Origin of the sequence: Burkholderia sp. Bp8963 (assembly GCF_003854275.1) — a bacterium.
Lineage (GTDB): Bacteria > Pseudomonadota > Gammaproteobacteria > Burkholderiales > Burkholderiaceae > Burkholderia.
Map to the genome: position 1 here is coordinate 1 of NZ_QTQP01000006.1, position 115,343 is coordinate 115,343.

The following is a 115,343-nucleotide window of genomic DNA, read 5'->3' on the forward strand; positions in this document are numbered from 1 at the left end:
GCGATCGCAGTTCCTGTCGTTCTTTATTCGCCAGCTTCACTGGCGTTGCATGTCGGCCTCGGCTCATCCAGACATGATAACCGAGGCAGTTATTTATTCAATCTATTTACGGGATGTTGTACTAGTATGCTCGGCGTCACGCATCGCGCGTCCAGAGGAAATCCGGTTGAAACTCCCGTACGAATGGCAGGTCGGCCTGCGCTATACGCGTGCCGGCAAACGCACGACCGGCAACGGCTTCATTTCGTTCATCGCCGCCGTGTCGATGGCGGGCATTGCGCTCGGGGTGGCCGCGCTGATCATCGTGCTGTCCGTGATGAACGGGTTCAGGAGCGAAGTGCGCGACCGCATGCTGTCAGTGCTCGCGCACGTCGAGATCTTCGCGCCAACCGGAACCATGCCGGACTGGATGCGAACCGCAGACGAATCGCTGCGCAACCCGTCGGTCAAGGCTGCGGCGCCCTACGTCGAGGCCCAGGCGCTGCTCACGCACGCCGGCAAGGTAACGGGGGTCGCATTGCGCGGCATCGATCCGCGGCTCGAGCCCCGCGTGTCGGATATCGCGAAAGACATGAAGAGCGGCCGCCTCGACGCGCTCGTTCCGGGCGAACTCGGGATCGTGCTCGGGTCCGCGCTCGCCGCCAACCTGCAGGTCCAGGTCGGCGACCGGCTGACGTTCTTCGCGCCGGGTGGCTCGTCGCCGATGCGCGAGCTGCTGCCGCAATTCAAGCAATTCACGGTGGTCGGCACGTTCGAATCCGGGCACTACCAGTACGACAGCGCGCTCGCCTTCATCCACATCGGCGATGCGCAGACGCTGTTCCATTTCGCTACGCCGACCGGCGTGCGGCTGCGCGTCGACGACATGGAGCGCGCGCCGGAGATCGCGCTGCAGTTGTCGCGATCACTGTCCGGCGACCTCTATATCCGCGACTGGACGCGGCAAAACAGGACATGGTTCGTCGCCGAGCAGTTGCAGAAGCGCATGCTGTTCGTGATCCTGCTGCTGATCATCGCCGTGGCTGCATTCAATCTCGTTTCGTCGCTCGTGATGACGGTCACGCAAAAGCAGGCGGACATCGCGATCCTGCGCACGCTCGGCGCTCAGCCTGGCTCGATCACGAAGATCTTCATGATCCAGGGCATGACGATCGGCCTCGTCGGCACGATCGCGGGCGTCGCACTCGGCTGCGCGATTTCGGCGAGCATTCCATGGCTGCTGCCCGCGATCGAGCACACGTTAGGCATCCAGTTCCTGACGCCGTCGGTCTATTTCCTCAGCGAGCTGCCGTCGAAGCTCGTTGCGAGCGACGTGATCGAAGTCGGTGTGGTTGCATTCCTGATGTCGTCGCTCGCGACACTGTATCCGAGCTGGCGCAGCGCGCGGGTTCGCCCTGCGGAGGCGCTGCGGTACGAGTGAGTGCGCGTCGACAAATTCTGCATGCGCGGTTCACGCGGTTCGCGTTGCAATCCGCTCCAGAGTTTGTTCAAGCTGCTGGCGATCAGCCTCGCGCTTGGCCGCGGTCCGCTGGGCCAGGTTATGCAACTTGCGCCGCACACCCGGTAGCTCACTCGCATGTGCAAGCCCGATAAGGCCGAAGTCCGGCTTCTCGTCCTCCACTGATCGAAGAAACGCCCGCGAAGGTTCGTCCAACCAACCCGCCACTCGTGCCAGCAAACGCTCGCGGCTTTCCAGCAACGTTTCGGCGCTGACCGGCTCGGCCGTCATTCCCCTGAAGTGCGCATCGAACGTTGCCGAGAAATCCGCTGGTACTCGAGGCGCCAGCATTTCCCAGGCAGGCTTGGGGCTGCAGGTCAGATACACGAGAAAAGTCCGCCACAGCACATCGTTCGCCCGCTCATCCTCCAACAGCAGGCCGACATCGAACAGGTCGCGCGGATGCTGCCGCGACAACGCGGCGGCGAGCTTGCCGGCATAGAGATCGGCGAAATCCAGCACTTGGGCAGAGGCAAAGCCGAAAGCCTCCTCCACCTTCGGCCTGACCACCATGGTGCGCACCGGATGCACAGTGCCGCGCATGACCGGCGTCGTCTCGATCTGCACGCGCGCTCGGCCGCGACTGGCCACCAACCGCGTTGCCGATCCGGTGCCCTCTCCCGCCGACGATTGCACTTGAAGTTGCAGCGGCCGGACGCGTAGCGCATTGGCCAATTGCTCCAGCGCCGCCGCGATCAACGCGGCATCTTCGGCGAAGTCGTGCACCGGCAGCCACGCCAGATCAATGTCTACCGACAGTCGTGGAAGATCGTGCTCGAACAGGTTGATCGCCGTCCCGCCTTTAAGCGCGAAGCGCGGCTCCTGCGCCAGCACTGACAGGATCTCGACCAGCAGTTGCACCCGGTCGGTGTAGCGCTTATCCCAGGTGCTCATCCAGGTCTCCAGGCAATGTGATCTGATAGGTCGGATGCAAGCGCCCGCCAGGGACCAGCGCACGCTTGCCCCGGCCCAGATCAACACCATCAAGGGGTACGTGCGGCAGCCACGCATGCCGATGGCGTTCGGACAGTGCCAGGAACAGCCGCTTTGCCTTGATGCTGCGGCAATGGCGCATCAGCATACCGACCCGCTGCGGTCGCAGCATGGTCATGGCCTGCATCAAGGCATCCGCCTCGTAAACCAAGGCTGCATCCGATATGTCGTCGCACAACTCCAGCATGGCCCGCTCGGGCGTCGAACAAGCCAGGGCGCCCGTGCTCGGACTGGCCTCGTGCCATGTCAACCCCCGGTCGAGCAGTACCTTCTCGGACATGTCGTGCGTGAACTGCAGCACGGGCCAATCGAATGGCCCCTTGCCATGAAACTCGAAGCACTCCTCCAACGGCAGTTTGCCCACCCATCCCGGCAGCCGGTTCGGCCCATAGAGCGTGATCGTACCGGCTTCGCCGAGGCGCAGGTAATGCTCGTGGCCTTGCATGGCCAGCGCAAAGCGCCCGCCGACATGCAGCGACAAACCCTCGTCGAATTGAAGGCTACGGACCACACCGTCCCATTGCAGGCGCCCGCCCTTCCTCATGTAGACGCCGCGCGCCGGCGAGACCAGCCAGCCGCTGGCCACGTAGCGTGCGACGAGGCTACTGGCGTAGCCATGTGCTCGCAGCCAGCGACTGGAAATCAGGGTGGCATCGCTGAGTTCTGACAGCAGATGGTTTAGCTTTCGATGATTTTGATCACTCATAGTGCTCAAAATACACCTTTGACAAACTCTAGCCAACTGCTGCTGGTTTAAAAAATTTAGAAATCAGTCACTATAAGTGAGTTCTGAACGGCAACGACGAACCGCGTCCGGGCGACGACAGGCAGGCATCCAGCCCGCGTCAGAACCATAGGACCTCCCGCCCTTACGAAGCCGTGGGTATAGCCGATTTTCTACCGCCAGCACCGCCGACGGTATCAAGCGAGCCTCCACGCATGCTGCCCGCCTATACCGTCAGAAATACCGTCAAATTGCGGCTGTCCGGTGTCGCAGCAGGTCCGGATGCACTTTTAGAATTCTCATATTTCTCAAGGGCTTCCGAACCCGCACCGGCGAATTTTGAATTGGGCATGCGCCATCTGCGACACACCCCAACGCGTTGATTTCAATGGGAATTCACAAACCCCTCACTCCCACTCGATCGTCGCCGGCGGCTTCCCGGAAATGTCGTACACGACCCGGTTGATCCCGCGCACCTCGTTGATGATCCGGTTCGACGCGCGGCCGAGCAGCGCGTACGGCAGATGCGCCCAGTGTGCGGTCATGAAGTCGGTCGTCTGCACCGCGCGCAGCGACGTCACGTAGTCGTACGTGCGGCCGTCGCCCATCACGCCGACCGACTTCACCGGCAGGAACACCGCGAACGCCTGGCTCGTGAGGTCGTACCAGCTCTTGCCGACGTCGGCTTCGCCGCACAGGCCGGCCGCCGCATCCTGCGCGGTCGCGACCGTGTTGCGCAGCTCCTCGATGAAGATCGCGTCCGCGCGGCGCAGCAGGTCCGCGTACTCGCGCTTCACTTCGCCGAGGATCCGCACGCCGAGGCCCGGGCCCGGGAACGGATGGCGGTACACCATTTCCGGCGGCAGGCCGAGCGCGACGCCCAGTTCGCGCACTTCGTCCTTGAACAGGTCGCGCAGCGGCTCGAGCAGCTTCAGGCCGAGCGTTTCAGGCAGCCCGCCGACGTTGTGGTGGCTCTTGATCGTCGTCGCCTTCTTCGTCTTCGTGCCGCCCGATTCGACCACGTCCGGATAGATCGTGCCCTGCGCGAGCCACTTCGCCTTCGACAGCTTCTGCGCCTCGGCCTGGAACACCTCGACGAACTCGCGGCCGATGATCTTGCGCTTCTGCTCCGGATCCGTCACGCCGGCCAGGTGGCCGAGGAACTGCTCCGACGCGTCGACGTGAACGACCTTCGCATGCAGGCGGCCCTCGAACATGTCGAGCACCATCTGGCCTTCGTTCAGGCGCAGCAGGCCGTGGTCGACGAACACGCAGGTGAGCTGGTCGCCGATCGCGCGATGGATCAGCGCGGCCGCGACGCTCGAATCGACGCCGCCCGACAGGCCGAGGATCACTTCCTCGTCGCCCACCTGTTCACGGATGCGCACAACAGCTTCCTCGATGTGGTCGCGCATGACCCAGTCCGGCTTCGCGCCGGCGATCTCGAGCACGAAACGCTCGAGCATCTGGCGGCCCTTCACGGTGTGCGTGACTTCCGGGTGGAACTGCACCGCGTAGTAGCCGCGCGCCTCGTCGGCCATGCCGGCGATCGGGCAGCTCGGGGTCGACGCCATCAGCTTGAAGCCCGGCGGCAGCTCGGCGACCTTGTCGCCGTGGCTCATCCAGACCTTCAGCATCCCGTGGCCTTCGGCCGTCGTGAAATCATCGATGCCGTTCAGGAGTCGCGTGTGGCCTTGCGCACGCACTTCCGCGTAGCCGAACTCGCGATGATCGCTCCACTCGACCTTGCCGCCGAGCTGCACGGCCATCGTCTGCATGCCATAGCAGATGCCGAGCACCGGCACGCCGAGATCCCACACCGCCTGCGGCGCGCGCAGCTGATGGTCTTCGTACGTGCTCGCGTGGCTGCCCGACAGGATCACCGCCTTCGGCGCGAACTCGCGCACGAATTCGTCGGACACATCGTTCGGGTGGATCTCGCAGTAGACGTGCGCTTCGCGGACGCGCCGCGCGATCAGTTGGGTGACTTGCGAACCGAAGTCGAGAATCAGGATTTTGTCGTGCATGGCTGCGGACGGGATGAAGAACAAACGAATAAGAAAAGCAGCGCATCATTTGCATCATGCGCTGCGTCAATAGCATGGACGGCGGCGTCGGGCGGCGATGACGCGCGACGCACGGCCGGTCAATCCTGCATCGGCGGACGCTCGTCGAGCGCGACAGCGTCCGACGGTTTGCCGCCTGCGGCAGACGGGCCGGCCGGCGTGGACGGTGCCGCACCAGGCGTTGTCGCGGGCGTCACGGGTGCTGCGCCGCGGCCGACGACCGGCTCGATCCGCCGCGACGGACCCGCTGCCGGCTCGGCCGGCCGCTTCGCCGCGCCCGTATCGGGCGCCTGCGCCGCCTGCACCGCCTGTACCTTCGCGCGCTGCCGCACGGCCGCGGCCAGACGCACGCCGCCGAGGCCGAGCACGACCAGCACCACGCCGGCCACCCCCGACAGCAGTTGGCCGGCTGCCGCGAGCGCCGGACCGCGCGAGCCGATCGCCCAGACGATCGTCAGCGCGCCGATCAGCCAGTTCACATGGCCGACCACGCGGGCGACCGGGGCCGTCATTTCACCGTTGACCGCTGCGTGCAGCGCGAGCCACCCGAGGCCGAGCAGCGCGACGCCGAACGCCTGGCCAAGCATCGCCGGCTCGACGTTCGCAAGCTGCAACGCGTTGAACAGCGCGTGCCACGGCGTCAGTACGAACAGCACGCCGAACGCCAGCAGCAGCACGGCATCGACAACCAGCACGGCTCGCAGCAGCGGTTTCATCGGCGATCAGTCCACGTGGTAGTTCGGCGCTTCCTTCGTGATCTGCACGTCGTGCACGTGCGACTCGCGCATGCCTGCCGCGGTGATCTGGACGAACTCGGCCTTGTCGTGCAGCTCGGCGATCGTCTTGCAGCCGCAGTAGCCCATGCTCGCGCGCACGCCGCCGATCAGCTGGAAGATGATCGCGTTGACCGAACCCTTGTATGCGACGCGGCCCTCGATGCCTTCCGGCACGAGCTTGTCGATGTTCGCGGAGTTGTCCTGGAAGTAGCGGTCCGCCGCGCCGTCCTTCATCGCGCCGACGGAGCCCATGCCACGGTACGACTTGTATTGGCGGCCCTGGTACAGGAACACGTCGCCCGGCGCCTCTTCGGTGCCCGCGAACATGCTGCCCATCATCACCGCGTTCGCGCCGGCGGCGAGCGCCTTCGACACGTCGCCCGAGAAGCGGATGCCGCCGTCGGCGATGCACGGCACGCCCGTGCCGCGCAGCGCGTCGGACACGTTCGCGATCGCGCTGATCTGCGGCACGCCGACGCCCGCGACGATCCGCGTCGTGCAGATCGAGCCGGGGCCGATGCCGACCTTCACCGCGTCCGCGCCGTACTCGACGAGCGCCTTCGCAGCCGCGGCCGTCGCGATGTTGCCGCCGATCACCTCGACGTGCGGGAACTTCTGCTTGACCCAGCGCACACGCTCCAGCACGCCCTTGCTGTGGCCGTGCGCGGTATCGACGACGATCACGTCGACGCCCGCCTGCACGAGCAGCTCGACGCGCTCTTCGTTGTCCGGACCAACGCCGACCGCCGCGCCTGCGCGCAGCTTGCCGTGCTCGTCCTTGCACGCGTCCGGGTGCTCGGTCTGCTTCGTGATGTCCTTGACCGTCATCAGGCCGCGCAGCTCGAACGCGTCGTTGACGACCAGCACGCGCTCGAGGCGGTGGCTGTGCATCAGCGCCTTCGCTTCGGCGAGCGGCGTGCCTTCCTTGACCGTCACGAGGCGCTCGCGCGGCGTCATGATCGACTTGACCGGCTCGTCGAGGCGCGATTCGAAACGCAGGTCGCGGTTCGTGACGATGCCGACGAGCTGCGGGCCCTCGACAACCGGGAAGCCCGAAATGCCATGCTGGCGCGACAGCGCGATCACGTCGCGCACCTTCATCTGCGGCGGCACCGTGATCGGGTCGCGGACGACACCGGACTCGAAGCGCTTGACCTTCGCAACTTCGCGAGCCTGTTCGGCAGGCGTGAGATTCTTGTGGATGATGCCGACGCCACCTTGCTGCGCCATCGCGATCGCGAGTCGGCCTTCGGTGACCGTGTCCATGGCAGCGGACACGAGCGGCATGTTCAGGGAGATGTTGCGGGTCAGCTGGGTTTTGAGGCTGGTGTCGCGCGGCAGAACGTCGGAGAAGGCCGGGACGAGGAGCACGTCATCGAAAGTGAGTGCTTTTTGGATCAGACGCATGGCAAATCCTATGGGCGCAAAATCGAATTATACGCGAAGTGCCGTTGAATTTCACAACACGAACAAAGGCTTAGCCGTTTCCGGGTGGCCGAAGCCCCGAATCGTTCGGATCGCCTTTCGGGTCGTTTTCGATCCGGTTTCGTTTTGGTCTGCCGCATGTCCGTTCGCACTGGTCGGCACCGCTCGGCCCGGCTCGGTTCCACACGTGCGGCCGCCGGCGCGCCCCCCCGGAGCCGCACGCGCACCCCGAAACGGGCGCTCGCCGCATGGGCTGGCATGGACACGCGCGGTCACGCGAGCCCGGCCGCGCGCGCAATCAGCCACAAGCCCGCGACGACAGCGACGCGCCCGACGATGCGTGCCGCGCGCGCGCCGTCTGGCGCGATGCGTTCGGCGGCGATCGCAACCGCCACCACGGCCATCACGCGCAGATCCATGACGCCGGTCGCGAACGCGATCGCCATCAGATTCGCGCAGCACGCGCCGCAATGGAGGCCGACGCGCAGACCGTGCCGCCATGCGGTGCCGGTGCAAGCTCGCAGCGACGCGGCGTGCGTCGCCTCACCGCGGCAGCAGGCCAGCCGACGCGCCTTCCATTCGGTGAACTGGAGCGCGCCAGCAAGCAGCACCACGGCCCCGGCCAGCACGGGAAAGGTTCGCGCCAGGCCGGGCAGGCGCACCGCAAGGCCGGCCAGCAACGCACCGGCCGGAAAGACGGCCAGGCCGAATGCGCCCCACACCGAAAAATACCCGGCACCCACGAGCGCGGTCAGTCGCCCGCGGCGTGCGGCACCGGTCACGCTCGCCACGCCGACCGCCTCCCGGTAACGCCACAGCGTCGGCGCGAGCGACGGCAGCATCATCGCCACCGTCATCGCGCCCCACATGCCGAGAAACGCCGCAGCGGCGCCGGGCCACGTTTGCCCGCATAGCCGACCCCATGCAGTCGACAGCATCCAGCCGCCCGCCATCGGCACGCCGCCCATCGACGCCATCGACGCGCTCTGCACGATCGTCCCCGCCACGCCGGCAGCGAACAGCACGGCCAGCACGCCGGCGAACGCATGCCGGGAAGCACGACCGTCCGCGCTGCGTGGCGGCCCGCCCGCCGCCTCCCGCGGCACGCACGCGTCGCCCCCGAAGTCGCCCCCGAAGTCAGCCCCGAAGTCGCCCCCGATTCGCGGCTCAACGCCGGTCGTATTCGTCATGACGGCGCCACCAGACGCCCTGCTCGTTGCGCCCCTTCGGCGCGCGATCGAGCCACTGGTACATGCCCCACAGGCCGTCCAGCCCGCGCGCATAGGTCGAATAGGTGTGATAGACCACGCCATTCTCGAGCACGAACGTGCTCATCCCGGGCCGATCGCGTGAAAACGTGGCCGCGTCGGTGCCACAGGTGGCCGCGAACCGGGCAACGGGGTCCGGCGGCGGCGTCAGGTCCATCGCATGACCGGCGCGCTGGTAGTTGTATTCGACGTCGCCGGCGCGCTGCTGGGCCTCGGTGAACGACACGTTGAAGTCGAAGTTGAAATCGCTGTCGACCGAGGATGCCCACGGGAACGTCCAGCCCATCCGCTGCTTGTACGCCTGCAGTTTCGCGAGCGGCGCCCGCGACACGGCCATCAGCGTGACGTCGTGGTTCGCCAGATGGACGGCGAAGCCGTTGAAGCCGTCCGCGATCGACGAGCACGACGGGCAGCCGGCCTTGTAGTCGGGCCCGAACATGAAATGGTAGACGATCAGTTGCGAACGGCCGCCGAACAGGTCCGCGAGCGTCGCCGCCCCGGCGTCGGTGTCGAACCGGTATGTCTTGTCGATTCGCACCCACGGCAGCGCCTGACGCTGCCGCGCAAGCGCGTCGCTCTGATGGGTCAGCGCCTTCTCCGCGTCGAGCAGCGCGAGGCGCGCCGCCAGCCATTCCTCGCGAGTGCCGGTGAGATGTGTCGTCATCGCTCGTTCCTCCTTTCGGTATCCTGCGTTGCACGTTCCGGCACCGGCACGACGTGCCGGGCGGGAGTCGTGGTGCTAGATTAGTGCCGGGCGCCGAACGGGGGGAGTGACAAGTGTGTCGGGATTCGGATGGATTCGCTGATCACGGCTGCGGCGCGCGCGCTCGCCGCGGGTGACCCGCTCGGCGCGCTGAACCGGGTCGCGCTGCGCGACGATGCGCCCGCGCTCGCGCTGCGCGGCATCGCGATGGCGCAACTCGGCGACTTCGAGCGGGCGAAGACACTCGTGCGCAGCGCGGCGCGCGCATTCGGCCCTCGCGAAGTCGTGGCCCGGGCGCGCTGCGTGGTCGCCGAAGCCGAGATCGCGCTCGCGTCGCGCGATCTCAACTGGCCGACGAAGGCACTCGAGATGGCGCGCGCCGCGCTGGAAGCGCACGGCGACCACGCAAACGCCGCGCACGCGCGCTATCTGCAGGTGCGCCGCCTGTTGCTGATCGGCCGCATCGACGACGCCGAGCGCACGCTCGCCGGGCTCGATCCGGCGCCCCTCCCCGCGGCGTCGCGCGCCGCGCACGCACTCGTCACGGCCGGGATCGCGATGCGACGCATCCGGACGCAAGCCGCCCGCGACGCGCTGGCCCGCGCGACACGGGCCGCGCAGGATGCGGGCATCGCCGCGTTGACCGCCGAGATCGACAGCGCACGGCGCCTCCTCGACGCGCCGGCCGCGCGCGTGATCGCCCGCGGCGACGCGCGGCCCCTGCTGCTAGAAGAGGTCGAGACGCTGCTCGCGTCGAACACGCTCGTCGTGGACGCGTGCCGCCACGCGGTGCGCGACACGCGCACGACGGTCCCGCTCGCGCGGCGGCCCGTGCTGTTCGCACTGGCGCGCGCGCTCGCCGAAGCGTGGCCTGCGGACCTGCCGAGGGATGCGCTGATCGCGCACGCGTTCCGCACGAAACACGCGGACGACACGCATCGCGCGCGGCTGCGCGTCGAGATCGGCCGCTTGCGCGCGATGCTGCGGCCGCTCGCGGACGTGACCGCAACCAAGCGCGGCTTCGCGCTGTCGCCGCTCGGTGCGCGCGAGGTCGCCGTGCTCGCCCGGCCCGTCGACGACCGGCATGCAGTCGTGCTCGCGCTGCTCGCCGACGGCGAGGCGTGGTCGAGTTCCGCGCTGGCGCTGGCGCTCGGCGCAAGCCAGCGCACCGTACAGCGCGCGCTCGACGCGCTCGCGGCCGCCGGCAAGGTGCAGACATTCGGCCGCGGCCGCGCGCGCCGCTGGATGACGCCGCCGATGCCCGGATTCGCGACGACCTTGTTACTCCCCGTGCCACTGCCCGGTGACTAGGATGTCGTTACACAACGACGAGGAAACCGACATGAAACGCTCCGCAGCAGAAATCATCCGTGAATACGGCCCCTTTCCGGGCGTCGAAGGCGTGCACGGGGTCACGTTCGACGGACAGAACGTCTGGTTCGCGTCTGGCGACCGGCTCAATGCGCTCGACCCCGCCAGCGGCGCAATGCTCCGCTCGCTCGACGTCGCCGCAGATGCGGGCACCGCGTTCGACGGCCGCCACCTGTTCCAGATCGTCGAGAACCGGATCGAGAAGCTCGATCCGCAGACAGGCCGCGTCCTCGCGACGATTCCCGCGCCGGGCAACGGCGGCGACTCGGGGCTCGCGTGGGCCGAAGGCACGCTCTGGGTCGGCGAGTACCGGGCGCGCAAGATTCATCAGGTCGATCCGCAAACGGGCGCGGTGCTGCGCACGATCGAATCCAATCGCTTCGTCACTGGCGTGACGTGGGTCGACGGCGAGCTGTGGCACGGCACGTGGGAAAGCGACCAGAGCGAGCTGAGGCGGCTCGATCCGCGCTCGGGCGACGTGCTCGAAAGGCTCGAGATGCCACCGGGCGTCGGCGTGTCGGGGCTCGAATCCGACGGCGGAGACCGGTTCTTCTGCGGCGGCGGCAACAGCGGCAAGCTTCGGGCCGTGCGGCGTCCCGCGCGCGCCGCGCAGACGGGCAGCGATGCCGCAGGATCGGCCGATTCGCCGGATCGGTAAGCGCTGCATCCACCCGAACCAGGACCCGGAACCCGCACCGCGCCCCACCGCGCCCCACCGCACGCCGAAGCGATCCGAGTGCAGGAATGAACAAGACGCGCCCCCGCCGACGTCGCTAAGATGCGCGCTCGTCAGTGATTCAGTCGGAGAAGTCGATGCAGCGCGGTGTGGTGTATGGGGTGTTGGCGGGGGCCCTGTGGGGCATGGTGTTCCTGGTTCCGCGGCTCCTGACGGATTTTTCGCCGCTGCTGCTGAGCGTCGGCCGCTACGCGATGTATGGTCTCGTGTCGGTCGCGGCCGCGCTGCCGGCCGCCCGATCGCTGCTCACGCGCGTCACCCGCGCCGATCTCGTCGCACTCGTGAAGCTTGCGCTCGTCGGCAACGTCGCCTACTACATGCTGCTGTCCGGCGCGGTGCACCTGATCGGCATCGCGCCAAGCTCGCTGATCGTCGGCGTGCTGCCCGTGACCGTCACGCTCGCGGGCCTCGGCGACCACGGCGCGGTGCCGCTCAAGCGCCTCGCGGGCCCGCTCGCGCTCGTCGTCGCCGGGATCGCCTGCATCAACGTCGACCTGTTCACGTCCGAGGCCGCGCACGCGACGACGCTCGGCCAGAAGCTCGCCGGCATTGCGTGCGCGACCGGCGCGCTCGCGAGCTGGACCTGGTACGCGGTGGCAAACGCACGCTACCTGCAGCGCCACCATCATTTCGACGGCAACGAATGGTCGGTGCTCTGGGGTGTCGTGACGGGGCTGATCGGCGGGCTCTGCTGGATCGCGATCCTCGCGCTGCCCGCCGGCACGGTGCAGCAGGCGCTGCCCGCGTCGCGCTGGCAGTTGTTCTGGCTGCTGAACCTCGGCCTCGCGATCGGCGCGTCATGGCTCGGCAACGGGCTGTGGAACGCCGCGTCGAAGCGCCTGCCGCTCACGCTGTCGGGCCAGCTGATCGTGTTCGAAACCGTGTTCGCGCTGCTGTACGCGTTCGTCTACGACCACCGGCTGCCGCGCGTGCTCGAGATCGCGGCGCTCGCGCTGCTGCTGGCGGGTGTCTACGGGTCCGTGCGCCGGCACAGCGACGCGCACGCGAAGGACGATCCGCTGAATGCGAACCTCACCGCGCATTGAGCGCGGCGTGGTTCATCGGACGAATCGGACGAATCGAAAGAATCGCGAACGGATTGCAGGCGCCGGGGCGATCGCCGGCCGCGGACCGCGCGTCAGCGCGAGTCCTTGTGCTGCCACTTGCGTCCCTCGACGGAGCCCTCGCGGCGGGATTTCTCGACGCGGCGCTGGCGCGCGACTTTCGGGTCGACGGTCAGCGGCCGGTAGATCTCGACGCGGTCGTGGTCGGCGAGCACGGCGTCGAGCGGCGCGAGCTTGCCGAATACGCCGGTCTTCGCCTGCGCGAGATCGATTTCCGGATGCAGCGCGAGCACGCCGCTCGCGTCGATCGCCTGGCGGACGGTCGCACCATCCGCCAGCGTGACCGGAATCAGCGTCTGGCGATCGGGCAGCGCGTAACAGACTTCGATCGACAGCATCGCGTCACCCCTTGCCATAGCGCTGATCCGCCCGCTTGACGAACGAATCGACGAACGTGTTCGCGATGTGGCTGAACACGGGCCCGATGATCTTCTCGAGGATGATGTTCGAGAACTCGTAATGCAGCGCGAACTCGATCTTGCACGCGTCGGCGCGCAGCGGCGTGAAGCGCCACGAGCCGGTGAACTTCTTGAACGGGCCGTCCGCGAACTGCATGTCGATCCGCGTCGGGCGCTGCTGCGAGTTGCGCGTCGCGAAGTGCTGCTTGATGCCCTTGAAATTGATGTCGATGCGCGCCTCCATCCCGTTCTCGTCCTGGCGCCGGATCTCGACGCCGCCGCACCACGGCAGGAAGTTGGGGTAGTCGGCCACGTCGGTGACGAGGTCGAACATCTGTTCCGCCGAATGACGGATCAATACAGTTTTCTGGACATCTGCCATAAATCGCGCGGCATCGCAAAGGTGAGAACGCAAGCCGGGCGATTCCCGCCCCGCTTTGCTAAAATCGTGATTTTAAACGAGTTGGCCCGATCCTTTCATGAGCATCATCGACAACAGGAAAGCGCACTTCGATTATCACATCGAGGAACGCTACGAGGCGGGGCTCGTGCTCGAGGGCTGGGAAGTCAAGGCGCTCCGCGCCGGGCGCGGCCAGATCAAGGAAGGCTATGTGGTCGTGAAGAACGCCGAGATCTTCCTGATCGGCACCCATATCAGCCCGCTGCCCGAGGCCTCGACGCACATCAAGCCCGATCCGGTACGCACGCGCAAGCTGCTGCTGCACGCCGAGGAGATCAAGAAACTGATCGGCAAGGTCGAGCAGCGCGGCTACACGCTCGTGCCGCTGAACTTCCATTACAAGGGCGGCCGCGTGAAATGCGACATCGGCCTCGCGAAAGGCAAGAAGCTGCACGACAAGCGTGAGACCGAGAAGAAGCGCGACTGGGAACGCGAGAAGGCGCGCATCATGCGTGCCGGCACCTGACGCCCGACGCGTGCCACACGGCAATTCGGGTGGCAATTCGCCGCACGCCAAACCTGCAGCCCGGCGCCAGCGTCACGCCCGGACGTGCGATCAGGCCTTGCCGGCCGGCGCGCCGGCTCCCGCCGGCCCCGCGTGCTTGACGATCGACAGCGCCGATGCGATCGCGGTGCCGAGATCCGACAGGTTCGACGGCACGATCAGCGTGTTGCCCTGCTTCGCGAGATTCGAGAACGCGCCGACGTACTGCTCGGCGACCTTCAGGTTCACGGCATCCATCCCGCCCTGCGACTGGATCGCGTTCGCGATCTTCTGGATCGCCTGCGCGTTCGCCTCGGCCACCGCGAGAATCGCCGCGGCCTCGCCCTGCGCCTGGTTGATCGCGGCCTGCCGCTCGCCCTCCGACTTCTGGATCGCGGCTTCGCGCGCACCCGACGCGAGGTTGATCTGCTCCTGCTTGCGCCCTTCGGACGCCGCGATCAGCGCGCGCTTTTCCCGCTCGGCGGTGATCTGCGCCTGCATCGCGTGCAGGATTTCCTTCGGCGGCGTGAGGTCCTTGATCTCGTAGCGCAGCACCTTCACGCCCCAGTTCGACGCAGCCTGGTCGAGCGCCGACACGATATTGTGGTTGATGAAGTCGCGCTCCTCGAAGGTCTTGTCGAGCTCGAGCTTGCCGACCACCGAACGCAGCGTCGTCTGCGCGAGCTGCGTGATCGCGAGCACGAAGTTGCTCGACCCGTACGACGCCTTCATCGGATCGGTCACCTGGAAGTACAGCACGCCGTCGACCTGCAATTGCGTGTTGTCGCGCGTGATGCAGACCTGGCTCGGCACGTCGAGCGGAATTTCCTTCAGCACGTGCCGGTATGCGATGCGGTCGACGAACGGCAGCACGATGTTGAGACCGGGCGACAGCGTCGCGTGATAGCGCCCGAAGCGTTCGAGTACCCACGCATGCTGCTGCGGCACGATCTTCACCGTGTTCGACACGATCACGATTGCGATGACGAGCAGGACGACCCAGATGATCAGCGAGTCCATGAAGCGTTCCCTCCTTGTTGTCAGCGGACGATCAGCCCGCGGGTTTCGCCACGACCACGAGACAGCTGCCGCGCACGGCACTCACCTGATAGACGCGCGCATCGTCGCGCTCGCCGTCGGCCAGTTCGACATCCCAATCGGCGCCGCGGTACTGGACGCGCGCGCGGCGATCACGCCACGCGTCGACCGTAACGGTCTCGCCGATATCGAGATTGACGTCGGGATTGGTCGACGTGTCGCGCTTCTGCTTGCGCCCGAGCCCCGAACGGCGCAGCGCGACCATCGCGACGATCGCGACCACGGCAGCCGCGCCGATCTGCACGTGCGGCGTGAAGCCGGCCAGCAGCAGCAGCCCGCCCGCGAGGAAGCCGAGCGCGATCATCAGCAGGTAGAACGTCCCTGTCAGCAGTTCGGCAACGACCAGCACGCCGACCCCGATCCACCAGAACAGATGCGCTGACATCATGTGGTCCCCCTCGAGCAGAATGCGGTCCCCTACAAGCAAAAACACCCCGGTGCGTACCGGGGTGTTTATAGCATGAACCTTGCGGTCTGCCTTCGACGAAATCGCGGCGCCGCCGCGGCCCCGTCGAAGGACCGTTACCGACCGTTACTTGCGGGTGGCGAGCGCCTGCCACGTATCGATGATCGTGTCCGGGTTCAGCGAGATCGACACGATGCCTTCGTCGGTCAGCCACTGCGCGAAGTCCGGGTGATCGGACGGGCCCTGGCCGCAGATGCCGACGTACTTGCCCATCTTGCGGCAGGTGTCGATCGCACGCTTCAGCAGGAACTTGACCGCCGGATCGCGCTCGTCGAAATCGACGGCGAGCAGTTCCATGCCCGAATCGCGGTCGAGGCCGAGCGTGAGCTGCGTCAGGTCGTTCGAACCGATCGAGAAGCCGTCGAAGTGCTGCAGGAACTCTTCGGCGAGGATCGCGTTGGTCGGCACTTCGCACATCATGATCAGGCGCAGGTCGTTCTCGCCGCGCTTCAGGCCGAACTTCGCGAGCAGGTTGACGACACGCTCCGCCTGCTTCACGGTGCGCACGAACGGCACCATGATCTCGACGTTGGACAGGCCCATCTCGTCACGCACGCGCTTGAGCGCGATGCACTCCATCTCGAACGCCTGCGCGAAGTCGTCGGCGATGTAGCGCGATGCGCCGCGGAAACCCAGCATCGGGTTTTCCTCGTCCGGCTCGTAGCGCGAACCGCCGATCAGCTTCTTGTACTCGTTCGACTTGAAGTCGGACATCCGCACGATCACGGGCTTCGGATAGAACGCCGCGGCGATCGTCGCGATGCCTTCCGTCAGCTTGTCGACGTAGAACGCACGCGGCGACGCATGGCCGCGCGCAACGCTCTCGACCGCCTTCTTCAGATCCTGGTCGATGTTCGGGTACTCGAGGATCGCCTTCGGGTGCACACCGATGTTGTTGTTGATGATGAACTCGAGACGCGCGAGGCCGACACCGGCGTTCGGCAGCTGCGAGAAGTCGAACGCGAGCTGCGGGTTGCCGACGTTCATCATGATCTTCACCGGGATTTCCGGCAGTTCGCCGCGCTGCACTTCGGTGACTTCCGTCTCGAGCAGCCCGTCGTAGATCTTGCCTTCGTCGCCTTCCGCACACGACACCGTGACGAGCGCGCCGTCCTTCAGCACGTCGGTCGCGTCGCCGCAGCCGACGACTGCCGGCACGCCGAGCTCACGCGCGATGATCGCCGCGTGGCAGGTACGGCCGCCGCGGTTCGTGACGATCGCTGCCGCCCGCTTCATCACCGGCTCCCAGTTCGGGTCGGTCATGTCGGCCACCAGCACGTCGCCCGGCTGCACGCGTTCCATTTCCGACGGATCCTGGATCACGCGCACGGGGCCCGCACCGATCTTCTGGCCGATCGCGCGGCCCGTCGCCAGCACCTGCGACTGGCCCTTCAGCTTGAAGCGCTGCTCGGCCTTGCCGCTTGCCTGGCTCTTCACCGTTTCCGGACGCGCCTGCAGGATGAAGATCTTGCCGTCGCGGCCGTCCTTGCCCCACTCGATGTCCATCGGACGCTGGTAGTGCTTCTCGATGATCACCGCGTACTTCGCGAGTTCGATCACGTCCTCGTCGGTGATCGAGTAGCGGTTGCGCTGCTCGTGCGGCACGTCGACCGTCTTCACGCGGCCCGGCTCGCCCGGCTGCGTGAACTCCATCTTGATCAGCTTCGAGCCGATCGAGCGGCGGATGATCGGGTACTTGTCCTGCGCGAGCGTGGTCTTGAACACATAGAACTCGTCCGGGTTCACCGCGCCCTGCACGACGGTTTCGCCCAGGCCGTAGCTCGACGTGATGAACACGGCGTCCTTGAAGCCCGATTCGGTGTCGATCGTGAACATCACGCCGGCCGCGCCGACGTCCGAACGGACCATGCGCTGCACGCCGGCCGACAGCGCGACTTCCGCGTGCGTGAAGCCCTTGTGCACGCGGTACGAGATCGCGCGGTCGTTGTACAGCGACGCGAACACGTGCTTCATGCGGTCGAGCACGTCTTCGATGCCGACGACGTTCAGGTACGACTCCTGCTGACCCGCGAACGATGCGTCCGGCAGGTCTTCAGCGGTCGCGGACGAGCGCACGGCAAACGACAGCTCGCCCGGCGAGCCGTTCTTCAGGACTTCGAACTGCGCGCGGATTTCCTGCTCGAGACGCGGCTGCATCGGCGCGTCGACGATCCACTTGCGGATCTCGGCACCGGCTTCGGCGAGCGCCTTCACGTCGTCGATGTCGAGCGACTCGAGACGCTTCGCGATGCGGTCGGTGAGGTCGTTGTGCGTGAGGAAATCGCGGAACGCGAGCGCGGTCGTGGCAAAACCGGTGGGAACGCGCACGCCTGCCGACGCAAGCTGGCTGATCATCTCGCCGAGCGACGCATTCTTGCCGCCAACGATCTCCACATCGGTCATCCGCAACTGCTCGAACGGAATTACATACGCCTGGTCCTTTGCGACGTTTGCTGCGTTAGTCATACAAGCCCCTAAGTGTGAAAAAAATGCTCGATCGCGCAAGTGGGCTCGAACGCGGGCGCTTGCAAAAAAGCGCGGCGCGTCTTGCGCAACCTGTTAGATAAACAATCGCGGCTTCGGAAATTCTTCCGACCCGATTTGCAAAAATCCCGGCAGAAAGGCGAGGTTTGCAGCCACATCGCCGAACTTGCCGGGAATTTTCGATTGCTTGCGACCGGGATCCGGCGCGATTCGCGCACTGTCCCCGCAATTGCTTATCCAACAGGTTGCCGCTATTCTACCGTGCCGGCTGCCGGATGTGGCGCGACCTTGCCGTTGCATCTGCATTGCATCTGCATTGCGTCTGGAATGCGACCTCCAGCCGCCCGCGCAACCGCCCTTCACGTTCGACGTCCAGATTCATGCTGCCTACCGTTTTCATCGTCTCCGACGGCACCGGGATCACTGCCGAAACCTTCGCGCATTCGATCCTCTCCCAGTTCGACCAGAAATTCCGCCTCGTGCGCGTGCCGTTCGTCGATTCGCTCGACAAGGCGTATTCGACCGTCGAGAAGATCAACGAGGCCGCCGTGCACGACGGCCGCCGCTCGATCGTGTTCACGACGCTCGTCGACAGCGAGTCGAACGAGATCGTCAAGCGCTCGAACGCGCTCGTGCTCGACATGTTCCAGCGCTTCGTCGAGCCGCTCGAGCAGGAACTGCAGCTGAAGTCGAGCCACGCGATGGGCCGCGGCCACCAGAATGCGGATACCGAGGAGTACAAGACGCGAATCGAGGCAATCAACTTCTCGCTCGCGCACGACGACGGCCAGTCGAACCGCAACCTGTCGGAGGCCGATGTGATCCTGGTCGGCGTGTCGCGCAGCGGCAAGACGCCGACGAGCCTGTATCTCGCGATGCAGTACGGCGTGAAGGCCGCGAACTATCCGCTGATTCCGGAGGATTTCGAGCGCAGCAAGCTGCCGTCGGCGCTCTCCCCGCACCGCGACAAGCTGTTCGGGCTGTCGATCGACCCGCAGCGCCTGTCGGAGATCCGCAACGAACGCCGGCCCGGCAGCAAGTACGCGGCGCCCGAGAACTGCCGCTACGAGATCAACGAGGCCGAGGCGATGATGCGCCGCGAAGGGATCAAGTGGCTGTCGTCGACGCACAAGTCGATCGAGGAGATCGCGACGACGATCCTGCAGGAAATCCGCCTCGACCGTCAGTCGTACTGACGCGGCGCAACCGTCCGCGCCGGACGGTCCGCCCGGATAAACAAAAGGCCGCGTTCGATACGCGGCCTTTTTTGATGGGTCTCGATCGGTCCGGCAAAGCGGTGCGACGTAACCGCCCCGCCGCCCCGCACGTCAGGTACGGCGCTGCTGCCGCACCTGCTCGAACAGGCAGACGGCCGCCGCGGCCGCGACGTTCAGCGACTCCATCCCGCCCGGCTGAGGAATCGTCACGCGATGCGTCGCGGCGTCGCGCCAGAATGCCGACACGCCGGCGCCCTCGTTGCCGAACACCCAGACGACCGGCCCGGCCAGGTCGCAATCGTAGATTGCCTGCGCGCCATGCGAATCCGTCAGCGCGACCGGCACGCCGATCCGCTCGGCAAGCGCGTCCGCTTCGACGTCCTCATGGATCGTCAGCAGGAAATGCGCGCCCATGCCCGAGCGCAGCACCTTCGACGACCACGCGTACGCAGTGCCCGGTGCGCAGAATACGTGCTTCACGCCGGCCGCCGCCGCACTGCGCAGGATCGAGCCGACGTTGCCGGCGTCCTGCACGCCGTCGAGCACGATCGACGTATCGGTCACGCGTGCGGGCAGCGGTTCGGACGGCCGGTCGACGAGCAGCAGGAAGCCGACCCCGTTGACGACGTTCGACAGCTGTCCGAACAGCGCATCGGGCAACGTGACGAGCCGGTGCGCGTCGATGCGCGCGACGATTGCCTGCGCCTCGTCGTGGCGCAGCGCGCCTTCGGTCGCGATGCACAGCTCGGGGATCGCGCCGGTGTCGACGCAGGTGTCAAGATACGCGCTTGCGAGGTGGAATCCCTCGAGCAGCGCCTGGCCGCTGCGGCGCTGATGGGGCGTCGAACCCGCGAGCGCCTTCAGGCGCTTGTACAGCGGGTTGTCGCGGGAAGTAATGGTTTTCATCGAATCAGTTCGAGCGCCGCGCGAACGGGCGCGAACGTGCGCCGATGCGCGTCGCATGGCCCGTGCTCGCGCAGCGCGGCAAGGTGTTTCGCGGTGCCGTAGCCCGCATGCACGTTGAATCCGTAGACCGGGAAGCGCTCGTGCAGGTCGACCAGCATGCGGTCGCGCGTGACCTTCGCGAGAATCGACGCCGCCGAGATGCTCGGCACCAGCGCGTCGCCGCTGACGATCGCCTCGGCGCGCACCGACAGCGTCGGGCAGCGGTTGCCGTCGATCTGCGCAAGCGTCGGCACGACCGCGAGCCCTTCGACGGCCCGCTTCATCGCGAGCATCGTCGCGTGCAGGATGTTCAGCGTGTCGATTTCCTCGACGCTCGCCGACGCGATGCAGTACGCGCTCGAACGCGCGACGATCAGCTCGTACAGCGCGTCGCGCTTTTTCGCGGAGAGCGCCTTCGAATCATCGAGCCCGTCGATCGGCTGCGCGGGATCGAGGATCACCGCGGCGGCCACCACCGGGCCCGCGAGCGGTCCGCGGCCGGCCTCGTCGACGCCGCAGACGATCTCGTCGGGCCGGCTGAAGTCGAAGCCGCCCTGCGCGTCGGCCGGCGCACGGCGACGCGATGCACGTGCAGCCGTCATGCGCGGCGCCCCTTGCGCTGTTCGATTACGCGAACGACCGCTTCGGCGGCTTTCGCGGCCGTGTTCTGCCGCAGCGAATGATGCATTTCGGTAAAAATTTCAGTGAGTGTGCGGCGGTTCGCGTCGTCGCGCAGCTGCGTGAGCGTCGCGTCGGCGAGCGCCTCGGGCGTCGCGAAATGCTGCAGCAGCTCCGGCACGACGAAGCGCCCTGCGAGGATGTTCGGCAAGCCGACATACGGCAGGTAGCCCTGCCGGCGCATGATCTGTCCGGTCAGCCAGGGCACCTTGTACGAGATCACCATCGGCTTCTTCAGCAGCGCGGCCTCGAGCGTCACGGTGCCGCTCTTGACGAGAATCGCGTCCGCCGCGGTCATCGCGACCTGCGCACTGCCATCGGTGATCGTCAGCGCGAGTTGCGGGTGTGCTTCGACCAATGGCTTCAGCAACTCCCGCAGCGCCGGCGTCGCCGCCGGCATCACGAAGCGCACGCCCGGCTCGCGCTGCTGCATCAGCGCCATCGCCGCGAAGAACGTCGGGCCGATCAGCGAGATTTCGGAGCGTCGACTGCCGGGCAGCACGGCAATCACCGGGCCGTCTGCGGGCAAGCCGAGCGCAATCCGCGCGCCATGCATGTCGGGCTCGAGCGGAATCTCGTCGGCGAGCGGATGGCCGACGTAGGTCGACGCGACGCCCGCCTTGTCGAGAATCGCCGGCTCGAACGGGAACAGGCACAGCATGTGATCGACCGACTTCGCGATCTTCTTGATCCGCCCGCCCCGCCAAATCCAGATCGACGGGCACACGAAGTGGACCACCGGAATGCCCGCGTCGCGCACCGTCTGCTCGACGTTGAAGTTGAAGTCCGGTGCGTCGACGCCGATGTACGCGTCCGGCCGCTCGGCGAGCAGCTGGCGCTTCAGCTCGCCGCGAATCCGCAGGATCTCGGGAATCTGCCCCAACGCCTCGACATAGCCGCGCACCGTCAGCTTGTCCATCTGCCAGTGCGAGTCGAAGCCTTGCGCGATCATCCGCTGGCCGCCGATCCCGTAATAGTGGGCCGACGCCGGCAGCCGCTCGCGCAGCCCGCCAAGCAGCGACGCCGCGAGCAGGTCGCCCGACGGCTCGCCTGCCACCATTGCGAGCCGCAACTGGTTGGTCGTGAGCGGCATCGCTTAGCGGATGATGCCGCGCTGGGACGCGTCGATGAACGCGACGAGCGCCTTGACCGGCGCGTCGCCGTCGCCGCCGGCTTCCGCCAGCTCGCGCAGCTGTACCTTCGCTTCCTCGAGCGACAGGCCGTTCTTGTACAGCAGCCGGTACGCGCTGCGCAGCGCCGAGATCGCATCGGCCGAGAAGCCGCGGCGGCGCAGCCCTTCGACGTTGATGCCGTGCGGCTCCGCCTTGTTGCCGGCCGCAATCACGAACGGCGGCACATCCTGCACGAGCGCCGATGCGCCACCCAGCATCGAGTGCGCGCCGATGCGGACGAACTGGTGCACGCCCGACATGCCGCCGACGATCGCATGGTCGCCGATCTCGACGTGGCCCGCCATCTGCGCGTTGCTCGACAGGATCACATTGTTGCCGACACGGCAGTCGTGGCCGATGTGCACGTACGCCATGATCCAGTTGTCGTCGCCGAGCGTCGTGACGCCCGCATCCTGCACGGTGCCCGTGTGGATCGTCGTGAATTCGCGGATCGTGTTGCGGTTGCCGATCACGAGCCGGGTCGGCTCGTCCTTGTACTTCATGTCCTGCGGCCGGCCGCCGACCGACGCGTAATGGCCGATGCGGTTGTCCTCGCCGATCGTCGTGTGGCCTTCGATCACGCTGTGCGAACCGATCGTGGTGCGCGCGCCGATCGTGACGTGCGGGCCGACGATCGCGTACGGGCCAATCTCGACCGATTCGTCGATCTGCGCGCCCGGCTCGACAATCGCCGTGGGATGAATCCTGGTCATGCGCCGTTGCCTCTCAGTGTGATAAGTCGCGTTGCGTTGCGATGCGTGCCGCGCCGCTCAGGGCGCCGCGTCGGCCGTCTTGACCGTGCACATCAGCTCGGCTTCCGCCGCGACCTTGCCGTCCACTTCCGCCACCGCCTTGAACTTCCAGATGCCGCGGATATAGCGCTCGAACGTCACGTTCAGAATCAGTTGATCGCCCGGCTCGACGACCCGCTTGAAGCGCGCACCGTCGATCCCGACGAAGTAGTACAGCGTGTTTTCCGGATCCTTCGGCTGCTCTTCCGAGAAGGTCAGCAGCGCGGCGGCCTGCGCGAGCGCTTCGAGAATCAGTACCCCCGGCATCACCGGCCGCTTCGGGAAATGCCCCTGGAAGAACGGCTCGTTGATCGACACGTTCTTCAGCGCTTTGATGCCCTTGTGCGGCTCGAGTTCGAGCACGCGGTCGACGAGCAGAATCGGGTAGCGATGCGGCAGCAGCGTGAGGATCTTGTGGATGTCGAGATTGATTTTTTCAGTGCTCATGATGGTTCGTCTCACGCAGAGGCTGCGCGGTGGTGAAGCAAATGCTGATGCGGGCCGGCGCCCGGCCCTGTCGATCGAACCGGGCGGTACGCGCTGTTCCTGCCCGGTTCATGATGTCGCATGGTGTTGGTTACGCGTCCGTGCCGCCGCCCTGGGCGGCGAGCGCGGTTTCGAGCGCCTTGATGCGGTCGCGCAGTTTGTCGAGGTTGCGCACGAGCGCGGCGCTCTTGTTCCAGTCGCCGTGCTCGACGGCCGGGAACGCGCTCGTATAGATGCCGGCCTTCGGCAGCGACTTCGACACGCCCGATTTCGCGGTGACGATCACGTAGTCGCCGAGCGTCACGTGGCCGGCGATGCCGACCGCGCCGCCGATCATGCAGTGGCGGCCGATCGTCGTGCTGCCGGCGATGCCCGCACAGCCGGCGATCACCGTATATGCGCCGATCCGGCAGTTGTGGCCGATCTGGACCTGGTTGTCGATCTTCACGCATTCTTCGATGACCGTGTCGGCCATCGCGCCGCGGTCGATCGTCGTGTTCGCGCCGATTTCGACGTCCGGGCCGATCGACACGCCGCCGACCTGCGGAATCTTGACCCAGCTGCCGGTGCGCGCGTCGCCGTCGCCGACGAAATCCGGCGCGAAGCCGAAGCCGTCGGAGCCGATCACCGCGCCCGAGTGGACGATCGCACGCGGGCCGATCCGGCAGCCGTGATAAACCGACACGTTCGGATACAGGTGGGAGCCGGCGCCGATCTTCGTGCCGCGGCCGACGAACACGTTCGCATCGAGCTGCACGCCGTCCTCGATCACCGCGCCCGCCTCGATCGTCACGTGCGGACCGATCACCGCGGTCGCGGCGACCTGCGCGGCCGGATCGATCGTCGCGCTCGGATGCACGCCTGCGGCGCGCGGCGGCGTGGCGAGGTCGATGAACATCTGTGCGACGCGCGCGAAATACGCGTACGGATTCGGCGTCACGATGAAAGTGCGCCCATTTGCGGCCGCGCCCAGCTTTTCCAGATCCTTCGGCGCGATCAGCACCGCGCCTGCCCGGGTCGTCTCGACCTGCGACAGATACTTCGGGTTCGCGAGGAACGCGAGCTGCTGGGGGCCGGCCTGATCGAGCGGCGCAAGGCCGGCGACCTGGCACTGGCGGTCGCCGGCGATCTCGCCGCCGAACCGCTTTACGAGTTCCTCAAGCGTTAATGCCATACGTCGTCTGCTCCGTTCAGTTTACCGAGCCGGACGCGAGCGCCTTGAGCACCTTGTCGGTGATGTCGATGCGCGGGCTGACGTACACGGCTTCCTGCACGATCAGGTCGTAGTTCTGCTGTTCGGCGATCTGCTTGATGACCTTGTTCGCCCGCTCGAGCACCGCCGCGAGCTCTTCATTGCGGCGCTGGTTGAGATCCTCGCGGAACTCGCGCTGCTTGCGCTGGAAATCGGTGTCGAGCTGGGCGAGATCGCGCTGCTTCTGCGCGCGGTCGGCCGGCGACAGCGATGCGCCGTTCTTGTCGAGCGAGTCCGACATCGACTTCAGGCGCGCCGCCATCTCCTGCAGATCCTTGTCGCGCTTCGCGAACTCGGCTTCGAGCTTCGTCTGCGCCGCCTTCGCGGGCACGGACTCGCGCAGGATCCGATCCGAATTGACCGCCGCGATGCGGGCGACGTCCTGAGCGTGCACCGTCGCCGCGCCCAAGGCCAGCGCAACGGTCAGCGCACACATCAATCGTTTCGAAAACTTACCGGTTAGCAAAATTACCCTCTCGTGCTGTTGTCATGAGCGTTCGTCAGAACGCCGTCCCGATCTGGAACTGGAATTTCTGGTACTGGTCGCCTTCGTGCTTCTGCAGCGGGAAGCCGAGGCTCAGCTTGAGCGGGCCGATCGGCGAAATCCACGCGAGACCGACACCGTAGCCGTAACGCAGGCCGTTCGCGCCCGTGCTGGTGCCGCCCGGCGCATTGCCCCAGACGTTACCGCCGTCGAGGAACGTGAACACGCGCAGCGTGCGGTCGTAGCCGGTGCCCGGCAGCGGGAACGTCAGCTCGATGTTGCCGACGAGCATCTTCGAGCCGCCGATCGGGTCGTTCGTCTTCGTGTCGCGCGGGCCCAGCGAGCTCGGCTCGTAGCCACGCACGGAGCCGATACCGCCCGCGTAGTAGTTCTTGAAGATCGGGTACGGGTTGCCGATGCCGTTGCCGTAGCCGCCCTGCAGGTTCATGCCCAGGATGAAGCCGCGCGAGAACGAGTAGTAATACTGCGCCTGCAGGTCCGCCTTGTAGTACTGGATCTTGCCGACCGGCACCCCGTACTCCATGTTCGCCTGCGTGAAGTAGCCACGGCTCGGGATCAGCGCGCTGTCGCGCGCGTCGCGCGACCACGCGACCGTCAGCGGCACCGTGTTCGACACGCGGCCGAACTGGTTCACGTAATCCTGGTAGCTCTGCGGCGTGTTCGAATCGACGTCGAGACGGTTCTGCTCGAAGCCCGCGCCAAAGTAGACGGTGTCGACTTCCGAGAACGGAATGCCGAACTTCAGGTTGCCGCCCGCGCTGACGATCTTGAAGCTCGAGCTCGTCGAATAATAGAGCGGCTGGTACGTGCGGTAGTAGACGTCGGTGATCCGCTTGATGCCGTCGACTGTAAAGTACGGGTCGACCTGCGTGACGGTCAGCGTCCGGTAGCTCTTCGCGGTGTTGACGTTCACCGCGAGGCTCGTGCCCGAGCCGAACACGTTGTCCTGCGACACGCCCGCCGACAGCACGACCTTGTCCGTCGACGAGAAGCCCGCACCCAACGTGATCGCGCCGGTCGGCTTTTCCGCGACCTTGACGTTCACGTCGACCTGGTCGTTCGTGCCTTCGACCGGCACCGTCGTCACGTCGACGTCGGTGAAGTAGCCGAGACGGTTCACGCGGTCCTTCGACAGCGCGAGACGGTTCGAATCGAACCACGAGCTCTCGAGCTGGCGCATTTCGCGGCGCACGACCTCGTCGCGCGTACGCGTGTTACCGACGACGTTGATGCGGCGCACGTATACGCGGCGGCTCGGATCGACGACGAGCGTCAGGTTCACCTTGTGGTTCGCCTGGTCGATGTCCGGCTGCGCGTTGACGGTCGCAAATGCGTAGCCGTATTCGCCGAGCTTGTCGACGATCGCCTTCGTCGTCTGCTGCAGCTTCTCGGCCGAGAAGCGGTCGCCCGGCTTGACCTTGACGAGTCTGGTCAGCTCGGCCTCGCGGTCGAGCAGGTTGCCCGCGAGCTTGATGCCGGACACCGTGTACGGTTCGCCTTCGTGCAGCGTGACCGTCAGGTACATGTCCTTCTTGTCCGGCGAGATCGACACCTGGGTCGACTCGATGTTGAACTCGAGGTAGCCGCGGTTCAGGTAGTACGAGCGCACCGCCTCGAGGTCGCCGGTCAGCTTTTCCTTCGAGTACAGGTCGTTCTTCGTGTACCAGGAGAACCAGTTCGGCGTCGACAGCTGCATCTCGTCGCGCAGCGTGCTCGTCTTGAATGCCTTGTTGCCGATGAAGTTGATCTGGCGGATCTTCGCGCTCGGGCCTTCGGCCACTGCGAACAGGATCGACACGCGGTTCGCGTCGACCGGCGTGACGGTCGTCTTGACCTCGGCCGCGTAGAAGCCGCGCGTCAGGTACTGGCGCTTGAGCTCCTGCTCCGCCTTGTCGACGAGCGCCTTGTCGTAGTAGCGGCCGTCCGCAAGACCGACCGCGCGCAGCGCCTTCGTCAGGTTGTCCTTGTCGAATTCCTTCGTGCCGGTGAAGTCGATCGATGCGATCGCCGGACGCTCCTGCACCTGCACGATCACGACGTTGCCCTGGGTGGCGATGCGCACGTCGTTGAAAAAGCCCGTCGCGTACAGCGCGCGGATTGCTTCGGATGCCTTGTCGTCGGTGAACGTGTCGCCTTGCTTGATCGGCAGGTAGGCAAACACGGAACCGGGTTCGACGCGCTGCAAGCCCTCGATCTTGATGTCTTGCACCACGAACGGTGCCGCTGCGTGCGCCGCGAGGCCGTGCGCAGCGAGCGCCGCCGCTGCGACTGTCTTAGGTACAAAGCGATGAGGTTTGAACAACATGCATCCCCAATATTTAGCTGCATCGAATCAGGCGGCTGCCCTGCGGCCGCCGCCTGACGCTTCAGAAATGGATTAACCGAGCCAGATCGTTGAACAGCGCGATCGCCGACAATGCGACGATGCAGATCAACCCGGCTCTTTGCAGAATCAGCTGCCAGCGCTCCGAAACGGCTTTCCCGGTCGCGGCTTCAACCAGATAATATAACAGATGCCCCCCGTCCAAAACGGGAATCGGCAACAAGTTAAGTACCCCAAGGCTAATGCTGACAAGGGCGAGGAACGACAGGAACGCCGACGGACCGAGCCGTGCGCTCTTGCCTGCGTAGTCGGCAATCGTCACCGGGCCGGACAGGTTCTTCAGCGATGCGTCGCCGGTGATCATCCGCCCGAACATCCGCAGCGAATACACCGAGATGTCCCACGTGCGGCGTGCGCCGAGCTTCAGGCTCTCGAGCGGCCCGTAGCGCACGTCGACGCTCGGGGTGTGCATTGACAGCGCGGCGCCGATGCGGCCGACCTGCTGCCCGGTTTCGTCGTCGCGCTGCACTTGCGGCACGATCGTGACCGTCTGCGTCGCCCCGCCGCGCCCGATCCTGAGCGTGAGCGGCTTGCCCGCATGGTGCTTTACTGCGTCGATGAAGCGCGACGCGCCGCCGATCCGCTCGCCGTCGAGCGCGAGCAGCGTGTCGCCGCCCTTCAGGCCGGCCCGCTCGGCCGCGCTGCCCGGCTGCACCGATGCGACCGACAGCGCACCGCCGCCCGTATCGAAGCCGAGCCGCAGCATGAAATCGTCATCGAGCGCGTTTTCCGGCACACGGCGCAGGTCGACGCGGAAATCGTACGTCGACGCACCGCCATCGCGGGCGCCCAGCACGACTTCCCGATGATCGAATGCGGCGGCGAGGAGCTTCCAGCGCAGGTCCGACCACGAGCGCACCGGTTGGGCGTCGCCGCCCTGCGCGTCGCGGATCGACACGATCGTCTCGCTGCCGTCGAAGCCGGCCCGGGCCGCGACCGTGCCGGCCGCCGGCGGCGCGATGATCGCCGCGGGTTCAGTCACGCCGGTGGCGAAAACAACGGAAAACAGTGCGATTGCGAGCAGGAAGTTGGCAATCGGCCCGGCCACCACGATCGCGATGCGCTTGCCGACCGACTGGCGGTTGAACGCCTGCCCGAGCTCTTCCGGCTTCACGCCGGGGCCTGGATCGCGCTCGTCGAGCATCTTCACGTAGCCGCCGAGCGGCAGCGCGGACAGCGTCCACTCGGTGCCCGTCCTGCGGCTGACCCACCGTGCGACCGGCTGGCCGAAGCCGATCGAGAAGCGGAGCACCTTCACGCCGCACCAGCGCGCGACGCGGTAATGCCCGTACTCATGCACGACGACCAGTACCCCGATCGCCACTGCAAACGCGATCAGTTCAACCAGCACGTTCATGAGCACCTCATTCAGGCAGTGCGCTCCACGCGTGGCGCAGGCGCTTTGGCAATGATCTCGGCGGCGAGGCGGCGTGCCTCGGCATCCGCCGCCAGGACGTCGTCGAGCCCGTTCGGTGCGCGGTTCGGCAGTGCGTTGAGGACTGCGTCGACCGTCGACGCGATCGCCATGAAGCCGATCCGGCGCGTGAGAAACGCTTCGACCGCGATCTCGTTCGCCGCGTTCAACGCGGCGCTCGCGATGCCGCCTTCGGCCAGCGCCTTCAGCGCGAGCGCGAGGCACGGGAAGCGCGCGTAGTCGGGCTTCTCGAACGACAGCTGCGCGATCTGCGCGAGGTCGAGCTGTTCGACGCCCGCGTCGACGCGGTCCGGGTAGGCAAGCGCATGCGCGATCGGCGTGCGCATGTCGGGGTTGCCGAGCTGCGCGAGCACCGAGCCGTCGCGGTACGACACGAGCGAATGGATCACGCTCTGCGGATGGATCAGCACGTCGATCCGGTCGCCCGGCAGCCCGAAGATCCAGTGCGCCTCGATCACCTCGAGGCCCTTGTTCATCATCGTCGCGGAATCGACCGAGATCTTGCGGCCCATCACCCAGTTCGGGTGCTTGCACGCCTCGTCGGGCGTCACGTCGACGAGCGTCGCCGGCTCGCGGGTGCGGAACGGGCCGCCCGACGCGGTCAGGATGATCTTCGCGATCCCGCCGTGCTCGGCCGCGTCGCGCGGCATGCACTGGAAGATCGCGTTGTGTTCGCTGTCGACCGGCAGCAGGATCGCGCCGTGGTCGCGCACCGCGTCCATGAAGATCGCGCCCGACATCACGAGCGATTCCTTGTTCGCGAGCAGGATGCGCTTGCCGGCACGCGCGGCCGCGAGGCTCGGTGCGAGACCGGCCGCACCGACAATCGCCGCGACGACGGTGTCGCACTGGTCGCTCTTCGACACGTCGACGAGCGCCTGCGGCCCGTAGGCTACCTCGGTCTTGCTGCCGGCCGCGCGCAGTTGCGCTTCGACCTGCGCGGCCGTCTCGGCATCGCCGACCACGGCCACTTCGGGCGCGAAGCGCAGGCACTGGGCGACCAGCTTGTCGCCGTTGCGGTGCGCAGTCAGCGCGTAAACCGAAAAGCGCTCCGGATGGCGCGCGACCACGTCGAGCGTGCTGTCTCCGATCGAGCCCGTGGAACCGAGCAATGTCAGGCGTTTTTGCATAACAGAAGTGTAGGTTTTAACCGTGAAACAGCAGCATCGCGAGCGGCAGCACGGGCAGCAGCGCGTCGACACGGTCGAGCACGCCGCCGTGTCCCGGCAGGAGCCCGCTCGAGTCCTTCACGCCGGCCTGGCGCTTCAGCAGCGACTCGAACAGGTCGCCGATCACGCTGTACGCGACGAGCAGCGTCAGTGCCGCCCAGGCGCCCGGCCCGCCGAACTGCGCGGCAAAGGCGGAAAAAAGGGTCGGCTCGAACAGGTGCGCGGCCATCGCGACGCTCGCGACGATCATCACGGCGAGCCAGCCGCCGACGGCCCCTTCCCAGCTCTTCCCGGGGCTGATCGTAACTGCGAGTTTACGCTTGCCGAAGGCCTTGCCCGCGAAATATGCGCCGATGTCGGCCAGCCAGACGACGAGCAGCAGCGACAGAACGAACGGCACGCCCTGCGCACGCGCGGCGACGAGCGCATGCCAGCAGGCCGCGAAGATCACGACGCCGGCCAGCAGCAGGAACGGCTGCCACACGCCGCCGGCGAGCACCGGCTTGCGACTGAGCGTGAACGGGCCGACCAGCAGCCAGAACACGCCGGCTGCCGCAAAGAGCGGACGGGATGTGGCGTCACCGACGCCGAGCCGCGTCGTTGCGAACAGTGCCAGCGCGGCAACGACCGCGTAGACGACCGGGCCGGCGCCGCGCAGCTTCAGCAGGCGCGCCCATTCCCACGCGGCGAACACCAGCACGACGCCGATCAGCGCGCCGAACGCCATCAACGGCGCGAACAGCGTCACCGGCAGCAGCACCGCCAGCAGCACGATCGCCGTGATTACACGGGTTTTCAGCATGAAAGGGAGTCGGCGTTCTGCGACTGCGACTCGACCTGCGCGCTCGTGCGTCCGAAACGGCGCTCGCGCTCGGTGTACGACGCCAGCGCGTCGGCCAGCGCAGCACCGTCGAAATCCGGCCAGTATTTGTCGGTGAAATAGAATTCGGCGTACGCGAGCTGCCACAGCAGGAAGTTGCTGATGCGCTGCTCGCCGCCGGTGCGGATGAAGAGATCGGGTTCCGGCGCGTAGGCCATCGCCAGGTGGGGCGCGAACGATGCCTCGCTGATTTCCACCTCGCGGCCCTCGCGCAATGCCTGCTCGACGAGTTTCTTCGTCGCCTGCAGGATGTCCCACCGGCCGCCGTAGTTCGCGGCGATGGTGAGCGTGAGGCGCGTGTTGCGCGCCGTCTTGGTTTCGGCGCGGCGGATCAGGTCGCGGATGCGCGGCTCGAAACGATCGAGATCGCCAACCACACGCAGGCGGATCCCGTTCGCATGAAGCTTGCCGACCTCGCGCTCGAGCGCGGTGATGAACAGCCGCATCAGGAACGACACTTCGTCGTTCGGCCGCCGCCAGTTTTCCGAGCTGAACGCGAACAGCGTCAGGTATTCGACGCCGGCGCGCGCGCAACCTTCGACGACCGCCCGCACGGCGTCCACGCCGCGCGTGTGCCCCGCGACGCGCGGCAGGCGGCGTTCGGTCGCCCAACGGCCGTTGCCGTCCATGATGATCGCGATGTGACGCGGCACGACGCCGACGTCAGGCACGCGAACGGTAGAGCTGGTATAGGTCATGGCCGTTGAGACTGTAATGCGGAAAGAAGGCGGCACGCGAGGACGGTCGTCAGACCGTCATGATCTCGGCTTCCTTGCTCTGCACGAGCTTGTCGACTTCGGCGACGTGCTTGTCGGTCAGCTTCTGCACGTCGTCGCCGGCACGGCGCTCGTCGTCTTCCGAGATTTCCTTGTCCTTCACGAGCTTCTTGAGCTGCTCGTTCGCGTCGCGGCGCAGGTTGCGGATCGCGACCTTCGCGGTCTCGCCTTCGCTCTTGACGACCTTCGTCAGCTCGCGGCGGCGCTCTTCCGTCAGCGGCGGCATCGGCACGCGGATCAGGTCGCCGGACGTCGCCGGGTTCAGGCCGAGGTCGGCTTCGCGGATCGCCTTCTCGACCTTCGCGACCATGTTCTTTTCCCACGGCTGCACGCCGATCGTGCGCGCGTCGACGAGCGTCAGGTTGGCTACCTGCGAGATCGGCACCATCGAGCCGTAGTAGTCGACCTGCACGTGATCGAGCAGGCCCGTGTGCGCGCGACCCGTGCGGATCTTCGCCAGATCGTTCTTGAACGCTTCGATCGAGCGCTGCATCTTCTGCTCTACGCCCTTCTTGACATCAGCGACACTCATTTCAACCTCCGAACCTTCAAATCTTCAATGAACGCGGGCCAGCGCGCGCCCGACGGCACCGCGCCGGTCACCCGCGCCGGCAGCCCGCATCCGCGGGAGTTTACACGTGGACGAGCGTACCTTCGTCCTCGCCCAGCACGATGCGCTTGAGCGCGCCCGGCTTGTTGATCGAAAACACGCGAATCGGCAGCTTCTGGTCGCGGCAGAGCGCGAACGCGGTCGCGTCCATCACCTGCAGGTTACGGCTGATCGCCTCGTCGAAGGTGATCGTCGTATAGCGCGTGGCGGACGGATCCTTCTTCGGATCGGCCGAATAGACACCGTCGACCTTCGTCGCCTTCAGCACGACCTCCGCGCCCACTTCCGAGCCGCGCAGCGCAGCGGCCGTGTCGGTCGTGAAGAACGGGTTGCCGGTACCGGCCGCGAAGATCACCACCCGGCCCTCCTCGAGCTGGCGGATCGCGCGGGGACGGATGTACGGCTCGACGACCTGGTCCATCCGCAGTGCCGACTGCACGCGCGCCTCGATGCCCGCGTGGCGCATCGCGTCCTGCAGCGCCAGCGCGTTCATCATCGTCGCCAGCATCCCCATGTAGTCGGCCGTCGCGCGGTCCATGCCGGCCGCGCCGCCCGCGACGCCGCGGAAAATATTACCGCCCCCGATCACCACCGCGAGCTGCGTGCCGAGACGCACGACTTCGGCGATGTCGGCCACCATCCGTTCGATCGTAGCGCGATTGATGCCAAAGGCATCGTCGCCCATCAGCGCTTCGCCGGAAAGTTTGAGGAGGACGCGTTTATAGGCATTGGGCATAGGGGCTTCCGAGCGACGAGAGGATGACAACCACGAACTGTAGGGGCGAAATACTGATTCGGGCAAGCGCCACCGGCCAGACCGGACCTGCCGGACAGCCGGCGGCGCCGCCGGCCGCGGCGGGACGGACGCCCGCCGCGGGTATTGCTGGATTACGACGGCTTACTGCTGCTTTGCTGCTGCAACTTGCGCGGCCACTTCGGCGGCGAAGTCGTCCTGACGCTTCTCGATGCCTTCGCCGACGACGAACAGCGCGAACTTCTGCACTGCAGCATTGGCTGCCTTCAGCATCTGCTCGATCGTCTGCTTGTCATTCTTCACGAACGTCTGGTTCAGCAGCGACACTTCCTTCAGGTACTTCTGGACGCTGCCGTCGACCATCTTCGCGACGATCTCGGCCGGCTTGCCCGATTCCGCAGCCTTCTGCTCGGCCACGCGGCGCTCCGTCTCGATCAGCTCGGCCGGCACGTCAGCCGACGACAGCGCGACCGGCTTCATTGCCGCGATGTGCATCGCGACGTCCTTGCCGACCTGCTCTTCCGCACCCGTGTACTCGACGATCACGCCGATACGCGCGCCGTGCAGGTACGTTGCGATCTTGTTTGCGGTTTCGAAACGGACGAAACGGCGGATCGAGACGTTCTCGCCGATCTTGCCGATCAGTGCCAGGCGCACTGCGTCGACCGTCGAGCCTTCGAGCGGCAGTGCCGACAGCGCTGCCACGTCAGCCGGGTTTTGCGTCGCGACGAGTTCGGCGACGGTCTTCGAGAATGCGAGGAAGTCGTCGTTCTTCGCGACGAAGTCGGTTTCGCAGTTCAGTTCGACGAGCGCGCCGGCATTGCCGCCGACGAACGATGCGACGACGCCTTCGGCCGTCACGCGCGATGCCGCCTTGCTCGCCTTGTTGCCGAGCTTGACGCGCAGCAGCTCTTCAGCCTTGGCCAGATCGCCGTCGGCTTCCGTCAGCGCCTTCTTGCACTCCATCATCGGTGCGTCGGTCTTTGCGCGCAGTTCTGCCACCATGCTTGCGGTAATTGCCGCCATCATTCGCTCCTTGAGTCTGTATTCACAACGCCGCCCGCTTTGACGCGAGCGGCCGGGATTCGTTTCCGGACCCGCGCCAACGCGGCGCGATCAGGTCCGGCGCACAAGCTTAAAAAAAGGGGGCCTGTTGAGAGCCCCCTTTTTGCGCCGGCTCGGGGCCAGTTACGCGTTTTCCTCGACGTACTCGTCGTCGCCGCCGCTGCGCACTGCCTGGACCACTTCGTTGACCGCGTTCGCACGGCCTTCGAGGATCGCGTCGGCCACGCCTTCAGCGTACAGCGCGACGGCCTTGCTCGAGTCGTCGTTACCCGGGATCACGTAATCCACACCTTCCGGCGAGTGGTTCGTATCGACCACGGCGATGACCGGCACGCCCAGCTTGTTCGCTTCGGTAACGGCAATCTTGTGGTAGCCGACGTCGACGACGAAGATTGCGTCCGGAATGCCGCCCATGTCCTTCACGCCGCCGATCGACTTCTGCAGCTTGGCGATTTCGCGTTCGAACAGCAGTGCTTCCTTCTTGCTCATCTTCTCGAGCTCGCCTGCCTCGACTGCCGCTTCCATGTCCTTCAGGCGCTTGATCGATACCTTCAGCGTCTTGAAGTTGGTCATCATGCCGCCGAGCCAGCGTGCGTTGACGAACGGCATGCCTGCGCGCTGCGCTTCCTGGGCGATCGTGTCACGCGATTGACGCTTCGTGCCGACGAACAGGATCGTGCCGCGGTTCGCTGCCAGCTGGCGCACGTACTTCTGTGCGTCCGTGAACATCGGCAGCGTCTTTTCGAGGTTGATGATGTGAATCTTGTTGCGGTGACCGAAAATGAACGGAGCCATCTTCGGGTTCCAGAAGCGGGTCTGGTGACCGAAGTGGACACCTGCTTCCAGCATTTGGCGCATCGTAACTGCCATGTAAATTCTCCACGAGGGTTGGGTCTTAAGCCGGCCGCCGTACCTGCCGCGCGAACGCGCCCCGAAAGGCTTGCCTCCCCGAAGGAGGCCGGATTCAGCGCGGCCGGCACCCTGGTTGCGCCGGCTTGCGATTCGGCACGTGCGGAATGCCCGTGCCGCAAGCCTGCACCGCAAACGCCGCCCCCGAATCGGAACGGATCGGGGCATGACAGGCATTTGAGTGTCGACTTAGCCAAAGAGTATAGCACGCCCATTTGTCGGCTCTCAAGTCGCCCGCCACTTTGCCGCACCGGTCGCCACGCGCACGGCAATCCGCAAAAACCCGCGTCCGCGCAAGCGCCCGGGGGCTGCGACGCACGGCATAAGGTGCGATAATTCGTCAATTCACCGCTTTCCAGGCACACCTCGATGGCTATTACGCTCAAAAACGAACACGATATCGCGCAGATGCGCGTCGCCTGCCGTCTGGCGAGCGAAGTGCTCGATTTCATCACCCCGCACGTCGTCGCGGGCATCACGACGGCCGAGCTCGATCGCCTCTGCCATGAGTACATGGTGAAGGAACAGGGCACGGTTCCCGCACCGCTGAACTACCAGCCGCCCGGCTACCCGCCGTACCCGAAGGCCACCTGCATCTCGGTCAACGACGTGATCTGCCACGGCATCCCGGGCGACAAGACGATCAAGAACGGCGATGCGCTCAACATCGACATCACCGTGATCAAGGACGGTTACTTCGGCGACACGAGCCGGATGTTCATCGTCGGCGAAGGCTCGATCCTCGCGAAGCGCCTCGTGCAGACCACCTACGAATGCATGTGGCTCGGCATCGACCAGGTCAAACCGGGCGCGCATCTCGGCGACATCGGCCACGCAATCCAGAAGCACGCGGAAGCGCAGGGCTACAGCGTCGTGCGCGAATACTGCGGCCACGGGATCGGCACGGTGTTCCACGAGGATCCGCAGGTCGTCCACTACGGCCGTCCGGGCACCGGCGTCGAGCTGAAACCGGGGATGATCTTCACGATCGAGCCGATGATCAACGCCGGCAAGCGCGACATCCGCACGATGCCCGACCAGTGGACGGTCAAGACGCGCGACCGCAGCCTGTCCGCGCAGTGGGAGCACACGGTGCTCGTCACCGAGACCGGGTACGACGTGCTGACGGTGTCCGCCGGCTCGCCGGCCCGCCCCGTGTTCGCCAACTCGGCCGCGGCGGTCTGAGCGCGTCCGCGCCAGCCCGCCCTGCCCGTCACCTGATCCGCCACCGATGAGCGCTCACGCCGCCCCCTCGACCGAAGCGCTGTCGCGGCGCGCCGAACTCAAGGCCGTCAAGACCGACCTGCTTGCGCGCTTTCGCAGCGCAGCGAACGTCGCATCGCTGATGCACGCGCTGTCGAAAGCGACCGACGACGCGCTGAAATGCGTGTGGGACGATTGCGGGCTGCCGGCGACGCTCGCGCTCGTCGCGGTCGGCGGCTACGGGCGCGGCGAGCTCGCGCCCTATTCCGACGTCGACATCCTCGTGCTGCTGCCCGACGGGCGCGACGCCGAGCTCGACGCGCGGATCGAGCGCTTCATCGGCATGGCGTGGGATCTCGGCCTCGAGATCGGCAGCAGCGTGCGCACGGTCGCGCAATGCATCGAGGAGGCGTCGCACGACGTCACGGTGCAGACGTCGCTGCTCGAGGCGCGCCGCATCGTCGGCAGCACCGCGCTGTTCGAGCGTTTCACGGTGCGCTACCACGAGGCGCTCGACGCCCGTGCGTTCTTCACCGCGAAGGTGCTCGAGATGCGCCAGCGTCACGCGAAGTTCCAGGACACGCCGTACAGCCTCGAGCCGAACGTGAAGGAAAGCCCGGGCGGGCTGCGCGACCTGCAGACGATCCTGTGGATCGCGCGCGCGGCCGGCTTCGGCAGCAGCTGGCGCGAACTCGACACGCGCGGCCTCATCACCGACCGCGAGGCACGCGAGCTGCGCCGCAACGAAAGCTTCCTGAAGACGCTGCGCGCGCGGCTGCACGTGATCGCCGGGCGCCGCCAGGACATGCTCGTGTTCGACCTGCAGACCCAGGCGGCCGAAAGCTTCGGCTACAAGCCGACGCCCGCCAAGCGCGCGAGCGAACAGCTGATGCGCCGCTACTACTGGGCCGCGAAGGCCGTCACGCAGCTCGCGACGATCCTGATCCAGAACATCGAGGCCCAGCTGTTCCCGGCGACGAGCGGCATCACGCGCGTGCTGTCGCCCGAGCGCTTCGTCGAGAAGCAGGGGATGCTCGAGATCGCCGCGGACGACGTGTTCGAGCGCCATCCGGACGCGATCCTCGAGGCGTTCCTGCTGTACGAGACGACGCGCGGCGTGAAGGGGCTGTCCGCGCGCACGCTGCGGGCGCTGTACAACTCGCGCGAGATCATGAACAACGCGTGGCGGCGCGATCCGCAGAACCGCCGCACGTTCATGCAGATCCTGCAGCAGCCGGAAGGCATCACGCACGCATTCCGGCTGATGAACCAGACGAGCGTGCTCGGCCGCTACCTGCTGAATTTCCGCCGCATCGTCGGCCAGATGCAGCACGACCTGTATCACGTGTACACGGTCGACCAGCACATTCTGATGGTGCTGCGCAACATCCGCCGCTTCGCGGTCGCCGAGCATGCGCACGAGTATCCGTTCTGCAGCCAGCTGATCGGCAACTTCGAGCGGCCGTGGGTGCTGTACGTCGCGGCGCTGTTCCACGACATCGCGAAGGGCCGCGGCGGCGATCATTCGCAGCTCGGGATGGCCGACGCGCGCCGCTTCTGCCGCGAGCACGGGATTGCCGCCGACGACTCGGCGCTCGTCGTGTGGCTCGTCCAGCATCACCTGACGATGAGCCAGGTCGCGCAAAAGCAGGACACGAGCGATCCGGAAGTGATCAAGCGCTTCGCCGACCTCGTCGGCACCGAGCGCCGGCTGACGGCGCTCTACCTGCTGACCGTCGCCGACATCCGCGGCACGAGCCCGAAGGTCTGGAACGCGTGGAAGGGCAAGCTGCTCGAGGACCTTTACCGCGCGACGCTCGCCGTCCTCGGCGGTGCGCAGCCGGACGCGCACTCCGAGCTGAAGTCCCGCCAGGAGGAAGCGCTCGCGCTGCTGCGCCTCGAAACCGTGCCCACGGACGCGCACCGCGCGCTGTGGGACCAGCTCGACGTCGGCTTCTTCCTGCGCCACGACGCCGCCGACATCGCGTGGCAGACCCGCGTGCTGTACCGGCACGTGAACGCCGAGACGGCGATCGTCCGCGCGCGGCCGTCGCCCGTCGGCGATGCGCTGCAAGTGCTCGTCTACGTGAAGGACCGCGCGGACCTGTTCGCGGGCATCTGCGCGTACTTCGACCGCAACGGGCTGTCGGTGCTCGACGCCCGCGTCAGCACGACGCGGCACGGCTACGCGCTCGACAACTTCATCGTCACGCAGACCGAGCACGACGTGCAGTACCGCGACATCGCGAATCTCGTCGAACAGCAGCTGGCGATGCGCCTCGCCGAGGCCTCGCCGCTGCCGGAACCGTCCAAGGGCCGGCTGTCGCGGCTGTCGCGCACGTTTCCGATCACGCCGCGTGTCGACCTGCGGGCCGACGAGCGCGGCCAGTACTACATCCTGTCCGTGTCCGCCAACGACCGGCCGGGCCTTCTTTATTCGATCGCGCGCGTGCTGGCCGAGCACCGGGTCGGCGTCCATGCGGCGCGGATCAATACGCTCGGCGAACGCGTCGAGGACATCTTCCTGCTCGACGGCGCCGGCCTGTCCGACAACCGTCTGCAGATTCAAGTCGAAACCGAGTTACTGCGCGCGATCGCAGTCTGAAAGCATTCCAGCGTTTATGCGCACCAAATTAACCGTCAAGAATCCGCGGCCGGCGTCGCCGACCCGCGCCCCCGTCCGTTCCGGCAGCCTCGTCGCCCGCAAGCCGGTGCGCGCCGCCGCGCCGGACGCGGCCGCCAAGCCGGCCCGCCCGAAGAAGGCGCTCGCGCCGAAGGAGGCCGGCGAGCGTACGTTCAAGCCGCGCGCCGCCGGTGGTGCGGAACGTCCGGGCGCGGATCGCGCGCCGGCGAAACGCCCGCCGCGTGACGGCGGCGCCGAGCGCAGCTACCGCGGCGGTGATGCGAAGCCCACCGGCCGCACTGAACGTGGCGCCGGCCGCCCCGGCGAAGGCCGTCCTGAAGGCCGCCCATACCGCGGCGCGGAAGGCAAGCCTGCTGCACGTGGCGAGCGCGGTGACACCCGTCCGTTTCGAAACGCAGACGCGAAACCCGGCGGCCGCTTCGAGCGTGGCGAGGGTCGTTCCGAAGGTCGTCCCGAAGGCCGTCCATATCGCAGCGCGGAAGGCAAGCCTACCGCGCGCGGCGAGCGTAGCGACACGCGTCCGTATCGCGGCGCAGACGCGAAACCCGGCGGCCGCTTCGAGCGTGGCGAAGGCCGCCCCGAAGGTCGCCCCGAAGGTCGTCCATATCGCAGCGCGGAAGGCAAACCCGCTGCACGCGGCGAGCGTGGCGAAGGCCGCGCCGGCGAATCCCGTCCGTATCGCGGCGCGAATGCAAGACCCTCGGGCGAACGCCGCAGCGCCGACGGCAAGTTCAGCCGCGGCAAGCCCGACGCACGTCCGGCCCGCCGCGACGACGATGCGCGGCCCCGCCGCGCGAACGCCGGCGCCGAAGGCGGCAAGCGCGCGGCCTATCGCGACGCGACGGGCGGCGAAGGCGCGAAGCGCAGCTTCGGCGACCGCCGCACCTCGTCCGAACGCCCGGCCCGCGCGCCGCGCGACGGCGAACGCTTCACGCGCAGCCCGGACGCTCCCGCCCGGCGCGGCAGTGCCGAACGGCCATCGTCCAGCGCAAGCTTCAAGACCGCGCAACCGGTGAAGCGCCGCGCGGCCGACGCTGATCACGGCGACGAATCGGGCCTGATGCGCCTGTCGAAACGCATGTCCGAGCTCGGCCTCTGCTCGCGCCGCGAAGCCGACGAATGGATCGAGAAAGGCTGGGTGCTGGTCGACGGCGAACGCATCGACACGCTCGGCACCAAGGTGCGGCCCGACCAGCGCATCGAGATCGACGAGCGCGCCAGTGCGGCACAAGCCGCGCAGGTGACGATCCTGCTGCACAAGCCGGTCGGCTATGTGTCGGGCCAGGCGGAAGACGGCTACGAGCCCGCGACCGTGCTGATCACGCGCGAGAACCACTGGAGCGGCGACCGCTCGGCGCTGCGCTTTTCGCCGCAGCATCTGCACTCGCTCGCGCCGGCCGGCCGGCTCGACATCGATTCGACCGGCCTGCTCGTGCTGACGCAGAACGGCCGGATCGCGAAGCAACTGATCGGCGAGCAGTCGGACATCGACAAGGAATACCTCGTGCGCGTGCGCTTCGGCGAACGGCTCCTCGACATCGACCAGCACTTCCCCGCGGAATCGCTCGCGAAGCTGCGCCACGGCCTCGAACTCGACGGCGTTGCGCTGAAGCCCGCGATGGTGAGCTGGCAGAACGGCGAGCAGCTGCGCTTCGTGCTGCGCGAAGGCAAGAAACGCCAGATCCGCCGCATGTGCGAACTGGTCGGCCTCGAGGTGATCGGCCTCAAGCGCGTGCGGATGGGCCGCGTGATGCTCGGCGCGTTGCCGCAGGGGCAATGGCGCTACCTGTCGGCCGACGAGACGTTCTGACGACGCGCGGCCGCGTCGCGCGCCGCTGTCGTGATAAAGCCCGCTTGCGCGGGCTTTTTTTCGTTTCGGCGTCTCGTCCTGACAATGGTCGGCACCGGGCCAGCCGCGCGCCCGTCAGTCGTCCTGCGCGTCGAGCCCCGGAAACAGCACGTCGGTGAACCCGAAGCGCGTGAAGTCGGTGATCCGCATCGGATACAGCTTGCCGATCAGGTGATCGTATTCGTGCTGGACAACCCGCGCATGGAACCCTTCGGCGATGCGGTCGATCTTCGCGCCGTGCTGGTCGAAGCCGCTGTAGCGCACTTTCGCATAGCGGCTGACGACGCCGCGCATGCCCGGCACCGACAGGCAGCCCTCCCAGCCTTCCTCCATGTCCGGCGGCATGTACTCGATCTTCGGGTTGATCAGCACGGTTTCCGGCACGGGCGGCGCTTCCGGATAGCGGTTGTTATTGCCGAAACCGAAGATGATCACCTGCAGGCCGACACCGATCTGCGGCGCCGCGAGCCCCGCGCCGTCCGCGTGGTGCATCGTTTCGAACATGTCCGCGACGAGCGCGTGCAACTCGGGCGTGTCGAATTTCTCGACCGGCCGGGCAATTTCGAGCAGGCGCGGATCGCCCATCTTCAGGATCTCGCGAATCATGGCGCGTGGCCCTCCAGGAGTTGGTGCAAACCGTCTTCGTCCAGCACGGGGATGCCGAGTTCCTCGGCCTTCGCGAGCTTGCTGCCCGCTTCCGCACCCGCGACGACATAATCCGTCTTCTTCGACACGGAACCCGCGACCTTCGCGCCGGCCGCCTCGAGCATTTCCTTCGCTGCTTCGCGCGTGAGCGTCGGCAGCGTGCCCGTCAGCACGACGGTCTTGCCGGCCAGCACGCCCTGCGGCGCCTTCGGCGCGGGCGGCCCTTCGGGCCACGTAACCTTGCCGGGCGCGCGCAGCTGCTCGATCACCGTGCGGTTGTGGTCCTCCGCGAAGAACTGGTGGATCGACTCGGCGACGATCGGCCCGACATCGTTGACTTCGAGCAGTTCCTCGATCGACGCGTCCATGATGGGGTTCAGCGAGCCGAAATGCTTCGCGAGATCCTTCGCGGTCGATTCGCCGACGTGGCGGATGCCGAGCGCGTAGATGAAGCGCGCGAGCGTCGTGTGCTTCGCCTTCTCGAGCGAATCGAGCAGGTTCTGCGCAGATTTCTCCGCAAACCGGTCGAGTTCGGCGAGCGTCGCGAAACCGAGGTTGAACAGGTCGGCCGGCGTGCGCACGAGGTTCAGCTCGACGAGCTGGTCGATGATCTTCTCGCCAAGCCCGTCGATGTCGAGTGCGCGCCGCTGCGCGAAGTGCCAGAGTGCCTGCTTGCGCTGCGCCGGGCAGAACAGGCCGCCCGTGCAGCGAGCGATTGCCTCGTCCGGCAGCCGTTCGATCTTCGAGCCGCACACCGGGCATTCGGTCGGCATCACGAATTCGGCCGCGTGCTCGGGCCGCCGGTCGAGCACCGCGCCGACGACTTCCGGGATCACGTCGCCCGCGCGTCGCACGATCACGGTATCGCCGATCCGGATATCCTTGCGGCGCACCTCGTCCTCGTTGTGCAGCGTCGCGTTGGTCACGGTCGCGCCGCCGACGAACACGGGCTCGAGGCGCGCGACCGGCGTGATCGCACCGGTGCGGCCGACCTGCACGTCGATCGCGACGAGCGTCGTGAGCGCCTCCTGCGCCGGGAACTTGTGCGCGAGCGCGAAGCGCGGCGCGCGCGACACGAAACCAAGCCGCTCCTGCTCGTCGCGCCGGTTCACCTTGTAGACGACGCCGTCGATGTCATACGGCAGCGACTCGCGTTTCTCGCCGATCTTGCGGAAGAATTCGAGGAGCCCGTCCGCGCCGCGCACGACCGCGCGCTCGCGATTCACCGGCAAGCCGAGCGCCTCGTACCAGTCGAGCAGCGCGCTGTGCGTGTCGGGCATCGCCGCGCCTTCAAGCACGCCGATACCGTACGCAAAGAACGACAGCGGGCGCTGCGCGGTGATCTTCGGATCGAGCTGGCGCAGGCTGCCGGCGGCCGCGTTGCGCGGATTCGCGAATTCGCGCTGCTCGGCGGCGCGCTGGCGTTCGTTCAGGCGTGCGAAATCGCGCTTGAACATCAGCACCTCGCCGCGCACGTCGAGCACGGCCGGCAGGTCGGCGCCCTTCAGCTTCAGCGGAATCGAGCGGATCGTGCGGACGTTCTCGGTCACGTCCTCGCCCGTCGTGCCGTCGCCGCGCGTCGATGCCTGCACGAATACCCCGTGCTCGTAGCGCAGCGAGATCGCGAGGCCGTCGAACTTGAGCTCGCACGCGTATCCGACCGGATCGGTCACGGTGCCCGCGAGGTCGGCGGCCTTGTCGAGTGCGTCGGCGACGCGCTTGTCGAACGCGACGATGTCCTCGTCCTCGAAGCCGTTGTTCAGCGACAGCATCGGCATCGCGTGGACGACCGGCGTGAAGCCGCTCGCGACCTCGCCGCCGACGCGCTGCGTCGGCGATTCGGGTGTCACGAGTTCGGGATGGTCTGCCTCGAGCTGCTGCAGTTCGACGAACAGCCGGTCGTACTCGGCGTCGGGCAGTTCCGGCTGGTCGAGCACGTAGTAGGCGTAGTTCGCCCGCTCGAGTTGGTCGCGCAGCCACGCGGCGCGTGCGTCGGGCTGGCTGGCTGGCGGTTCGGCTTGGGTTCGGGCCATGCTGGCGGCAGTGTGTTGCTGAGAAATTCGAATGCCAGATTATCTCAGTTTGGCGCCGCAGCGGGGCACCCGATGCGGCGCCCGAAGCGGCACCCGGCGCAGGGGCCGCCGGCCGGCTCGCCGCTGCGCAGGCGGCAGCTCGCCAGCCACGCCCCGCGCATCGCGTTACTGGCTGAACAGCCGGCGCGTGACCGGCGAGCCGGCCGGAATGCCGGCCTGTTCGAGCTTCGCGTACAGCTTCATCAGTTGCTGCTCGATCGCGAGCAGCGTCGACTCCGGCAGCGGCCGGCGCTGGTCGTCGACGACCCGCGCGCCGATCCGTTCGGACAGCGACTTCGCGTAGTCGCACATCAGCCGGAACGGCAGGATGTCCTCTTCCGCAACCGGCACGTCGAGCACCAGCGTGATCATGTTGCCGCCCTTGTACGTCAGGTCGTCGCGCAGGAAGTTGGTGTCGCCGAACTGCAGCATGAACACCGGGTTCTGCTTCGCGTCGAGCTTGACGAAGCGCGTGCCGTCGCGCGACAGCAGCAGGCCGTCCTGCGATGCGACCGCCTGCACATAGTTGGCCGACCACGGCGCGCCGTCCGACATCACGTTGATCGACAGCTGCGCGTCGCATTGCGCGGCGAAGCCGTCGAGCTCGCGCGCCATCGACACCGTTTCCATCATGTCCGGGAACTCGGGCGCGCCGTCGATCGCGTCGGCGAACTGCTGGACGCCCGTCACGAATTCCGAGAACTCGAGCTCGTTCAGCGGGCCGCCGCGATTCGCGAGCTGCGCGGCCGCGCGCAGCTCCTCGTAGCGCACGCCGTTCTGCAGCAGCTCCCAGTGGCCGCCCTCGGGCTTGCCTTCGATGTGGACCGGCTTGCTGCCTGCGCGACGCAGGCGCTGCGCGACCGGCAGGATCTTGTCGCCGGGCAGCGGCGACGCGAGGCGGATCGGCACGATGCAGTCAATGCGACGGTCGACAACCGTGGGCGGCGCCGATGAAATCGTCGTCGCGGCCGGCAGCACGGGCTCGACCGGCTCATTCGCGGCGGTTTCCCGGGTCGCTTCCGCCGCCTTGGCCGTTTTGGCCGTTTTGGCCACTTCCGCCGCTTCGGGCGATGCAACCGACTCGACGGACTCGTCGGCCGGCAGGTCGACCGACGTCGCCTCGGCCTGCAGGTCGGCCGGCATATCGGCAGGCGCCGCGCCACCCAGGGCGGCCCCACTGAACGTCGGCTCGACGCGTGCGGCTTCCGCCGCCGCGCCCGCTGCGGCCTCGGCGGCCGGCGCCGCCGGTTCACGGCGCGTCGGCTGGCGCACGGGCTCGATGAACGGCAGTTCATCGTCGCGCTCGGGGCGGTTCATCACATCCGCCGTCTCCTGCGGCATCGCACGCGGCATCTTGCGCCGCACCTTCGCGCCCTGCCACGCGTTATAGACCACGACGCCGCCTACCACGACCGCGCCCGCGCCGATCAAACCGAGTGTCAACTCGTCCATGCACGCTCCATCAGCAATTCTTTTTCGTTGGACTCGCGGGCGGGCGTCGATGCGTCGGGCATCGACCTGCCGCGCACCCGCGGGCCAGTGTCGTCAAACGTCAATTCTGCGCAAAACCCGCCGCGGTTTCCATGTCCACCGCGACGATCCGCGATACGCCCTGCTCCTGCATCGTCACGCCGATCAGCTGCTGCGCCATCTCCATCGCGATCTTGTTGTGCGAGATGAAGAGGAACTGCGTCTTGTTCGACATCGCGCGCACGAGGTTCGCGAAACGTTCGGTGTTCGCGTCGTCGAGCGGCGCGTCGACCTCGTCGAGCAGACAGAACGGCGCCGGGTTCAGCTGGAACATCGCGAACACCAGCGCGGTCGCGGTCAGCGCCTTCTCGCCGCCGGACAGCAGGTGGATCGTCGCGTTCTTCTTGCCGGGCGGCTGCGCCATCACCTGCACGCCGGCGTCGAGAATCTCGTCGCCCGTCATGATCAGCTTCGCCTGGCCGCCGCCGAACAGGCGCGGGAACAGGTCGCTGAAGTGACGGTTGACCTCGTCGAAGGTTCCCTGCAGCAGCGTGCGGGTTTCCTGGTCGATCTTGTGGATCGCGTCCTCGAGCGTCGTGATCGCGTCGGTCAGGTCGGCCGACTGCGCGTCGAGGAACACCTTGCGCTCGCTCGCGGCCTTCAGCTCGTCGAGCGCGGCCATGTTCACGGGGCCGAGCGCGTTGATCGCGTTGTTGAGTCGCGTCACTTCGCCCTGCAGGTACGACGGCTTCAGGTCCGGCGTGAGCTTCTCGCGCAGCGCTTCCTCGTCGACTTCCGCCGCCGCGAGTTGCTCGGCGAACTGCTCGACGGACAGGCGCGCGGCCTGCTCCTTCAGCTGCAATTCGGTGATGCGGTCGCGCAGCGGCTGCAGCGAGCGCTCGGCGACGAGACGCTGCTCGTCCGATGCGCGCAGCTTCGCGGTGAGGTCGTCGAGCTCGATGCGCGCGGCCTGCAGCGCCTCTTCCTTCACCGCGCGAATCTCGAGCGCATCCTGCAGCCCGGTGTGCGCGGTCTGCTCGTTGATCGTCTCGAGCTCGGCGCGCGCATCTTCCAGCGACGCGGCCACGCGCTCGCTCTGCTCGTGCGCGACCTGGATGCTGCGCTTCAGCTCGTCGATCCGGGTCACCGCATTGCGGGCCGCGAAGCGCGCGTCGTTCGCTGCGCGCTCGAGATCGCGCGCTTCCTGGCGCGCCTGCGTCAGCGACTCGTCGAGCGACTCGAACGCGAGCTGGTTGTCCTCGAAGCGCGCCTGCAGCTCCGCGAGCTCGCCGTCGAAGCGCTCGAAATTCGCTTCCGACTCCGCGCGCAGCGCACGCTGCTCCTCGATCTGCGCGCCGATTTCCTCGAGTTCCTCGCGAATCTGCGTGCTGCGCTGCGTATAGCGCTCGTGCGCCTGCGCGAGCTTCAGCACGTCCATCTGCAGCGCATGCACGCGCTGCGTCGCGCGTTCGGCCTGCGCGCGGACGTCGCCGAGCGCCTGGGCCGCCTGCGTATGCGCGGCTTCCGCGCGCACCACGGCCGACTTCGCTTCGTCCGCGAGCAGCGCCTGCGCACGCACCTGGCGCGTCAGGTTCTCGATTTCCTGCTGGCGAGCGAGCATCCCCGCCTGCTCCGAATCGGCCGCATACAGCTGCACGCCGACGCGCGTGACGATGTGGCCGGCCTTGACGACGAACGATCCGCCCGCCGGCAGCTGCGAACGCGTCGCGAGCGCCTGCGCGACGTCGTCCGCGACGTACACGTTGCCGAGCCAGTCGTTCAGCACCGCACGGATGCCCGCGTCGTCGATGCGCACGAGCGACAGCACCGCGCGCAGCCCGCTGACCGCCGCGGGCGGCTCGCCGGCCGGCGGCGGTGCGTAGAACGCGAGCTTCGCCGGCGGCGCGTCGGTCGCGAACGCCTTCACCCAGTCGAGATTCGACACTTCGAGCGCGGCGAGCCGCTCGCGCAGCACGGCCTCGAGCGCCGTTTCCCAGCCCGGCTCGACGTGCAGCTTCTTCCACAGGCGCGGCAGCGTGCCGAGCTCGTGCTTGTCGAGCCACGGCTGCACCTTGCCCTCGGTCTGCACGTTCTCCTGCAGTTGCCTCAGCGCGGCGAGACGCGCCTCGAGCTGGTGGATCTGCGCGCTTTCGGCCTGCACGCGCTCATGTGCGGCACGGCGCTCGGCGTCGAGGCGCGGCACCGTCTCCTGCGCGTCCGCGACGCGCGCCTGCGCGTCGGCGAGAATTTCTTCCTGCTCGGCGAGCTGCATGCGCAACTCCTCGAGCTGCGCTTCGTCCGGCACGTCGAGGCCGCCCGCTTCCGCCTTCAGGCGCTCGTGCCGCTGCTGCAGCTGCTGCAGCTGCTGGTCGGCGTTGCGCTGGTGCGCGGCCTCGAGCTTCAGCGACTGCTCGGTCTGCGCGATCCGGCCACGCTCGTCGTTGAGCTGCGCCTGCGCGTCGCGCCAGGTCGCCTCGAGCGCCGGCAGCGCGTCGTGCTTCGCCGCGGCGGCGTCCTCGGCGAGCGCGGCCTTCTCGTCGGCGACCGCACGCGCTTCCTCGGCTTCCTCGAGCTCGTCCTGCGCCTTGTCGGCCTGCGCGCGCCACTGCTCGCGCTGCGCATTCAGCGCGGCAATCTGCGCCTGCACGCGGTTGCGCGATTCGACAATGAACCTGATCTCGGCTTCCAGCCGGCTGACTTCGGCGTTCGCTTCGTAGAGCGCGCCTTGCGCGCCCTGCATCGCGTCGCTCGCCGCGTAGTGCGCAACGCGCAGCGTCTCGAGCTGCGACTCGACTTCGCGCAGCTTCGCGGTCTGCGCTTCGAGGTCGATCTGCGCCTGCTCGATCGCACGCTGCTGCTTCTGCTGCTCGCCGCCGGCCTCGTTCTTGCGCAGCAGCCACAACAGGCGCTGCTTCTCCTCGCCGTCGGCGACGAGTTCCTTGTACCGGGTCGCGACGACTGCCTGCGCCTCGAGCTTCTCGAGGTTCGCGGAAAGCTCGCGGATGATGTCCTCGACACGCGTCAGGTTCTCGCGCGTGTCGTGCAGCCGGTTTTCGGTCTCGCGACGGCGCTCCTTGTACTTCGACACGCCCGCGGCTTCCTCGAGGAACACGCGCAGCTCTTCCGGCTTCGCCTCGATGATCCGCGCGATCATGCCCTGCCCGATGATCGCGTACGCGCGCGGCCCGAGGCCCGTGCCGAGGAAGATGTCCTGGATGTCGCGGCGGCGTGCCGGCAGGTTGTTGATGTAGTAGCTCGACGTGCCGTCGCGCGTCAGCACGCGCTTCACGGCGATCTCGCCGTACTGGCCCCATTGGCCGGCCGCACGGCCGTCGGAGTTGTCGAAGATCAGTTCGACGCTCGCCCGGCTGCCCGGCTTGCGGGCGGTCGAGCCGTTGAAGATCACGTCCTGCATCGACTCACCGCGCAGCTCGGACGCGCGCGACTCGCCGAGCACCCAGCGCACGGCATCGATGATGTTGGACTTGCCGCAACCGTTCGGGCCCACGACGCCGACGAGCTGGCCCGGGACCTGGAAATGCGTGGGATCGACGAAGGATTTGAAGCCAGCGAGTTTGATCGAGCTCAGACGCACGGCGGTATCGGATGTGAAGAATGTGTGAAACGGACGGCGGCACGCCGCGCCGGACCAGCCGGCCCTTGCGCGCGGCGCGCCCCCGAATTCAAAAGCGGGGCCGCGCGCTTAAGCGTTGGGCCCCGCAAACGGCACCAATCATACCATCGCGCGTGCGCGGTCCCGACCGCTGCCCGGTTTGTCCTGCGCCGGACTCGACCGGTGGACCCGGCTCGACAGCAGCGTCGCGAGCACGATGCACGCGCCGCCCGCCCATTCCCGCGAGCTCGGCAATTCGTTCGCGAATACCCAGGCCGACAGCGCGGTGATCACGATCTCGAACAGCATGATGATCGACGCGCGGTTCGCCGGCACGCGGGCGAGCCCGTACTGGACGAGCAGGTTGTTCGACGCCATCGTCACGCCGATCCCGACGATGATCAGCGCCACGACGCCGAGCTGTCCGCTCGCCGGCACGGTCGGCAGCCCCTCGAACAGCGCGGCGATCGCGCCGAACACGGCCGCGCCGCCGAACAGCGTCGCGGTGCGCATCTCGGCACGCATGTCCGGCAGCTCGCGGCTCGCCTTGATCACGAGCACGTTGCTCATCGCGAAGCTCAGCCCGGCCGCGAGCCCTGCCCATTCGGCCGGGTTGGCCGGCAGCGGCACGCCGAGCTTCGGCGACCACAGCATCAGCATCGCACCGCAGATCGACAGCGCGGCGAGCCCCGCGCCCGCCCAGGTGAGCCGTTCGCGCAGCAGGAAGTGCGCGTAGATCGCGGTCCACGCGGGGGTCAGGTAGAACAGCAGCATCACGCGCAACACCTCGCCGTGGATCGTGCCCCACACGAAGCCGAGGTTCGTCACGCCGGCCGTCACCGCGATGCCGGGCAGCACCCAGTGCCAGCGCAGCGTCGCGATCGTGCTGCGCCGCGCGACGATCACGAACAGGAACGCGACGACGCTCGTCAGCGCGCTCGCCGCGGTGCCCGTCACGCCCAGCGACGCAAGGATCCGCAGCGGATACCAGATCAGGCCCCATACCGACGCGCCGACCAGGATCGCCAGCGTCGGCAGGCTGCCGCGTACTGCATTATTCATCTCGTTCGATACCCTCTATTTTTCGTGATCCGGCGGGCATCTGCGCCCGCCGTGCCCGCATTCCGTCACGCTATAATCGTCGGCTGCGACACGCGCCGCGCCGCCGGCGCCGCTTCGCAAGCGCGCGGCGCACGCCGCCCCTTTCGCTCCAACCGGCCGCGATGGCCGCTTCGCCCGTGAATCCACGACTCGACTCGCTCCAGCCCTATCCTTTCGAAAAGCTGCGCGCCCTGTTCAAGGACTTGACCCCCGCCGCCGGCCTGAAACCGATCAGCTTCGGCATCGGCGAGCCCAAGCACCCGACCCCGGCGCTGATCCGCGACGCCGCGGTGGCCGCGCTCGACGGCCTCGCCAGCTATCCGGCCACGGCCGGCTCGGACGCACTGCGCACGTCGATCGCGCGCTGGCTCGAGCGCCGCTACGGGCTGCCGGCGATCGACCCGGCGACCGAGGTGCTGCCCGCATCCGGCTCGCGCGAAGCGCTGTTCGCGCTCGCGCAGACGGTGATCGACCCGAGCCGGACCGAAAGCGGCAAGAAAGCGATCGTACTCTGTCCGAATCCGTTCTATCAAATTTACGAAGGCGCGGCGCTGCTCGCGGGCGCCGAGCCGTACTTCGCGAACAGCGATCCGGCCCGCAACTTCGCATGCGACTACGCGGCCGTGCCGGACGACGTGTGGGCGCGCACCCAGCTGCTGTACGTGTGCTCGCCCGGCAACCCGACAGGCGCGGTGCTCACGCTCGACGACTGGCGCGAGCTGTTCGCGCTGTCGGACCGCCACGGCTTCGTGATCGCGTCCGACGAATGCTATTCGGAGATCTATTTCGACGAGTCCACGCCGCCGCTCGGCGGGCTCGAGGCCGCACACCGCCTCGGCCGCGGCTTCGAGCGGCTCGTGATGCTGTCGAGCCTGTCGAAGCGCTCGAACGTGCCGGGCATGCGCTCGGGGTTCGTCGCGGGCGACCCGGCGCTGCTGAAGAAATTCCTGCTGTACCGCACCTACCACGGCGCCGCGCTGTCGCCCGTCTGGCAGCAGGCGAGCATCGCCGCATGGGGCGACGAGGCGCACGTGCGCGAGAACCGCGCGCTGTACGTGCAGAAGTTCAACACCGTGACGCCGAGGCTCGCGGACGTGATCGACGTGAAACTGCCGGACGCCGCGTTCTACCTGTGGGCCAACGTCGCGCGCACCGGGCTGTCGGACACCGAGTTCGCCCGGCGCCTGTACGCCGACTATAATGTGACGGTTCTGCCCGGCTCGTACCTCGCGCGCGACGCGCACGGCACGAACCCGGGCCGCGATTTCATCCGGATCGCGCTCGTCGCGGGCACCCCCGAATGCGTCGAGGGCGCGCAACGCATCGTCGATTTCTGCCGCGGCCTCGCGCGGTAATCGCGATCCCGATCAATTCCATCCATCTCCTGCGAAACCGAACATGTCGCAACAACTTCAGCAAATCATCGATACCGCCTGGGAAAACCGCGCCGAGCTGTCGCCGAAGGCCGCGCCCGCCGAAGTCCGCGAAGCCGTCGCGCACGCGATCGAGCGGCTCGACAAAGGCGCGCTGCGCGTCGCCGAGAAGATCGACGGCAACTGGACCGTGCACCAGTGGCTGAAGAAGGCCGTGCTGCTGTCGTTCCGCCTGGAAGACAACGTGCCGATGCCGGCCGGCGGCTACTCGCAGTTCTACGACAAGGTGCCGTCGAAGTTCGCGAACTACACCGCCGAAGACTTCGCCGCGGGCGGCTTCCGCGTCGTGCCGCCGGCCATCGCGCGCCGCGGCTCGTTCATCGCGAAGAACGTCGTGCTGATGCCGTCGTACACGAATATCGGCGCGTATGTCGACGAAGGCACGATGGTCGACACCTGGGCGACGGTCGGCTCGTGCGCGCAGATCGGCAAGAACGTGCACCTGTCGGGCGGCGTCGGCATCGGCGGCGTGCTCGAGCCGCTGCAGGCGAACCCCGTCATCATCGAGGACAACTGCTTCATCGGCGCGCGCTCGGAAGTCGTCGAAGGCGTGATCGTCGAGGAGAACTCGGTGATCTCGATGGGCGTGTACCTCGGCCAGAGCACGAAGATCTACGACCGCGAAACCGGCGAAGTCAGCTACGGCCGCATCCCGGCCGGCTCGGTCGTCGTCGCGGGCAACCTGCCGTCCAAGGACGGCTCGCACAGCCTGTACTGCGCGGTGATCGTGAAGAAGGTCGATGCGAAGACCCGCGCGAAGGTCGGCCTGAACGAACTGCTGCGAGGCGACTGATGGCGAAGCCGCGCACCGTGGTCGTGTACGGCATTCCGAACTGCGACACCGTGAAGAAAGCCCGTGTATGGCTCGCCGACCACGGCGTCGAGTTCGAGTTTCACGATTTCAAGAAAGCGGGCGTCAGCGCACCGCTGGTCGAGGACTGGCTGAAGGACGTGTCGCTCGACGCGCTCGTGAACAAGCGCGGCACCACGTGGCGCGGCCTGGACGACGCCATGAAGGCGGCCGCGGATACGCAGGCCGGCGCGGTCGCGCTGATGATCCACAAGCCGTCGGTCATCAAGCGCCCCGTGCTCGTCGTCAACGGCCGCGTGAAATCGCTCGGCTTCGCGGCCGACCAGTACGCGGCGCTGTTCGCTGCATAAGGGCGACCCGCGCAACAGGTGCCGTTTGCATGACGCCTGTTGCACGACGCCCCGAGATTCATCGCTGCCGGCCTGCGCGCCGGCATTTTTTATCGAAAGTGGTCCGAACCATGTCCGCCACCCTAGCCCTTACCGAACAGCTGATCGCCCGCGCGTCCGTCACACCCGACGACCAGCATTGCCAGCAGATCATGACCGAGCGCCTCGGCGCGCTCGGCTTCGACATCGAGACGATCGCGTCGCACGGCGTGACCAACCTGTGGGCCGTCAAGCGCGGCGCCGACGGCCGCGACGGCAAGCTGCTCGCGTTCGCGGGCCACACCGACGTCGTGCCGACCGGCCCGCTCGAGCAGTGGACGTCGCCGCCGTTCGTTCCCGCGCATCGCGACGGCAAGCTGTACGGCCGCGGCGCGGCCGACATGAAGACGTCGCTCGCCGGCTTCGTCGTCGCGGCCGAGGAATTCGTCGCCGCGCACCCGAACCACCGCGGCTCGATCGCCTTCCTGATCACGAGCGACGAGGAAGGCCCCGCAACGGACGGCACCGTGAAGGTCGTCGACCTGCTCGAAGCGCGCGGCGAGCGCCTCGACTACTGCATCGTCGGCGAGCCGACGTCGACCGCCGAGCTCGGCGACGTCGTGAAGAACGGCCGCCGCGGCTCGATGTCCGGCGAGCTGATCGTCAAGGGCGTGCAGGGCCACATCGCGTATCCGCATCTCGCGAAGAACCCGATCCACCTGCTCGCGCCGGCGCTCGCCGAGCTCGCCGCCGAACAATGGGACGAAGGCAACGAGTACTTCCCGCCGACCACCTGGCAGGTGTCGAACCTGCATGCGGGCACCGGCGCGACCAACGTGATCCCGGGCCATATCGACCTGCTGTTCAACTTCCGCTTCTCGACGGCCAGCACCGTCGAAGGCCTGCAGGCGCGCGTACACGCGATTCTCGACAAGCACGGGCTCGACTACGAACTCAACTGGTCGATCAGCGGCCTGCCGTTCCTGACGCCGCGCGGCGAACTGTCGAGCGCGCTCGAGGCGGCGATCCGCGCCGAAACGGGCCTCACGACCGAACTGTCGACGACGGGTGGCACGTCGGACGGCCGCTTCATCGCGCGCATCTGCCCGCAGGTGATCGAGTTCGGCCCGCCGAACGGCAGCATCCACAAGATCGACGAGCACATCGAAGTCCGCTTCATCGATCCGCTGAAGAACGTGTACCGCCGCGTGCTCGAACAACTGATCGCCTGACGGAGCCTCGTATGACGACGACACCTTTTGCAACAGTCCGCGACCTGCTGCGCTACGCCGTGACGCGCTTCTCGAAGGCGAAGCTTGCGTTCGGCCACGGCTCGGACAACGCTTACGACGAAGCAGCCTACCTGGTGCTGCGCACGCTCGACCTGCCGCTCGACACGCTCGAGCCGTTCCTCGACGCACGCCTGCTGCCGGACGAGCTCGACGCCGTGCTCGCCGTGATCGAACGGCGCGCGACCGAGCGCGTGCCGGCCGCCTATCTCACGCATGAAGCGTGGATGCACGGCCACCGCTTCTACGTCGACGAGCGCGTGATCGTGCCCCGCTCGTTCATCGGCGAGCTGCTCGACGACGGGCTGCAGCCGTATGTCGCCGACCCCGAGCAGGTCGGCGCGGTGCTCGAGCTGTGCACGGGCTCCGGCTGCCTTGCGATCCTCGCGGCAAGCGCATTCCCGAACGCGGAGATCGACGCGGTCGACCTGTCCGACAAGGCGCTCGAAGTCGCCGAGATCAACGTGCGCGACTACGGCCTCCAGGACCGCATCGCACTGCATCGCGGCGATCTCTACACGCCGCTGCCCGTGTTCCGCTCGACCGACCCCGGCGCGCGCTACGACGTGATCCTGACGAACCCGCCGTACGTGAATGCGGCGTCGATGGCCGCGCTGCCGCCGGAATACCGTCACGAGCCCGAGATGGCGCTGGCAGGCGGCGACGACGGCATGGACATCGTCCGACGCATCATTGCCGAAGCGCGCAACTGGCTGCACAACGACGGCGTGCTCGTCGTCGAGATCGGCAACGAGCGCGGGAACGTCGAGGCGGCGTTCGGCGGCCTCGAACTGAACTGGCTGTCGACCAGCGCGGGCGAGGACAGCGTGTTCCTGATCCAGGCGTCGGATCTCCCGCAGAAAGCCTGACGGCCGTGGGCCGGCCCCGACCGGCCCCGACCAACCGCGCGGCGCGGCACCCCGCTTCGCCGCGCGGTTCGGTAAGATGCGCGTACGCGGCGCCACGCCGCACGACTTCAGGAGTCCGTCAAGCGCCTATGACCCTCGACTGGCTACACCTTGGCACGCTCCTCCTCGCGATCCATGTGCTCGGCGTGATCGCGGCCTGCCACGCGATCCTGAATACCCGCACATCGCAAGGCGCGATCGCGTGGGCGGTGTCGCTTGCCGCGATGCCCTACCTGACGCTGATCCCGTATCTGTTCCTCGGCCGCAGCAAGTTCTCCGGCTACGTCGACGCGCGGCGTCACGAGGCGGAGGCGCTGCGCACCCGCACCCATCCCGTGCCGTGGCGCGACGGCGGCTCGACCGACGGCCCGCCCGCGGATGCACTCGGCGAGGCCGCGGTGCGCGCGCTCACGCGGCTCGGCGGCATGCCGTTCCTCGCCGGCAACGCGGTGCGCACGCTCGTCAACGGCGAGGCGACGTTCGCGGCGATCCTGTCGGCGATCGACAGCGCGCGCGACTACGTGATCGTCCAGTTCTTCATCATTCGCGACGACGCGCTCGGCCAGATGCTGCGCGACGCGCTGCTCGCACGCGCGGCGGCCGGCGTGCGCTGCTACGTGCTGTATGACAGCATCGGCAGCTTCGACCTGCCGCACGGCTATGTCGACGCGCTGCGGGCGGGCGGCGTCGAAGTCCACCCGTTCGCGACCAAGCGTCAGTTCGTCAACCGCTTCCAGCTCAACTTCCGCAATCACCGCAAGATCGTCGTCGTCGACGGCAATTGCGCGTTCGTCGGCGGGCATAACGTTGGCGTCGAGTATCTTGGCGCGAAACCGCGGCTGTCGCCGTGGCGCGACACGCACATCGAGGTGCGCGGCCCCGCCGTCGCGAGCATCCAGTACGTGTTCGCGGAAGACTGGCACTGGGCGACACAGAGGCTGCCGCCGTTCGCGCCGCCGCCCGCGGCGCTTCCCGACGCCGACATGCATTGCCTCGCGGTGCCGATGGGGCCTGCCGACAAGCAGGAAACCGGCTCGCTGTTCTTCGTCGAGGCGATCAACGCGGCGCGCGAGCGGGCCTGGATCACCACGCCGTATCTCGTCCCGGACGAAGCCGTGATCGCCGCGCTCAAGCTCGCGGTGATGCGCGGCGTCGACGTGCGCATCCTGATTCCCAGCCGGCGCGACCACTACGTCGTGTTCGAGGCGTCGAAGCTCTATGCGCGCGACCTCGCCGATGCGGGCGTCAAGGTGTTCCGCTACCGGCCGGGCTTCCTGCACCAGAAAGTCGTGCTGATCGACGGCCGCGCCGCCGCGGTCGGCAGCGCGAATCTCGACAACCGGTCGTTCCGCCTCAACTTCGAGATCATGGTGCTGACCGTGGACCGGACCTTCGCCGACGAAGTCGAGGCGATGCTCGCGGCCGACTTCGCGCTAGCGTATGAGGTCGATGCAAGCGAATACCGGAACTCGCCGGCGTGGCGGCGGGTCGCGATGCACATCGCGCGGCTGTTCGCGCCGATTCTCTAGGGCCCGCGCCGCCCTGCCCCCGCATCACAGCAGTTTTTCGACGTCGGCGGCGATTTCCTCGGGCTTGGTCGACGGTGCGTAGCGCTTGACGATCCGGCCGTCGCGGTCGACGAGGAACTTCGTGAAGTTCCACTTGATCGCCTTGAGCCCGAGGATGCCCGGCGCCTCGTCGGTCAGGTAGCGATACAGCGGGTGCGCGTGGTCGCCCTTCACGTCGATCTTCGCGAACATCGGGAACGTGACGCCGTAGTTGCGCTCGCAGAACGCGCCGATCTGCGTGGCGTCGCCCGGCTCCTGCTTGCCGAACTGGTTGCACGGGAAACCGAGCACGAAGAAGTCGCGCGCCGCGTACTGGTCGTAGAGCTTCTGCAGCCCCGCGTACTGCGGCGTGAACCCGCATTCGCTCGCGGTATTGACGATCAGCAGCACCTTGCCGCGATACGCGTCGAGCGACACCGGCGCGCCGGCGAGGGTCTCTGCGCTGAAGGAATACAGTGTGGACATCGGGCTCCCCCTTTCGAAATCGGACCGACGTGGAGTCTAGGCGAAATCGCGCCGGCGCGGGATCTCCCGAACGGCCAATGCCCGGTGTGCGGCCCGCAGTCTAGAATAGCGGTTTTGGCCAGCCATTTCCGCCGTGATCCGTTTCAATCAGTTCAGCCTTGCGCGCGGCACCAAGCCGCTTTTCGACGCGGCCTCGTTCGTGCTCAATCCCGGCGAGAAAGCCGGCCTGATCGGCGCGAACGGCGCCGGCAAGTCGACGCTGTTCGCGGTGCTGCGCGGCGAGCTGCACGCTGACGCCGGCGATTTCTCGATGCCGCCGTCGTGGCAGATCGCCCATGTGTCGCAGGAAACGCCCGCCGTCGACCGCACGGCGCTCGACTACACGCTCGACGGCGACGCGGCGCTGCGCGGGATCGAGGCGCGCATCGCGGCCGCGTCCGCCGCGCATGACGGCGCAGCCGAAGCGGAAGCGCATGCGGCGTTCGCCGACGCGGACGGCTACACGGCGCCGGCACGCGCGGAGGCGCTGCTGCTCGGCCTCGGCTTCACGCTCGCGCAGACGCGCGAGCCGGTCGCGAGCTTCTCCGGCGGCTGGCGGATGCGCCTGAACCTCGCGCAGGCGCTGATGTGCCGGTCCGACCTGCTGCTGCTCGACGAACCGACGAACCACCTCGACCTCGATGCGATCGTCTGGCTCGAAGACTGGCTGCACCGCTATCCCGGCACGCTCGTCGTGATCTCGCACGACCGCGAATTCCTCGATTCGATCTGCAACGTGACGCTGCACCTCGAGAACCGGCAGATCAAGCGCTACGGCGGCAACTACTCGCAGTTCGAAGTGCTGCGCGCGCAGCAGCTCGCGCTGCAGCAAAGCGCGTACGAAAAGCAGCAGAAGACGGTCGCCCACCTGCAGAGCTTCATCGACCGCTTCAAGGCCAAGGCCACCAAGGCCCGGCAGGCGCAGAGCCGGATGAAGGCACTCGAGAAGATGGAGCTGATCGCGCCCGCGCACGTCGCGTCGCCGTTCACGTTCGAATTCCGCACGCCCGACGCGGCGCCGAACCCGATGATGGTGATGGAAGACGTCCGCTGCGGCTACCACGGCGACGACGGCGCAGAGATCCCGATCGTCGAGCGCGTATCGCTGTCGATTCAGAACGGCCAGCGCATCGGCCTGCTCGGCGCGAACGGCCAGGGTAAATCGACGCTGATCAAGACGCTGGCCGCGACGCTCGAACCGCTGTCGGGCCACGTGCGCGAAGGCAAGGGGCTGACGATCGGCTATTTTGCGCAGCACCAGCTCGAAACGCTGCGCGAGGACGATTCGCCGCTCGCGCATCTCGGGCGGCTCGCACCCGACACCCGTGAACAGGAGCTGCGCGACTTCCTCGGCGGCTTCAACTTCTCGGGCGACATGGCGACGAGCCCGGTCGGCCCGTTCTCGGGCGGCGAGAAGGCGCGCCTCGCGCTCGCGCTGATCATCTGGCAGAAGCCTAACCTGCTGCTACTCGACGAACCGACCAACCACCTCGACCTCGAGACGCGCCACGCGCTGACGATGGCGCTCGCGCAATTCGACGGCACGCTGATCCTCGTGTCGCACGACCGGCACCTGCTGCGCGCGACGACCGACCAGTTCATGCTGGTTGCGAAGCACCGTCTGCAGCCGTTCGATGGCGACCTCGACGACTATCGCGACTGGCTGCTGCAGCACGCGGCCGAGCAGCGCGCCGCCGCGAAGGCCGACAGCGCGGCAGCGGCCGGCATGGAGCCGACCGTCAACCGCAAGGACCAGAAGCGCCAGGAAGCCGAGGCGCGGCAGCGGCTGTCGCACCTGAAAAGGCCGCTGCAGTCGCGCATCACGAAGCTGGAAAAGGAGATGGACACGCTGCACGCGGAAAAGGCCCGCCTCGACGCTTTCGTTGCCGATCCGGCGAGCTACGAGGCAGCCCGCAAGACGGAACTGACCGACGCGATCCGCAAGCTCGGCGACGTCAACGCGCGGCTCGAAACCGTCGAAGCCGACTGGCTCGCCGCACAGGAAGAACTGGAGCAGATCGGCTGACCGCCGCGTGGCGCGGCGCGCGCCTGCACGGCGGACGCGCCCGGCGCGTCCGGCGCCGATGCGGCCGATGGCGCCGATGCGCCGATGCGACAAGGCCGGGGGCCGGGGCCGGGTATGATGGCCCGGCCTGCCAGTCGTTCTCGGCGTGCAAGCGGGCGGCTCAACGCCGCGGCAGCGTGTCGCGCGGCATCTGCTCGTCGTCGCCCATCAGGTGGCGGCGCCCTTCGGTCGGCCGCTGGATCGCCGCGACGACTTCCGCCTCCGTCACATCCTCCGACACGACCCGGCGCGCGAGGCGCCCTTCCGCGTCGATCCATTCGACGATCCGGCACCCGCCGCCCCATGGCTGGCGGATCGGCTCCGACACACGGCAGCCGCGCAGGTTGTAAGCGCGTCCGCCTGGCGCTTGCCCAGACTGTTTGAACATAGGTCCCTTTCGCATGGCGCGGCATGGCGCGATTCGACAATCTGCCAAGGATAGGGAAATGCGATGTCCGGCGGGTTACATAAGCCTACAATTTCTTTACAGCGAATTACGCGACAGATCGCCGGAGGCCCGGCCCCCGGCGTCGCGTGACAGCGCTCACTCGAGCCCGCGCACCCGGTCGATCGCCTGCTCGATCCGCTCGACCGCCATCACCTCCAGTCCGTCGACCGGCTGCTTCGGCGCGTTCGCCTTCGGAATCAGCGCGGTCGTGAAGCCGAGCTTTGCGGCCTCGCGCAGGCGCTCCTGCCCGCGCGGAGACGGCCGGATCTCGCCGGCCAGCCCCACTTCGCCAAACACGATCAGGCCCTTCGGCAACGGCTTGTTGCGCATCGACGAGTGGATCGCGAGCAGCACCGCGAGATCGGCAGCGGGCTCGGCGATCTTCACGCCGCCCACCGCGTTGAGGAATACATCCTGATCGAAGCACGCGATGCCCGCATGGCGGTGCAGCACCGCGAGCAGCATCGCGAGCCGGTTCTGCTCGAGGCCGACCGCGAGGCGGCGCGGGTTCGGCACGTGCGCGGTATCGACGAGCGCCTGGATCTCGACGAGCAGCGGCCGCGTGCCCTCCTGCGTGACGAGCACGCACGAGCCGGGCACGATCTGCTCGTGTTGCGACAGAAACAGCGCGGACGGATTGGCAACGCCGCGCAGCCCGCGCTCGGTCATCGCGAACACGCCGAGTTCGTTCACCGCGCCGAAGCGGTTCTTGAACGCGCGCACGAGGCGGAACGACGAATGCGTGTCGCCTTCGAAGTACAGCACGGTGTCGACGATGTGCTCGAGCACACGCGGGCCGGCCAGGTTGCCTTCCTTCGTCACGTGTCCGACCATGATGATCGCGGTGCCCGACTGCTTCGCGATACGCGTGAGCTGCGCCGCGCACTCACGCACCTGCGCGACCGAGCCGGGCGCCGACGTGAGCGCTTCCGAATAGACGGTCTGGATCGAGTCGATGACCGCGACGTCCGGCCGCTCCGCGTCGATCGCGGCCTGGATCTTCTCGAGCTGGATCTCCGCGAGCAGCTTCAGCTCGGCCACCGGCACGCCGCCGTCGAGCAGCGCGAGCCGTTGCGCGCGCAACGCGATCTGCGCGGCCGATTCCTCGCCACTGATATAGAGCGTGCGCCGTTCGCTCGCGATGCCCGCGAGCGACTGCAGCAGCAGCGTCGACTTGCCGATGCCCGGATCGCCGCCGATCAGCACCACGCCACCCGCGACGAGCCCGCCGCCGAGCACGCGGTCGAATTCGCCGATCCCGGTCGAGAAGCGCGGCACATCGGCCGCCTCGATGTCGACGAGGCGCTGCACCGGCGCGCGCTTCGCGAGCGACTGGAAGCGGTGTGCGGCCGGCGACTCGGCAACCGATTCGACGAGCGTGTTCCAGGCCTGGCACGACGGGCACTGCCCTTGCCACTTCGGCGTCTGGCCGCCGCACTCGCTACAGACGAAAACCGTTTTCTGCTTGGCCACGCGGTGCGCCCTTATTCCGCGCGCACCGGCACGCGGCCGGCCACCGCGCACATCAACTCATAGCCGATCGTCCCGCAATGCGTTGCGACGTCGTCGATCGGCAGGTCGTCACCCCACAGCTCGACGCGCGCGCCGACGCCCGCCTGCGGACACGGGGTCAGGTCGACCGTGATCATGTCCATCGACACGCGGCCGACGATCCGCGTGCGGATGCCGTCGACGATCACCGGCGTGCCCTCAGGCGCGACGCGCGGATAGCCGTCCGCATAGCCGCACGCGACGACGCCGATGCGCATCTGTGCCTGCGCGGAGTATGTCGAGCCATAGCCGATCGATTGCCCCTTCGCGATCGTCTGCACCGCGATCAGCTCGGACGCGAGCGTCATCGCCGGCTTGAGGCCCGTGTCGGCGAGGTCGGCGGAGCGGCCGGACGGCGACGCGCCGTACAGCATGATCCCCGGGCGCACCCAGTCGAAATGCGTGTGCGGGTGCCAGAGCACCGCTGCCGAGTTCGCGAGGCTGCGCGCGCCGGCAATGTTTTCCGCACCGCGCTCAAATGCAGCCATCTGCTCGGCGACGCCGCGCTCGCTGTCGGCATCCGAAAAATGGGTCATCAACGTGATCTGGCCGATGCCGGGGCATGCACGCGCACGCTCCCACGCCGCGCGGTACTTCTCGGGCGTATAGCCGAGCCGGTTCATCCCGCTGTTCATCTTCAGCTGCACGTTGATGGGCTTCGACAGCCGCGCCGTCTCGAGCATCCGCATCTGCTCGTCGTTGTGGACGGTCGTGGTCAGGCTGTAGCGGTCGACCACGTCGAGGTCGCTCGAGCGGAAGAACCCTTCGAGCAGCAGGATCGGACCGGCCCAGCCGAGTTCGCGCAGCTTGACGGCCTCGTCGAGATCGAGCAGCCCGAAACCGTCGGTGCCGCGCAGGCCGGGAAACGCGCGCGCGAGGCCGTGGCCGTAGGCGTTCGCCTTGACGATCGCCCAGACCTTGGACTGACCGGCATAGCGGCGGACGACGGAGAGATTGTTCGCGAGAGCGGCGGTATGAATGGTGGCGGAGATCGGGCGCGGCATGGGAAATTTACGTAAAGACGCTTGCGAATCATCAGCTTACCGTGCCTTTTGGGCACCGAAGCCGACAACTTGCGGAACGATCGGGGAATCTTGCTAGTCCGAATCGCTGTATTTTCGTGTTATAAAGCCGTGCGCACAACCCATTTCGAACGGAATAAGCCGATCGCCTACCCGGCGGCCTACGCGGCCGGACCGCAGCGACGAAAGCATCGCATCAGATGAAAAAAGGTTTTTACACCATCATGGCCGCGCAGTTTTTCTCGTCGCTGGCCGACAGTGCGCTCCTCATCGCCGCCATTGCCCTGCTGAAAGACCTGAACGCCCCCAACTGGATGACACCGCTGCTGAAGCTGTTCTTCGTGTTGTCCTATGTCGTGCTCGCGGCGTTCGTCGGCGCCTTCGCGGATTCGCGCCCGAAGGGCCACGTGATGTTCATCACCAACTCGATCAAGGTCGCAGGCTGCCTGATCATGCTGTTCGGCGCCCATCCGCTGATCGCCTACGGGATCGTCGGCTTCGGCGCGGCGGCCTACTCGCCCGCCAAGTACGGGATACTCACCGAGCTGCTGCCGGCCGACCGGCTCGTCGCGGCGAACGGCTGGATCGAAGGCACGACCGTCAGCTCGATCATCCTCGGCACCGTGCTCGGCGGCGCGCTGATCAGTCCGCACATCGCATCGCACGTAATCGCGCACACGCCGGCGTGGATCGGCACGCCCGCCGAAGCCGCGATCGCGGTCATCCTCGCGATCTACGTGATCGCCGCGCTGTTCAACCTGCGCATTCCCGATACCGGCGCGCGCTATCCGAAGCAGCAGCACGGGCCGATCAGGCTGATCACCGACTTCGCCGACTGCTTCATGGTGCTCTGGCACGACAAGCTCGGCCAGATCTCGCTCGCCGTCACGACACTGTTCTGGGGCGCGGGCGCGACGCTGCAGTTCATCGTGCTGAAATGGGCCGAGGTGTCGCTCGGCATGTCGCTGTCCGAAGGCGCGCTGCTGCAGGCGGTCGTCGCGTTCGGCGTCGCGGCCGGCGCGATTGCCGCGGCCAACCGGATTCCGCTCAAGAAGTCGCTGAGCGTACTGCCCGTCGGCATCATCATGGGCATCGCGGTGATGCTGATGGCGTTCTACTCGCGCGATCTGATCCCGTCGAACTGGATCATCCATCTCAGCCACATCCGGCTGCCGGTCTACCTGATCATCGCGTACATCTTCCTGATGTGCGTCGGCGCGCTGTCCGGCTACTTTGTCGTGCCGATGAATGCACTGCTGCAGCACCGCGGCCACGTGCTGCTGTCGGCCGGCCACTCGATCGCGGTGCAGAACTTCAACGAGAACCTGTCGGTGCTCGTGATGCTGTGCCTGTACGCGGTGCTCGTGTGGCTCGACGTGCCGGTCGGCGTCGTGATCGTGCTGTTCGGCACCTTTGTCTGCCTGACGATGTGGCTCGTGATGCGCCGCCACCAGGCGAACCAGCGCCAGTTCGATTCGGTCGCGCTGATCGGCGAGGCGAAGCACTGACGCGCCCCTTCCCGTTTCCGCAAGCCCGCGCCGGTTCCCGAACCGGCGCTTTGCCATCATGACGCATCCGATCCCCAACGTCCTGACGATCGCCGGCTCCGATTCGGGCGGCGGCGCAGGCATCCAGGCCGACCTGAAGACCTTCTCCGCGCTCGGCGCGTACGGCGCGAGCGTCATCACCGCGCTGACCGCGCAGAACACGCGCGGCGTGACCGGCGTGCACGCGCCCGATGCCGCGTTCGTGACCGCGCAGCTCGATGCCGTGTTCGGCGACATCCGGATCGACGCGGTGAAGATCGGCATGCTCGCAAACGCTGAGATCGTCCGCGCGGTCGCCCATGCGCTGCGACGCTACGCGCCCCGCTACGTCGTGCTCGACACGGTGATGATGTCGAAAAGCTCGCACGCGCTGCTCGCGCCGGACGCGGTCGACGCGCTGCGCGGCGAGTTGCTGCCGCTTGCCACGGTCGTCACGCCAAACCTGCCCGAGGCCGCCGCACTGCTCGGCGACACGCCGGCCGTCACCGAAGACGACATGGTGCGCCAGGGTCGCGCGCTGCTGCAGACGGGCGCGCACGCCGTGCTGATGAAGGGCGGCCACCTGCCGGACAACCACGCGAGCCCCGACTGGCTCGTCGACGCGACGCACACCGTGCGGCTCGACGGCCCGCGGGTGCCCGTCACCAATACGCACGGCACGGGCTGCACGTTGTCGTCGGCGATCGCCGCGCTGCTGCCGCGGCATCCCGATCTCGAAAGCGCCGTGCGCGAAGCGAAGACCTACCTGACCGGCGCGATCGCCGCAAGCGGCCGCCTCGACGTCGGCCACGGCGTCGGCCCCGTGCATCACTTTCACCGCTGGTGGTAAGCGCCGGCGCGCGTGCCCGTCAGTCGGCCTGCGCCGCGAACGCCTGCGCCCGCTCGGGCCAGTCGTCCGGCACGACGAACCCGCGCGCGGTTTCGTGCCACGCGCCGTCGCCGCCCCGCCCGTAGACACCGATCAGTGCCGGCGCCTCGCGGGCCGTCAGCACCGCCGGCAGCGCCGGCACTGTCGCGAGCGGCTCGGGCGTCACGGCGCCCGCGTCGATGCGCCTCGGCGCGAGCCACGCAAGCCGCGGCAGCACGGCCCACGCGGTATCCGCCGGCTGCGCGGCAGCCCACCCTGCCCACTGCGCGTGCGTCAGCCAGAAGCCGCGCGGATGTTCACGCGCAATCTCGTCTGCGACGTGCGGCAACGGCGCGCCGTGCGGATAGAACAGCCATCCCTTGATGAACATCTGCGCGTCGGCCGGTGCGCCGAATCCGAGCAGCGCGAACGCGTTGCGCCCGCTCAGGCGCAGCTGGTGGCTGATCAGCCGGCCGCGCTTGCGATCGAAGCGGTCGACGAGATTCGGGCCGACGAAATCGGCGAGCGTCGCCGCGCCGCGCACCGGTGCACACAGATAGCACTTCACCGCGAGCTCCCAATGCAGGCGCCGGCCGGCGGGCGTATCGACGAGAAAGTCCACCTCACCGAGCGTCTGGCCGTTGATGCGCAACGCGAGGTTGGCCGCAACGAGTCGCAGCGACGGTCCGTGCGTGAGGAAGTATTCGAGCAGGCATTCGGCGTAGCGGCCGAGCCTGACCGGGCGCAGCCCTTCGAGCGCATGGTGCAGCGGCTCGGGCGCCGCATCGAGCGCGGCCAGCCAGGCTTGTGCGTCGGCCTGCTCCGCGGCGTCGGACCACGGCTGCGCAAGCGGCGCGCCGGGCGCCGCCGTCAGCAGGCCCGGGCTCGACAGCAGCCACGCAAGATCGCGGACCGCGGCGTCGCGCAGCGTTTCGACGAACGATAACGCCGCGCGCGCCGTCATTGCTCGGGCCGCTCGCCAGCCTGACGGACGGCCGCCCCACGGATGGCCGCCCCACGGAACGTGTCGCGCGCGACGCACAGATCGGCCCACGCCTTCGACTTGTCCTGCAGGCTGCGCAGCAGATAGGCCGGGTGATAGGTGACGATCACCGGCACGCCTTCGTACGTGTGCACGCGGCCGCGCAGCGACGCGATGCTCGCGTCCGTCTTCAGCAGCGTCTGCGCGGCGAAGCGGCCGAGCGCGACGATCAGCTTCGGCTTCACGAGCGCGACCTGACGCTGCAGATACGGCTCGCAGCGCGCGACTTCGTCCGGCTCCGGGTTGCGGTTGCCGGGCGGCCGGCACTTGATCACGTTCGCGATGTACACGTTGTCGCCGCGCTTGAGCGACAGCGACTGCAGCATGTTGTCGAGCAGCTTGCCCGCCTGGCCGACGAACGGCTCGCCCTGCTTGTCCTCGTTTTCGCCCGGCGCCTCGCCGATCAGCATCCAGTCGGCCTCGCGATCGCCAACGCCGAACACCGTATTGGTCCGCTTCTCGCAGAGCCGGCAGCGCGTGCAGTCGGCCACCCGCGCGGCGAGCGCATCCCAGTCGAGTTCGGCCACCGGCGTTTCGGCAGCACGCAGGTCGGCGACCGGCACGGGATCGGCCGGCGGCGCGGCATCGAACCATGCGAAATCGTCTTCGTCGAGCGGGGGCGTGTCGTCGGGCGGTGCGAACGCGTCCGCGGGCGCGCCGGGCTGGTTCGCCGCGCGGCCGTCGGCCAGCGGACCCGCTGGCGCGCGCGCTCCGGACACCTGCGACGCGGCTGGCGCTCGCGTGCCGCGCGCTTGCGCCTGTGCTGCGTCGTCCTCGGCAGCCGGGACGCGCGCCGACTGCGGCAATGCGTCGGCCGACTTCACGTCCGGTTCATCCGCGTTCGCCGCCCTCTCCGCCGCCTCCGCCGTGATCGCCCGCGCGTCGACCGGCTGCGCGGCAGTCTGCGCAGCGGGAATCGCGTCGCGCACCACGGCCGTCTTGCCCGCCGTCCGTGCGACACGCGTTTCGGCCTGCGGCTCCGCCGTCTCCGCCACGGGTTCCTGCCCGGCCAGTGCCGGCACGTCGCCCGCGCGCAGCCCGCGCCGCACCCAGCGATGCGCGAGCCCCATTTCCTCGAGTGCAGCGTCAGCCCACGCCATGCGCGCCTCCGTCCTTGTTCAGCGTAAGACGCATCACGATCGCGTCTTCGCGGCTGTGATGCCGCGCCGGATAGTAGTTCTTGCGCCGCCCGATCGTCACGAAGCCAAAGCGCTCGTACAGATGGATCGCACGCGGGTTCGACGGCCGCACCTCGAGCAGCACGCCATCGAGCCGTTCCGCCTGCGTGATGCGCACGGCTTCGCGCAGCAGCGCGAGGCCTGCGCCCGTGCATTGTGCGGCCGGCGCGACGCACAGGTTCAGCAGATGCATCTCGTCGATCACGGGCATCAGCACGCAGTAGCCGACGAGCGTGCCCGTCACGTGGCGCAGGCACACGCCGAAATAGCCGTTGCGCAGCGAATCCTCGAAATTGCCGCGGCTCCACGGGAATTCATATGCGGCGTGCTCGATCGCGACGACCTCGTCGAGATCCGCATCCGTCATCGGCGACAGATACCGGTCGCTCAGCAGCACACCCGTCATTCCTTTGCTCCGCCCGCTTGCGCCGCGCGCGCCGCCATCCGCTCGGCGGTGGTCTGCGCGACCTTGTCGCGCACATACTCGGGCGCAGCCGCTTCGGCCGGCACCGTGCGCCCGGCGCGATACGCACGCAATGCCGCGTGCGCGACCGCCAGCGCATGCGGCATCGCGTCGCCGTCGATCGCCGCCGCATGCGCGACGGCCGGCAGTTGCGCGCCGAACGCAGCGGCCGCGTTGCCCGCGAGCGTGAACGGCGCGTTGGGCACGCCGACCGCGCCCGGCACGTCGAGCGCGGCCGGATGCAGCGTGCGCCAGTCGCCGGCGCCGTCGTCCCACGCAAACTCGGCCCAGTAGACCTCGTCCATCCGCGCGTCGAGCGCGGCCAGCACACGCGCGGTGCCCGGCGCGCGCAGCCGCGCGTGCTCGGCGCACGCGAGCAGCGTGCCGACCGGCACGACCGGCAGCCCGCGCCCGAACGCGAGGCCTTGCGCGATGCCGGTCGCGGTGCGCAGCCCCGTGAACGAGCCGGGGCCCGCGCCGAACGCGATCGCGTCGCAGTCGGCAAGCGTCAGCCCGGATTCGGCGAAGAGTTCCTGGACGGCCGGCAGCACGCGCGTGCTGGACACGGCGCCCGTCAGTTCGTGGCGGACCCAGCTTTGCAGGGAGGAAGCGGCGGATTCGGCCGTGGCCGAGCGCAGCAGCGCGACCGAGCAGTATTCGGTCGACGTATCGATGGCGAGGAGCACTGTTTGCGTCATGGCCGACATTGTAATGCGGCGCCCCGCTCCCACGGGCGATTGCGGCGGATCACACCGCACGTCGGGTGTCCGCGGCGGTTTGGAAGGATCGCTCGACCCCGCGCGCCGGTCCGCTTGTTAAGATCGCCCGACTCGAAACCCTTTCCGGAGACACCCGATGAGCGAAATCACCGCCCGATTCGACCAAGCCCAGATCGACGTCAAGCGACTGACCGAGCGTCCGGGCAACCTGACCCTGCTGCGCCTCTACGCGCTCTTCAAGCAAGCGACCGACGGCGACGCGCATGGTGACAAGCCGGGCTTCACCGATATCGTCGGCAAGTACAAGTACGACGCGTGGGACGCACTGAAGGGCACGTCGCAGGATGCGGCGAAGCAGCAGTACGTCGAGCTCGTCGAATCGCTGAAGAACGGCACCGCGTCCTGATCGCGACACATAGTCAAATCGGCAGTGGCGCAGCGCAGCAAAAATCACTATAATGCCGGCTGCGTCACTTCCGCGCTCGGCCCGTTGGCCGATCCGGCCTGACGTCTCGTAGCGTTAAGCTCCAATCCGGTTTAGAACCTGTCCCCTTCCTGCTTCGGCTCTAGCGGCCGTCAATTATCAGGCTGGCGGCAACGCTGTCATAGCACGCCGCACCCAAAACAGCTTCTAGCCTCATCCGCCTCGTGACTGGCGGATTGCACCCGTTTTCCGATTTGCTCGTTGAATCCGACAACTTGGGTATGCGCGATTGGCGCCGACGTTTCACCCACTGTGTTTCAAGGATTGTTATGACTTCGAGCATTTCCACCAGCCCCCTCAACGCGACCGCCGACAAGGCACTCGGTCTCGACGAAGCCGCGCCGGCCGCAGCCGCGCCGGCCGCCGACGAGCCGAGCTTCGCGTCGCTCGGGCTGTCGCCGGAGATCGTCTCCGCGCTGGAGGCCGCCGGCTACGTGAAGCCGACGCCGGTCCAGCAGCGCGCGATCCCGGCCGGCATCGCCGGCCGCGACCTGCTGGTGTCGAGCCCGACCGGCTCGGGCAAGACCGCCGCATTCATGCTGCCCGCGATCGAGCGTTTCGCGCAGCTTCAGAAGGCGCAGGCGCAGCAGCCGCGCGCTCCGCGCGAGCCGAACGGCGGCGATCGCCGCGGCCGCCGCCCGCAGCCGGTCGCGCGCCCGGGCCTCCTCGTGCTGACCCCGACCCGCGAACTCGCGATGCAGGTGACGACCGCCGCGTCGACCTACGGCAAGCATCTGAAGCGCCTGCGCACCGTCAGCATCCTCGGCGGCGTCGCGTACGGCCAGCAGCTGATGCTGCTCGCGAAGAACCCGGAGATCCTCGTCGCGACCCCCGGCCGCCTGCTCGACCACCTCGAGCGCGGCCGTATCGACCTGTCCGAACTGAAGATGCTTGTGCTCGACGAAGCCGACCGCATGCTCGACATGGGCTTCATCGAGGACATCGAGACGATCGTCGACGCAACGCCCGAGTCGCGCCAGACGATGCTGTTCTCGGCCACGCTCGACGGCAAGATCGGTTCGCTGACGAGCCGCCTGCTGAAGGATCCGGAGCGCATCGAGATCCAGCAGCGCCTCGAGTCGCGCGCGAACATCGCGCAGACCGTGCACTACGTCGACGACCGCGATCACAAGGACCGCCTGCTCGATCACCTGCTGCGCGACGACGCACTCGATCAGGCGATCATCTTCACGGCGACCAAGATCGACGCCGACCAGCTCGCCGGCCGCCTCGCGGACGCGGGCTTCGAGTCGGCCGCGCTGCACGGCGACCTGCCGCAGGGCGCACGCAACCGCACGATCCGTGCGCTGCGCGAGCGCCGCGTGCGCGTGCTCGTCGCGACCGACGTCGCGGCGCGCGGCATCGACATCCCGGGCATCACGCACGTGTTCAACTACGACCTGCCGAAGTTCGCGGAAGACTACGTGCACCGTATCGGCCGTACCGGCCGCGCGGGCCGCTCGGGCATCGCAGTCAGTCTCGTGCATCACGCGGAGCAAGGCGCGCTGAAGCGTATCGAGCGCTTCGTGCGCTCGCCGCTGCCGGTCAACGTGATCGAAGGCTTCGAGCCGCGCAAGGCGCCGCCGCGCAACGATCGCGGCTTCGGCGGCCGCGGCCGTCCGGGCGGCGGTAACGGCGGTCGCCGTTTCGGCGGCAAGCCGGGTGGCGGTAACGGCAACGGCGGCGGCCGCAGCTTTGGCGGCGGCAACGGCGGCAATGGCGGCTGGAGCGGCAAGCCGGGCGGCAGCCGCGACGGTGGCAACCGCCGCGGCGACGGCCAGCGCGGCGGCCCGCGACGCGGCAATTCGGCGTCGTAATGGCGCCCGGGCGGCCTCGCAGGCCGTCCGTCACCCGCCCCGCAACACGCAACCGGCGCACCCGCGCCGGTTTTTTTTCGCCCTCGCCGCCATTTCACGATGCGGAAAATTTTTTTGCGTCGTAAAAAATCATGCTGCGTGGCACAACCCGGTGTGTTGCAGGATGGGAAAATGCATTTCTTATCTCGAAATGAGCAACACAAGCGATTGATTTAAAACAATTAAAAATTTCAAAACTTCCTGAGAAAGCCTCTGTTTCGCGATCTGTGGTTTGCCTAGACTCTTATACAAGACTTCACGAAACGAAACGCGTCACTCCCCCGCTTCGTGAACAGCATCACCACCGTTCGATTCACTCCGATTCAGGCAACACCATTTCGAGGAGCACATCATGTCGCGTCAGCAACAGGCACAGGAACTGCAACAGCAATGGGAAGCCGATCCGCGCTGGAAGGGCATCAAGCGCAGCTACTCGGCTGAGGACGTGGTCCGCCTGCGCGGCTCGATCCAGGTCGAGCACACGCTCGCGAAGCGCGGCGCGGAAAAGCTCTGGACCCTGATCAACAACGAACCGTTCGTCAACGCGCTCGGCGCACTGACCGGCAACCAGGCGATGCAGCAGGTGAAGGCCGGCCTCAAGGCAATCTACCTGTCGGGCTGGCAGGTCGCGGGCGACGCGAACGTCGCGGGCGAAATGTACCCGGACCAGTCGCTGTACCCGGCGAACTCGGTGCCGCAGGTCGTGAAGCGCATCAACAACACGCTGACGCGCGCGGACCAGATCCAGTGGTCGGAAGGCAAGAACCCGGGCGACGAAGGCTACGTCGATTTCTTCGCGCCGATCGTCGCTGACGCGGAAGCCGGCTTCGGCGGCGTGCTGAACGCGTTCGAGCTGATGAAGGCGATGATCGAAGCCGGCGCATCGGGCGTCCACTTCGAAGACCAGCTCGCATCGGTGAAGAAGTGCGGCCACATGGGCGGCAAGGTGCTCGTGCCGACGCGCGAAGCCGTCGCGAAGCTTGCGGCGGCGCGTCTCGCGGCCGACGTGATGGGCACGCCGACCGTGCTGGTCGCGCGCACCGACGCGGAAGCAGCGGATCTGATCACGTCCGACATCGACGACAACGACAAGCCGTTCCTGACGGGCGAGCGCACGGTCGAAGGCTTCTTCCGCACGAAGCCGGGCCTCGAGCAGGCGATCTCGCGCGGCCTCGCGTATGCGCCGTACGCCGACCTGATCTGGTGCGAAACGGGCAAGCCGGATCTCGAGTATGCGAAGAAGTTCGCGGAAGCGATCCACAAGCAGTTCCCGGGCAAGATGCTGTCGTACAACTGCTCGCCGTCGTTCAACTGGAAGAAGAACCTTGACGACGCAACGATCGCGAAGTTCCAGAAGGAACTCGGCGCGATGGGCTACAAGTTCCAGTTCATCACGCTGGCCGGTTTCCATGCGCTGAACTACTCGATGTTCAACCTCGCGCACGGCTATGCCCGCACACAGATGAGCGCGTTCGTCGAACTGCAGCAGGCCGAGTTCGCGGCAGCCGACAAGGGCTTCACCGCAGTCAAGCACCAGCGCGAAGTCGGCACCGGCTACTTCGACGCGGTGACGCAGACGGTCGAGCGCGAAGCGTCGACGACCGCGCTGCACGGCTCGACCGAAGACGAGCAGTTCTTCGACGGCAAGAAGGTCGCTTAAGACGCCTCGCGGCGTCTGCCGATGCCCGCCGGTCATGCGACGGCGCGGCATTGGCACCCGTATCACGAACCAGCATCAGGGAGGAGACGGCAGGCGCGCGGCATCCATCGCGCGACCCGCCGCGCAGCCTGCGGGCTGCAGACGACAACGCGCGCCGGCCCTGCCCGGCGCGCATTCTTTTCGACTTCGGCCAACGGACCGGCTGCCGCACACTGCGAGTTGCGGGCTGGCGCCGGGCCTACCGATAGACGATCACCGGAATTTTCGTATGAGTCAGTACGCGCTGCGTCTCGCTGCCGATCAGCAGGCTGCCGAGCCCGCGGCGCCCGTGCGACGCCATGAAGATCACGTCGCAGCCGCCGCGTTCGGCCGCCTCGATGATGCCGAGGTACGGCGACGGATGCACGCTCGTCCAGGTGTCGCAGTCGACGCCCGCTTGCCGCGCGGCGGACTCCACCTCGTCGAGGTGCGTGCGTGCCTCGCGCTCGCTGCGCGCCCGGAAATCGGCGGGCGGCTCGATGATCACTTCCGAGAACGGCGAGTACGGATACTGCGGCAGGCACGCATAGGCCGTCACGCGCGCGCCGACCGCGCGGGCGAGGTCGATCGCGCCATCGATCGCCTTCTTCGACAGGTCGGAGCCGTCAGTCGGTACGAGGATGTGCTTGAACATCGCGCCCTCCATCGTCAGTCGCACCCGGCACGGCGCGCCGTCGCACGCCACGGCCGTCCCGCGTCCGGGGTGCCTGTCTCGATTGTAGTGTGCGATTCGGCGCGCCCGGCCCAGGCAGCGGGTTCGCCCTCATATCGGAAACACCCGGGCGGCGTCCCCGCGGCGTACCTCCGCACGCCGTCCAGGCCCGCCGCCGCCTTTGCGCACGCGGCATGCAGCGTCGCGTTCGAATCGCGCCTAGCCCCAGTAGCCGGGCCGTTCGTACGTATGCTTCAGGTAGTCGAGGAACAGCCGCACGCGCAGCGGCAAATGCCGGCGCTGCGGAAACACCGCGTGGATGCCGATCGGCGGCGCGGCAAACGCCTCGAGCACGCTGACGAGCCGGCCCGCGGCGATGTCCTCGCCGACTTCCCACCACGAGCGCCACGCGAGGCCGTGCCCGGCCAGGCACCACTCGTGCAGCACCGCGCCGTCCGAGCATTCCATCGTGCCGCTCACGCGGATCGACACGAGCTTGCCGTCCTCCTGGAACGCCCAGCCGCGCTGCTGGTTTGCATTGGCCGCGAGCGCGAGGCAGTTGTGCCGCGCGAGCTCCGCGAGCGTGGCCGGCGTGCCGCGCCGCGCGAGGTAAGCGGGCGACGCGACGCACACGCGGCGGTTCTCGCCGAGCTTCAGCGACACGAGCGACGAATCGGGCAGTTCGCCGAGCCTTACCGCACAGTCGAAGCCCTCGTTGACGAGGTCGACCATCCGGTCGGACAGGTCGAGCGTGACCGACACGTCCGGATGGGCGCAGCTGAACTCGGGCACGAGCGGCGCGACGTGCCGCCGGCCGAAGCCGGCCGGCGCGGAGATGCGCAGGTGTCCGCTCGCCTTCACGCCGCCCGCCGACACGCTCGCCTCCGCGTTCTGCATGTCGTTGATGACGCGCTGGCAGTCCTCGAGGAACGCCGACCCTTCGAACGTCAGCGTGAGCTTGCGCGTCGTGCGCACGAGCAGTTTTACGCCGAGCCGCTCCTCGAGCGCATCGAGGCGGCGGCCGATGATCGCGGGCGCGACGCCTTCCGCATGCGCAGCCGCCGACAGGCTGCCTTTCGCCGCAACCGCGGCGAAGGTTTCGATCTGTTTGAACCGGTCCATGAATCGTCCGGACAGCGGCAGCCGCCGGTCACATTGAATGAAGCAGCGACAGATTAGGTAGATGAAAGTAAAAGATCAAGTGATGTTTAGCGTCTTTTTTAGCACCGACGATCACGAATAGAATCGTTTCCGACCTCTGAAACTGGAGCGCAAGGCTATGTCGGCCACAACGACACTCTCTCCCAATGCCATCCTCTTCGACGCATACGGCACGTTGTTCGACGTGCACGCGGTCATGGCCGCGGCGGAGCAGATGTACCCCGGTCAAGGGGAACGCTTGTCGCAGCTGTGGCGACGCAAGCAGATCGAATACTCGCAGCTGCGCACGCTCGCCGATCCGGCCGGCGCCCGCTACCGCCCGTTCTGGGACGTCACGCTCGACGCGCTGCGGTTCGCCGCGCGCTCGCTCGGCCTCGCGCTCAACAGCGCTGCCGAGAAGCGCCTGATGGACGAATATGCGTGCCTGTCCACCTATCCCGACACGGTGCCCGTGCTGCGCAAGCTGCGCGCGCTCGACCCGCGTCCGCAGCTCGCGATCCTGTCGAACGGCAACCCGCAGATGCTCGACATCGCGGTGAAAAGCGCCGGCATGAACGGCCTGTTCGATCGCGTGCTGTCAGTCGACGCGGTACGCGCGTACAAGCCGTCCCCCGCCGCCTATGCGCTCGGCACCGCCGCGTTCGGGCCGAACCCGCGCGACATCGTATTCGTGTCGTCGAACGGCTGGGACGTAACGGGCGCCGCCTGGTTCGGCTACACGACGTTCTGGCTCAACCGCACGGGTGCCCCGGCCGAGGAGCTCGGCACGCCGCCCGACGGCACCGGCACGGGCATGGCCGACCTGCTCGCTTTCCTCGCCACCCCGGCTCCGTCCGGCAGAAACGCAAGCCGCGCGCGCCCCGGCCCGGGCACGTAACGCACGCGTGGCTGCCGGCCACTTCCCCCTTCACCGAAACCGCAACTGACCGACCAAGGAGATTAGACTCATGACCACCACGCTCACGCTGCCGCAAGGCATGGCGATTACCGGCGAGATCCGTCCGGGCTACGAAGCAATCCTGACGCCCGAAGCGCTCGAACTCGTCGCGGCACTGCACCGCACGTTCGAGCCGCGCCGCCAGACCCTGCTGCAGGCACGTGCCGAGCGCACGGAGCGCCTCGACGCCGGCGAGCGCCCCGATTTCCTGGCTGAAACGAAGGCCATCCGCGAAGGCGACTGGAAGGTCGCGCCGCTGCCCGCCGACCTGCAATGCCGCCGCGTCGAGATTACCGGCCCGGTCGAGCGCAAGATGATCATCAACGCGCTGAACTCGGGCGCCGATTCGTACATGACGGACTTCGAGGATTCGAACGCGCCGAGCTGGACGAACCAGATCGACGGCCAGATCAACCTGAAGGACGCGATTCGCCGCACGATCTCGCTCGAGCAGAACGGCAAGTCGTACAAGCTCAACGACAAGGTCGCGACGCTGATCGTGCGTCCGCGCGGCTGGCACCTCGACGAGAAGCACGTGACGGTCGACGGCCAGCGCGTGTCGGGCGGCATCTTCGACTTCGCGCTGTACCTGTTCCACAACGCGAAGGAACTGATCGCGCGCGGCTCGGGCCCGTACTTCTACCTGCCGAAGATGGAAAGCCATCTCGAGGCGCGCCTGTGGAACGACATCTTCGTCGCAGCGCAGGAACAGGTCGGCATCCCGCGCGGCACGATCCGCGCGACCGTGCTGATCGAGACGATCCTCGCCGCGTTCGAAATGGACGAGATCCTGTACGAACTGCGCGAACACAGCTCGGGCCTGAACGCCGGCCGCTGGGACTACATCTTCTCGGCGATCAAGAAGTTCAAGAGCGACCGCGACTTCTGCCTCGCGGAGCGCTCGAAGATCACGATGACGGTGCCGTTCATGCGCGCGTACGCGCTGCTGCTGCTGAAGACCTGCCACAAGCGCAACGCGCCGGCGATCGGCGGGATGAGCGCGCTGATCCCGATCAAGAACGATCCGGAAGCGAACGACAAGGCGATGGGCGGCGTGCGCTCGGACAAGCAGCGTGACGCGACCGACGGCTACGACGGCGGCTGGGTCGCGCACCCGGGCCTCGTGCCGATCGCGATGGAAGAGTTCGTCAAGGTGCTCGGCGACAAGCCGAACCAGATCGAGAAGCAGCGCGACGACGTGCAGGTCGAAGGCAAGAATCTGCTCGACTTCCAGCCGGAAGCGCCGATCACCGAGGCCGGCCTGCGCAACAACATCAACGTCGGCATTCATTACCTCGGCGCCTGGCTCGCGGGCAATGGCTGCGTGCCGATCCACAACCTGATGGAAGACGCGGCGACGGCCGAAATCTCCCGCTCGCAGGTGTGGCAGTGGATCCGCTCGCCGAAGGGCGTGCTCGACGACGGCCGCAAGGTGACGGCTGAACTCGTGCGCGGCTACGCGAAGACCGAGCTCGAGAACGTGAAGCAGTCGGTCGGCGGCGACACGCATCCGTACGAGCGTGCTGCGGCGATCTTCGAGCAGATGTCGACGTCGGAAGGCTTCACCGAATTCCTGACGCTGCCGCTTTACGAGGAAATCTGATCGAGCGGGTCAGGTGCGGCCGGTCAGGTGCGGCCTGCCGTGTTCGGCCGACCCCGCACGGCGACGCGAAGCGCGGTCGGCTTCGCGTCGCGGCCCGATGCGATGAAAAAAGGCGCGCTGCGAACCGAATCGCAGCGCGCCTTTCGTTTATGTACGGCGATGATCGTTACGCGCACAGGCGTTTGCGCTCCCGCCGATGCTGGACCCAGTCGCCCGACGCGATGCGCAGCTTGTCCGACACAGCGTGCGCCGCGACCGGGTAATACAGGCACGCATACTGCCGGCCGCCGAGTTCGAGCGTCACCGTCTCGGGCTTGAACAGGCTGTCGACGCCCGGATAGACACGCTCGATCTCGTCGAGCACGGGCACGAGCCGCTCGTCGACTTCATACACGTCGCCCCAGACCAGCGTCTTGCCGTCGGCCGCGGCGACCATCCCCGGGTAAGAGCCGAAATCGTACAGTTCGCCCGGCAGCGCAGCGGCGCCGACGAGCGTCGGCGCGGCGATGCCGTGCCGCACTGCCGCGTTGCCGATATCGTTGGCTTCTCCCGCTCTCAACGTGCCATAGACGAATACGTAGCGCATCGTGTTTCTCCTTCTTCGATTCGTGTGTTGCCGTATCAGGTCAACGGCGTCGCGCTGACGAGCACGCCGTCCTCGTCGACGTAGATCCATTCGCCGGGTGCGATACGCGTGCCCAGCACCGTGACGGGAATGTCCCGCTCGCCGGCGCCGCGCTTGTCGCTCTTGCGCGGATGCGTCGCGAGCGCCAGCACGCCGACGTTGCACGCACGCAGTTCCGCCGCGTCGCGCACGCATCCGTAGACCACGATGCCGGCCCAATGGTTCTTCTCGGCCAGCGCGCCAAGGTTGCCGCCGACGAGCGCGCAACGCTGGCTGCCGCCGCCGTCGACGACCAGCACGCGGCCGGCGCCGTCCTGCTCGAGCGTCGCGCGCACGAGCGAGTTGTCCTCGAACAGCTTGAGCGTCGCTGCGGGCCCCGCGAAACGCGCGGCGCCGCCGTACGGGCGCAGCGCCGGCTCGAGCACGCGCAGGGTGCCGGCAGCGAGCTGGTCTTCATGGGCATCGCAGAGATCGGTTGTTGCAAACGTCATGTCATCGGCTCCTGTCGACCGGTCTTGTCGCTTCAGCGCTTAGACCGGTCCCATGCTTCGCGGACGACCAGGGTGTGCGCCATCGCTCGGACTCTGTCCGAAGCTTTGCGGCCCGGTCCCATACAAAATTCATTTGAAGCGTGCATTATCGATCGAAAAAACCGCCGCGTGCGCTCACACGGCCCCTTCTACAATAGCGGCATCGCCGCCGCGCGCCCGAACATCCATGAATTCGTCCGCCCACGCCGACGCATCCTCCCATTACGACGTCATCGACATCCCGCCTGAATTCGCGCCGACGCCCGTCCACCCGATGCGCGTGCGCGCGCGCCAGCTCGCCGCCAGCGTGCGCATACCGCGCCACACGCATGCGTGGGCGCAGCTCGCATATGCATCGCGCGGCGTGCTGCGCGTGGCGACGGCCGGCACGACATGGATGGTGCCGCCGTCGCGCGCGATCTGGGTGCCGCCGCACGTGACGCACGAAGTCGTGATCGTCGAGGAAGCGTATCTGCGCACGCTGTACATCGACGAGTCGATCGTGCCGGGCGGGCTCGACGCATGCCGTGTCGTCGAAGTGACGGGATTGCTGCGCGAGCTGATCGTCGCACTCGATGCGCGCGACCTGAGCGCGACCCGCGAACGCATGCTCTGCGGGCTCGTGCTCGACGAAATCGGTCACGCCGAGCCGCTGCCGCTCGCGGTGCCGATGCCCGAAGAGAAGCGGTTGCGCACGCTGTGCGAGGCGGTGCTTGCGCAGCCCGCGCATGCGGAGTCGCTCGAGCACTGGGCGAGCGAGGTTGGCGCGAGTACGCGCACGATTTCACGACTGTTCAAGCAGGAACTGGGGGTGAGCTTCTCGCAATGGCGGCAGCAGGCGCTGCTCGCGCGCGCGATTCCGCTGCTCAACCAGGGGCGCCCGCTGTCGCATATCGCGCGCGAACTCGGCTACCAGAGCCAGAGCGCGTTTTCCGCGATGTTCCGGCGCGCGTTCGGCGAAAGCCCCCGCGCGTTCATGCTGCGTGGTCACGAACACCGCGGTGCGGAGGGCCTGACGACCGAGGACGGTGCACGCGACACGCCGCCGGACGCCGGCGACGCGAACGGTACGCCGACCTGACGACCTGACACCTGAGCCAGCGCGTCAGACCGGGCGCACCATGTGGCGGATCGAACCGAGCTGCGCGAGCCGCGATCCGGCGACGCGATAACCCATGCGCAGGTAGAGCCGCGCGGCCGGATTGTCGACGAACACGCGCAACTGCAGCTCGTTCAATCCGCGCGCCTTCGCCCAGCGGTGCGACATCTCGAGCAGATAGGTGCCGGCGCCATGCCCGCGATGGCCGGCTGCGATCTGCACATCGCGGATATGCAGCGAGTCGCCCTCTTCCGTTACGCGCAGTACGCCGATGCGCTCGCCGTCGGCCTCGAGAATGAAATTTTCCGATTCGCGCCAGCTCGCGTAGAACAGGTCGCTGCGCCATACGAGCCCGTGACGCTTGTAATAGCCGCCCATGTTGCCGTGCGTCAGCGCTTCGGCAAACGGGAAATCGCCAGGCTCCGCGGGACGGAGCTGATACAGGATTCGCAGGTCGGTGGGATCGAGCATCGCACGATGATCAAGGGCGCATTTCGCCACGATAGCGCAGTCCGGCCCGGATGCAATCGCGATTTTCGCGCATTGTCTGGCGAAGAAACGAAGATGCCCGCACAAGGCGGGCACGAACGCGCTACAAACGAAAATGCCCGCACGAGGCGGGCATTTTCTTTTTTGGCGGAGCGGACGGGACTCGCCCACATCCTGCCGGCCGCGGATGCGCGTGCACGCGCATCCCTTCGAGTCCCGCCGGAAGCCGCGCAGGCGGCTTCCTCCGCTCCGCAGCCAGTGCCCGCCAGCGGGCACGAACGCGCTACAAACGAAAATGCCCGCACGAGGCGGGCATTTTCTTTTTTGGCGGAGCGGACGGGACTCGAACCCGCGACCCCCGGCGTGACAGGCCGGTATTCTAACCGACTGAACTACCGCTCCAGTCTTGCTTCTTGCCTGGCAGGCGTCGGTCGCTTCCTGCCGGCGCATCGTTTGTTCGAACGACGCCGAAATCTGGCGTCCCCTAGGGGATTCGAACCCCTGTACTCACCGTGAAAGGGTGATGTCCTAGGCCTCTAGACGAAGGGGACAACGTACTGCCTACATCTCTAATACAAAAGCCCGCTCAAATGACGTCTTGAACGGGCTTCGTTCTGGCGGAGCGGACGGGGCTCGAACCCGCGACCCCCGGCGTGACAGGCCGGTATTCTAACCAACTGAACTACCGCTCCAGCTTTCTGCACCCTGACCCGCAGACGTCGATGACACTTCTGCAAGCCTTGCGACACTTCCAACGAAACGCCGCTGAATCTGGCGTCCCCTAGGGGATTCGAACCCCTGTACTCACCGTGAAAGGGTGATGTCCTAGGCCTCTAGACGAAGGGGACAACGTACTGCTTACACCTTTAATACAAAAGCCCGCTCAAAAACGTCTTGAACGGGCTTCGTTCTGGCGGAGCGGACGGGACTCGAACCCGCGACCCCCGGCGTGACAGGCCGGTATTCTAACCGACTGAACTACCGCTCCAGCTTTCTGCACCCTAACCCGCAGGACGTCGGTTACGTTCCCGCAAGCTTTGCGACACTTCCAACGAAACGCCGCTGAATCTGGCGTCCCCTAGGGGATTCGAACCCCTGTACTCACCGTGAAAGGGTGATGTCCTAGGCCTCTAGACGAAGGGGACAAAATCTTTTCAGATCTGTCTGACTTACGCTATTAATTTTTCATCAACAGCGAAGGCCGAAATTCTAACTGCTTTAAATCGTTTTGTGAAGCATTTTTTAACTACCCTGCTTCGCGAAGCGATTTGTTTGTTCTGTTGGTGGAGGTAAGCGGGATCGAACCGCTGACCTCTTGCATGCCATGCAAGCGCTCTCCCAGCTGAGCTATACCCCCTTGCAGAACAGAAATGAGATTATATGGACCAACTTTGAGCTTGTAAATACCCTTTTTGCGATTCGAGCAAAATTTTTTGCGAAGCCGCCCTCCGACGGCTTCGCGAATACTCGAACCTCAGGCCAGCACGGCCTCGATGCGCGACACGACAGCATCACGGCCGAACAGCATCAGCACCGCGTCGATCGACGGCGTATGCGTCGTGCCCGCAACCAGCAGGCGCACCGGCATCGCCAGTTGCGGCATCTTCAGCTTGTGCGCAGCCAGCGCCGCCTTCAGCGCGGCCGAGATTGCTTCCTTGGTCCACTCGGCCGTCTTCAGCGCGGCCGCAAGTTCGGCCAGCGCCGGACGCACGGCGTCGGTCACGTGCTGCGCGAGCGCGTCCGCTTCCGGCGCCGGTACGCGGTAGAACATTGCCGCGCCCTCCGCGAGCTCCTTCAGCGTCGACGTGCGATCTTTCATCAGGCCGATCACCGCTTCGAGATCGGGGCCACCCGCGAGCGCCGCGTCGTCGATGCCGGCCGCCGCGAAGAACGGCTTCGACAGGCCCGCGAGACGCGCGTTGTCCGCTTCCTTGATGTAGTGGTTGTTCAGCCAGTTCAGCTTGTTGTGGTCGTACTGCGCCGGCGACTTGCCGAGATGCTCGAGGTCGAACCATTCGACGAACTGTTCGCGCGAGAAGATCTCGGCGTCGCCGTGCGACCAGCCGAGGCGCGCCAGGTAATTCACGACCGCTTCCGGCAGATAGCCTGCGTCGCGATACGCCATCACGCTCATCGCGCCATGACGCTTGCTCATCTTCTCGCCCTGCTCGTTGAGCACGGTCGGCAGGTGCGCGTACACCGGCACCTCGCCACCAAGCGCGCGCAGGATGTTGATCTGGCGCGGCGTGTTGTTCACGTGATCGTCGCCACGGATCACGTGTGTGATCCCCATGTCGAGGTCGTCCACCACCACGCAGAAGTTGTACATCGGCGTGCCGTCCGGACGCGCGATCACGAGATCGTCGAGCTCTTCGTTCGAGATCTCGACGCGACCCTTCACCGCATCGTCCCACGCGACGGTGCCCGTCAGCGGATTGCGGAAGCGCAGCACCGGCTTCACGCCCGCGGGCGGCTCGGGCAGCACCTTGCCCGGCTCCGGACGCCACGTGCCGTCATAGCGCGGCTTCAGGCCCGCTTCACGCTGGCGCTCGCGCAGCGCGTCGAGTTCCTCGGTCGACATGTAGCACGGGTACGCGAGGCCCTCTTCGAGCATCTTCGCGAGCACCTCGCGATAGCGGTCCATCCGCTGCATCTGGTAGAACGGGCCTTCGTCGAAATCGAGGTCGAGCCACTTCATCCCTTCGAGGATCGCGTCGACCGCTTCCGCCGATGAACGCTCGACGTCGGTATCCTCGATGCGCAGCACGAACGTGCCCTTCATCTTGCGGGCGAACGCCCACGGATAGAGTGCGGAGCGGATGTTGCCGAGGTGGATGAAGCCGGTGGGGCTCGGCGCGAAGCGGGTACGGACAGGACGGGTCATAAACGGTAACTCGAACGCCTGGGGCGCGTGAATGATTCGACGCGGGATCGGCGGCGGCTGCCCGGATGCTGCAACGGGGCCGGCGATGCCCGGAACGGAAATGAAGCAGGAATTATACTCGCGCCGCCCTTCGCGCCAAGCGTGCCGCTTGCTTTATGATGTGCGCGCCGCGGCCGCCTGCCGGCGCCGCGCCGGCCGCGCGGAACTGCCGCGCCGTCGCCCGGAACATACCGGCGTGGCGGGCCCTTCGCCCGCCACCCGCCGCCCGCAGCTGGAGAACTTTCGATGTCGTCCCCTCGCCTGTCGCGCCGTCAATTCACGATCGCCGCCACTTCCGCCAGCGTCGCCGCCAGCCTCGCCGCGTGCACGTCGCTTGGCGGCAAGAGCCGCCCCGACAATGCCGCCACGGCGGTCCAACCGCACGAGAAGCCGGTGAAGATCGGCATCGCGCTCGGCGGCGGCGCCGCACGCGGCTTCGCGCACATCGGCGTGCTGAAGGGGCTCGAGGCGCGCGGCATCCCGGTCGATCTCATCGCCGGCACGAGCGCGGGCTCGGTCGTCGGTTCGCTCTACGCATCGGGGATGAACGCGCTGCAGCTCAACAAGCTCGCGCTCGACATGGACCAGTCCGCGATCAGCGACTGGGCGCTGCCGTTCCGCTCGCGTGGACTGCTGCAAGGCATCGCGCTGCAGAACTTCATCAACAAGTCTCTGAACAACCGGCCGATCGAGAAGATGACGAAGCCGCTCGGCATCGTCGCGACCGACCTGCAGAACGGCCAGCCGCTCCTGTTCCAGCAGGGCAACACGGGCCTCGCGGTGCGCGCGTCGTGCAGCGTGCCGTCGGTGTTCGAGCCGGTGAAGATCGGCAGCCGCGAGTATGTCGACGGCGGCCTCGTGAGCCCGGTGCCCGCGTCCTACGCACGCAAGATGGGCGCGACCTTCGTGATTGCGGTCGACATCTCCGCGCGCCCGGACGGCGCGGCGACCAACAACCCGATCGAGATGCTGCTGCAGACTTTCACGATCATGGGCCAGACGATCAAGACCTACGAGCTCGACAAGTACGCGGACGTCGTGATCCGCCCGAACCTCAACGCGATGGGCGGCAGCGACTTCAACCAGCGCAACGCGGCGATTCTCGCCGGTGAGGAAGCGGTCGCGCGCATCATGCCCGAACTGCAGCGCAAGCTCGCGGCGGCCCGCGGCGTCGCGGCGGCGTAAGCGCGCAGCGCGGCACCCGGGGGCGCCGGCTCGCAGAAAACGGCGCCCCGTGCCGCTTTGCTTCGGCCAGCCCCAAAGCAAAACCCCCTGTCGCCTTTCGGCGGCAGGGGGTTTTGCGTTTCGATCCGACTGCCTGCGAATGTCAGTTGCTGCCGTTGTTCGCCGCGTCGTCGCCGATCGTCGCGCGCACGCGCTGGCGCAGATCGTCAGCCTTCATCGGGAACTGCGACTCGATCCGGCGCGCGCCGGTGAAGCGCTTTTCCCAGTAGCCGCTATCGAGATCGTCGACGCGCACGGTGCTGCCCGTCGACGGCGAATGCACGAACTTGTTGTCGCCGATGTAAATGCCGACGTGCGAGAACGTGCGGCGCATCGTGTTGAAAAACACGAGGTCGCCCGGCTTGAGGTTGCTCATGCTCACCTTCTCGCCGACGCGGCTCATCTCTTCCGCGCGGCGCGGCAGCGACATGCCGAGCGTGTCCTGGAACACGTAGCGCACGAAGCCGCTGCAGTCGAGGCCGGAATCCGGCGAGTTGCCGCCCCAGCGATAGCGGACGCCGATCATGTTCAGCGCGCTGACGACGACGTCGCCCGCCTTGCCGGCCATGCCGGACAGGAACGACTTCGCGCCGCCCGTCGAAGCCGACGGCTGGACGCTGGTTGCGGAACTCTGCGAGGAATTCGACCCGGATTGTGTCGAAAATGCGGCATTCTGGTTAAAACTGCCGACTTCGTCGGCGAACGCGCCGGAAGTCGCAGCGAACAGGACGCCGATGAACATCCCGGCGACGGCGCGCGCGCATGCCTGGGTGAGGGATCGGTGCTGCATTGGTCGATGGATTATGCTTAAAAATCAGCTGATTGGCGGAAAATTTCGGTCGATACTAGCCAGCGCGTATCCGTTTGTCAAAACAAATTAAAAAATACAATCGAGATAGTCAGATCATTGGCGCCCTATCACGCTTTCCAGACCGCTTTCAATAGCTTTTGTGTGTAAGGATGTGACGGTTTCGTGAAGATGTCGGCGACCTCGCCGGACTCGACGATCGCCCCGCCCTGCATCACCGCGACGCGGTGCGCCATCGCGCCGATCACCTCCAGGTCGTGGCTGATGAACACGTAGCCGAGGTTGTATTTCTGTTGCAAATTCGCAAGCAGCTTCAGCACCTGCTGCTGGATCGACACGTCGAGCGCCGACGTCGGCTCGTCGAGGATCAGGATGCGCGGCTCGAGCACGAGCGCGCGGGCGATCGCGATCCGCTGGCGCTGCCCGCCCGAGAACTCGTGCGGATAGCGGTGCATCACGGTGCGGTCGAGGCCGACTTCGCGCAGCACCGCGAGCGACTTCGCGCGCCGCGCGTCGACCGACAAGTCCGGACGATGCAGCTCGAGCCCCTCGCCGACGATCCGCTCGATCGTGTGGCGCGGCGACAGCGAACTGAATGGATCCTGAAATACGACCTGCATGTTCGAGCGCAGCGCGGTCTGCTCGCGGCCGCGGTAGCTCGACAGCGCGCGCCCCTGGAATTCGATCTCGCCGTGCGCGGTCTTCTGCAGCCCGAGCAGCGCCATCGCGAGCGTCGACTTGCCGGACCCGGACTCGCCGACGACCCCGAGCGTCTCGCCCTGTCGCACCGACACCGACACGTCCGCGACCGCGGTCACGCTCGCCGACCGGAACCAGCCCGCCACCCCCGGCCGCTTGTGCGTGAACTGCACGGTCACGTGGCGCGCGTCGAGCAGCACGGGCGCGATCGGCATCACCGGCATCACCGCACGCTGCGGCCGGCTGTTCAGCAGACGCTGCGTGTACGGGTGCTCGGGCGCCGCGAAGATTCGCTCGACCGGCCCGCTTTCGACGAGCCGGCCGCGCTCCATCACCGCGACGCGATCGGCGAAATGCCGCACGAGGTTCAGGTCGTGCGTGATCAGCAGGATCGCCATCCCGCGCTTCTCGGCTTCCTCGCGCTGCAGTTCGAGCAGCAGTTCGACGATCTGCGCGCGGATCGTCACGTCGAGCGCGGTCGTCGGCTCGTCGGCGAGCAACAGGCGCGGGCGGCACGCGAGCGCCATCGCGATCATCGCGCGCTGCCGCTGGCCGCCCGACAGCTGGTGCGGATAGCTGTCGACACGCTTGTCCGGCTCGGCGATGCCGGTGCGCGCGAGCAGCGCGATCGCCCGCTTGCGCGCGTCCCCGGCCGCCACCCTGTCGTGCAGCATGATCGTCTCGCCGATCTGCGAGCCGATCGTGTACAGCGGATTGAGCGCCGTCATCGGCTCCTGGAAAATCATCGCGATGTCGGAGCCGCGCAGCCCGCGCATCTCGCGCTCGCTGCAGTCCGCGAGATTCCGGCCGGCGAAGCGGATCGAGCCGCTCACCTGCGCATCGCGCAGCAAGCGCAGCACCGACAGCGCGGTCACGCTCTTGCCCGAGCCCGACTCGCCGACGAGCGCGACGCGCTCGCCGCGGCCGATCGCGAGCGTCACGTCCTCGACCGCGACGGTATCGCCGAAGCGCACCTGCACGCGCTCGAGCGACAGCAGCGGTTCGTCCGGCAGCAGTGTCGACGCGCTCATAGCTGGCCTCCCGCCGCCCTCACGGAGTCGGCCATCCGCGTGTCGAGCGCATTGCGCAGCGCGTCGCCCATGAAGGTCAGCAACAGCAGCGTCGCGACTAGCACGCCGAACGTCGACAGCGAAATCCACCATGCGTCGAGATTGCCCTTGCCCTGCGCGAGCAGCTCGCCGAGGCTCGGCGTCGGCGGCGGCACGCCGAGCCCGAGAAAGTCGAGGCTCGTGAGCGCGAGAATCGCGCCGCTCATCCGGAACGGCAGGAACGTGATCACCGGCGTCAGGCTGTTCGGCAGCACGTGGCGCCAGATGATCTGCCAGTTCGACAGCCCCATCGCGCGCGCCGCACGCACGTAGTCCTGCGTGCGGTTGCGCAGGAATTCGGCGCGCACGTAGTCGGCAAGGCCGATCCAGCCGAACAGCGACAGCAGCACGATCAGCAGCAGGAAGCTCGGCTCGAAGATCGACGCGAAGATGATCAGCAGATACAGCTCGGGCAGCGAACTCCAGATCTCGATCAGGCGCTGCCCGACGATGTCGATGCGGCCGCCGAAGAAGCCCTGCACCGCGCCCGCGGCAATGCCGAGGATCGTGCCGATCAAGGTCAGGATCAGCCCGAACTCGACCGACACGCGGAACCCGTAGACGAGCCGCGCGAGCAGGTCGCGCCCCTGCGCGTCGGTGCCGAGCCAGTTCTCGCGCGACGGCGGTGCGGGGTTCGGCACCGTCGAGAAGTAATTCAGCGTGTCGTAGTGGTAGCGGTTCGGCGGATGGACGACGAAGTTGCCGGGCGCCTGGAGGCGCTTGCGGATATACGGATCGAGGTAGTCGGCGGGCGTCGGGAAGTCGCCGCCGAAGGTCGTCTCCGGATACGCATGGAACAGCGGGAAGTAATAGTGGCCGTCGTAGCGCACGACGAGCGGCTTGTCGTTCGACCACAGCGGCGCGGCGAGGCTCGCCGCGAACGCGACGACGAAGATCACGAGGCTCCAGTAGCCGAGGCGCTGCTGCGTGAAGCGCCGCCATACGCGGCGCGCGGGCGACGGCGACACGCGCGCGCGCGCGGCGTCGATGCGGGACGACACGGTGGCCTGGCTCATGCGCGCCCTCCGCGAGCCGTCCATGGTGCGTCGAAGCCCCGTCGGGAACGCGAGCGTGGGGGCCGTTTCATGTCAGCCTCCGCCGGGCCGCCCCAAGGGCGTAGCAGGGAATTCGCGGAGCAACGCTCTGCGCCTGCTCAGCCGGCTGGCTTTGCAAAGCCAGCCGTGGGCGGCTGACCGCCCCCTCGGGGGGCAGCGAGCAACGCGAGCGTGGGGGTCGTTCCATATCAGCGCTCCAGGGTCTCGAATTGAATGCGCGGGTCGACCCACACGTAGCAAAGATCGGAAATCAGCTTGGTCGCGAGCCCGATCAGCGTAAACAGATACAGCGTGCCAAGCACGACCGGGTAATCCCGCCGCACGACCGATTCGTACGACAGCAGCCCGAGGCCGTCGAGCGAGAACAGCGTCTCGATCAGCAGGCTGCCGGTGAAGAACGCGCCGATGAACGCGGCCGGGAAGCCGACGATGAGCGGCAGCATCGCGTTGCGGAACACGTGCTTCCACAGCACGGTGCGCTCGGCAAGCCCCTTCGCGCGCGCGGTCAGCACGTACTGCCGACGGATCTCGTCGAGGAATGCGTTCTTCGTCAGCATCGTGATGACCGCGAAGCTGCCGACGACCGACGCGGTGATCGGCAGCGCGATGTGCCACAGATAGTCGAGGATCTTGCCGATGAGCGACAGGTTCGCGAAGTTGTCCGACGTGAGCCCGCGCAGCGGAAACAGCTGCCAGAACGACCCGCCACCGAACAGCACGAGCAGCAGCACGCCGAGCACGAAGCCCGGAATCGCATAGCCGACGAGCACGACGAGGCTCGTCGCGACGTCGAATGGCGAGCCGTTGCGCACCGCCTTCGCGATGCCGAGCGGCACCGAGATCAGGTAGGTGAGGAAGAACGTCCAGAGCCCGATGCTGATCGACACGGGCAGCTTCTGCACGATCAGCGACCATACGCTCTGGTGGCGGAAATAGCTGTCGCCGAGGTCGAAGCGCGCGAAGCGCTTCAGCATCAGCACGTAGCGCTCGAGCGGCGGCTTGTCGAAACCGTACAGCGCCTTCAGCTGCGCGATCTGCTGCGGATCGACGCCCGTGTGTGCGCGCATCCCGAACGGCACCGCGCCCTGCTCCACCGCGCCCTTGCGCAGTTCCTGCACGGCCTGTTCGACGGGGCCGCCCGGCACGAACTGGATCACGACGAACGTGAGCGTCAGCACGCCGACGAGCGTCGGGATCATCAGCAGCAGGCGTTTGAGGATGTAGCTCCACATAGGCGTCGACTCGCGATCGATAGGCAATGGTTGGACGTAGGCCGGCCCGGCCGGCAGGCGCGCGCCGGGCTCAACTGCCCGGCTTGACCCACCAGGTCGACACGACCCAGCCCTCCGCCGAATAGTACAGCGGCAGCGTCTGCGGATACGCGAGCGTGCGCTTGTACGCGATCCGGTGCGTCGTGCTGTACCACTGCGGAATCGCGTAGTAGCCGTGCATCAGCACGCGGTCGAGCGCATGGGTCGCATCGAGCAGCTGTTCGCGGGTCTGTGCGGCGCCAAGCGCATGCAGCAGCGCATCGACGGCCGGCGACTTGAGCCCGATCACATTGTCGGAACCCTGCTCGTCCGCGAACTTGCTGCCATAGCGCGCGAACTGCTCGGCGCCCGGCACCTGCACGCCCGGATAGCGGATCGTCGTCATGTCGTAGTCGAACGCATCGAGACGCTTCTGCAGCAACGCGTAATCGGCCGTGCGGAACCGTGCATCGATGCCGAGCTTCGCGAGATTGCGCTGGTACGCGATCACGACCGGCTCGAAGGCGGAGCCCGCGTCGTCGAGGATCTCGAACGTGAACGGCTCGCCCTGCGCGTTGCGCAGCGCGCCGTCGCGATAGGTCCAGCCGGCTTCGGCGAGCAGCGCGCGCGCCTTCAGCAGGTTCGCGCGCAGCGAGTTGGGCGGATTCGTATTCGGCTGTACCACCATCGGGCCGAACACCGCCGGGTCGAGCTGCGCGCGCAGCGGCTCGAGCAGCTCGAGCTCGCCCGGGCCCGGCGTGCCGGTCGCCTGCAGGTCGGTGTCGGCAAAATAGCTGTCGAGGCGCGTGTAGCCGCTGTAGAACAGCTGCCGGTTCAGCCATTCGAAGTCGAACGCGAGATCGAGCGCCTTGCGCACCCGCACGTCGCGGAACCATGGCCGGCGCAGGTTCAGCATGAAGCCCTGCATGCCCGCGCCGTTGTGCTGACGGAACTCGCGCTTGACCAGCTCGCCGCTGTCGAAGCGTTTGCCGACGTCGCGCCGCACCCAGTTGCGAGCGATGTACTCGACGAGCACGTCGTACTCGCCGGCCTTGAATGCCTCCAGACGCGCGACGCCGTCGCCGTACAGCTTGTAGACGATGTGCTCGAAGTTGTTGGTGCCGACCCGCACCGGCAGGTCGGCGCCCCAGTACGCGGGATTGCGCCGGTACGTGATCGTGCGGCCGTTGTCGTAGTGCTCGATCAGATACGGCCCGCTGCCGATCGGCTGCTCGAACGCGAGCTGGTCGAACGGGATCCGGGTGCCGTCCGCGCGCAGCCCCCATTTATGCGAGAACACCGGCACGCCGCCCGCGATCAGCGGCAGTTCGCGGTTGTGCTGGCGAAACTCGAAGCGCACCGTCGCGGGGTCGACGATCACCGCGCGCGTGATGTCCGCGAAGTACGCGCCGAACTGCGGCGCCGCCTGCTTGCTTTTCAGCGTGTCGAACGAATACTTGACATCCGCCGCCGTCACCGGGTCGCCATTCGAGAAGCGCGCGCGCGGGTTCAGGTGGAACGTGACCGACAGCCTGTCCGGTGCGATCGCAATGTCGTCGGCCAGCAGCCCGTACGCGGAGGCCGGCTCGTCCGAGTTGCCGGTCGTCAGGCTCTCGAACAGCAGCTCGATGCCGGGCGCGATGTTGCCGCGCATCGTATACGGGTTGAACTTGTCGAACGACGTGAGCCGGCTCGGGTTTGCGAGCACGAGCGTGCCGCCCTTCGGCGCGTCCGGATTCACGTAGTCGAAATGCTTGAAGCCCGGCGGATACTTCGGCTCGCCGTACTGGGCGATCGCATGGACTGCATGCGCGGCCGTCGCGGCAAGCACGGCCTGCGTCAGCAGCACGGCTGCCACGCGGCCGGCGGCGCGCATGGCCCGTGCCGCGCCGGAACGGGCACGCGTGGCGGCTGCCCGGGGCGAACCCTTCGTCATAGAGGCCCTGTCGGTCGATTGAGGGGGGCAATGTCCGAGGATTCTACCCATTCAAAAGGCATTACAGTCGATCGCGCGGGCCCGACAGCCGCGCGACGCCGGCGAACGCAAGAAAAAAACCGCCCGTCAGGGCGGTTTCATCGACGCCATCGACGCGCGGTGCCCGCGCGATCGATGCCAGTTGCGCTCAATGCCAGCCGTTATGCCGGCCGCGATCGTGATCATGATCCCAGCGGTCGCGATCCCAGCCGCCATGATGGCGATACCAGTCGTCGCGGCCCCAGTAGCGGCGGCCATCCCAGTAGCGGTCGCCGTGCCAGCCGATCACGATCGCCGGCGCGGGCGCCACATACACGGGTGCCGGCTGGTAGACGACCGGCGGCGGAGGCGGCGGTGCATACACCGGCGCAGGCGCGACGTAGACCGGTGCCGGCACGCCGACGTTGATCCCGACATTGACACCCGCCATTGCTGCGCCCGACACGAGCAAGGCTGTGACTCCGGTCATGAGCGAGGCAACACGCAAGGTCTTCATGGATTCCTCTTCTGGTTGTTTCGTGGATGAATCGACTATAACGGCATGCGGCACTCAAGCATATTTCCACTTTGTAAGAACTGATGCGCAGGATCGCAACGCAGCCGCGCCGCTAACGTCTTGTAACATTCGGCGCCCGTCGGGGCCGCATCATGCGCGGCCGCGCACGGGTCGCCCCGTGAAACAAGACAAAACCCCTCGTTCCGAAAAACGAGGGGTTCGTCAGCAGTCTGAAGCGGCACTTGCGCGCCGCTTGTTTCGTTTGCAGCGATGCCGGGTGGTGTCCCGCGATGCCGCTTCAGCGCGACATCATGTTCATGCTGACGTTGTGCATCACCCACAGCGTGCCGATGATCAGGATCGCCGCAGTCAGCACGGTGTAGCTGAACGCCATCACGTTCCAGCGCTGCCCCGACGAGCCGTTCATGTGCAGGAAATACACGAGATGCACGACGATCTGCACGAACGCGAGCGCCGCGAGCGCGACCAGCGACGCGTGCGGCGACAGCACGCCACCCAGCACGAGCCCGAACGACGCGGCCGTGAGCACGACCGACAGGATGAACCCCGCGACATAGCCGCAGACGCTGCCGTGCCCTTCTTCAAGTTGAGACGAATGCGACTGGGCCATTTAGATCACGCTCGCAAGATAGACAAAGGAAAACACGCAGATCCACACGATGTCGAGGAAGTGCCAGAACAGGCTCAGGCACGTCAGGCGCCGGATGTCGCGATCGGTCAGCTCGGGCCGCGCGACGATCTGCGCGACCAGCACGATCATCCACACGAGGCCGGCCGTCACGTGCAGCCCGTGCGTGCCGACCAGCGTGAAGAACGACGACAGGAACGCGCTGCGCTGCGGGCCCGCGCCTTCCGCGATCAGGTGCGAGAACTCGCGCAGTTCCATCGCGAGGAACGCCGCGCCGAGCACGAACGTCACCGCGAGCCAGCCGAGCGTTGCGCCGCGCTTGCCGCGGTACGCGCCGAGCATCGCGAAGCCGTACGTGATGCTGGACAGCAGCAGCGCCGCGGTCTCGACCGCGACGCCCGGGATGTCGAACAGGTCTTTTCCGGTCGGCCCGCCCGCGAACTGGTGGCCGAGCACCGCGAACGTCGCGAACAGCGCCGCGAAGATCACGCAGTCGGTCATCAGGTACAGCCAGAAACCGAACACCGAATGCGACGGCGGATGATCGTCCGCGTGATCGTGCACGTGCAGGTTCACGTCCAGGGTTTTCTGCAACATCAGTTGGCCTCCAGTTCCACGTCGTCGACACGCGCGGCCACGCGCGTCTTGCCTTGCTTCTCTTCGATCCGCCGCACGGTTGACGCGGGGATGTAATAACCATCGTTGTCACGCGAGCTGTAGATCGCGAGCGTCGCAACGATGCCGACCAGCCCGGCGATCGCGAGCCACCAGATGTGCCACACGAGCGCGAAGCCGAGCGCGAGGCTGAAGATCCCGATCACGAGGCCTGCGCACGTATTCGACGGCATGTGGATGTCGCGCAACGTCGCCGGATTCGGCCGGCCGTCGCCGCGCGCCTTCATGTCGGCATACGCATCGAGCGAACGCACTTGCGGAATCGCCGCGAAGTTGTACGCCGGCGGCGGCGACGTCGTCGCCCATTCGAGCGTACGGCCGCCCCACGGATCGCCCGTCGAGTCGCGATACTGCGGCAGGTTGCGGTTGCGGATGCTGACCACGAGCTGCAGCAGCTGGCAGCCGATGCCGATCGCAATCAGCACCGCGCCGAACGCGGCGACGAGCAGCCACGGATGCCACGCCGGGTTGTCGTAATGGTTCAGGCGGCGCGTCATGCCCATGAAGCCGAGCACGTAGAGCGGCACGAACGCGACGTAGAAGCCGACCTGCCAGAACCAGAACGCGGCCTTGCCGAGCGTCTCGTTCAGCTTGAAGCCGAACGCCTTCGGGAACCAGTAATTGAAGCCCGCGAGATAGCCGAACAGCACGCCGCCGATGATCACGTTGTGGAAGTGCGCGATCAGGAACAGGCTGTTGTGCAGCACGAAGTCCGCGCCGGGAATCGCCATCATCACGCCGGTCATCCCGCCGAGCGTGAACGTGACCATGAAGCCGATCGTCCACAGCACCGGCGTCGTGAATTCGATCCGGCCGCGGTACATCGTAAACAGCCAGTTGAACACCTTCACGCCGGTCGGGATCGCGATGATCATCGTCATGATCCCGAAGAACGCGTTCACGTTCGCGCCCGAGCCCATCGTGAAGAAGTGATGCAGCCACACGAGGAACGACAGCACCATGATCGCGCAGGTCGCGTACACCATCGTCTTGTAGCCGAACAGCGGCTTCTTCGCGAACGTCGCAATGACTTCCGAGAAGATCCCGAACGCCGGCAGGATCAGGATGTACACCTCCGGATGCCCCCACGCCCAGATCAGGTTCAGGTACAGCATCGCGTTGCCGCCGGCTTCGTTCGTGAAGAAGTGCATGCCGAAGTAGCGGTCGAGGCCGAGCAGCGCGAGCGTCGCGGTGAGGATCGGGAACGACGCCATGATCAGCACGTTCGTGCACAGCGCGGTCCACGTGAACACCGGCATCTTCATCAGCGTCATGCCCGGCGCGCGCATCTTGATGATCGTCACGAAGAAGTTCACGCCCGTCAGCAGCGTGCCGACGCCGGAAATCTGCAGCGCCCACAGGTAGTAGTCGACGCCGACGCCCGGGCTGTACTGCAGCTCGGAGAGCGGCGGATACGCGAGCCAGCCCGTCTGCGCGAATTCGCCGATCACGAGCGAGATGTTGATCAGGATCGCGCTGACCGCCGTCATCCAGAACGACAGCGAGTTGATGAACGGGAACGCGACGTCGCGCGCGCCGATCTGCAGCGGCACGATCAGGTTCATCAGGCCGACCATGAACACCATCGCCATGAAGAAGATCATGATCACGCCATGCGCGGTGAAGATCTGGTCATAGTGATGCGGCGGCAGGAAGCCGGGCGCGTTGTACGACAGCGCGAGCTGCAGGCGCATCATGATCGCGTCGGCGAAGCCGCGCAGCAGCATGATGAATGCGACGATGATGTACATCACGCCGATCTTCTTGTGATCGACCGACGTGAGCCATTCGCTCCACAGCCATTTCCACCGGCCGGTGATCGTCAGCGCGGCGAGTATCCCCAGCACGACGAGCCCCATGAAGGCGCCCGCCCCCATGATGATGGGCTGATCGAACGGGATCGCCGAAAGTGTCAGTTTGCCGAACATGCGTTATCCCTTCGTTCCGCAGGCGGCGTCCTTCAGGTCGAGGACGTGGCCATCGTTGTATTTCGCGATGATGTTGTGGAAGAGCTTCGGATCGACCGACGAGAAGTAGCGCACGGGCGCCTTCTCGCTCGGCTGTGCGACCGTGCCGTACGCGGTCATGTCGAGCCGGTCGGACGACGCCCTCACCTTCTGCACCCACGCGTCGAACTGCTCGCGCGGCTCGGCGAGCGTGCGGAACTTCATGTCGGAGAAGCCTCGGCCGCTGAAGTTCGCGGACGTGCCCGCGTAATCGCCCGCTTCATCGGCGATCAGGTGCAGGCGCGTCTGCATGCCGGCCATCGCGTAGACCTGGCCGCCGAGCTGCGGGATGAAGAACGAGTTCATCACCGAATCCGACGTGATACGGAAGTTCACCGGCGTGCCGACCGGAATCGCAAGCTGGTTGACCGACGCGATGCCCAGCTCCGGATAGATGAACAGCCACTTCCAGTCGAGCGCGACGACTTCGACATCGATCGGCTTCACCGACGATTCGAGCGGCTTGTACGGGTCAAGCTCGTGCGTGGTCTTCCACGTGAGGACGCCGAGGAACAGGATGATCAGCGTCGGCACCGTCCAGATCACGACTTCGATCGCGGTCGAGTGCGACCACTCGGGCGCATAGGTCGCGTTGCGGTTCGACGCGCGATAGCGCCACGCGAAGTAAAGCGTGAGCAGGATCACCGGCACGACGACGATCAGCATCGCCCACGTCGACGTCGCGATCAGCGACTTCTCCGCGGCGCCAATGCTCCCTTTCGGATTTAGTACATCTAAGTTACACCCTGAAAGGCTCAATGCCGCGCCGACTGAAAGCAGCGCCGACAAGCCTCTTGAAGCTCTTCTATTCATTACACAGCCTGGTCGTCATTGAATCCGTTGCGTATGCCCGATGCACAATCGATCCACGAAAGTGCCCGAATCATACGGCGAGCGGATTGTATGAAAATCAACACTAGAGGAAAATCATCATTTCAGTTTTTACGCTGAGTCAGATTGTCGCGGGGGTGCGTCGCATGCGCGCACGCGAGCCCACCGCGCGCGGCAGCGAACAGGGAGCGAATGCGCGCGGCAACGATCAGTCGTGCGCGGACACCATGTAGGCCGGCTGCGCGGGCGCGACGCCGTCCGCTGCCGGCACCTTCGAGTGATCGGCTTCGTCGATCAGGCGCGCGACCGTCGGATCGATCGCATCGGTGAACGGCTTCGGATCGATGCCGACCATCAGCACGACGAGCGCGAGCGACGCGAACATCACGATCTCGCGGCGGCTCAGGTCGGCAAGCTGCGCGATGCGCGGGCTCGCGATCTTGCCGAACACCACGCGCTTGAGCATCCACAGCGTGTACGACGCGCTGAAGATCAGCGTCAGCGCGGCGAGCGCGCCGATCCAGAAGTTGAAGCGGATCGCGCCCATGATGACCATGAACTCGCCGACGAAGCCCGACGTGCCCGGCAGCCCGATGTTCGCCATCGAGAACAGCAGCGCGAACGTCGCGAAACGCGGCATCACGTTCGCGACACCGCCGTATTCGGCAATCGCGCGGGTTTTCGTGCGGTCGGCCAGCACGCTCACGCAGAGCAGCATCGCGCCGGCGACGAAGCCGTACGACACGAGTTGCACGATCGCGCCTTCGACACCAATCCGGTTGAACAGGAACAGGCCGAGCGTGACGAGCCCCATGTGCGCGACCGTCGAATACGCGAGCAGCTTCGCGAGATCGGTCTGCGCGAGCGCGAGCAGGCTCGCGTAGACGATCGCGAACAGCGACAGCGCGATCACCGCCGGCGCGAAGAAGTGGCTCGCGTCCGGCGTGATCGGCAGCGCGAAGCGCAGGAACCCGTAGCCGCCGAGCTTCAGCATGCCGAGCATCAGCGCGGCGCCCGTCGGGCCGTCCGAGTACACGTCGCGCAGCCACGTATGCACCGGCCACATCGGCACCTTGACCGCGAACGCCGCGAAGAAGCCGAGGAACACCAGCAGTTGCGGCGCGAAGCCGAGCTGCAGCGTGCGCCAGGCCGTCATGTCGAACGTATGCGATTGCGCGTACAGGTACAGCATCGCCATCAGCAGCAGCAGCGAGCCCGCGAGCGAGATGAAGAAGAACTTCACCGCCGCATACACGCGTTGCTCGCGGCCCCAGGTGCCGATCAGTAGGTAGAGCGGAATCAGCGTCGCCTCGAAGAAGATGAAGAACAGCAGGCCGTCCTGCGCTGCGAACACGCCGACCATCAGTCCCGACAGGATCAGGAACGACGCGAGGTATTGCGCGACGCGCACCGTGATCGACTCCCACGACGCGATCACGATCACGAGCGTGGTGAACGCGGTCAGCACGACGAGCCACAGCGACGCGCCGTCGATGCCGAGGCGCCAGCCCGAATCGAATGCGGCGAGCCAGTTGCGGTGCTCGACGAATTGCAGCGCGGCCGAATGGGTATCGAAGCCCGTGACGAGCGGCACGACGGCCGCGAACCCTGCGAGCGCGCCGGCGAGCGCGATCAGCCGCGTGCGGCGTGGATGGCGGTCGGAACCGGCGCGCAACAGGCACACGCCGAACAGGATCGGAACCCAGATCGCCAGGCTCAGATAGGGGAAATCATGCATGTCAGTCAAACCTTGAGAGGGTCGTGCGCTGGATCGGGGGCAGGCGCGACGAAAGGAACGAAATGGAATCGACAGGTAGATTTCGTGGATCGCCGGCGTCGGGCAAATGTAAAGCGGCATCAAGCGGTAACTTGACGCCGCGCAAATGCTGCCGGGTTAACGAGCATAAGGCGGTTGATTATTTTTTGCAGCGCAGCAAATGCGTTTTTTCGCGAATCAGCAACATGCACATGATTTTTATGTGTAATTTTGCGTCATGAACAGGTGCGATCTCGATCGATTATCGATGCAACGCCGCATTTTTGACTCGACCGGCCGGTGTCGCTCATGCGACGACATCGCTTGTCAGTCGCCACATCGCAGCTGATGATGGCTGGCAATGCTTACAGAATTCCTTACGATTAAATATCAGTCATGCTTTCCACGTCACTGGCTGGCAGGCAAATCGCGTCGATTGGTGAACGCCGCGCCTGCCCCCTTCCATCCGGTTGCCCCGCTACAGCAACCCACATCGCTTGCGCGCAAATCCGCGCACACGGAACTATTCGGCTCCGGCAGCGATCATGTTAACTACCACCACCGCAGTCCTCGACGGGCCACCGCCCTGGCGCGCGCCCGCATGTCACCCATGCGACACCTCCTGCTCGGCTCGCTGCTCGCCCTATTCGTCATCACCGCCGATGCGGCTCCCCCTTCACCGGCTGGCGCGTCGGCCGCTTCCGGCGCCGTGCCTGCGCTGACGCCGCAGCAGGCGCAACAGGCGCTCGCCGTGCTCGAGAATCCGCACGAGCGTGCGCAGGTCGAAACGACCTTGCGCGCGATCGCCGCCGCGGGCGCGCTGAGCACGCCCACGTTAGCCGCGAATTCGGCGGTGCCGGCGAGCGCCGCATCTACGGCCGCATCAACGGCTGCGATGCCGCCTGCGCTCACGTCGAACGGCCTTGCGTCGATGCTCGTTCGTCAGGGCTCGCGCTGGGCAACGGAAATCGGCAGCGCGCTGAGTGAGTCGCTGCAATCGCTGCACGACGTCGGCTCGGTCGGCACCTGGTGGCGCAACACGCTGGTCCGCGCGGACGAACGTGCCGATCTCGCGCACGCACTGTCGATCATCGTCGCCGTGCTGCTGCCCGCGCTCGTCGTCGAATGGCTCGCGAGGCGGCTGCTGCGACGCACGCTGACCGCGCTGGCCGCGCGTCGCGCGGGCATGTCGCGCCGCAACGCATCTGGCCCGCAAGCGTCCGACGACGATCCGGATACGGCCGATGCAACAGATGCAGCCGATGCGGCCAACGCGGCGCAGCCGCCGGATTCCCCCGATGCGACACGGGCATCGTTGCGGGGACGCGGCCACGCGCAGCTTCATCGCACGCTGCTGTACCGGATGCCGCGCGCAATCGCCAGCCTGCTGCTGCGTGCGGTGCCGCTGCTCGTGTTCGTCGGCGCCGCGAGCCTGACCACGTCGCTCCTCGCCGCCAACGGCACGCCGGCCGAGACCGCGCTCGAATCGCTGATCGACATCTACGTGATCTGCCGCCTGATCGCGATCGTGAGCCAGCTGTTCTTCCAGCCGGACGCGCCGCAATTGCGCCTGCTGCATATCGGCGACCGGTGGGCGGGCTTCGCGCAGCACTCGATCGGCCGCATCGTGCTCGTCGTCGGTGGCTGCACGGCCGTCATCGAGATCGCCGCGAACTTCGGCCTCAGTGAAGCGGGCCACGTCGCGCTGCTGAAGACCGTCGCGCTCGTCGGCCATGTGATGGTGTCGGTGCTGATCCTCCAATGCAGCCGCCCCGTCGCCGCGCGGATCCGTGCGCTCGGCGCGGGCCGGCCGTCGTTCGCGGTCGCCGGCAATGCGCTCGCGGACGCATGGGCGCCCGCGGCGGTCTTCGTCGTGATGGCGCTGTGGTTCGTGTGGGCGCTCGACGTCCACCACGGCTACCGCGTGCTGATCACGCTCGGCGGCCGCTCGATCGCCGCGATGGTCGGCATGCGTATCGTGTCGATCGTCGTGTTCGGCGCGCTCGCGCGCGTGTTCGAGCGCGAAGACGACCACACGCTCGTCCATCGCCACGCGTACCGCTACTACCCGCTGCTGCGGCAACTGGTGTCGGCCTTCATCGGCATCGTGACGATCGTGCTGCTGCTGCGGATCTGGGGCGTACCGGTGTTCCGCGCGTTCGAGTCCGGTACGATCGGGCACCGTCTCGCGTCGGCGCTCGCGACGATCGCGATTGCCGCCGTCATCGCGCTCGTCGCGTGGGAAGCCGCGAACATCGCGATCGAACGGCGCCTCCAGCAGTGGACCCGCGACGGCAACCTGATGCGCGCGGCGCGGCTGCGCACGCTGCTGCCGATGATCCGTTCGCTGCTGTTCGTGCTCATCGCGCTCGTCGTCGTGCTGACGGGCCTGAGCGAGCTCGGCGTGAACGTCGGCCCGCTGCTCGCGGGCGCCAGCATCTTCGGCGTTGCGCTCGGCTTCGGCTCGCAGAAGCTCGTGCAGGACTTCATCACCGGCATCTTCCTGCTGATGGAGAACGCGATGCAGGTGGGCGACTGGGTCACGCTCGCCGGCGTATCGGGCACGGTCGAGTACCTGTCGATCCGCACGGTGCGACTGCGTGCCGGCGACGGCTCGCTGCACACGGTCCCGTTCAGCTCGGTGACGACCGTCAACAACACGAATCGCGGGCTCGGCAACGCGGCCGTCAAGGTCAGCGTCGCGTACGGCGAGGACATCGATCGCGCGATCGCGACACTGAAGGAAATCGGCGCTGCGTTACGCGACGATCCGAAGTACCGCGACGACATCCTGTCGGATTTCAGCTATTGGGGCGTCGACCAGGTCGACGGCGCGGCGATCGCGCTGAGCGGGCAGATGCAGTGCAAGGACACGACGCGCTGGGGCGTGCAGCGCGAATTCAACCGGCGGATCGCCGATACGTTCCGCGCACGCGGGATCCGGATCGCGAATCCGCAACGCAGCCTGGTCGCGCGCGAGGAGGATGCGTCGGGGGATGACGACAGCGACGGCGCACGCAACACGGCGAACGCGCCGACGAGGCCCGGCACGCGCCCGCCCAGGCCCAATTGACGAACGGGACGAACCGGAAAAAGAAAAGCCCCGCAAGTCCTGGAACTTGCGGGGCTTGTTCCGCCATTTCTGGCGGAGACGGAGGGATTCGAACCCTCGATCCAGGTTTTGGCCCAGATGCTCCCTTAGCAGGGGAGTGCCTTCGACCTCTCGGCCACGTCTCCCAAACTTTCGCTCGCACCAGGGAGGCAGTGCGACGAGAACGAAATAATATAGGGTTTCAAACCGCGCGTCAATTTCCGTGATGCATTTTCTTCGATGCATCACGAAAATTTCATTACGCCTGGTCGAGTTCGAATGCCTTGTGCAGCGCGCGGACGGCCAGTTCCATGTACTTTTCGTCGATCAGCACCGAAATCTTGATTTCGGACGTCGAGATCATCTGGATGTTGATGCCCTCTTCCGACAGCGTACGGAACATCTTGCTCGCGACACCGACGTGCGAACGCATGCCGACGCCGACGACCGACACCTTCGACACCTTCGGGTCGCCCTGCACCTGCTCGGCGTTCACGTGGCCCTTGACCTGGTTGGTCAGGATGTCCATCGCGCGCTGGTAGTCACCGCGGCCGACCGTGAACGTGAAGTCCGTCTTGCCTTGCACGCTCTGGTTCTGGATGATCATGTCGACGTCGATGTTCGCGTCGGCGACCGGGCCGAGGATCTGATACGCGATGCCCGGCTTGTCGGGCACGCCCATCACCGCAATGCGTGCTTCGTCGCGCTGGAACGCGATGCCGGAAATGACTGCCTTTTCCATGGTCTCGTCTTCTTCAAAAGTAATCAGGGTGCCCGAGCGCATTTCTTCGTCGAGCGCAATCAGCGGATCGGTCAGGCTCGACAGCACACGCGTCTTCACCTGGTATTTCCCGGCGAATTCGACCGAGCGGATCTGCAGGACCTTCGAGCCGAGGCTCGCCATCTCCAGCATCTCCTCGAACGTCACGCGATCGAGGCGGCGCGCCTCTTCGACCACGCGCGGATCGGTCGTGTAGACGCCGTCGACGTCCGTATAGATCAGGCACTCTTCGGCATCCAGCGCAGCCGCGACCGCCACCGCCGACGTGTCCGAGCCGCCGCGGCCGAGCGTCGTGATGTGGCCGTCCGGATCGACGCCCTGGAAGCCTGTGATGATCACGACCTTGCCGCCGTTCAGATCGGCCTTCACGCGCTCGTCGTCGATCGAGTGGATGCGCGCTTTCGTGAAGGCGCTGTCGGTCTTGATCGGCACTTGCCAGCCGGCGTAGCTCACGGCCTCGACACCGATTTCCTGCAGCGCGATCGACAGCAGGCCGACGCTGACCTGCTCGCCGGTCGACGCGATCATGTCGAGCTCACGCGGGCTCGGCTGGCTCGAAATCTCTTTCGCGAGACCGAGCAGACGGTTGGTTTCGCCGGACATCGCGGACGGCACGACCACCATCTGGTGCCCGGCCTGATGCCATTTTGCGACGCGTTTCGCGACGTTCTTGATGCGCTCGACCGAGCCCATCGAAGTGCCGCCGTATTTATGTACGATGAGTGCCATTGTCGTTCTGAACTGGAGGAGAGACCGCACGGGAGCGCTGGGCAGACCGCGTTGCCGTTCAGTCACGCGGCTTGTGGCTGTGGACGGACGACGAGGAGAGCGGCTGGGACGCAGCACGCAGACGTGACGGATTTGCCCGGAAGGCGGATCAGCCCGCGCAAACCGGGTACGTCACGCGGAAAACCTGCACAAAAAGCTCAAAAATCGAGCCGAGCAAACGACCGAGCGTACCCGATCAACGCCCGGTTGACAAGCCGCATGCCGCGCCGGCACGCGTTCCGGCGCTGTTTACCAAATGGTGAAAATGAGCGCGGCGTCGTTGCACGCGCGTTGTGCCGGAGTTGCGCTCGGGTTGCGCTCGGGTTGCGCATGATTCCGCCCGAATTACGCGATCAGCAGGTCCGGGCGCCATTCGATCCGGCGCCATGCGCCGATGCCGGGCGCACCGTCGTCGCGATTGACGCCGAGCCGCGGCACGAACAGCAGGCGCTCGCCCGCGAACAGCAGCGGCACGTCGCGCTGCCACGCCGGCACGCCGCGCTCCTGGAACAGGTTCTTCAGCGTGCGGCCGGGCCCGCCCGGCGCCGTGCGCATCCGTTCTCCGCCCGCGCGGGCGCGCGCGATCAGCGGCGCGGCGCGCAGCGCCGCCTCGGGCACCGCGTCCGCATCGCCCGCCGCGGCCGGCGCGAACACGAACGAGCCGCGCCACCCCGGCAGGTGCCAGACTTCCTGGCCGTCCCATGTACAGGTGCTGTCGGGGCGCGGCGCCCCACTGCCGTCGTCGGCCGGATCGGCACTGTCGCCGGCTTCCCAGGAAACGACATCGCGATAGAGCCGCAGGCACTGACCCGCGTGATCGACACGCAGCGCATGCGCGTCGTGCGCGGCGCGAAGCTGCCGCATCATGTTCGCGAGCCGCGCGGCCGACGCGCCCGGCAGGCCGAGCGAGCGCATCCAGAAACGCAGCAGGTTCGCGCCGCGTGCGTCGTCGAGCGCGACGAGCGCGGCGCGCGACAGCGCGCGTCCTTCGTCGCGGGCGGCGCCAGCGAAATCCAGCTCGGCGAGATCGTCGAGCAGCCGCTGCGCTGCCGCCGCATGTTGCGCGGCACGGCCGAGCGCATCACGAAACCCGGGGAAATGCACGGCCAGCGCGGGCAATACGTCGAGCCGCAGCGCATTGCGCGCGAATCGGGTGTCGAGGTTCGATTCGTCGTCGATCCATGCAAGGCCACGCTCCGCCGCGTAGCGCTCGAGCTGCGCGCGCAGCAGCCGCAGCAGCGGGCGCACGCGTTCGACCTGCGCCGCCGCCGGACGATAACGCGGCGCCATCGCCGCGATCCCGGCAATACCGGCGCCGCGCAGCAACTGCAACAGCACCGTTTCAGCCTGGTCGTCGGCATGCTGCGCGAGCCACAGCACGGCCGCGCCGTGCCGCTCGCACATCGCGTCGAGCGCCGCATAGCGGCTTTCGCGCGCGCTCGCCTCGAGGCCTGCGCCACTGTCACGCGGCACGTCGACGCACATCGAATCGAATGCGACGCCGAGCCTTGCCGCGGTCGCCTCGGCTTGCGCGGCCCATGCGTCGGCGTTCGCGCTCAGCCCATGGTGCACGTGCAATGCAATGCAGCGCGACGCGCCGGCGACGCGCACGGCCGCATCGAGCAGCACCGACGAGTCGAGGCCGCCGCTGTACGCGATCGCGATGCGCGCGCCGGCCGGCACGTCGGCAAGCGCAACGCCGACCGCGTCGAGGACGACACGGTCGGCGGAGAATTCGCTCGGGGGAATCACGATGTGACGGCGCGCCGTGCGGCCCGCGTCGATGAACGCACGCCGCGCATCATGCGCCCGGCGTGGTTTCCTTGAACTTGCCGTAGGCCATCAGGCGCTCGAAGCGGCGCTCGCGCAACGCATCGATGCTCATGCCCTGGAACTGGCGCAGCGAATCGGCGAGCGCACGGCGCAGCAACGCGGCCATGCCCTTCGGATCGCGGTGCGCGCCGCCGAGCGGCTCGTTGATGATCTTGTCGATCAGGCCGAGCGCCTTCAGGCGGTGCGCGGTCAGGCCTAGCGCCTCGGCCGCCTCGGGCGCCTTCGCGGCGCTCTTCCACAGGATCGATGCGCAACCTTCCGGCGAGATCACCGAATAGGTCGAGAACTGCAGCATCATCACGGTATCGGCGACCGCGATCGCGAGCGCGCCGCCCGAACCGCCCTCGCCGATCACCGTCGTGATGATCGGCGTCTTCAACTCGGCCATCACGTACAGGTTGCGGCCGATCGCCTCCGACTGGCCGCGCTCTTCCGCGCCGATGCCCGGATACGCGCCCGGCGTATCGACGAACGTGAAGATCGGCAGCCCGAACTTCTCGGCGAGTCGCATCAGGCGCTCGGCCTTGCGATAGCCTTCCGGACGCGGCATCCCGAAGTTGCGCGCCGCGCGCTCCTTCGTGTCGCGGCCCTTCTGGTGGCCAATCACCATGCACGGATGGCCGCCGAAGCGCGCGAGCCCGCCGACGATCGACAGGTCGTCCGCGAACGCGCGGTCGCCGTGCAGTTCGTGGAAATCGGTAAACAGTTCCGCGACGTAGTCGAGCGTGTAAGGACGCTGCGGATGCCGCGCGATCTGCGACACCTGCCACGGCGACAGGTTTGCGTACAGGTCCTTCGTCAGTTGCTGGCTCTTCTTCGACAGACGCTCGATTTCTTCCGAAATATCGACAGCCGAGTCGTCCTGCACGAATCGCAGCTCTTCGATCTTGGCCTCGAGTTCGGCGATCGGCTGTTCGAAATCCAGAAACGTGGTCTTCATGTGTTCGAATCCTTGGGTCTTGCGGCAGCGCGTATTCTACCCGCGCGGGCGACGCTCAAAACCGGCTCACAACTATTGATGTTTAAAACTCGATAGCCCGAATCATTCGCCGGCATCGAGCGAATCGAGGCTGCGCCACATGTACCAGGTCGCGACGGTGCGCCACGGTTCCCAGTTGGCCGCCACTTCCCGCGCTTCGCTGCGCGTGACCGGCTCCCCGCTGAAATAATTGACGCTGATCGCGCGGATCAGGCCCGGATCGTCGAGCGGCAGCACGTCCGGCCGCGACAGGTTGAAGATCAGGAACATCTCCGCGGTCCAGCGGCTGATGCCGCGAATCTGCGTGAGTTCCGCGATCACGTCCTCGTCGTCCATCGACGTCCACTTGTCGACGTGCAGCGCACCCGACACGAAGTGCTGCGCGAGATCGAGGATGTACTCCGTCTTGCGCTTCGACAACCCGCATGCGATCAGCTTGTCCGGACCGAGCTTGATCACCTGCTGCGGGGCGAGCTTCGGGCACGCTGCCTCGATCCGGCCCCATACCGCCTGCGCGGACGCGACGGAAATCTGCTGGCCGACCACCGAGCGCGCCAACGTGACGAACGGATCGCCGCGCTTCACGAGATGCGCGGGACCGAATTTCGGGATCAGCTTCTTCAGGATGCGGTCGCGCTTGACGAGGTCGGCGCATGCCTTGTCCCAGTACGCGGGACGCACGACGACGTCGACGCCGTCGAACACCGCCGACGCTGCCCCATCGACCGCCCGCGCCGGCTTGGCCGCCGGCTGCGCATGACCGTCGAGCTCGCCGTTCGGCACGGCGCGCTTCGCGTCCGCCTTCGCCGTCGGCGCGCGCTTGGCTGCCGGACGCGTGGCGACCGCAGTCGCACGCCTGACCGGCGCTTTTCTGGCCGTTGCCATCTTGCCTCCTACCTGACGAATCGGTCAGTGGAACGCACCGCGCTCATACGCGACGCCATTCGGTCGATCCGCCCGGTTTGTCTTCAAGCGCGATACCGGCGTCGAGCAGTTCCGCCCGGATCCGGTCCGCTTCGGCATAGTCTTTCGCTTGCTTCGCCGCGACGCGCGCGGCGATCCTCGCTTCGATCTCGTCGGCCGTGAGGCCGCCTTCCTGCGCGGCACCCGCCGCCTGCTGCAGGAACGCGCGCGGCTCGCGGCCGAGCAATCCGAGGAGCCCCGCGAGCTGCTTCAGCTGGCGTGCGAGCGTCGCGTCGCGCGTGCGGTTCACTTCGCCCGCGAGCTCGAACAGCACCGACACCGCGAGCGACGAGTTGAAGTCGTCGTTCATCGCGGCCGCGAAGCGTTGCGCGTGCGGTTCGTCCCAGTCGAGCGCCGCCGAGTCGGGCACGACATCCTTCAATGCGGTGTAGAGCCGCGTCAGCGACGCGCGCGCATCGTCGAGATGCACGTCGCTGTAGTTGAGCGGCGAGCGGTAATGCGTGCGCACGATGAAGAAGCGCATCACCTCGGCATCGTACTTCTCGAGCACTTCGCGGATCGTGAAGAAGTTGCCGAGCGATTTCGACATCTTCTCGCTGTCGACCTGCACGAAGCCGTTGTGCATCCAGTAATTGACGAACGTCTGGCCGGTCGCGCCTTCGCTCTGCGCGATCTCGTTCTCGTGGTGCGGGAACTGCAGATCCTGCCCGCCACCGTGGATGTCGAAATGATCGCCGAGCAGCGTGCAGCCCATCGCCGAGCACTCGATGTGCCAGCCGGGACGCCCCGGGCCGTACTTCGAATCCCACGACGTGTCCGCCGGATCTTCCGGCTTCGCGCGTTTCCACAGCACGAAATCGAGCGGATCTTCCTTCGCGTCGTTCGCGGCGACGCGCTCGCCGGCGCGCAGGTCGTCGAGCGACTTGCCGGACAGCTTCCCGTAGTTCGCGAACTTGCGCACCGAATAATTGACATCGCCGTCGGCCGCCTGGTACGCGTAGCCGTTCGCCTCGAGCGTCTCGATCATCCCGAGCATCTGCGGAATGAATTGCGTCGCACGCGGCTCGATGTCCGGCCGCTCGACGCCGAGCGCGCCGATATCGTCGTGCATGGCCGCGATGAAGCGATCGGTCAGCGACTTGATCGTCTCGCCGTTCTCGACCGCGCGGCGGATGATCTTGTCGTCGATGTCGGTGATGTTGCGCACATACGTGACCCGGTAGCCGAGCGCGCGCAGCCAGCGCTGCACCAGGTCGAACACGACCATCATGCGCGCATGGCCCACGTGACAATAGTCGTAGACGGTGATCCCGCATACGTACATCCGTACTTCGCCGGGCTGGCGCGGCACGAAAACTTGCTTGTCACGCGCGAGCGTGTTGTAGATGCGCAGTGAATCCATAGAGATGAACCGTGAGCCGAAGGAAACCGCCCTGGCGAAGCTCGCCCTGCATGCGAAACGACCGGACCAGCACCGCGGCGTCCTCGATATCACATGGGGCGGTCAGGCTGCAAGCACAGCGGTGACGGCCACGAGAGGCAGAAAGAAAGACTGCCTGCGGCTCGCCGGAACGCGCAGACGTTTTGTTAGAATGGCTCGGAGTATAACATTCCGATTTACGCCTATGAAATCTCCTCGCGGCCGCGCGCCGAGCGCTGCGACCCTCGTTGCGACCGCCGTCATGGGCGTCGCGCTGACGCTCCTGCCGGCCGCCGCGGCCCATGCTCAGAAGGCGCCGTCCGCCGCCGATGGCACCCCCGAGATCGATGCGACGATCGCCGGCAAGCAATGGAAGCAGGCGCTCGCACAACTCGACGCACGCATCGCCGCGAACCCGCACGACGTGCAGGCACAGTTCAAGCGCGGCACCGTGCTCGTGCGCCTGAACCGCGACGACGACGCGATCCAGCAATTCGTCGCGATCACGCAGGCGTACCCCGAACTGCCCGAGCCGTACAACAATCTCGCCGCGCTCTACGCGAAGCACGGCCGTTACGACGAAGCGCGCACCGCGCTCGTCACCGCGACGCAGGCGAACCCGAGCTACCCGCTCGCGTACGAGAACCTCGGCGACCTGTACCTGCGCCTCGCGGCCGAATCGTACAAGCGCGCGCAATCGCTCGGCCGCACGAGCGGCGCGACCGCGCAGCGTCTCGCCGACCTGCAGAAGATCATCTCGCCGCCGAAACCCGCTGCGGGCACGCGCGCCGCACCGTCGACGCCCGACTACGCGGGCCGCGCGACCGCGAACGTGTCCACCACCACGCTGCCGCTGTCGCCGACGTTCCAGTTCGGCGGCCCGTCCGGCGCAATGGCGGCGCCCTACGTCGCGCCGTCGCGTTGAGCGGCGCGAGGCACTTCTTCCATCCAACCAGAGGATCGCAATGAAACGTCTGTTGCTGGCGCTTGGCGGCGCCGCCCTTCTCGCGAGCGCGCCCGCGTTCGCGCAAACGGCCACCGCACACCCCGTCGTGCAGATGAAGACCTCGCAGGGCGACATCCGTGTCGAGCTGTATCCGGAGAAAGCGCCGAAGACGGTCGCCAACTTCCTCGACTACGTGAAGGCAGGCCAGTACAACGGCACGATCTTCCATCGCGTGATCAAGGGCTTCATGATCCAGGGCGGCGGCTACAAGACCAACTTCGACGAGAAGCCGACGCGCGCGCCGATCGCGCTCGAGAGCCGCAATGGTCTGAAGAACGTAACGGGGACGATCGCGATGGCGCGCACGGGCGACCCGAATTCGGCGACCGCGCAGTTCTTCATCAACACCGTCGACAACGCCGGTCTCGACTATCCGAACCCGGACGGCAACGGCTACGCGGTGTTCGGCAAGGTCGTGTCGGGGATGGATGTCGTGAAGAAGATCGAAGCCGTGCCGACGACGTCGCGCGGCCCGATGCGCGACGTGCCGGAACAGGCCGTCGTGATCGAATCGGCGAGCATCGTCTCGAAGTAATCCGGCCGGATCGTTCCGGCGCCTCACGCGGCCGCGTCGCACGACCGGCCGCGTGCCATTTAAACCGTCCCATCGAAGGAATTCATCATGGTTGAACTGCATACGAACCACGGCGTGATCAAGCTCGAACTCGACGCCGCGAAAGCGCCGAAGACGGTCGAGAACTTCCTGAACTACGTGAAGAAAGGCCACTACGACGGCACGGTGTTCCATCGCGTGATCAACGGCTTCATGATCCAGGGCGGCGGCTTCGAGCCGGGCCTGAAGCAGAAGCCGACCGACGCGCCGATCGACAACGAGGCGAACAACGGCCTGAAGAACGACAACTACACGATCGCGATGGCACGCACCAACGATCCGCACTCGGCAACCGCCCAGTTCTTCATCAACGTGAACGACAACGACTTCCTGAACCACTCGTCGCCGACGCCGCAAGGCTGGGGCTACGCGGTGTTCGGCAAGGTCGTCGAAGGCCAGGACGTGGTCGACAAGATCAAGGCCGTGAAGACGGGCAACGCCGGCTTCCACCAGGACGTCCCGACCGACGACGTCGTGATCGAGAAGGCCATCGTCGTCTGACGATCGGATACGGAGGCACTTCGATGCTGCAGGAGACTCCGCCGCGAAGCGTCTCCGCGGGCGTGCCAGGCGAGCGCGAATATGCGCAGGCCGCACGCCCGTTCTTGTTCATCTCCGATCTGCACTTGAGCGACGCGATTCCGAAGACGGTCGCCGCGTTCGAGCATTTCGTGAAATACACCGCCGACAGCGCCGACTCGGTGTTCATCCTCGGCGACCTGTTCGAATACTGGATCGGCGACGACGTGCTCGACGACGATCCGTTCGCCGCGCGCATGACGGCGCTGCTGCATACGTTCTCCGAACGCGGGATTGCGCTGTACGTGATGCACGGCAATCGCGACTTCCTGCTCGGCAAGCGCTTCATGAAGGCGGCCGGCGCGATGCTGCTGCCCGACCCCGCGCTGATCATGGCGTTCGGCCAGCGCATCGTGCTCGCGCATGGCGATGCGCAATGCACGGCCGATCACGGTTACCAGTTCTTCCGGCGCTTCGCCCGCAACCGTGCCGCGCAATGGCTGTTTCTCGCGTGGCCGTTCCGCTGGCGCCGCGCGATCGCCGAACGGATGCGCTCGAAGAGCGAGGCCGGCCGGGCTCGCACGCCGCATCCGCGCTACGACGTCACGCGCGCAGGTGTCGCCGCGCTGTTCCGTGCCAGCCGTGCGAGCGTGATGATTCACGGCCATACGCACCGCCCCGCGCGCCACCTCGAACCGGGCGGCGTGCGCTGGGTGCTGCCCGACTGGGATCTCGACCACGGCAAGCCGCGCGGCGGCTACCTGCGCATCGACGCGGAAGGGATCCACGCGCTGCCGCTCGACTGACCGCCGCAACCGCGGCGGCCCGCCATTCGCCGGCTCAGGGCTGGCGCTCGACCGCCTTGCCTTCCAGTACCGCCGACAGGCGGCGCAAATCCAGGCGCGCCGCATCGGCGCCCTGCAGCGTTTCCAGATGCGTGCCGAGCCGCTCGAGCGCCGCGACGATCTCGTCGACGCGCCGGCTCTCCTTCGCCGCGTGGTCGATCAGCCCATGGATCGCGAGCGACATCGGGTCGTCCGCGTTCGGCGTGATGCCGTACGCGCAGAACGCCGCGCGTTCCGGTTGCGGCTTCGGCTGCGCGGGCATCACGATGCGCGCCGGGTTGCCGACCGCCGTGCCGCCTGCCGGCACCGGCTTCACGACCACCGCGTTCGAACCGATCTTTGCGCCCGCACCGACCGTGAAGCCGCCGAGCACTTTCGCACCCGCGCCGACGATCACGCCGGCCTCGAGCGTCGGGTGACGCTTCGCGCCGCGCGTCAGCGACGTACCGCCGAGCGTCACGCCCTGGTAGATCGTGCAGTCGTCGCCGACGATCGCCGTCTCGCCGATCACGACGCCCATCCCGTGGTCGATGAACACGCGCCGGCCGATCGTCGCACCCGGGTGGATCTCGATACCCGTCAGGAAGCGTCCGGCCTGCGACGCGAAACGCGCGAGCCAGTAGCGCTTCGCGCGCCAGCATGCGTGCGCGAAACGATGCAGCACGAGCGCATGCAGCCCCGGATAACAGGTCAGCACTTCCCAGGCACTGCGAGCGGCGGGATCCCGCTCGCGAATCGTCGCAACGTCTTCGCGCAGTCTCGTGAACATGATCTGATCCGGGGAAAGGGCCGGCGCGCACCGCCGGCAATGGCCGGCCTTTATCGCGCCGGCTGCTTTGTATATGACGTTTGGCGATTGTAGGTCGAGTCGCGCACGCCCGCACAGCGCTGCGCGTTCACCCCGGAGCCGGCGCGGGTATTCGCGCCGACGAGCATTACGCGTCGCCGTGCGGCGTGCGCGACTTCAGCAGGATGTGCTTCGCGATCCCGCGCAGGATGTTGACTTCCTCGCGCTCCAGCCCCGTGCGCGCGAACAGGCGCCGCAGCCGCGGCATCAGTTTCTTCGGGTTGCGCGGGTCGAGAAAATCGAGCGCGATCAGCGCGTTCTCGAGGTGCATGTACATTCGCTCGATCTCGTCGCTTTGCGCGAGCGTGCCGGCTTCCGCCTGCGGCTCGGGCGCGCTTGCGTGGTCGAGGAACGCGATGCGCAGCTCGTAGGCGAGCACCTGCACCGCCTGAGCCAGATTCAGCGAGCTGTAGGCCGGGTTCGCCGGAATGTGCGCGAGCGCGCTGCACTGCTCGACGTGCTCGTTCGCCAGGCCCGTGCGCTCGTTGCCGAACACGAGCGCGATGTCGCCGGCGCCGACCTGCCGGCAAGCCTGCTCGGCGGCCGCCCGCGGCGCGAGCCGCGGCGGGCCGTATTCGCGCGAGCGCGCGGTCAGCGCGATCGACCAGTGGACGCCGGACAGCGCGTCGCCGAGGGTCGGCACGACATGCGCGGACGCGAGCACGTCGTCCGCGCCGCTCGCCATCGCGATTGCGTCGGGATCGCTCTGCACGTGCGGCACGCGCGGCGCGACCAGCACGAGCCGCGAGAAGCCCATGGTCTTCAGCGCGCGCGCGGCTGCGCCGACGTTGCCGGGGTGGCTCGGCTCGACGAGCACGAAACGGGTGGACGTAAAGCCGCCGCGCAGCGGCCCGGACGACTGCGCCGCGCCAGGCGCGGACGACGCAGCGGTGTTCTGCAAGGTTTCCAATACCATACGACTCGATTTCCAGAATGGCCGTATGGTATCGCCAACGCGGGAGCAAACCCACCTGTCCGGACGGCCAGTGGGGTTTCCCCGCATCAGGGCCACCTAAAACCACCGAAAGTCGGGTAAAATCATGCCCTTATGCGCGCCCGCAGCGGCGCGCGTCGTTCCCGCTCTTTGTCAATTCGCGTCTCATCTCGCCCGTGCGCGCCGTTCCGGGCGGGTCGTTCCACTTTCGTGGCGGCTCTCGCCGCCGGCTACAGGATCCAGGCTCATGCATCCCATGCTCAACATTGCTGTCAAGGCTGCGCGCCGCGCCGGACAGATCATCAACCGCGCGTCCCTCGATCTCGACCTGATCGAGATCCGCAAGAAGCAGCATAACGACTTCGTCACCGAAGTGGACAAGGCCGCAGAAGACGCGATCATCGAGACGCTGAAGACCGCCTACCCCGATCACGCCATCCTCGCGGAAGAATCGGGTGCATCCGACAATGAATCCGAATTCCAGTGGATCATCGATCCGCTCGACGGCACGACCAACTTCATCCACGGCTTCCCGTACTACTGCGTGTCGATCGCGCTCGCGCACAAGGGCGTCGTCACACAGGCCGTCGTCTACGATCCCAACAAGAACGACCTGTTCACGGCCACGCGCGGCCGCGGCGCATACCTGAACGACCGCCGCATCCGCGTCGGCCGCCGCGACCGCCTGTCGGAGTCGCTGATCGGCACCGGCTTCCCGTTCCGCGAGAAGGACGGCCTCGACGCGTATGCGCGCCTGTTCACCGAAATGACCCAGGCCTGCACGGGCCTGCGCCGTCCGGGCGCTGCGGCGCTCGACCTCGCGAACGTCGCGGCGGGCCGTCTCGACGGCTTCTTCGAGCAGGGCATCAACGTGTGGGACATGGCCGCGGGCAGCCTGCTGATCACCGAGGCGGGCGGCCTCGTCGGCAACTACACGGGTGACGCCGACTTCCTGCACCGTCATGAGATCGTCGCGGCGAACCCGAAGGTCTACGCGCAGATGATTCCGATCCTGAACCGCTACAGCCGCGTGCACCCGGCCGCGGAATAACGCCGCCGCGCGCAGCGCACGAACGGCCCGAGTCCGCCTGAGCGCGGCCCGGGCCGTTGCCTTTTCCGGCGGCGGATGGTCACATTGGCCGACCGGCCGACTCCCCGTCCGCCACCGACGCGGTAAACTCACCTCCAATTTTCGGACACGCAACCTTTCGCACGATGGCCATCCAGACCGACGACGCACTCTCCGCCGGGATCGCTCAGCACACGCCGATGATGCAGCAGTACCTGCGCATCAAGGCCGACCATCCTGACACGCTTGTCTTCTACCGGATGGGCGACTTCTACGAGCTGTTCTTCGAGGACGCCGAGAAGGCCGCTCGCCTGCTCGACCTGACCCTCACCCAGCGCGGCGCGTCGGGCGGCAACCCGATCAGGATGGCGGGCGTACCGCATCACGCGGTCGAGCAATACCTCGCGAAGCTCGTCAAGATGGGCGAGTCGGCCGCGATCTGCGAGCAGATCGGCGACCCGGCCACGTCGAAGGGTCCGGTCGAACGCAAGGTCGTGCGTGTCGTCACACCAGGCACGCTGACCGACGCCGCACTGCTGTCCGACAAGAACGACGTCTACCTTCTCGCGATGTGCACGGGCCACAACAAGCGCGGCGTCGCGGTCAACGTCGGCCTCGCGTGGCTCAACCTCGCGAGTGGCGCGCTGCGCCTCGCCGAGATCGAACCCGACCAGCTCGGCGCCGCGCTCGAGCGCATCCGTCCGGCCGAAGTCCTGACCGCCGACGGCGCGACCGATGCCGCGCTGGTCGGCGCGGGCGCGCTCAAGCGCGTGCCGGCCTGGCATTTCGACATCGCGTCGGGCACCCAGCGCCTGTGCGACCAGCTCGATGTCGCGAGCCTCGACGGTTTCGGCGCGCATTCGCTGACGAGCGCCTGCGGCGCGGCCGGCGCGCTCCTGCTGTACGCTGCGGCCACGCAGGGCCAGCAGCTGCGGCACGTGCGCAGCCTGAAAGTCGAGAACGAAACCGAATACATTGGTCTCGATCCGTCCACACGCCGCAACCTCGAACTGACCGAGACGCTGCGCGGCACCGAATCGCCGACGCTGTGCTCGCTGCTCGACACCTGCTGCACGACGATGGGCAGCCGCCTGCTGCGCCACTGGCTGCATCATCCGCCGCGCGCGTCGGTCGCCGCGCAGTCGCGCCAGCAGGCGATCGGCGCACTGCTCGACGCGCCCGCGAACGCGAGCGTCGACGCGCTGCGCAGCGCGCTGCGGCAGATCGCCGACGTCGAACGGATCACCGGGCGTCTCGCGCTGCTGTCCGCGCGTCCGCGCGACCTGTCGAGCCTGCGCGACACGTTCGCCGCCCTGCCGGCGCTGCGCGAGCGCATCGCGCCGATCGTCGGCAACGCGGATGCGCTCGCCCGCCTCGACGCCGCGCTCGTCCCGCCCGGCGAATGCCTCGACCTGCTGACGGGCGCGATCGCGCCCGAACCCGCGGCGATGGTGCGCGACGGCGGCGTGATCGCACGCGGCTACGACGCGGAACTCGACGAGCTGCGCGACATCTCGGAAAACTGCGGGCAGTTCCTGATCGACCTCGAGGCGCGCGAGCGCGCCCGCACCGGCATTGCGAACCTGCGCGTCGAGTACAACAAGGTGCATGGCTTCTATATCGAAGTCACGCGCGGGCAGACCGACAAGGTGCCCGACGACTACCGGCGCCGCCAGACACTGAAGAACGCCGAGCGCTACATCACGCCGGAACTGAAGACCTTCGAGGACAAGGCGCTGTCCGCGCAGGAGCGCGCCCTGGCACGCGAGCGCGCGTTGTACGACGCGGTGCTGCAAGCGCTGCTGCCGTTCATTCCCGAGTGCCAGCGCGTCGCGTCCGCACTCGCGGAACTCGACCTGCTCGCAGCGTTCGCCGAGCGCGCGCGGGCGCTCGACTGGGTTGCCCCGACGTTTTCCGACGAGATCGGCATCGACATCGAGCAAGGACGGCATCCGGTCGTCGAGGCGCAGGTCGAGCAGTTCATCGCGAACGACTGCAAGCTCGGCACGGATCGCAAGCTGCTGCTGATCACCGGTCCGAACATGGGCGGTAAGTCGACGTTCATGCGCCAGACGGCGCTGATCGCGCTGATGGCCTACGTCGGCAGCTACGTGCCGGCCCGGTCGGCCTGTTTCGGCCCGATCGACCGGATCTTCACGCGGATCGGCGCAGCAGACGATCTCGCTGGCGGCCGCTCGACGTTCATGGTCGAGATGACCGAGGCAGCGGCGATCCTCAACGACGCGACCCCGCAAAGCCTCGTGCTGATGGACGAGATCGGCCGCGGCACGTCGACGTTCGACGGCCTCGCGCTCGCGTGGGCGATTGCACGGCACCTGCTCGCGCACAACGGCGCCTATACGCTGTTCGCGACGCACTATTTCGAACTGACGCAGTTGCCGGCCGAATTCCCGCATGCGGCCAACGTCCACCTGTCGGCGGTCGAGCACGGTCACGGCATCGTGTTCCTGCATGCGGTCAACGAAGGCCCCGCAAACCAGAGCTACGGGCTGCAGGTCGCGCAGCTCGCGGGTGTGCCGGCGCCGGTGATCCGCGCGGCACGCAAGCATCTCGCGTATCTCGAGCAGCAATCGGCCGCGCAGCACACGCCACAGCTCGACCTGTTCAGCGCGCAGCCCGCCGCCGACGATCTCGAATGCGCCGATGCGCCCACGCCGCCGAGCGCGCCGCACCCGGCGCTCGAGCGGCTGCGCGAGATCGATCCCGACGACCTGAAACCGCGTGAAGCGCTCGACCTGCTGTACGAACTGCGCACGCTCGTCCAGTCGCACGATGCCGACGGGCACGCGTAAGCGCACGTCGTCCGCGCCGCGGCTGCGTTGCGCGCTCGCGCTCGCGATCGCGGCGGCGCTCGCAATGTCGCAGCCGGACGCACGGGCGGCGCCCGCCAAGCGCGCCGGCGCGCCCTATTCGTTCGCGGTCGTCTCCGGCGTGATCGGCTCACCAGCCGACGAAACCGCCGCGCAGCGGATGCTCGAAGCGATGGCGCGCGAACGCAACCTCGCGTTCGTCGTGTATGCGGGCGATCTGAAGGGGCCGAAGGAAGCGTGCCAGGACACGCTGTACATGCAACGCGGCGCGATTCTCGACGCGGCGCGCGTGCCGCTCGTGTTCGTTCCCGGACACGACGACTGGGTCGCATGCAACACCGCGACGGGCGGCGGCTACGATCCGGTCGAGCGCCTCGACTACCTGCGTCAGACGCTGCTCGCCGATGCGGCGCAGCCCGATCCGGGCGCGCTGCAGATCACGCGCGAAAGCGAAGTCGCACGCTTTCGGCCATACCGCGAGAATGCGCGCTGGATACGCGACGACATCGTGTTCGTCGCGCTCAACGCACCGGCACCGAACAATCATTTCCTGACGGCCGGCGGCCGCAACGGCGAATTCGAGGACCGGATCATCGCGAACGGCTTCTGGATCGATCATGCGGCCGAATACGCGAAGCGGCGCGACGCGCGCGCGATGGTGGTGATCTTTGAAGGCGATCCGCACTTCGACCGCTACGAGCGTGCAGAACGGTTTGCGTGGCTGCGCTTCAACCGGCCGCGCGTACGCGACGGCTTTCGCGAGCTGAAACGCACGCTCGTGAAGGCTGCGACGGCTTACCGCGGCCCGATACTCGTGATCCATGCGAGCGG

At 66.9% G+C, this 115,343-nt stretch carries 98 protein-coding genes, 8 tRNA genes and 1 pseudogene (1 of these 107 running past the window's edge); 34 read left to right on the top strand and 73 right to left on the bottom strand.

From position 1 onward, the window contains the following. Positions 1-166: 166 nt before the first annotated feature. Complete coding sequence (locus DID96_RS06725) at positions 167-1,420, top strand: lipoprotein-releasing ABC transporter permease subunit (protein ID WP_124598535.1); 1,254 nt, start codon at positions 167-169, stop codon at positions 1,418-1,420. A 30-nt stretch (positions 1,421-1,450) separates the two neighbouring features. Here DID96_RS06725 and DID96_RS06730 read toward each other — a convergent pair whose 3' ends face one another. The 7 genes from DID96_RS06730 to DID96_RS06765 form a co-directional block, all read right to left on the bottom strand. Continuing rightward, positions 1,451-2,392 carry a nucleotidyl transferase AbiEii/AbiGii toxin family protein gene (locus tag DID96_RS06730; protein WP_260463820.1) on the bottom strand — a complete coding sequence of 314 codons (942 nt, stop codon included), beginning with the start codon at positions 2,390-2,392 and terminating at the stop codon, positions 1,451-1,453. Beyond that, positions 2,376-3,197 carry a type IV toxin-antitoxin system AbiEi family antitoxin domain-containing protein gene (locus tag DID96_RS06735; protein WP_124598537.1) on the bottom strand — a complete coding sequence of 274 codons (822 nt, stop codon included), beginning with the start codon at positions 3,195-3,197 and terminating at the stop codon, positions 2,376-2,378. Before DID96_RS06735 ends, DID96_RS06730 begins: the two co-directional genes overlap by 17 nt. A 425-nt stretch (positions 3,198-3,622) precedes the next feature. Continuing rightward, complete coding sequence (gene guaA / locus DID96_RS06740) at positions 3,623-5,242, bottom strand: glutamine-hydrolyzing GMP synthase (protein WP_124598539.1); 1,620 nt, start codon at positions 5,240-5,242, stop codon at positions 3,623-3,625. Between the two features lie 119 nt (positions 5,243-5,361). Next, positions 5,362-5,997, bottom strand: a complete 636-nt coding sequence (locus DID96_RS06745) for a hypothetical protein (RefSeq protein ID WP_124598541.1) — start codon at positions 5,995-5,997, stop codon at positions 5,362-5,364. A gap of 6 nt (positions 5,998-6,003) precedes the next feature. Further along, complete coding sequence (guaB, locus tag DID96_RS06750) at positions 6,004-7,464, bottom strand: IMP dehydrogenase (RefSeq protein WP_124598543.1); 1,461 nt, start codon at positions 7,462-7,464, stop codon at positions 6,004-6,006. 290 nt (positions 7,465-7,754) lie between these two features. After that, positions 7,755-8,672 carry a DUF2182 domain-containing protein gene (locus DID96_RS06760; RefSeq protein ID WP_124598545.1) on the bottom strand — a complete coding sequence of 306 codons (918 nt, stop codon included), beginning with the start codon at positions 8,670-8,672 and terminating at the stop codon, positions 7,755-7,757. Further along, complete coding sequence (locus DID96_RS06765; protein WP_124598547.1) at positions 8,650-9,414, bottom strand: DUF899 domain-containing protein; 765 nt, start codon at positions 9,412-9,414, stop codon at positions 8,650-8,652. The genes DID96_RS06760 and DID96_RS06765 overlap by 23 nt, the downstream gene beginning before the upstream one ends. 129 nt (positions 9,415-9,543) lie before the next feature. On the opposite strand from DID96_RS06765, the gene DID96_RS06770 reads away from it, so the two are divergent. From DID96_RS06770 to DID96_RS06780, 3 genes are all read left to right on the top strand, one after another. Then, positions 9,544-10,764, top strand: coding sequence for a helix-turn-helix domain-containing protein (locus DID96_RS06770; RefSeq protein WP_124598549.1), 1,221 nt, complete (start codon positions 9,544-9,546; stop codon positions 10,762-10,764). 31 nt (positions 10,765-10,795) lie between these two features. Further along, entirely contained in the window at positions 10,796-11,482 is a 687-nt protein-coding gene (locus tag DID96_RS06775) for a PQQ-binding-like beta-propeller repeat protein (RefSeq protein ID WP_124598551.1), read from the top strand. 155 nt (positions 11,483-11,637) lie between these two features. Beyond that, positions 11,638-12,606, top strand: coding sequence for a DMT family transporter (locus DID96_RS06780; protein ID WP_124598552.1), 969 nt, complete (start codon positions 11,638-11,640; stop codon positions 12,604-12,606). Positions 12,607-12,698: 92 nt separating this feature from the next. Here the strand turns inward: DID96_RS06780 and DID96_RS06785 are convergent, their stop codons facing one another. Then, a complete protein-coding gene (locus tag DID96_RS06785; RefSeq protein WP_124598766.1) occupies positions 12,699-13,022 on the bottom strand; it encodes an RnfH family protein in 324 nt (107 codons plus the stop codon). Between the two features lie 4 nt (positions 13,023-13,026). Continuing rightward, positions 13,027-13,464, bottom strand: coding sequence for a type II toxin-antitoxin system RatA family toxin (locus tag DID96_RS06790; protein ID WP_124598554.1), 438 nt, complete (start codon positions 13,462-13,464; stop codon positions 13,027-13,029). 97 nt (positions 13,465-13,561) lie between these two features. Here DID96_RS06790 and smpB point away from each other — a divergent pair, with 97 nt between their 5' ends. Then, entirely contained in the window at positions 13,562-14,008 is a 447-nt protein-coding gene (smpB, locus tag DID96_RS06795; protein WP_017331942.1) for an SsrA-binding protein SmpB, read from the top strand. 90 nt (positions 14,009-14,098) lie between these two features. Here the strand turns inward: smpB and DID96_RS06800 are convergent, their stop codons facing one another. The 3 genes from DID96_RS06800 to ppsA form a co-directional block, all read right to left on the bottom strand. Continuing rightward, the gene (locus tag DID96_RS06800; protein ID WP_124598556.1) at positions 14,099-15,046 is read right to left on the bottom strand and encodes an SPFH domain-containing protein; all 948 of its coding nucleotides are present in this window, start codon (positions 15,044-15,046) and stop codon (positions 14,099-14,101) included. Between the two features lie 31 nt (positions 15,047-15,077). Next, entirely contained in the window at positions 15,078-15,512 is a 435-nt protein-coding gene (locus DID96_RS06805; RefSeq protein ID WP_124598558.1) for an NfeD family protein, read from the bottom strand. A gap of 144 nt (positions 15,513-15,656) precedes the next feature. Then, positions 15,657-18,056 carry a phosphoenolpyruvate synthase gene (ppsA, locus tag DID96_RS06810; RefSeq protein WP_124598560.1) on the bottom strand — a complete coding sequence of 800 codons (2,400 nt, stop codon included), beginning with the start codon at positions 18,054-18,056 and terminating at the stop codon, positions 15,657-15,659. 398 nt (positions 18,057-18,454) lie between these two features. On the opposite strand from ppsA, the gene DID96_RS06820 reads away from it, so the two are divergent. Then, complete coding sequence (locus tag DID96_RS06820) at positions 18,455-19,270, top strand: pyruvate, water dikinase regulatory protein (protein ID WP_124598562.1); 816 nt, start codon at positions 18,455-18,457, stop codon at positions 19,268-19,270. Between the two features lie 132 nt (positions 19,271-19,402). On the opposite strand, the gene DID96_RS06825 is transcribed toward DID96_RS06820, so the two are convergent. The 16 genes from DID96_RS06825 to rpsB form a co-directional block, all read right to left on the bottom strand. Continuing rightward, positions 19,403-20,197: an RNA methyltransferase gene (locus DID96_RS06825; RefSeq protein ID WP_124598564.1), complete on the bottom strand. Its 795-nt coding sequence runs from the start codon at positions 20,195-20,197 to the stop codon at positions 19,403-19,405. Next, on the bottom strand, positions 20,194-20,838 hold the full coding sequence (rnhB, locus tag DID96_RS06830) for a ribonuclease HII (protein WP_124598566.1): 645 nt from the start codon (positions 20,836-20,838) through the stop codon (positions 20,194-20,196). The genes DID96_RS06825 and rnhB overlap by 4 nt, the downstream gene beginning before the upstream one ends. Beyond that, positions 20,835-22,007 carry a lipid-A-disaccharide synthase gene (gene lpxB / locus DID96_RS06835; RefSeq protein WP_124598568.1) on the bottom strand — a complete coding sequence of 391 codons (1,173 nt, stop codon included), beginning with the start codon at positions 22,005-22,007 and terminating at the stop codon, positions 20,835-20,837. Before lpxB ends, rnhB begins: the two co-directional genes overlap by 4 nt. A gap of 3 nt (positions 22,008-22,010) precedes the next feature. Beyond that, the gene (gene lpxA, locus DID96_RS06840; protein ID WP_124598570.1) at positions 22,011-22,799 is read right to left on the bottom strand and encodes an acyl-ACP--UDP-N-acetylglucosamine O-acyltransferase; all 789 of its coding nucleotides are present in this window, start codon (positions 22,797-22,799) and stop codon (positions 22,011-22,013) included. 57 nt (positions 22,800-22,856) lie between these two features. Further along, entirely contained in the window at positions 22,857-23,324 is a 468-nt protein-coding gene (gene fabZ, locus DID96_RS06845; RefSeq protein ID WP_006402657.1) for a 3-hydroxyacyl-ACP dehydratase FabZ, read from the bottom strand. 130 nt (positions 23,325-23,454) lie between these two features. Next, complete coding sequence (lpxD, locus tag DID96_RS06850; RefSeq protein ID WP_124598572.1) at positions 23,455-24,537, bottom strand: UDP-3-O-(3-hydroxymyristoyl)glucosamine N-acyltransferase; 1,083 nt, start codon at positions 24,535-24,537, stop codon at positions 23,455-23,457. A 16-nt stretch (positions 24,538-24,553) separates the two neighbouring features. Further along, positions 24,554-25,051: an OmpH family outer membrane protein gene (locus DID96_RS06855; protein WP_185732189.1), complete on the bottom strand. Its 498-nt coding sequence runs from the start codon at positions 25,049-25,051 to the stop codon at positions 24,554-24,556. 64 nt (positions 25,052-25,115) lie between these two features. Further along, positions 25,116-27,425 (bottom strand): outer membrane protein assembly factor BamA, encoded by a 2,310-nt coding sequence (gene bamA / locus DID96_RS06860; RefSeq protein WP_124598575.1) that lies wholly within the window; start codon positions 27,423-27,425, stop codon positions 25,116-25,118. 61 nt (positions 27,426-27,486) lie between these two features. Further along, complete coding sequence (rseP, locus tag DID96_RS06865; RefSeq protein WP_124598577.1) at positions 27,487-28,860, bottom strand: RIP metalloprotease RseP; 1,374 nt, start codon at positions 28,858-28,860, stop codon at positions 27,487-27,489. A gap of 11 nt (positions 28,861-28,871) precedes the next feature. Further along, positions 28,872-30,068 carry a 1-deoxy-D-xylulose-5-phosphate reductoisomerase gene (locus DID96_RS06870; protein ID WP_124598579.1) on the bottom strand — a complete coding sequence of 399 codons (1,197 nt, stop codon included), beginning with the start codon at positions 30,066-30,068 and terminating at the stop codon, positions 28,872-28,874. A 16-nt stretch (positions 30,069-30,084) separates the two neighbouring features. Next, complete coding sequence (locus DID96_RS06875; RefSeq protein WP_124598581.1) at positions 30,085-30,909, bottom strand: phosphatidate cytidylyltransferase; 825 nt, start codon at positions 30,907-30,909, stop codon at positions 30,085-30,087. Then, positions 30,903-31,685, bottom strand: coding sequence for a polyprenyl diphosphate synthase (gene uppS / locus DID96_RS06880; RefSeq protein ID WP_124598583.1), 783 nt, complete (start codon positions 31,683-31,685; stop codon positions 30,903-30,905). The genes DID96_RS06875 and uppS overlap by 7 nt, the downstream gene beginning before the upstream one ends. 49 nt (positions 31,686-31,734) lie before the next feature. Further along, positions 31,735-32,295 carry a ribosome recycling factor gene (gene frr / locus DID96_RS06885; RefSeq protein ID WP_124598585.1) on the bottom strand — a complete coding sequence of 187 codons (561 nt, stop codon included), beginning with the start codon at positions 32,293-32,295 and terminating at the stop codon, positions 31,735-31,737. A gap of 100 nt (positions 32,296-32,395) precedes the next feature. Next, positions 32,396-33,109, bottom strand: coding sequence for a UMP kinase (gene pyrH, locus DID96_RS06890; protein WP_026044643.1), 714 nt, complete (start codon positions 33,107-33,109; stop codon positions 32,396-32,398). Positions 33,110-33,271: 162 nt separating this feature from the next. Beyond that, positions 33,272-34,153, bottom strand: coding sequence for a translation elongation factor Ts (gene tsf, locus DID96_RS06895; RefSeq protein WP_021159104.1), 882 nt, complete (start codon positions 34,151-34,153; stop codon positions 33,272-33,274). A gap of 162 nt (positions 34,154-34,315) precedes the next feature. Then, positions 34,316-35,062, bottom strand: a complete 747-nt coding sequence (rpsB, locus tag DID96_RS06900) for a 30S ribosomal protein S2 (protein WP_124598587.1) — start codon at positions 35,060-35,062, stop codon at positions 34,316-34,318. Between the two features lie 408 nt (positions 35,063-35,470). Here rpsB and map point away from each other — a divergent pair, with 408 nt between their 5' ends. The 3 genes from map to DID96_RS06920 are packed head-to-tail and all read left to right on the top strand — an operon-like array spanning position 35,471 to position 40,758. Beyond that, complete coding sequence (gene map, locus DID96_RS06910) at positions 35,471-36,286, top strand: type I methionyl aminopeptidase (RefSeq protein WP_124598589.1); 816 nt, start codon at positions 35,471-35,473, stop codon at positions 36,284-36,286. 46 nt (positions 36,287-36,332) lie between these two features. Beyond that, on the top strand, positions 36,333-38,909 hold the full coding sequence (locus DID96_RS06915; RefSeq protein WP_124598591.1) for a [protein-PII] uridylyltransferase: 2,577 nt from the start codon (positions 36,333-36,335) through the stop codon (positions 38,907-38,909). Positions 38,910-38,925: 16 nt separating this feature from the next. Continuing rightward, on the top strand, positions 38,926-40,758 hold the full coding sequence (locus DID96_RS06920) for a pseudouridine synthase (RefSeq protein ID WP_124598592.1): 1,833 nt from the start codon (positions 38,926-38,928) through the stop codon (positions 40,756-40,758). Between the two features lie 114 nt (positions 40,759-40,872). Here the strand turns inward: DID96_RS06920 and def are convergent, their stop codons facing one another. The 5 genes from def to DID96_RS06945 all read right to left on the bottom strand — a co-directional run bounded on the left by def (position 40,873) and on the right by DID96_RS06945 (position 49,659). After that, positions 40,873-41,403, bottom strand: coding sequence for a peptide deformylase (gene def, locus DID96_RS06925; RefSeq protein ID WP_124598594.1), 531 nt, complete (start codon positions 41,401-41,403; stop codon positions 40,873-40,875). Continuing rightward, on the bottom strand, positions 41,400-43,475 hold the full coding sequence (gene ligA / locus DID96_RS06930; RefSeq protein WP_124598595.1) for an NAD-dependent DNA ligase LigA: 2,076 nt from the start codon (positions 43,473-43,475) through the stop codon (positions 41,400-41,402). Before ligA ends, def begins: the two co-directional genes overlap by 4 nt. A gap of 165 nt (positions 43,476-43,640) precedes the next feature. Continuing rightward, on the bottom strand, positions 43,641-44,966 hold the full coding sequence (locus tag DID96_RS06935; protein ID WP_124598597.1) for a cell division protein ZipA C-terminal FtsZ-binding domain-containing protein: 1,326 nt from the start codon (positions 44,964-44,966) through the stop codon (positions 43,641-43,643). Positions 44,967-45,066: 100 nt separating this feature from the next. Then, a complete protein-coding gene (gene smc / locus DID96_RS06940; RefSeq protein WP_124598599.1) occupies positions 45,067-48,579 on the bottom strand; it encodes a chromosome segregation protein SMC in 3,513 nt (1,170 codons plus the stop codon). Positions 48,580-48,717: 138 nt separating this feature from the next. Next, the gene (locus tag DID96_RS06945) at positions 48,718-49,659 is read right to left on the bottom strand and encodes a DMT family transporter (protein ID WP_124598601.1); all 942 of its coding nucleotides are present in this window, start codon (positions 49,657-49,659) and stop codon (positions 48,718-48,720) included. A gap of 161 nt (positions 49,660-49,820) precedes the next feature. Between DID96_RS06945 and dapC the strand changes: the two genes are divergently transcribed. The 6 genes from dapC to cls all read left to right on the top strand — a co-directional run bounded on the left by dapC (position 49,821) and on the right by cls (position 56,036). Further along, entirely contained in the window at positions 49,821-51,053 is a 1,233-nt protein-coding gene (gene dapC, locus DID96_RS06950) for a succinyldiaminopimelate transaminase (RefSeq protein WP_124598603.1), read from the top strand. Between the two features lie 43 nt (positions 51,054-51,096). Beyond that, on the top strand, positions 51,097-51,924 hold the full coding sequence (gene dapD / locus DID96_RS06955) for a 2,3,4,5-tetrahydropyridine-2,6-dicarboxylate N-succinyltransferase (RefSeq protein ID WP_124598605.1): 828 nt from the start codon (positions 51,097-51,099) through the stop codon (positions 51,922-51,924). Continuing rightward, complete coding sequence (locus DID96_RS06960; RefSeq protein WP_124598607.1) at positions 51,924-52,292, top strand: ArsC family reductase; 369 nt, start codon at positions 51,924-51,926, stop codon at positions 52,290-52,292. Before dapD ends, DID96_RS06960 begins: the two co-directional genes overlap by 1 nt. A 110-nt stretch (positions 52,293-52,402) precedes the next feature. After that, complete coding sequence (gene dapE, locus DID96_RS06965; protein ID WP_124598609.1) at positions 52,403-53,542, top strand: succinyl-diaminopimelate desuccinylase; 1,140 nt, start codon at positions 52,403-52,405, stop codon at positions 53,540-53,542. 11 nt (positions 53,543-53,553) lie between these two features. Next, positions 53,554-54,468: a 50S ribosomal protein L3 N(5)-glutamine methyltransferase gene (prmB, locus tag DID96_RS06970; RefSeq protein ID WP_124598610.1), complete on the top strand. Its 915-nt coding sequence runs from the start codon at positions 53,554-53,556 to the stop codon at positions 54,466-54,468. 128 nt (positions 54,469-54,596) lie between these two features. Next, complete coding sequence (cls, locus tag DID96_RS06975) at positions 54,597-56,036, top strand: cardiolipin synthase (RefSeq protein ID WP_124598612.1); 1,440 nt, start codon at positions 54,597-54,599, stop codon at positions 56,034-56,036. A gap of 24 nt (positions 56,037-56,060) precedes the next feature. Here cls and DID96_RS06980 read toward each other — a convergent pair whose 3' ends face one another. Beyond that, on the bottom strand, positions 56,061-56,540 hold the full coding sequence (locus DID96_RS06980; RefSeq protein WP_124598614.1) for a glutathione peroxidase: 480 nt from the start codon (positions 56,538-56,540) through the stop codon (positions 56,061-56,063). Positions 56,541-56,673: 133 nt separating this feature from the next. Between DID96_RS06980 and DID96_RS06985 the strand changes: the two genes are divergently transcribed. Then, positions 56,674-58,605, top strand: coding sequence for an ATP-binding cassette domain-containing protein (locus DID96_RS06985; RefSeq protein ID WP_124598616.1), 1,932 nt, complete (start codon positions 56,674-56,676; stop codon positions 58,603-58,605). Between the two features lie 160 nt (positions 58,606-58,765). Here DID96_RS06985 and DID96_RS06990 read toward each other — a convergent pair whose 3' ends face one another. The 3 genes from DID96_RS06990 to alr all read right to left on the bottom strand — a co-directional run bounded on the left by DID96_RS06990 (position 58,766) and on the right by alr (position 61,647). Then, positions 58,766-59,032: a DUF2866 domain-containing protein gene (locus DID96_RS06990; protein ID WP_124598618.1), complete on the bottom strand. Its 267-nt coding sequence runs from the start codon at positions 59,030-59,032 to the stop codon at positions 58,766-58,768. Between the two features lie 156 nt (positions 59,033-59,188). Continuing rightward, the gene (radA, locus tag DID96_RS06995) at positions 59,189-60,565 is read right to left on the bottom strand and encodes a DNA repair protein RadA (RefSeq protein ID WP_124598620.1); all 1,377 of its coding nucleotides are present in this window, start codon (positions 60,563-60,565) and stop codon (positions 59,189-59,191) included. 11 nt (positions 60,566-60,576) lie between these two features. Next, entirely contained in the window at positions 60,577-61,647 is a 1,071-nt protein-coding gene (alr, locus tag DID96_RS07000; protein ID WP_124598622.1) for an alanine racemase, read from the bottom strand. Between the two features lie 218 nt (positions 61,648-61,865). Here alr and lplT point away from each other — a divergent pair, with 218 nt between their 5' ends. Together lplT and thiD are read left to right on the top strand one after the other, a co-directional pair. Next, on the top strand, positions 61,866-63,173 hold the full coding sequence (gene lplT, locus DID96_RS07005) for a lysophospholipid transporter LplT (RefSeq protein ID WP_124598624.1): 1,308 nt from the start codon (positions 61,866-61,868) through the stop codon (positions 63,171-63,173). A 58-nt stretch (positions 63,174-63,231) separates the two neighbouring features. Beyond that, the gene (gene thiD / locus DID96_RS07010; RefSeq protein ID WP_124598626.1) at positions 63,232-64,041 is read left to right on the top strand and encodes a bifunctional hydroxymethylpyrimidine kinase/phosphomethylpyrimidine kinase; all 810 of its coding nucleotides are present in this window, start codon (positions 63,232-63,234) and stop codon (positions 64,039-64,041) included. 19 nt (positions 64,042-64,060) lie between these two features. Here the strand turns inward: thiD and DID96_RS07015 are convergent, their stop codons facing one another. Genes DID96_RS07015 through tsaB form a run of 4 tightly spaced genes read right to left on the bottom strand, consistent with a single transcriptional unit; the run spans position 64,061 to position 67,449 of the window. Beyond that, the gene (locus DID96_RS07015; protein ID WP_124598628.1) at positions 64,061-65,023 is read right to left on the bottom strand and encodes a DUF1853 family protein; all 963 of its coding nucleotides are present in this window, start codon (positions 65,021-65,023) and stop codon (positions 64,061-64,063) included. Further along, positions 65,020-66,201, bottom strand: a complete 1,182-nt coding sequence (locus DID96_RS07020; protein WP_124598630.1) for a uracil-DNA glycosylase — start codon at positions 66,199-66,201, stop codon at positions 65,020-65,022. Before DID96_RS07020 ends, DID96_RS07015 begins: the two co-directional genes overlap by 4 nt. Next, the gene (gene rimI, locus DID96_RS07025; RefSeq protein ID WP_124598632.1) at positions 66,188-66,685 is read right to left on the bottom strand and encodes a ribosomal protein S18-alanine N-acetyltransferase; all 498 of its coding nucleotides are present in this window, start codon (positions 66,683-66,685) and stop codon (positions 66,188-66,190) included. The genes DID96_RS07020 and rimI overlap by 14 nt, the downstream gene beginning before the upstream one ends. After that, the gene (tsaB, locus tag DID96_RS07030) at positions 66,682-67,449 is read right to left on the bottom strand and encodes a tRNA (adenosine(37)-N6)-threonylcarbamoyltransferase complex dimerization subunit type 1 TsaB (RefSeq protein WP_124598634.1); all 768 of its coding nucleotides are present in this window, start codon (positions 67,447-67,449) and stop codon (positions 66,682-66,684) included. The genes rimI and tsaB overlap by 4 nt, the downstream gene beginning before the upstream one ends. Positions 67,450-67,597: 148 nt before the next feature. Between tsaB and DID96_RS07035 the strand changes: the two genes are divergently transcribed. From DID96_RS07035 to aceA, 3 genes are all read left to right on the top strand, one after another. After that, positions 67,598-67,867 carry an acyl-CoA-binding protein gene (locus tag DID96_RS07035; protein ID WP_124598636.1) on the top strand — a complete coding sequence of 90 codons (270 nt, stop codon included), beginning with the start codon at positions 67,598-67,600 and terminating at the stop codon, positions 67,865-67,867. 347 nt (positions 67,868-68,214) lie between these two features. After that, positions 68,215-69,762, top strand: a complete 1,548-nt coding sequence (locus DID96_RS07040) for a DEAD/DEAH box helicase (RefSeq protein ID WP_124598637.1) — start codon at positions 68,215-68,217, stop codon at positions 69,760-69,762. 391 nt (positions 69,763-70,153) lie between these two features. After that, a complete protein-coding gene (aceA, locus tag DID96_RS07050; protein ID WP_124598640.1) occupies positions 70,154-71,461 on the top strand; it encodes an isocitrate lyase in 1,308 nt (435 codons plus the stop codon). 238 nt (positions 71,462-71,699) lie between these two features. Here the strand turns inward: aceA and DID96_RS07055 are convergent, their stop codons facing one another. Both DID96_RS07055 and DID96_RS07060 read right to left on the bottom strand, forming a co-directional pair. Continuing rightward, complete coding sequence (locus DID96_RS07055) at positions 71,700-72,134, bottom strand: universal stress protein (protein WP_124598642.1); 435 nt, start codon at positions 72,132-72,134, stop codon at positions 71,700-71,702. Positions 72,135-72,371: 237 nt separating this feature from the next. Beyond that, complete coding sequence (locus DID96_RS07060; protein WP_124598645.1) at positions 72,372-73,274, bottom strand: LysR family transcriptional regulator; 903 nt, start codon at positions 73,272-73,274, stop codon at positions 72,372-72,374. Positions 73,275-73,431: 157 nt separating this feature from the next. Here DID96_RS07060 and DID96_RS07065 point away from each other — a divergent pair, with 157 nt between their 5' ends. Further along, positions 73,432-74,190, top strand: a complete 759-nt coding sequence (locus DID96_RS07065) for a haloacid dehalogenase type II (RefSeq protein ID WP_124598647.1) — start codon at positions 73,432-73,434, stop codon at positions 74,188-74,190. A gap of 70 nt (positions 74,191-74,260) precedes the next feature. Next, a complete protein-coding gene (aceB, locus tag DID96_RS07070) occupies positions 74,261-75,853 on the top strand; it encodes a malate synthase A (RefSeq protein ID WP_124598650.1) in 1,593 nt (530 codons plus the stop codon). Between the two features lie 166 nt (positions 75,854-76,019). On the opposite strand, the gene DID96_RS07075 is transcribed toward aceB, so the two are convergent. Both DID96_RS07075 and rraA read right to left on the bottom strand, forming a co-directional pair. Then, a complete protein-coding gene (locus DID96_RS07075; protein ID WP_124598651.1) occupies positions 76,020-76,439 on the bottom strand; it encodes a gamma-glutamylcyclotransferase in 420 nt (139 codons plus the stop codon). A 35-nt stretch (positions 76,440-76,474) separates the two neighbouring features. Next, on the bottom strand, positions 76,475-76,969 hold the full coding sequence (gene rraA, locus DID96_RS07080) for a ribonuclease E activity regulator RraA (RefSeq protein WP_124598653.1): 495 nt from the start codon (positions 76,967-76,969) through the stop codon (positions 76,475-76,477). Between the two features lie 226 nt (positions 76,970-77,195). Here rraA and DID96_RS07085 point away from each other — a divergent pair, with 226 nt between their 5' ends. After that, positions 77,196-78,089, top strand: coding sequence for a helix-turn-helix domain-containing protein (locus DID96_RS07085; RefSeq protein ID WP_124598655.1), 894 nt, complete (start codon positions 77,196-77,198; stop codon positions 78,087-78,089). Between the two features lie 24 nt (positions 78,090-78,113). Here DID96_RS07085 and DID96_RS07090 read toward each other — a convergent pair whose 3' ends face one another. The 9 genes from DID96_RS07090 to gltX all read right to left on the bottom strand — a co-directional run bounded on the left by DID96_RS07090 (position 78,114) and on the right by gltX (position 81,480). Beyond that, positions 78,114-78,578, bottom strand: a complete 465-nt coding sequence (locus tag DID96_RS07090; protein WP_124598657.1) for a GNAT family N-acetyltransferase — start codon at positions 78,576-78,578, stop codon at positions 78,114-78,116. 343 nt (positions 78,579-78,921) lie between these two features. Continuing rightward, positions 78,922-78,998: transfer RNA gene (locus DID96_RS07095), tRNA-Asp, on the bottom strand. Between the two features lie 73 nt (positions 78,999-79,071). Continuing rightward, positions 79,072-79,147: transfer RNA gene (locus DID96_RS07100), tRNA-Glu, on the bottom strand. 64 nt (positions 79,148-79,211) lie between these two features. Continuing rightward, positions 79,212-79,288, bottom strand: a tRNA-Asp gene (locus DID96_RS07105). A gap of 80 nt (positions 79,289-79,368) precedes the next feature. Next, a tRNA-Glu gene (locus tag DID96_RS07110) sits at positions 79,369-79,444 on the bottom strand. Positions 79,445-79,507: 63 nt separating this feature from the next. Then, positions 79,508-79,584, bottom strand: a tRNA-Asp gene (locus DID96_RS07115). Between the two features lie 81 nt (positions 79,585-79,665). Next, positions 79,666-79,741, bottom strand: a tRNA-Glu gene (locus DID96_RS07120). Between the two features lie 136 nt (positions 79,742-79,877). Further along, positions 79,878-79,953, bottom strand: a tRNA-Ala gene (locus DID96_RS07125). Between the two features lie 117 nt (positions 79,954-80,070). After that, positions 80,071-81,480 (bottom strand): glutamate--tRNA ligase, encoded by a 1,410-nt coding sequence (gltX, locus tag DID96_RS07130; protein ID WP_124598658.1) that lies wholly within the window; start codon positions 81,478-81,480, stop codon positions 80,071-80,073. A 177-nt stretch (positions 81,481-81,657) separates the two neighbouring features. On the opposite strand from gltX, the gene DID96_RS07135 reads away from it, so the two are divergent. Next, positions 81,658-82,704 carry a patatin-like phospholipase family protein gene (locus DID96_RS07135; protein WP_409333763.1) on the top strand — a complete coding sequence of 349 codons (1,047 nt, stop codon included), beginning with the start codon at positions 81,658-81,660 and terminating at the stop codon, positions 82,702-82,704. A 142-nt stretch (positions 82,705-82,846) separates the two neighbouring features. Here the strand turns inward: DID96_RS07135 and DID96_RS07140 are convergent, their stop codons facing one another. The 11 genes from DID96_RS07140 to DID96_RS07190 all read right to left on the bottom strand — a co-directional run bounded on the left by DID96_RS07140 (position 82,847) and on the right by DID96_RS07190 (position 96,034). Continuing rightward, positions 82,847-83,533, bottom strand: a complete 687-nt coding sequence (locus DID96_RS07140; protein WP_124598662.1) for a C40 family peptidase — start codon at positions 83,531-83,533, stop codon at positions 82,847-82,849. A gap of 128 nt (positions 83,534-83,661) precedes the next feature. Next, entirely contained in the window at positions 83,662-85,281 is a 1,620-nt protein-coding gene (locus DID96_RS07145) for an ABC transporter ATP-binding protein (RefSeq protein ID WP_124598664.1), read from the bottom strand. Continuing rightward, the gene (locus DID96_RS07150; RefSeq protein ID WP_124598666.1) at positions 85,278-86,375 is read right to left on the bottom strand and encodes an ABC transporter permease; all 1,098 of its coding nucleotides are present in this window, start codon (positions 86,373-86,375) and stop codon (positions 85,278-85,280) included. The genes DID96_RS07145 and DID96_RS07150 overlap by 4 nt, the downstream gene beginning before the upstream one ends. A gap of 227 nt (positions 86,376-86,602) precedes the next feature. Then, entirely contained in the window at positions 86,603-87,646 is a 1,044-nt protein-coding gene (locus DID96_RS07155) for a microcin C ABC transporter permease YejB (RefSeq protein WP_124598667.1), read from the bottom strand. 70 nt (positions 87,647-87,716) lie between these two features. Further along, positions 87,717-89,600 (bottom strand): extracellular solute-binding protein, encoded by a 1,884-nt coding sequence (locus DID96_RS07160; protein WP_124598669.1) that lies wholly within the window; start codon positions 89,598-89,600, stop codon positions 87,717-87,719. A gap of 187 nt (positions 89,601-89,787) precedes the next feature. Beyond that, positions 89,788-90,135 carry a hypothetical protein gene (locus DID96_RS07165; protein WP_124598671.1) on the bottom strand — a complete coding sequence of 116 codons (348 nt, stop codon included), beginning with the start codon at positions 90,133-90,135 and terminating at the stop codon, positions 89,788-89,790. 298 nt (positions 90,136-90,433) lie between these two features. Then, positions 90,434-90,766, bottom strand: coding sequence for a cytochrome o ubiquinol oxidase subunit IV (gene cyoD / locus DID96_RS07170; protein ID WP_124598673.1), 333 nt, complete (start codon positions 90,764-90,766; stop codon positions 90,434-90,436). Beyond that, the gene (gene cyoC / locus DID96_RS07175; RefSeq protein WP_124598675.1) at positions 90,767-91,381 is read right to left on the bottom strand and encodes a cytochrome o ubiquinol oxidase subunit III; all 615 of its coding nucleotides are present in this window, start codon (positions 91,379-91,381) and stop codon (positions 90,767-90,769) included. Continuing rightward, positions 91,381-93,387 (bottom strand): cytochrome o ubiquinol oxidase subunit I, encoded by a 2,007-nt coding sequence (gene cyoB, locus DID96_RS07180; RefSeq protein WP_124598676.1) that lies wholly within the window; start codon positions 93,385-93,387, stop codon positions 91,381-91,383. The genes cyoC and cyoB overlap by 1 nt, the downstream gene beginning before the upstream one ends. A gap of 3 nt (positions 93,388-93,390) precedes the next feature. Continuing rightward, the gene (gene cyoA, locus DID96_RS07185) at positions 93,391-94,278 is read right to left on the bottom strand and encodes a ubiquinol oxidase subunit II (protein WP_124598677.1); all 888 of its coding nucleotides are present in this window, start codon (positions 94,276-94,278) and stop codon (positions 93,391-93,393) included. Positions 94,279-94,504: 226 nt separating this feature from the next. Then, entirely contained in the window at positions 94,505-96,034 is a 1,530-nt protein-coding gene (locus tag DID96_RS07190) for a NuoM family protein (RefSeq protein WP_124598678.1), read from the bottom strand. Between the two features lie 628 nt (positions 96,035-96,662). Here DID96_RS07190 and DID96_RS07200 point away from each other — a divergent pair. Further along, complete coding sequence (locus tag DID96_RS07200; RefSeq protein ID WP_124598680.1) at positions 96,663-99,125, top strand: mechanosensitive ion channel domain-containing protein; 2,463 nt, start codon at positions 96,663-96,665, stop codon at positions 99,123-99,125. Between the two features lie 70 nt (positions 99,126-99,195). Here DID96_RS07200 and DID96_RS07205 read toward each other — a convergent pair. Then, a tRNA-Ser gene (locus tag DID96_RS07205) sits at positions 99,196-99,289 on the bottom strand. Positions 99,290-99,402: 113 nt separating this feature from the next. After that, positions 99,403-100,653 carry an aspartate kinase gene (locus DID96_RS07210; RefSeq protein ID WP_124598681.1) on the bottom strand — a complete coding sequence of 417 codons (1,251 nt, stop codon included), beginning with the start codon at positions 100,651-100,653 and terminating at the stop codon, positions 99,403-99,405. On the opposite strand from DID96_RS07210, the pseudogene DID96_RS39505 reads away from it, so the two are divergent. After that, a pseudogene (locus tag DID96_RS39505) lies at positions 100,636-100,872 on the top strand (hypothetical protein); the annotation flags it as partial. The gene DID96_RS07210 and the pseudogene DID96_RS39505 overlap by 18 nt on opposite strands. A gap of 165 nt (positions 100,873-101,037) precedes the next feature. On the opposite strand, the gene tilS reads toward DID96_RS39505, so the two are convergent. The 4 genes from tilS to cysS form a co-directional block, all read right to left on the bottom strand. Further along, positions 101,038-102,444 carry a tRNA lysidine(34) synthetase TilS gene (tilS, locus tag DID96_RS07215; RefSeq protein WP_124598682.1) on the bottom strand — a complete coding sequence of 469 codons (1,407 nt, stop codon included), beginning with the start codon at positions 102,442-102,444 and terminating at the stop codon, positions 101,038-101,040. A 49-nt stretch (positions 102,445-102,493) separates the two neighbouring features. Further along, positions 102,494-103,465, bottom strand: coding sequence for an acetyl-CoA carboxylase carboxyltransferase subunit alpha (locus DID96_RS07220; RefSeq protein WP_006478433.1), 972 nt, complete (start codon positions 103,463-103,465; stop codon positions 102,494-102,496). A gap of 102 nt (positions 103,466-103,567) precedes the next feature. Beyond that, positions 103,568-104,389, bottom strand: coding sequence for a DNA-3-methyladenine glycosylase (locus DID96_RS07225; RefSeq protein WP_124598683.1), 822 nt, complete (start codon positions 104,387-104,389; stop codon positions 103,568-103,570). A gap of 43 nt (positions 104,390-104,432) precedes the next feature. Further along, positions 104,433-105,830 carry a cysteine--tRNA ligase gene (gene cysS / locus DID96_RS07230; protein WP_124598684.1) on the bottom strand — a complete coding sequence of 466 codons (1,398 nt, stop codon included), beginning with the start codon at positions 105,828-105,830 and terminating at the stop codon, positions 104,433-104,435. Positions 105,831-106,053: 223 nt separating this feature from the next. Between cysS and DID96_RS07235 the strand changes: the two genes are divergently transcribed. From DID96_RS07235 to DID96_RS07250, 4 genes are all read left to right on the top strand, one after another. Beyond that, a complete protein-coding gene (locus tag DID96_RS07235) occupies positions 106,054-106,773 on the top strand; it encodes a tetratricopeptide repeat protein (protein WP_185732190.1) in 720 nt (239 codons plus the stop codon). 40 nt (positions 106,774-106,813) lie between these two features. Then, positions 106,814-107,389, top strand: a complete 576-nt coding sequence (locus DID96_RS07240; RefSeq protein WP_124598685.1) for a peptidylprolyl isomerase — start codon at positions 106,814-106,816, stop codon at positions 107,387-107,389. Positions 107,390-107,476: 87 nt separating this feature from the next. After that, positions 107,477-107,968, top strand: coding sequence for a peptidylprolyl isomerase (locus DID96_RS07245; protein ID WP_124598686.1), 492 nt, complete (start codon positions 107,477-107,479; stop codon positions 107,966-107,968). Positions 107,969-107,991: 23 nt separating this feature from the next. After that, a complete protein-coding gene (locus DID96_RS07250) occupies positions 107,992-108,792 on the top strand; it encodes a UDP-2,3-diacylglucosamine diphosphatase (protein WP_124598687.1) in 801 nt (266 codons plus the stop codon). 34 nt (positions 108,793-108,826) lie between these two features. Here the strand turns inward: DID96_RS07250 and cysE are convergent, their stop codons facing one another. After that, positions 108,827-109,600 (bottom strand): serine O-acetyltransferase, encoded by a 774-nt coding sequence (cysE, locus tag DID96_RS07255; protein WP_124598688.1) that lies wholly within the window; start codon positions 109,598-109,600, stop codon positions 108,827-108,829. Between the two features lie 166 nt (positions 109,601-109,766). Beyond that, positions 109,767-110,588: an RNA methyltransferase gene (locus tag DID96_RS07260; protein WP_124598768.1), complete on the bottom strand. Its 822-nt coding sequence runs from the start codon at positions 110,586-110,588 to the stop codon at positions 109,767-109,769. A 271-nt stretch (positions 110,589-110,859) separates the two neighbouring features. Here DID96_RS07260 and DID96_RS07265 point away from each other — a divergent pair, with 271 nt between their 5' ends. The 3 genes from DID96_RS07265 to DID96_RS07275 form a co-directional block, all read left to right on the top strand. Then, positions 110,860-111,663 (top strand): inositol monophosphatase family protein, encoded by an 804-nt coding sequence (locus tag DID96_RS07265; protein ID WP_124598689.1) that lies wholly within the window; start codon positions 110,860-110,862, stop codon positions 111,661-111,663. Between the two features lie 164 nt (positions 111,664-111,827). After that, the gene (gene mutS, locus DID96_RS07270) at positions 111,828-114,494 is read left to right on the top strand and encodes a DNA mismatch repair protein MutS (RefSeq protein WP_124598690.1); all 2,667 of its coding nucleotides are present in this window, start codon (positions 111,828-111,830) and stop codon (positions 114,492-114,494) included. After that, positions 114,475-115,343, top strand: the 5' portion of a protein-coding gene (locus tag DID96_RS07275) for a hypothetical protein (RefSeq protein ID WP_185732191.1). Its footprint extends 400 nt past the window's final position; the window shows 869 of its 1,269 coding nt (coding positions 1-869); it begins with the start codon at positions 114,475-114,477; its stop codon lies off the right edge, out of view. The genes mutS and DID96_RS07275 overlap by 20 nt, the downstream gene beginning before the upstream one ends.

Bases quoted from the DNA above. Each gene is read 5' to 3' on its own strand.
- DID96_RS06730 (WP_260463820.1), bottom strand. From the start codon at position 2,392: ATGAGCACCTGGGATAAGCGCTACACCGACCGGGTGCAACTGCTGGTC.
- DID96_RS06735 (WP_124598537.1), bottom strand. From the start codon at position 3,197: ATGAGTGATCAAAATCATCGAAAGCTAAACCATCTGCTGTCAGAACTC.
- guaA (WP_124598539.1), bottom strand. From the start codon at position 5,242: ATGCACGACAAAATCCTGATTCTCGACTTCGGTTCGCAAGTCACCCAA.
- DID96_RS06745 (WP_124598541.1), bottom strand. From the start codon at position 5,997: ATGAAACCGCTGCTGCGAGCCGTGCTGGTTGTCGATGCCGTGCTGCTG.
- guaB (WP_124598543.1), bottom strand. From the start codon at position 7,464: ATGCGTCTGATCCAAAAAGCACTCACTTTCGATGACGTGCTCCTCGTC.
- DID96_RS06760 (WP_124598545.1), bottom strand. From the start codon at position 8,672: ATGACGAATACGACCGGCGTTGAGCCGCGAATCGGGGGCGACTTCGGG.
- DID96_RS06765 (WP_124598547.1), bottom strand. From the start codon at position 9,414: ATGACGACACATCTCACCGGCACTCGCGAGGAATGGCTGGCGGCGCGC.
- DID96_RS06770 (WP_124598549.1), top strand. From the start codon at position 9,544: ATGGATTCGCTGATCACGGCTGCGGCGCGCGCGCTCGCCGCGGGTGAC.
- DID96_RS06775 (WP_124598551.1), top strand. From the start codon at position 10,796: ATGAAACGCTCCGCAGCAGAAATCATCCGTGAATACGGCCCCTTTCCG.
- DID96_RS06780 (WP_124598552.1), top strand. From the start codon at position 11,638: ATGCAGCGCGGTGTGGTGTATGGGGTGTTGGCGGGGGCCCTGTGGGGC.
- DID96_RS06785 (WP_124598766.1), bottom strand. From the start codon at position 13,022: ATGCTGTCGATCGAAGTCTGTTACGCGCTGCCCGATCGCCAGACGCTG.
- DID96_RS06790 (WP_124598554.1), bottom strand. From the start codon at position 13,464: ATGGCAGATGTCCAGAAAACTGTATTGATCCGTCATTCGGCGGAACAG.
- smpB (WP_017331942.1), top strand. From the start codon at position 13,562: ATGAGCATCATCGACAACAGGAAAGCGCACTTCGATTATCACATCGAG.
- DID96_RS06800 (WP_124598556.1), bottom strand. From the start codon at position 15,046: ATGGACTCGCTGATCATCTGGGTCGTCCTGCTCGTCATCGCAATCGTG.
- DID96_RS06805 (WP_124598558.1), bottom strand. From the start codon at position 15,512: ATGATGTCAGCGCATCTGTTCTGGTGGATCGGGGTCGGCGTGCTGGTC.
- ppsA (WP_124598560.1), bottom strand. From the start codon at position 18,056: ATGACTAACGCAGCAAACGTCGCAAAGGACCAGGCGTATGTAATTCCG.
- DID96_RS06820 (WP_124598562.1), top strand. From the start codon at position 18,455: ATGCTGCCTACCGTTTTCATCGTCTCCGACGGCACCGGGATCACTGCC.
- DID96_RS06825 (WP_124598564.1), bottom strand. From the start codon at position 20,197: ATGAAAACCATTACTTCCCGCGACAACCCGCTGTACAAGCGCCTGAAG.
- rnhB (WP_124598566.1), bottom strand. From the start codon at position 20,838: ATGACGGCTGCACGTGCATCGCGTCGCCGTGCGCCGGCCGACGCGCAG.
- lpxB (WP_124598568.1), bottom strand. From the start codon at position 22,007: ATGCCGCTCACGACCAACCAGTTGCGGCTCGCAATGGTGGCAGGCGAG.
- lpxA (WP_124598570.1), bottom strand. From the start codon at position 22,799: ATGACCAGGATTCATCCCACGGCGATTGTCGAGCCGGGCGCGCAGATC.
- fabZ (WP_006402657.1), bottom strand. From the start codon at position 23,324: ATGAGCACTGAAAAAATCAATCTCGACATCCACAAGATCCTCACGCTG.
- lpxD (WP_124598572.1), bottom strand. From the start codon at position 24,537: ATGGCATTAACGCTTGAGGAACTCGTAAAGCGGTTCGGCGGCGAGATC.
- DID96_RS06855 (WP_185732189.1), bottom strand. From the start codon at position 25,051: ATGTGTGCGCTGACCGTTGCGCTGGCCTTGGGCGCGGCGACGGTGCAC.
- bamA (WP_124598575.1), bottom strand. From the start codon at position 27,425: ATGTTGTTCAAACCTCATCGCTTTGTACCTAAGACAGTCGCAGCGGCG.
- rseP (WP_124598577.1), bottom strand. From the start codon at position 28,860: ATGAACGTGCTGGTTGAACTGATCGCGTTTGCAGTGGCGATCGGGGTA.
- DID96_RS06870 (WP_124598579.1), bottom strand. From the start codon at position 30,068: ATGCAAAAACGCCTGACATTGCTCGGTTCCACGGGCTCGATCGGAGAC.
- DID96_RS06875 (WP_124598581.1), bottom strand. From the start codon at position 30,909: ATGCTGAAAACCCGTGTAATCACGGCGATCGTGCTGCTGGCGGTGCTG.
- uppS (WP_124598583.1), bottom strand. From the start codon at position 31,685: ATGACCTATACCAGCTCTACCGTTCGCGTGCCTGACGTCGGCGTCGTG.
- frr (WP_124598585.1), bottom strand. From the start codon at position 32,295: ATGAGTGTCGCTGATGTCAAGAAGGGCGTAGAGCAGAAGATGCAGCGC.
- pyrH (WP_026044643.1), bottom strand. From the start codon at position 33,109: ATGCCCAATGCCTATAAACGCGTCCTCCTCAAACTTTCCGGCGAAGCG.
- tsf (WP_021159104.1), bottom strand. From the start codon at position 34,153: ATGGCGGCAATTACCGCAAGCATGGTGGCAGAACTGCGCGCAAAGACC.
- rpsB (WP_124598587.1), bottom strand. From the start codon at position 35,062: ATGGCAGTTACGATGCGCCAAATGCTGGAAGCAGGTGTCCACTTCGGT.
- map (WP_124598589.1), top strand. From the start codon at position 35,471: ATGGCTATTACGCTCAAAAACGAACACGATATCGCGCAGATGCGCGTC.
- DID96_RS06915 (WP_124598591.1), top strand. From the start codon at position 36,333: ATGAGCGCTCACGCCGCCCCCTCGACCGAAGCGCTGTCGCGGCGCGCC.
- DID96_RS06920 (WP_124598592.1), top strand. From the start codon at position 38,926: ATGCGCACCAAATTAACCGTCAAGAATCCGCGGCCGGCGTCGCCGACC.
- def (WP_124598594.1), bottom strand. From the start codon at position 41,403: ATGATTCGCGAGATCCTGAAGATGGGCGATCCGCGCCTGCTCGAAATT.
- ligA (WP_124598595.1), bottom strand. From the start codon at position 43,475: ATGGCCCGAACCCAAGCCGAACCGCCAGCCAGCCAGCCCGACGCACGC.
- DID96_RS06935 (WP_124598597.1), bottom strand. From the start codon at position 44,966: ATGGACGAGTTGACACTCGGTTTGATCGGCGCGGGCGCGGTCGTGGTA.
- DID96_RS06945 (WP_124598601.1), bottom strand. From the start codon at position 49,659: ATGAATAATGCAGTACGCGGCAGCCTGCCGACGCTGGCGATCCTGGTC.
- dapC (WP_124598603.1), top strand. From the start codon at position 49,821: ATGGCCGCTTCGCCCGTGAATCCACGACTCGACTCGCTCCAGCCCTAT.
- dapD (WP_124598605.1), top strand. From the start codon at position 51,097: ATGTCGCAACAACTTCAGCAAATCATCGATACCGCCTGGGAAAACCGC.
- DID96_RS06960 (WP_124598607.1), top strand. From the start codon at position 51,924: ATGGCGAAGCCGCGCACCGTGGTCGTGTACGGCATTCCGAACTGCGAC.
- dapE (WP_124598609.1), top strand. From the start codon at position 52,403: ATGTCCGCCACCCTAGCCCTTACCGAACAGCTGATCGCCCGCGCGTCC.
- prmB (WP_124598610.1), top strand. From the start codon at position 53,554: ATGACGACGACACCTTTTGCAACAGTCCGCGACCTGCTGCGCTACGCC.
- cls (WP_124598612.1), top strand. From the start codon at position 54,597: ATGACCCTCGACTGGCTACACCTTGGCACGCTCCTCCTCGCGATCCAT.
- DID96_RS06980 (WP_124598614.1), bottom strand. From the start codon at position 56,540: ATGTCCACACTGTATTCCTTCAGCGCAGAGACCCTCGCCGGCGCGCCG.
- DID96_RS06990 (WP_124598618.1), bottom strand. From the start codon at position 59,032: ATGTTCAAACAGTCTGGGCAAGCGCCAGGCGGACGCGCTTACAACCTG.
- alr (WP_124598622.1), bottom strand. From the start codon at position 61,647: ATGCCGCGCCCGATCTCCGCCACCATTCATACCGCCGCTCTCGCGAAC.
- lplT (WP_124598624.1), top strand. From the start codon at position 61,866: ATGAAAAAAGGTTTTTACACCATCATGGCCGCGCAGTTTTTCTCGTCG.
- thiD (WP_124598626.1), top strand. From the start codon at position 63,232: ATGACGCATCCGATCCCCAACGTCCTGACGATCGCCGGCTCCGATTCG.
- DID96_RS07015 (WP_124598628.1), bottom strand. From the start codon at position 65,023: ATGACGGCGCGCGCGGCGTTATCGTTCGTCGAAACGCTGCGCGACGCC.
- DID96_RS07020 (WP_124598630.1), bottom strand. From the start codon at position 66,201: ATGGCGTGGGCTGACGCTGCACTCGAGGAAATGGGGCTCGCGCATCGC.
- rimI (WP_124598632.1), bottom strand. From the start codon at position 66,685: ATGACGGGTGTGCTGCTGAGCGACCGGTATCTGTCGCCGATGACGGAT.
- tsaB (WP_124598634.1), bottom strand. From the start codon at position 67,449: ATGTCGGCCATGACGCAAACAGTGCTCCTCGCCATCGATACGTCGACC.
- DID96_RS07035 (WP_124598636.1), top strand. From the start codon at position 67,598: ATGAGCGAAATCACCGCCCGATTCGACCAAGCCCAGATCGACGTCAAG.
- DID96_RS07040 (WP_124598637.1), top strand. From the start codon at position 68,215: ATGACTTCGAGCATTTCCACCAGCCCCCTCAACGCGACCGCCGACAAG.
- aceA (WP_124598640.1), top strand. From the start codon at position 70,154: ATGTCGCGTCAGCAACAGGCACAGGAACTGCAACAGCAATGGGAAGCC.
- DID96_RS07055 (WP_124598642.1), bottom strand. From the start codon at position 72,134: ATGTTCAAGCACATCCTCGTACCGACTGACGGCTCCGACCTGTCGAAG.
- DID96_RS07060 (WP_124598645.1), bottom strand. From the start codon at position 73,274: ATGGACCGGTTCAAACAGATCGAAACCTTCGCCGCGGTTGCGGCGAAA.
- DID96_RS07065 (WP_124598647.1), top strand. From the start codon at position 73,432: ATGTCGGCCACAACGACACTCTCTCCCAATGCCATCCTCTTCGACGCA.
- aceB (WP_124598650.1), top strand. From the start codon at position 74,261: ATGACCACCACGCTCACGCTGCCGCAAGGCATGGCGATTACCGGCGAG.
- DID96_RS07075 (WP_124598651.1), bottom strand. From the start codon at position 76,439: ATGCGCTACGTATTCGTCTATGGCACGTTGAGAGCGGGAGAAGCCAAC.
- rraA (WP_124598653.1), bottom strand. From the start codon at position 76,969: ATGACGTTTGCAACAACCGATCTCTGCGATGCCCATGAAGACCAGCTC.
- DID96_RS07085 (WP_124598655.1), top strand. From the start codon at position 77,196: ATGAATTCGTCCGCCCACGCCGACGCATCCTCCCATTACGACGTCATC.
- DID96_RS07090 (WP_124598657.1), bottom strand. From the start codon at position 78,578: ATGCTCGATCCCACCGACCTGCGAATCCTGTATCAGCTCCGTCCCGCG.
- gltX (WP_124598658.1), bottom strand. From the start codon at position 81,480: ATGACCCGTCCTGTCCGTACCCGCTTCGCGCCGAGCCCCACCGGCTTC.
- DID96_RS07140 (WP_124598662.1), bottom strand. From the start codon at position 83,533: ATGCAGCACCGATCCCTCACCCAGGCATGCGCGCGCGCCGTCGCCGGG.
- DID96_RS07145 (WP_124598664.1), bottom strand. From the start codon at position 85,281: ATGAGCGCGTCGACACTGCTGCCGGACGAACCGCTGCTGTCGCTCGAG.
- DID96_RS07150 (WP_124598666.1), bottom strand. From the start codon at position 86,375: ATGAGCCAGGCCACCGTGTCGTCCCGCATCGACGCCGCGCGCGCGCGC.
- DID96_RS07155 (WP_124598667.1), bottom strand. From the start codon at position 87,646: ATGTGGAGCTACATCCTCAAACGCCTGCTGCTGATGATCCCGACGCTC.
- DID96_RS07160 (WP_124598669.1), bottom strand. From the start codon at position 89,600: ATGACGAAGGGTTCGCCCCGGGCAGCCGCCACGCGTGCCCGTTCCGGC.
- DID96_RS07165 (WP_124598671.1), bottom strand. From the start codon at position 90,135: ATGAAGACCTTGCGTGTTGCCTCGCTCATGACCGGAGTCACAGCCTTG.
- cyoD (WP_124598673.1), bottom strand. From the start codon at position 90,766: ATGGCCCAGTCGCATTCGTCTCAACTTGAAGAAGGGCACGGCAGCGTC.
- cyoC (WP_124598675.1), bottom strand. From the start codon at position 91,381: ATGTTGCAGAAAACCCTGGACGTGAACCTGCACGTGCACGATCACGCG.
- cyoB (WP_124598676.1), bottom strand. From the start codon at position 93,387: ATGTTCGGCAAACTGACACTTTCGGCGATCCCGTTCGATCAGCCCATC.
- cyoA (WP_124598677.1), bottom strand. From the start codon at position 94,278: ATGAATAGAAGAGCTTCAAGAGGCTTGTCGGCGCTGCTTTCAGTCGGC.
- DID96_RS07190 (WP_124598678.1), bottom strand. From the start codon at position 96,034: ATGCATGATTTCCCCTATCTGAGCCTGGCGATCTGGGTTCCGATCCTG.
- DID96_RS07200 (WP_124598680.1), top strand. From the start codon at position 96,663: ATGCGACACCTCCTGCTCGGCTCGCTGCTCGCCCTATTCGTCATCACC.
- DID96_RS07210 (WP_124598681.1), bottom strand. From the start codon at position 100,653: ATGGCACTCATCGTACATAAATACGGCGGCACTTCGATGGGCTCGGTC.
- DID96_RS07220 (WP_006478433.1), bottom strand. From the start codon at position 103,465: ATGAAGACCACGTTTCTGGATTTCGAACAGCCGATCGCCGAACTCGAG.
- DID96_RS07225 (WP_124598683.1), bottom strand. From the start codon at position 104,389: ATGGCAACGGCCAGAAAAGCGCCGGTCAGGCGTGCGACTGCGGTCGCC.
- cysS (WP_124598684.1), bottom strand. From the start codon at position 105,830: ATGGATTCACTGCGCATCTACAACACGCTCGCGCGTGACAAGCAAGTT.
- DID96_RS07235 (WP_185732190.1), top strand. From the start codon at position 106,054: ATGAAATCTCCTCGCGGCCGCGCGCCGAGCGCTGCGACCCTCGTTGCG.
- DID96_RS07240 (WP_124598685.1), top strand. From the start codon at position 106,814: ATGAAACGTCTGTTGCTGGCGCTTGGCGGCGCCGCCCTTCTCGCGAGC.
- DID96_RS07245 (WP_124598686.1), top strand. From the start codon at position 107,477: ATGGTTGAACTGCATACGAACCACGGCGTGATCAAGCTCGAACTCGAC.
- DID96_RS07250 (WP_124598687.1), top strand. From the start codon at position 107,992: ATGCTGCAGGAGACTCCGCCGCGAAGCGTCTCCGCGGGCGTGCCAGGC.
- cysE (WP_124598688.1), bottom strand. From the start codon at position 109,600: ATGTTCACGAGACTGCGCGAAGACGTTGCGACGATTCGCGAGCGGGAT.
- DID96_RS07265 (WP_124598689.1), top strand. From the start codon at position 110,860: ATGCATCCCATGCTCAACATTGCTGTCAAGGCTGCGCGCCGCGCCGGA.
- mutS (WP_124598690.1), top strand. From the start codon at position 111,828: ATGGCCATCCAGACCGACGACGCACTCTCCGCCGGGATCGCTCAGCAC.